The 113,020-nt window shown below is 61.3% G+C and carries 110 protein-coding genes (2 of these 110 only partly in view); 48 read left to right on the forward strand and 62 right to left on the reverse strand.

Going from position 1 to position 113,020, the window contains the following annotated elements; translation table 11 throughout:
* Positions 1-1,114, forward strand: partial view of an FAD-dependent monooxygenase gene (locus AC1Q5O_RS08310; protein WP_492562369.1) — the 3' portion only. It extends 419 nt beyond the left edge of the window; 1,114 of the gene's 1,533 nt are visible here — the last part of the coding sequence; its start codon lies off the left edge, out of view; its stop codon occupies positions 1,112-1,114.
* Positions 1,115-1,277: 163 nt separating this feature from the next.
* On the opposite strand, the gene ftrA is transcribed toward AC1Q5O_RS08310, so the two are convergent.
* Positions 1,278-2,279, reverse strand: a complete 1,002-nt coding sequence (gene ftrA / locus AC1Q5O_RS08315; protein ID WP_492562370.1) for a transcriptional regulator FtrA — start codon at positions 2,277-2,279, stop codon at positions 1,278-1,280.
* Between the two features lie 85 nt (positions 2,280-2,364).
* On the opposite strand from ftrA, the gene AC1Q5O_RS08320 reads away from it, so the two are divergent.
* Positions 2,365-2,790 (forward strand): rhodanese-like domain-containing protein, encoded by a 426-nt coding sequence (locus AC1Q5O_RS08320; protein ID WP_464661012.1) that lies wholly within the window; start codon positions 2,365-2,367, stop codon positions 2,788-2,790.
* 9 nt (positions 2,791-2,799) lie between these two features.
* Here AC1Q5O_RS08320 and AC1Q5O_RS08325 read toward each other — a convergent pair whose 3' ends face one another.
* From AC1Q5O_RS08325 to AC1Q5O_RS08335, 3 genes are all read right to left on the reverse strand, one after another.
* Positions 2,800-3,354 (reverse strand): ABC-type transport auxiliary lipoprotein family protein, encoded by a 555-nt coding sequence (locus tag AC1Q5O_RS08325; protein WP_374042692.1) that lies wholly within the window; start codon positions 3,352-3,354, stop codon positions 2,800-2,802.
* A gap of 103 nt (positions 3,355-3,457) precedes the next feature.
* Complete coding sequence (locus tag AC1Q5O_RS08330; RefSeq protein WP_105732406.1) at positions 3,458-4,450, reverse strand: MlaD family protein; 993 nt, start codon at positions 4,448-4,450, stop codon at positions 3,458-3,460.
* 12 nt (positions 4,451-4,462) lie between these two features.
* On the reverse strand, positions 4,463-5,335 hold the full coding sequence (locus tag AC1Q5O_RS08335) for an ABC transporter ATP-binding protein (RefSeq protein ID WP_288192495.1): 873 nt from the start codon (positions 5,333-5,335) through the stop codon (positions 4,463-4,465).
* A 190-nt stretch (positions 5,336-5,525) separates the two neighbouring features.
* Between AC1Q5O_RS08335 and dgcA the strand changes: the two genes are divergently transcribed.
* A complete protein-coding gene (dgcA, locus tag AC1Q5O_RS08340) occupies positions 5,526-6,509 on the forward strand; it encodes an N-acetyl-D-Glu racemase DgcA (protein WP_492562371.1) in 984 nt (327 codons plus the stop codon).
* Positions 6,510-6,526: 17 nt separating this feature from the next.
* On the opposite strand, the gene AC1Q5O_RS08345 is transcribed toward dgcA, so the two are convergent.
* The 3 genes from AC1Q5O_RS08345 to AC1Q5O_RS08355 all read right to left on the reverse strand — a co-directional run bounded on the left by AC1Q5O_RS08345 (position 6,527) and on the right by AC1Q5O_RS08355 (position 9,775).
* Positions 6,527-7,729 carry an MFS transporter gene (locus tag AC1Q5O_RS08345; RefSeq protein WP_492562372.1) on the reverse strand — a complete coding sequence of 401 codons (1,203 nt, stop codon included), beginning with the start codon at positions 7,727-7,729 and terminating at the stop codon, positions 6,527-6,529.
* A 138-nt stretch (positions 7,730-7,867) separates the two neighbouring features.
* Complete coding sequence (locus tag AC1Q5O_RS08350) at positions 7,868-8,953, reverse strand: glycosyltransferase family 4 protein (RefSeq protein ID WP_492562373.1); 1,086 nt, start codon at positions 8,951-8,953, stop codon at positions 7,868-7,870.
* A complete protein-coding gene (locus AC1Q5O_RS08355; RefSeq protein WP_223612928.1) occupies positions 8,954-9,775 on the reverse strand; it encodes a UDP-2,3-diacylglucosamine diphosphatase in 822 nt (273 codons plus the stop codon).
* A 227-nt stretch (positions 9,776-10,002) separates the two neighbouring features.
* On the opposite strand from AC1Q5O_RS08355, the gene AC1Q5O_RS08360 reads away from it, so the two are divergent.
* Both AC1Q5O_RS08360 and AC1Q5O_RS08365 read left to right on the forward strand, forming a co-directional pair.
* On the forward strand, positions 10,003-12,300 hold the full coding sequence (locus AC1Q5O_RS08360) for an NADP-dependent malic enzyme (protein ID WP_472460878.1): 2,298 nt from the start codon (positions 10,003-10,005) through the stop codon (positions 12,298-12,300).
* A 92-nt stretch (positions 12,301-12,392) separates the two neighbouring features.
* Complete coding sequence (locus tag AC1Q5O_RS08365; protein WP_492562374.1) at positions 12,393-13,433, forward strand: DUF2865 domain-containing protein; 1,041 nt, start codon at positions 12,393-12,395, stop codon at positions 13,431-13,433.
* Here the strand turns inward: AC1Q5O_RS08365 and gltX are convergent.
* From gltX to AC1Q5O_RS08400, 7 genes are all read right to left on the reverse strand, one after another.
* Positions 13,351-14,724, reverse strand: a complete 1,374-nt coding sequence (gltX, locus tag AC1Q5O_RS08370; RefSeq protein WP_492562375.1) for a glutamate--tRNA ligase — start codon at positions 14,722-14,724, stop codon at positions 13,351-13,353. The two genes, AC1Q5O_RS08365 and gltX, sit on opposite strands and share 83 nt — an antisense overlap.
* Before the next feature lie 216 nt (positions 14,725-14,940).
* Positions 14,941-16,755 carry an ABC transporter ATP-binding protein gene (locus AC1Q5O_RS08375; protein ID WP_492562376.1) on the reverse strand — a complete coding sequence of 605 codons (1,815 nt, stop codon included), beginning with the start codon at positions 16,753-16,755 and terminating at the stop codon, positions 14,941-14,943.
* Between the two features lie 549 nt (positions 16,756-17,304).
* The gene (locus AC1Q5O_RS08380) at positions 17,305-18,978 is read right to left on the reverse strand and encodes an NAD+ synthase (RefSeq protein ID WP_492562377.1); all 1,674 of its coding nucleotides are present in this window, start codon (positions 18,976-18,978) and stop codon (positions 17,305-17,307) included.
* A gap of 53 nt (positions 18,979-19,031) precedes the next feature.
* A complete protein-coding gene (locus AC1Q5O_RS08385; protein WP_223612923.1) occupies positions 19,032-19,382 on the reverse strand; it encodes a diacylglycerol kinase in 351 nt (116 codons plus the stop codon).
* Positions 19,383-19,460: 78 nt separating this feature from the next.
* Positions 19,461-19,841 carry a GFA family protein gene (locus tag AC1Q5O_RS08390; protein WP_492563117.1) on the reverse strand — a complete coding sequence of 127 codons (381 nt, stop codon included), beginning with the start codon at positions 19,839-19,841 and terminating at the stop codon, positions 19,461-19,463.
* A 116-nt stretch (positions 19,842-19,957) separates the two neighbouring features.
* Complete coding sequence (gene nhaA, locus AC1Q5O_RS08395) at positions 19,958-21,145, reverse strand: Na+/H+ antiporter NhaA (RefSeq protein WP_492562378.1); 1,188 nt, start codon at positions 21,143-21,145, stop codon at positions 19,958-19,960.
* 158 nt (positions 21,146-21,303) lie between these two features.
* Positions 21,304-22,683 (reverse strand): class II 3-deoxy-7-phosphoheptulonate synthase, encoded by a 1,380-nt coding sequence (locus tag AC1Q5O_RS08400; protein ID WP_403176267.1) that lies wholly within the window; start codon positions 22,681-22,683, stop codon positions 21,304-21,306.
* Positions 22,684-22,879: 196 nt separating this feature from the next.
* Here AC1Q5O_RS08400 and AC1Q5O_RS08405 point away from each other — a divergent pair, with 196 nt between their 5' ends.
* Entirely contained in the window at positions 22,880-23,764 is an 885-nt protein-coding gene (locus tag AC1Q5O_RS08405; RefSeq protein WP_492562379.1) for an alpha/beta hydrolase family protein, read from the forward strand.
* Positions 23,765-23,781: 17 nt separating this feature from the next.
* Here the strand turns inward: AC1Q5O_RS08405 and AC1Q5O_RS08410 are convergent, their stop codons facing one another.
* Positions 23,782-24,420 (reverse strand): TetR/AcrR family transcriptional regulator, encoded by a 639-nt coding sequence (locus AC1Q5O_RS08410; RefSeq protein WP_492562380.1) that lies wholly within the window; start codon positions 24,418-24,420, stop codon positions 23,782-23,784.
* Between the two features lie 105 nt (positions 24,421-24,525).
* On the opposite strand from AC1Q5O_RS08410, the gene AC1Q5O_RS08415 reads away from it, so the two are divergent.
* Positions 24,526-26,025, forward strand: coding sequence for an FAD-dependent oxidoreductase (locus AC1Q5O_RS08415; protein ID WP_492562381.1), 1,500 nt, complete (start codon positions 24,526-24,528; stop codon positions 26,023-26,025).
* Positions 26,026-26,066: 41 nt separating this feature from the next.
* Here AC1Q5O_RS08415 and gor read toward each other — a convergent pair whose 3' ends face one another.
* From gor to rpiA, 3 genes are all read right to left on the reverse strand, one after another.
* Positions 26,067-27,458, reverse strand: coding sequence for a glutathione-disulfide reductase (gene gor / locus AC1Q5O_RS08420; RefSeq protein ID WP_492562382.1), 1,392 nt, complete (start codon positions 27,456-27,458; stop codon positions 26,067-26,069).
* A 121-nt stretch (positions 27,459-27,579) separates the two neighbouring features.
* Positions 27,580-28,200: a DUF2059 domain-containing protein gene (locus AC1Q5O_RS08425; protein ID WP_223612915.1), complete on the reverse strand. Its 621-nt coding sequence runs from the start codon at positions 28,198-28,200 to the stop codon at positions 27,580-27,582.
* 36 nt (positions 28,201-28,236) lie between these two features.
* The gene (rpiA, locus tag AC1Q5O_RS08430) at positions 28,237-28,932 is read right to left on the reverse strand and encodes a ribose-5-phosphate isomerase RpiA (protein ID WP_492562383.1); all 696 of its coding nucleotides are present in this window, start codon (positions 28,930-28,932) and stop codon (positions 28,237-28,239) included.
* Positions 28,933-29,175: 243 nt separating this feature from the next.
* Between rpiA and AC1Q5O_RS08435 the strand changes: the two genes are divergently transcribed.
* The 7 genes from AC1Q5O_RS08435 (at position 29,176) to AC1Q5O_RS08465 (ending at position 35,550) form a co-directional block, all read left to right on the forward strand.
* Positions 29,176-29,859, forward strand: coding sequence for an HAD family hydrolase (locus AC1Q5O_RS08435; RefSeq protein WP_464661041.1), 684 nt, complete (start codon positions 29,176-29,178; stop codon positions 29,857-29,859).
* 185 nt (positions 29,860-30,044) lie between these two features.
* Positions 30,045-30,548 carry a BA14K family protein gene (locus AC1Q5O_RS08440; protein ID WP_492562384.1) on the forward strand — a complete coding sequence of 168 codons (504 nt, stop codon included), beginning with the start codon at positions 30,045-30,047 and terminating at the stop codon, positions 30,546-30,548.
* A 226-nt stretch (positions 30,549-30,774) separates the two neighbouring features.
* Positions 30,775-32,187, forward strand: coding sequence for a circularly permuted type 2 ATP-grasp protein (locus AC1Q5O_RS08445; protein ID WP_223612911.1), 1,413 nt, complete (start codon positions 30,775-30,777; stop codon positions 32,185-32,187).
* Positions 32,188-32,259: 72 nt separating this feature from the next.
* Positions 32,260-33,201, forward strand: coding sequence for an alpha-E domain-containing protein (locus AC1Q5O_RS08450; protein ID WP_346305865.1), 942 nt, complete (start codon positions 32,260-32,262; stop codon positions 33,199-33,201).
* Between the two features lie 5 nt (positions 33,202-33,206).
* The gene (locus tag AC1Q5O_RS08455) at positions 33,207-34,004 is read left to right on the forward strand and encodes a transglutaminase family protein (RefSeq protein ID WP_492562385.1); all 798 of its coding nucleotides are present in this window, start codon (positions 33,207-33,209) and stop codon (positions 34,002-34,004) included.
* A gap of 31 nt (positions 34,005-34,035) precedes the next feature.
* On the forward strand, positions 34,036-34,767 hold the full coding sequence (locus AC1Q5O_RS08460; RefSeq protein ID WP_492562386.1) for a proteasome-type protease: 732 nt from the start codon (positions 34,036-34,038) through the stop codon (positions 34,765-34,767).
* Between the two features lie 456 nt (positions 34,768-35,223).
* A complete protein-coding gene (locus AC1Q5O_RS08465) occupies positions 35,224-35,550 on the forward strand; it encodes a hypothetical protein (RefSeq protein ID WP_492562387.1) in 327 nt (108 codons plus the stop codon).
* A gap of 178 nt (positions 35,551-35,728) precedes the next feature.
* Here the strand turns inward: AC1Q5O_RS08465 and AC1Q5O_RS08470 are convergent, their stop codons facing one another.
* The gene (locus tag AC1Q5O_RS08470) at positions 35,729-37,603 is read right to left on the reverse strand and encodes a L,D-transpeptidase family protein (RefSeq protein WP_492562388.1); all 1,875 of its coding nucleotides are present in this window, start codon (positions 37,601-37,603) and stop codon (positions 35,729-35,731) included.
* Here AC1Q5O_RS08470 and AC1Q5O_RS08475 point away from each other — a divergent pair.
* Positions 37,584-37,817: a hypothetical protein gene (locus AC1Q5O_RS08475; RefSeq protein WP_492562389.1), complete on the forward strand. Its 234-nt coding sequence runs from the start codon at positions 37,584-37,586 to the stop codon at positions 37,815-37,817. The two genes, AC1Q5O_RS08470 and AC1Q5O_RS08475, sit on opposite strands and share 20 nt — an antisense overlap.
* Before the next feature lie 277 nt (positions 37,818-38,094).
* Here the strand turns inward: AC1Q5O_RS08475 and AC1Q5O_RS08480 are convergent, their stop codons facing one another.
* A complete protein-coding gene (locus AC1Q5O_RS08480) occupies positions 38,095-38,475 on the reverse strand; it encodes a gamma-butyrobetaine hydroxylase family protein (protein WP_492562390.1) in 381 nt (126 codons plus the stop codon).
* 182 nt (positions 38,476-38,657) lie between these two features.
* Here AC1Q5O_RS08480 and moaA point away from each other — a divergent pair, with 182 nt between their 5' ends.
* From moaA to AC1Q5O_RS08520, 8 genes are all read left to right on the forward strand, one after another.
* Positions 38,658-39,647: a GTP 3',8-cyclase MoaA gene (moaA, locus tag AC1Q5O_RS08485; protein ID WP_464663286.1), complete on the forward strand. Its 990-nt coding sequence runs from the start codon at positions 38,658-38,660 to the stop codon at positions 39,645-39,647.
* A 91-nt stretch (positions 39,648-39,738) separates the two neighbouring features.
* Positions 39,739-40,668 carry a DMT family transporter gene (locus AC1Q5O_RS08490; protein ID WP_492562391.1) on the forward strand — a complete coding sequence of 310 codons (930 nt, stop codon included), beginning with the start codon at positions 39,739-39,741 and terminating at the stop codon, positions 40,666-40,668.
* Between the two features lie 3 nt (positions 40,669-40,671).
* Positions 40,672-41,319, forward strand: coding sequence for a molybdenum cofactor guanylyltransferase MobA (gene mobA, locus AC1Q5O_RS08495; RefSeq protein ID WP_492562392.1), 648 nt, complete (start codon positions 40,672-40,674; stop codon positions 41,317-41,319).
* Positions 41,316-41,825: a molybdopterin-guanine dinucleotide biosynthesis protein B gene (mobB, locus tag AC1Q5O_RS08500; RefSeq protein ID WP_223612902.1), complete on the forward strand. Its 510-nt coding sequence runs from the start codon at positions 41,316-41,318 to the stop codon at positions 41,823-41,825. The genes mobA and mobB overlap by 4 nt, the downstream gene beginning before the upstream one ends.
* Before the next feature lie 233 nt (positions 41,826-42,058).
* Positions 42,059-42,850, forward strand: a complete 792-nt coding sequence (locus AC1Q5O_RS08505) for an ABC transporter substrate-binding protein (RefSeq protein ID WP_223612901.1) — start codon at positions 42,059-42,061, stop codon at positions 42,848-42,850.
* 156 nt (positions 42,851-43,006) lie between these two features.
* Positions 43,007-43,717, forward strand: coding sequence for an ABC transporter permease (locus AC1Q5O_RS08510; protein ID WP_346305436.1), 711 nt, complete (start codon positions 43,007-43,009; stop codon positions 43,715-43,717).
* Positions 43,714-44,550, forward strand: coding sequence for an ABC transporter permease (locus tag AC1Q5O_RS08515; RefSeq protein WP_346305437.1), 837 nt, complete (start codon positions 43,714-43,716; stop codon positions 44,548-44,550). Before AC1Q5O_RS08510 ends, AC1Q5O_RS08515 begins: the two co-directional genes overlap by 4 nt.
* A 26-nt stretch (positions 44,551-44,576) precedes the next feature.
* On the forward strand, positions 44,577-45,197 hold the full coding sequence (locus AC1Q5O_RS08520; protein ID WP_492562393.1) for a glutathione S-transferase family protein: 621 nt from the start codon (positions 44,577-44,579) through the stop codon (positions 45,195-45,197).
* A 5-nt stretch (positions 45,198-45,202) separates the two neighbouring features.
* On the opposite strand, the gene AC1Q5O_RS08525 is transcribed toward AC1Q5O_RS08520, so the two are convergent.
* Positions 45,203-47,659, reverse strand: coding sequence for a penicillin acylase family protein (locus AC1Q5O_RS08525; protein WP_492562394.1), 2,457 nt, complete (start codon positions 47,657-47,659; stop codon positions 45,203-45,205).
* Positions 47,660-47,720: 61 nt separating this feature from the next.
* On the opposite strand from AC1Q5O_RS08525, the gene AC1Q5O_RS08530 reads away from it, so the two are divergent.
* Complete coding sequence (locus AC1Q5O_RS08530) at positions 47,721-48,590, forward strand: NAD(P)-dependent oxidoreductase (RefSeq protein WP_472460856.1); 870 nt, start codon at positions 47,721-47,723, stop codon at positions 48,588-48,590.
* A 50-nt stretch (positions 48,591-48,640) separates the two neighbouring features.
* Here AC1Q5O_RS08530 and gap read toward each other — a convergent pair whose 3' ends face one another.
* Positions 48,641-49,648, reverse strand: coding sequence for a type I glyceraldehyde-3-phosphate dehydrogenase (gene gap / locus AC1Q5O_RS08535; RefSeq protein ID WP_492562395.1), 1,008 nt, complete (start codon positions 49,646-49,648; stop codon positions 48,641-48,643).
* Positions 49,649-49,780: 132 nt separating this feature from the next.
* Here gap and AC1Q5O_RS08540 point away from each other — a divergent pair, with 132 nt between their 5' ends.
* Positions 49,781-50,410, forward strand: coding sequence for a TetR/AcrR family transcriptional regulator (locus AC1Q5O_RS08540; RefSeq protein WP_492562396.1), 630 nt, complete (start codon positions 49,781-49,783; stop codon positions 50,408-50,410).
* Between the two features lie 31 nt (positions 50,411-50,441).
* Here the strand turns inward: AC1Q5O_RS08540 and AC1Q5O_RS08545 are convergent, their stop codons facing one another.
* The 4 genes from AC1Q5O_RS08545 to AC1Q5O_RS08560 form a co-directional block, all read right to left on the reverse strand.
* Positions 50,442-50,921, reverse strand: a complete 480-nt coding sequence (locus tag AC1Q5O_RS08545) for an Lrp/AsnC family transcriptional regulator (RefSeq protein WP_105732368.1) — start codon at positions 50,919-50,921, stop codon at positions 50,442-50,444.
* Positions 50,922-51,031: 110 nt separating this feature from the next.
* Positions 51,032-51,652: a uracil-DNA glycosylase family protein gene (locus AC1Q5O_RS08550; protein WP_472460852.1), complete on the reverse strand. Its 621-nt coding sequence runs from the start codon at positions 51,650-51,652 to the stop codon at positions 51,032-51,034.
* A 10-nt stretch (positions 51,653-51,662) separates the two neighbouring features.
* Positions 51,663-52,274, reverse strand: a complete 612-nt coding sequence (locus AC1Q5O_RS08555) for a glutathione S-transferase family protein (RefSeq protein WP_492562397.1) — start codon at positions 52,272-52,274, stop codon at positions 51,663-51,665.
* Complete coding sequence (locus AC1Q5O_RS08560; protein WP_492562398.1) at positions 52,271-52,921, reverse strand: thermonuclease family protein; 651 nt, start codon at positions 52,919-52,921, stop codon at positions 52,271-52,273. The genes AC1Q5O_RS08555 and AC1Q5O_RS08560 overlap by 4 nt, the downstream gene beginning before the upstream one ends.
* 134 nt (positions 52,922-53,055) lie before the next feature.
* On the opposite strand from AC1Q5O_RS08560, the gene AC1Q5O_RS08565 reads away from it, so the two are divergent.
* Positions 53,056-54,579 (forward strand): sensor histidine kinase, encoded by a 1,524-nt coding sequence (locus AC1Q5O_RS08565; RefSeq protein ID WP_492562399.1) that lies wholly within the window; start codon positions 53,056-53,058, stop codon positions 54,577-54,579.
* Between the two features lie 90 nt (positions 54,580-54,669).
* The gene (locus tag AC1Q5O_RS08570) at positions 54,670-55,116 is read left to right on the forward strand and encodes a DoxX family protein (protein WP_492562400.1); all 447 of its coding nucleotides are present in this window, start codon (positions 54,670-54,672) and stop codon (positions 55,114-55,116) included.
* Between the two features lie 55 nt (positions 55,117-55,171).
* On the opposite strand, the gene AC1Q5O_RS08575 is transcribed toward AC1Q5O_RS08570, so the two are convergent.
* Positions 55,172-55,525 (reverse strand): hypothetical protein, encoded by a 354-nt coding sequence (locus AC1Q5O_RS08575; RefSeq protein WP_463012194.1) that lies wholly within the window; start codon positions 55,523-55,525, stop codon positions 55,172-55,174.
* A gap of 99 nt (positions 55,526-55,624) precedes the next feature.
* Here AC1Q5O_RS08575 and AC1Q5O_RS08580 point away from each other — a divergent pair, with 99 nt between their 5' ends.
* Entirely contained in the window at positions 55,625-56,059 is a 435-nt protein-coding gene (locus AC1Q5O_RS08580; protein WP_492562401.1) for a MarR family winged helix-turn-helix transcriptional regulator, read from the forward strand.
* Between the two features lie 27 nt (positions 56,060-56,086).
* Here the strand turns inward: AC1Q5O_RS08580 and cobT are convergent, their stop codons facing one another.
* On the reverse strand, positions 56,087-57,106 hold the full coding sequence (gene cobT, locus AC1Q5O_RS08585; protein ID WP_492563119.1) for a nicotinate-nucleotide--dimethylbenzimidazole phosphoribosyltransferase: 1,020 nt from the start codon (positions 57,104-57,106) through the stop codon (positions 56,087-56,089).
* A gap of 134 nt (positions 57,107-57,240) precedes the next feature.
* Between cobT and AC1Q5O_RS08590 the strand changes: the two genes are divergently transcribed.
* Genes AC1Q5O_RS08590 through AC1Q5O_RS08600 form a run of 3 tightly spaced genes read left to right on the forward strand, consistent with a single transcriptional unit; the run spans position 57,241 to position 58,970 of the window.
* On the forward strand, positions 57,241-58,014 hold the full coding sequence (locus AC1Q5O_RS08590) for an adenosylcobinamide-GDP ribazoletransferase (RefSeq protein ID WP_464661079.1): 774 nt from the start codon (positions 57,241-57,243) through the stop codon (positions 58,012-58,014).
* A gap of 18 nt (positions 58,015-58,032) precedes the next feature.
* Positions 58,033-58,266 carry a DUF1289 domain-containing protein gene (locus tag AC1Q5O_RS08595; RefSeq protein ID WP_223612885.1) on the forward strand — a complete coding sequence of 78 codons (234 nt, stop codon included), beginning with the start codon at positions 58,033-58,035 and terminating at the stop codon, positions 58,264-58,266.
* Complete coding sequence (locus tag AC1Q5O_RS08600; RefSeq protein WP_223612884.1) at positions 58,266-58,970, forward strand: TIGR02281 family clan AA aspartic protease; 705 nt, start codon at positions 58,266-58,268, stop codon at positions 58,968-58,970. Before AC1Q5O_RS08595 ends, AC1Q5O_RS08600 begins: the two co-directional genes overlap by 1 nt.
* A gap of 5 nt (positions 58,971-58,975) precedes the next feature.
* Here the strand turns inward: AC1Q5O_RS08600 and dusA are convergent, their stop codons facing one another.
* Complete coding sequence (gene dusA / locus AC1Q5O_RS08605) at positions 58,976-59,986, reverse strand: tRNA dihydrouridine(20/20a) synthase DusA (RefSeq protein WP_492562403.1); 1,011 nt, start codon at positions 59,984-59,986, stop codon at positions 58,976-58,978.
* A 309-nt stretch (positions 59,987-60,295) separates the two neighbouring features.
* Between dusA and AC1Q5O_RS08610 the strand changes: the two genes are divergently transcribed.
* Positions 60,296-61,363, forward strand: coding sequence for a porin (locus AC1Q5O_RS08610; protein WP_492562405.1), 1,068 nt, complete (start codon positions 60,296-60,298; stop codon positions 61,361-61,363).
* 66 nt (positions 61,364-61,429) lie between these two features.
* Here AC1Q5O_RS08610 and phnN read toward each other — a convergent pair whose 3' ends face one another.
* The 14 genes from phnN to phnG all read right to left on the reverse strand — a co-directional run bounded on the left by phnN (position 61,430) and on the right by phnG (position 73,468).
* Positions 61,430-62,059: a phosphonate metabolism protein/1,5-bisphosphokinase (PRPP-forming) PhnN gene (phnN, locus tag AC1Q5O_RS08615; protein ID WP_426136935.1), complete on the reverse strand. Its 630-nt coding sequence runs from the start codon at positions 62,057-62,059 to the stop codon at positions 61,430-61,432.
* Positions 62,056-63,195, reverse strand: a complete 1,140-nt coding sequence (locus AC1Q5O_RS08620; RefSeq protein ID WP_492562407.1) for an alpha-D-ribose 1-methylphosphonate 5-triphosphate diphosphatase — start codon at positions 63,193-63,195, stop codon at positions 62,056-62,058. Before AC1Q5O_RS08620 ends, phnN begins: the two co-directional genes overlap by 4 nt.
* A gap of 2 nt (positions 63,196-63,197) precedes the next feature.
* Complete coding sequence (locus AC1Q5O_RS08625) at positions 63,198-63,905, reverse strand: DUF1045 domain-containing protein (protein WP_492562409.1); 708 nt, start codon at positions 63,903-63,905, stop codon at positions 63,198-63,200.
* Between the two features lie 65 nt (positions 63,906-63,970).
* Positions 63,971-65,305, reverse strand: a complete 1,335-nt coding sequence (phnE, locus tag AC1Q5O_RS08630; RefSeq protein ID WP_492562411.1) for a phosphonate ABC transporter, permease protein PhnE — start codon at positions 65,303-65,305, stop codon at positions 63,971-63,973.
* Positions 65,306-65,314: 9 nt separating this feature from the next.
* Positions 65,315-66,274: a phosphonate ABC transporter, permease protein PhnE gene (phnE, locus tag AC1Q5O_RS08635; RefSeq protein WP_223612878.1), complete on the reverse strand. Its 960-nt coding sequence runs from the start codon at positions 66,272-66,274 to the stop codon at positions 65,315-65,317.
* A gap of 77 nt (positions 66,275-66,351) precedes the next feature.
* Complete coding sequence (gene phnD / locus AC1Q5O_RS08640; protein WP_223613473.1) at positions 66,352-67,263, reverse strand: phosphonate ABC transporter substrate-binding protein; 912 nt, start codon at positions 67,261-67,263, stop codon at positions 66,352-66,354.
* A gap of 83 nt (positions 67,264-67,346) precedes the next feature.
* A complete protein-coding gene (gene phnC, locus AC1Q5O_RS08645; RefSeq protein ID WP_223612877.1) occupies positions 67,347-68,180 on the reverse strand; it encodes a phosphonate ABC transporter ATP-binding protein in 834 nt (277 codons plus the stop codon).
* Between the two features lie 98 nt (positions 68,181-68,278).
* Positions 68,279-68,893, reverse strand: a complete 615-nt coding sequence (locus AC1Q5O_RS08650) for a DapH/DapD/GlmU-related protein (protein ID WP_472460842.1) — start codon at positions 68,891-68,893, stop codon at positions 68,279-68,281.
* Positions 68,890-69,597, reverse strand: a complete 708-nt coding sequence (phnL, locus tag AC1Q5O_RS08655; RefSeq protein WP_464661095.1) for a phosphonate C-P lyase system protein PhnL — start codon at positions 69,595-69,597, stop codon at positions 68,890-68,892. Before phnL ends, AC1Q5O_RS08650 begins: the two co-directional genes overlap by 4 nt.
* Positions 69,598-69,601: 4 nt before the next feature.
* Positions 69,602-70,378, reverse strand: a complete 777-nt coding sequence (gene phnK, locus AC1Q5O_RS08660) for a phosphonate C-P lyase system protein PhnK (RefSeq protein ID WP_091877674.1) — start codon at positions 70,376-70,378, stop codon at positions 69,602-69,604.
* 2 nt (positions 70,379-70,380) lie between these two features.
* Entirely contained in the window at positions 70,381-71,262 is an 882-nt protein-coding gene (locus AC1Q5O_RS08665) for an alpha-D-ribose 1-methylphosphonate 5-phosphate C-P-lyase PhnJ (RefSeq protein WP_463012186.1), read from the reverse strand.
* On the reverse strand, positions 71,259-72,365 hold the full coding sequence (locus tag AC1Q5O_RS08670) for a carbon-phosphorus lyase complex subunit (protein ID WP_492562415.1): 1,107 nt from the start codon (positions 72,363-72,365) through the stop codon (positions 71,259-71,261). Before AC1Q5O_RS08670 ends, AC1Q5O_RS08665 begins: the two co-directional genes overlap by 4 nt.
* Before the next feature lie 3 nt (positions 72,366-72,368).
* Positions 72,369-72,980 (reverse strand): phosphonate C-P lyase system protein PhnH, encoded by a 612-nt coding sequence (phnH, locus tag AC1Q5O_RS08675; protein ID WP_492562417.1) that lies wholly within the window; start codon positions 72,978-72,980, stop codon positions 72,369-72,371.
* Positions 72,980-73,468 carry a phosphonate C-P lyase system protein PhnG gene (gene phnG, locus AC1Q5O_RS08680; RefSeq protein WP_492562418.1) on the reverse strand — a complete coding sequence of 163 codons (489 nt, stop codon included), beginning with the start codon at positions 73,466-73,468 and terminating at the stop codon, positions 72,980-72,982. Before phnG ends, phnH begins: the two co-directional genes overlap by 1 nt.
* A gap of 84 nt (positions 73,469-73,552) precedes the next feature.
* Between phnG and phnF the strand changes: the two genes are divergently transcribed.
* Entirely contained in the window at positions 73,553-74,299 is a 747-nt protein-coding gene (phnF, locus tag AC1Q5O_RS08685; RefSeq protein ID WP_464661103.1) for a phosphonate metabolism transcriptional regulator PhnF, read from the forward strand.
* Positions 74,300-74,479: 180 nt separating this feature from the next.
* Here phnF and AC1Q5O_RS08690 read toward each other — a convergent pair whose 3' ends face one another.
* From AC1Q5O_RS08690 to AC1Q5O_RS08700, 3 genes are read right to left on the reverse strand one after another with little or no spacing between them, the layout of a single operon-like run.
* Positions 74,480-75,100 carry a ParB-like protein gene (locus tag AC1Q5O_RS08690; RefSeq protein ID WP_492563123.1) on the reverse strand — a complete coding sequence of 207 codons (621 nt, stop codon included), beginning with the start codon at positions 75,098-75,100 and terminating at the stop codon, positions 74,480-74,482.
* An 8-nt stretch (positions 75,101-75,108) separates the two neighbouring features.
* On the reverse strand, positions 75,109-76,809 hold the full coding sequence (locus tag AC1Q5O_RS08695; protein ID WP_492563125.1) for a SulP family inorganic anion transporter: 1,701 nt from the start codon (positions 76,807-76,809) through the stop codon (positions 75,109-75,111).
* A gap of 36 nt (positions 76,810-76,845) precedes the next feature.
* Positions 76,846-77,463: a pyridoxamine 5'-phosphate oxidase family protein gene (locus tag AC1Q5O_RS08700; protein ID WP_492562419.1), complete on the reverse strand. Its 618-nt coding sequence runs from the start codon at positions 77,461-77,463 to the stop codon at positions 76,846-76,848.
* Positions 77,464-77,607: 144 nt separating this feature from the next.
* Here AC1Q5O_RS08700 and AC1Q5O_RS08705 point away from each other — a divergent pair, with 144 nt between their 5' ends.
* Positions 77,608-78,525 (forward strand): sugar kinase, encoded by a 918-nt coding sequence (locus AC1Q5O_RS08705; protein ID WP_492562421.1) that lies wholly within the window; start codon positions 77,608-77,610, stop codon positions 78,523-78,525.
* Between the two features lie 147 nt (positions 78,526-78,672).
* On the opposite strand, the gene AC1Q5O_RS08710 is transcribed toward AC1Q5O_RS08705, so the two are convergent.
* The 3 genes from AC1Q5O_RS08710 to AC1Q5O_RS08720 all read right to left on the reverse strand — a co-directional run bounded on the left by AC1Q5O_RS08710 (position 78,673) and on the right by AC1Q5O_RS08720 (position 82,249).
* Positions 78,673-79,698, reverse strand: a complete 1,026-nt coding sequence (locus AC1Q5O_RS08710) for an aldose epimerase family protein (RefSeq protein ID WP_472460835.1) — start codon at positions 79,696-79,698, stop codon at positions 78,673-78,675.
* A gap of 5 nt (positions 79,699-79,703) precedes the next feature.
* Positions 79,704-81,161, reverse strand: a complete 1,458-nt coding sequence (locus AC1Q5O_RS08715) for an NAD-dependent succinate-semialdehyde dehydrogenase (protein ID WP_464663295.1) — start codon at positions 81,159-81,161, stop codon at positions 79,704-79,706.
* 131 nt (positions 81,162-81,292) lie between these two features.
* The gene (locus AC1Q5O_RS08720; protein ID WP_472460833.1) at positions 81,293-82,249 is read right to left on the reverse strand and encodes an AEC family transporter; all 957 of its coding nucleotides are present in this window, start codon (positions 82,247-82,249) and stop codon (positions 81,293-81,295) included.
* Between the two features lie 102 nt (positions 82,250-82,351).
* Between AC1Q5O_RS08720 and AC1Q5O_RS08725 the strand changes: the two genes are divergently transcribed.
* From AC1Q5O_RS08725 to AC1Q5O_RS08750, 6 genes are all read left to right on the forward strand, one after another.
* Positions 82,352-82,939, forward strand: coding sequence for a histidine phosphatase family protein (locus tag AC1Q5O_RS08725; RefSeq protein WP_492562422.1), 588 nt, complete (start codon positions 82,352-82,354; stop codon positions 82,937-82,939).
* Between the two features lie 129 nt (positions 82,940-83,068).
* Positions 83,069-83,350 carry an acyl carrier protein gene (locus tag AC1Q5O_RS08730; RefSeq protein WP_105732333.1) on the forward strand — a complete coding sequence of 94 codons (282 nt, stop codon included), beginning with the start codon at positions 83,069-83,071 and terminating at the stop codon, positions 83,348-83,350.
* 70 nt (positions 83,351-83,420) lie between these two features.
* Positions 83,421-84,605 (forward strand): beta-ketoacyl-ACP synthase, encoded by a 1,185-nt coding sequence (locus AC1Q5O_RS08735; RefSeq protein WP_492562424.1) that lies wholly within the window; start codon positions 83,421-83,423, stop codon positions 84,603-84,605.
* Positions 84,606-84,616: 11 nt separating this feature from the next.
* Positions 84,617-85,894, forward strand: a complete 1,278-nt coding sequence (locus tag AC1Q5O_RS08740) for a beta-ketoacyl-ACP synthase (RefSeq protein ID WP_492562425.1) — start codon at positions 84,617-84,619, stop codon at positions 85,892-85,894.
* Between the two features lie 28 nt (positions 85,895-85,922).
* The gene (locus AC1Q5O_RS08745; RefSeq protein ID WP_105732330.1) at positions 85,923-86,951 is read left to right on the forward strand and encodes a zinc-binding dehydrogenase; all 1,029 of its coding nucleotides are present in this window, start codon (positions 85,923-85,925) and stop codon (positions 86,949-86,951) included.
* A gap of 7 nt (positions 86,952-86,958) precedes the next feature.
* Complete coding sequence (locus AC1Q5O_RS08750) at positions 86,959-87,891, forward strand: lipid A biosynthesis lauroyl acyltransferase (protein WP_288192545.1); 933 nt, start codon at positions 86,959-86,961, stop codon at positions 87,889-87,891.
* 27 nt (positions 87,892-87,918) lie between these two features.
* On the opposite strand, the gene AC1Q5O_RS08755 is transcribed toward AC1Q5O_RS08750, so the two are convergent.
* The 3 genes from AC1Q5O_RS08755 to AC1Q5O_RS08765 form a co-directional block, all read right to left on the reverse strand.
* Complete coding sequence (locus tag AC1Q5O_RS08755; RefSeq protein WP_492562426.1) at positions 87,919-88,821, reverse strand: dimethyl sulfoxide reductase anchor subunit family protein; 903 nt, start codon at positions 88,819-88,821, stop codon at positions 87,919-87,921.
* Positions 88,822-89,027: 206 nt separating this feature from the next.
* A complete protein-coding gene (locus AC1Q5O_RS08760) occupies positions 89,028-89,795 on the reverse strand; it encodes a 4Fe-4S dicluster domain-containing protein (RefSeq protein ID WP_464661121.1) in 768 nt (255 codons plus the stop codon).
* On the reverse strand, positions 89,792-92,644 hold the full coding sequence (locus tag AC1Q5O_RS08765) for a molybdopterin oxidoreductase family protein (protein ID WP_492562428.1): 2,853 nt from the start codon (positions 92,642-92,644) through the stop codon (positions 89,792-89,794). The genes AC1Q5O_RS08760 and AC1Q5O_RS08765 overlap by 4 nt, the downstream gene beginning before the upstream one ends.
* 154 nt (positions 92,645-92,798) lie before the next feature.
* On the opposite strand from AC1Q5O_RS08765, the gene AC1Q5O_RS08770 reads away from it, so the two are divergent.
* The 5 genes from AC1Q5O_RS08770 (at position 92,799) to AC1Q5O_RS08790 (ending at position 99,297) form a co-directional block, all read left to right on the forward strand.
* Entirely contained in the window at positions 92,799-94,070 is a 1,272-nt protein-coding gene (locus AC1Q5O_RS08770; RefSeq protein ID WP_464661124.1) for an acetylornithine deacetylase/succinyl-diaminopimelate desuccinylase family protein, read from the forward strand.
* Positions 94,071-94,139: 69 nt separating this feature from the next.
* On the forward strand, positions 94,140-95,624 hold the full coding sequence (locus tag AC1Q5O_RS08775) for an ABC transporter substrate-binding protein (RefSeq protein WP_492562430.1): 1,485 nt from the start codon (positions 94,140-94,142) through the stop codon (positions 95,622-95,624).
* Positions 95,625-95,870: 246 nt separating this feature from the next.
* Positions 95,871-96,818: an ABC transporter permease gene (locus AC1Q5O_RS08780; RefSeq protein WP_492562431.1), complete on the forward strand. Its 948-nt coding sequence runs from the start codon at positions 95,871-95,873 to the stop codon at positions 96,816-96,818.
* Entirely contained in the window at positions 96,815-97,672 is an 858-nt protein-coding gene (locus AC1Q5O_RS08785) for an ABC transporter permease (RefSeq protein ID WP_472460825.1), read from the forward strand. The genes AC1Q5O_RS08780 and AC1Q5O_RS08785 overlap by 4 nt, the downstream gene beginning before the upstream one ends.
* On the forward strand, positions 97,669-99,297 hold the full coding sequence (locus AC1Q5O_RS08790) for an ABC transporter ATP-binding protein (RefSeq protein ID WP_492562432.1): 1,629 nt from the start codon (positions 97,669-97,671) through the stop codon (positions 99,295-99,297). Before AC1Q5O_RS08785 ends, AC1Q5O_RS08790 begins: the two co-directional genes overlap by 4 nt.
* Here AC1Q5O_RS08790 and cbiB read toward each other — a convergent pair.
* The 4 genes from cbiB to cobA are packed head-to-tail and all read right to left on the reverse strand — an operon-like array spanning position 99,294 to position 103,445.
* The gene (gene cbiB, locus AC1Q5O_RS08795; protein WP_492562435.1) at positions 99,294-100,271 is read right to left on the reverse strand and encodes an adenosylcobinamide-phosphate synthase CbiB; all 978 of its coding nucleotides are present in this window, start codon (positions 100,269-100,271) and stop codon (positions 99,294-99,296) included. The two genes, AC1Q5O_RS08790 and cbiB, sit on opposite strands and share 4 nt — an antisense overlap.
* A 29-nt stretch (positions 100,272-100,300) precedes the next feature.
* Positions 100,301-101,311 (reverse strand): threonine-phosphate decarboxylase CobD, encoded by a 1,011-nt coding sequence (cobD, locus tag AC1Q5O_RS08800; protein ID WP_492563127.1) that lies wholly within the window; start codon positions 101,309-101,311, stop codon positions 100,301-100,303.
* Positions 101,311-102,609 carry a cobyrinic acid a,c-diamide synthase CobB gene (locus tag AC1Q5O_RS08805; RefSeq protein WP_492562437.1) on the reverse strand — a complete coding sequence of 433 codons (1,299 nt, stop codon included), beginning with the start codon at positions 102,607-102,609 and terminating at the stop codon, positions 101,311-101,313. Before AC1Q5O_RS08805 ends, cobD begins: the two co-directional genes overlap by 1 nt.
* Complete coding sequence (gene cobA, locus AC1Q5O_RS08810) at positions 102,606-103,445, reverse strand: uroporphyrinogen-III C-methyltransferase (RefSeq protein WP_288194817.1); 840 nt, start codon at positions 103,443-103,445, stop codon at positions 102,606-102,608. The genes AC1Q5O_RS08805 and cobA overlap by 4 nt, the downstream gene beginning before the upstream one ends.
* Positions 103,446-103,555: 110 nt before the next feature.
* Here cobA and AC1Q5O_RS08815 point away from each other — a divergent pair, with 110 nt between their 5' ends.
* The gene (locus AC1Q5O_RS08815; RefSeq protein WP_492563130.1) at positions 103,556-104,671 is read left to right on the forward strand and encodes a cobalt-precorrin-5B (C(1))-methyltransferase; all 1,116 of its coding nucleotides are present in this window, start codon (positions 103,556-103,558) and stop codon (positions 104,669-104,671) included.
* Positions 104,658-105,404, forward strand: a complete 747-nt coding sequence (locus AC1Q5O_RS08820) for a cobalt-precorrin-6A reductase (protein ID WP_492562439.1) — start codon at positions 104,658-104,660, stop codon at positions 105,402-105,404. Before AC1Q5O_RS08815 ends, AC1Q5O_RS08820 begins: the two co-directional genes overlap by 14 nt.
* Before the next feature lie 216 nt (positions 105,405-105,620).
* Here the strand turns inward: AC1Q5O_RS08820 and cobM are convergent, their stop codons facing one another.
* Genes cobM through AC1Q5O_RS08835 form a run of 3 tightly spaced genes read right to left on the reverse strand, consistent with a single transcriptional unit; the run spans position 105,621 to position 107,218 of the window.
* Entirely contained in the window at positions 105,621-106,382 is a 762-nt protein-coding gene (cobM, locus tag AC1Q5O_RS08825; RefSeq protein WP_492562440.1) for a precorrin-4 C(11)-methyltransferase, read from the reverse strand.
* Positions 106,383-106,385: 3 nt separating this feature from the next.
* Complete coding sequence (locus AC1Q5O_RS08830) at positions 106,386-106,790, reverse strand: cobalamin biosynthesis protein (protein WP_492562442.1); 405 nt, start codon at positions 106,788-106,790, stop codon at positions 106,386-106,388.
* Positions 106,790-107,218, reverse strand: coding sequence for a tellurite resistance TerB family protein (locus tag AC1Q5O_RS08835; protein ID WP_472460818.1), 429 nt, complete (start codon positions 107,216-107,218; stop codon positions 106,790-106,792). The genes AC1Q5O_RS08830 and AC1Q5O_RS08835 overlap by 1 nt, the downstream gene beginning before the upstream one ends.
* A 174-nt stretch (positions 107,219-107,392) precedes the next feature.
* Here AC1Q5O_RS08835 and AC1Q5O_RS08840 point away from each other — a divergent pair, with 174 nt between their 5' ends.
* Complete coding sequence (locus tag AC1Q5O_RS08840; protein WP_223612847.1) at positions 107,393-108,184, forward strand: TSUP family transporter; 792 nt, start codon at positions 107,393-107,395, stop codon at positions 108,182-108,184.
* Positions 108,185-108,206: 22 nt separating this feature from the next.
* Here AC1Q5O_RS08840 and cobO read toward each other — a convergent pair whose 3' ends face one another.
* The 3 genes in view from cobO to cobW are tightly spaced (at most 26 nt apart) and all read right to left on the reverse strand, a layout consistent with a single transcriptional unit that may run on beyond the window.
* Positions 108,207-108,845 carry a cob(I)yrinic acid a,c-diamide adenosyltransferase gene (gene cobO, locus AC1Q5O_RS08845; protein WP_223612846.1) on the reverse strand — a complete coding sequence of 213 codons (639 nt, stop codon included), beginning with the start codon at positions 108,843-108,845 and terminating at the stop codon, positions 108,207-108,209.
* A 26-nt stretch (positions 108,846-108,871) separates the two neighbouring features.
* Positions 108,872-112,603, reverse strand: a complete 3,732-nt coding sequence (gene cobN / locus AC1Q5O_RS08850; protein ID WP_492562446.1) for a cobaltochelatase subunit CobN — start codon at positions 112,601-112,603, stop codon at positions 108,872-108,874.
* 14 nt (positions 112,604-112,617) lie between these two features.
* Positions 112,618-113,020 carry the 3' portion of a cobalamin biosynthesis protein CobW gene (gene cobW, locus AC1Q5O_RS08855; RefSeq protein WP_472460816.1) on the reverse strand. It continues 653 nt past the right edge of the window, so the window shows 403 of its 1,056 coding nt (coding positions 654-1,056); the start codon falls outside the window, past its right edge; its stop codon occupies positions 112,618-112,620.

Raw genomic sequence — 113,020 nt, forward strand, 5'->3', positions numbered from 1 at the left:
CGCCCGGGCTGACGCGATGGGCGTCGAGATCAGGCGCGGCCTCGGCGTGGAAGGTTTCGAGCAGTCGGATGATGGCGTGACCGTTCATGCCGGCGGCACCGCCTTTCACGGACGCTGGCTCGTCGGCTGCGACGGCGGGCGCAGCACCGTGCGCAAGGCTGGCGGTTTTACATTCGCCGGCACCGATCCCGAATTCACCGGCTATTCCGTTGAGGTCGAGATGGCTGATCGGGACATGCTTGCCCCCGGCCGTCACTATACGCCGACGGGCATGTACACCTACCAGAAGCCCGGAACCATCGCGATGGTCGATTTCGACGGCGGCGCCTGCCACCGGACCCGGCCGATCACGCTCGACCACGTGCAGGCGGTGCTGCGCCGCGTCTCCGGCACCGGCATCACGGTGACGGCGCTTACGCTTGCCACCACGTGGACGGATCGCGCCTGTCAGGCCACCGCCTACCGCAACGGACGGATGCTGCTCGCCGGTGACGCCGCGCACATCCATTCCCCGCTCGGCGGACAGGGGCTGAATCTCGGGCTTGGCGACGCGATGAACCTGGGATGGAAGCTTGCATCAACAATCCGGGGCACCGCGCCGTCCGGCCTGCTCGACAGTTATGAGAGCGAACGGCATCCGGTCGGAGCGCAGGTGCTTGACTGGTCGCGCGCCCAGGTCACGCTCATGCGGCCGAGCCGCAGTTCCCGTGCGCTCGAAGCCATCATCCGTGATCTCATCGACACGCGCGATGGTGCAACCTACTTCGCCGAACGCGTCTGGGGCGTGTCTCTCCGCTACGATCTTGGTGGCAGCCACCCGCTGGTCGGCCGCAGTGCGCCCGACTTCGAGCTGGTCGACGGGACGTTTCTCGGCGGGCATCTTGGAAGCGGGAAAGGTCTCCTCCTGGACTTTGACGCCACGGCACCGCTTCAGGCATTGGCACGCCGCTGGGGCGGCCGGATCGGCTATCTCGCACGGGATGCCAGAAACCGGCTTGGCCTGCGCGCCGTGCTTGTACGCCCTGACGGCATCGTCGCCTGGGCCGGTGCAAACGCCTCTGACATGGAGGACCTTGCGCAGATCGCGGCGCAATGGTTCGGCGAGCCTGAATAGGTAGGTGAACGATACGTGGTGCGTGGTTCGACAAGCTCACCATGAGGAAAGTGGTTTGGTTGCAAAGCCAGTCACAGGCTTTGCAGAACATGACTCCCTGCAGCCCACGTCATACCTCATGGTGAGCTTGTCGAACCACGCACGATGTGCCCTGCCGTGGTCCTCACGCCGTCTGCAAGGCCTTCTCTCCACCGAACATCTCGCGGTAGGCGGTGGGCGTCGTTGCCAGCTGCTGGCGAAAATGATGCCGCAGGGTGGCAGCCGTGCCGAACCCGGTGGTCTCGGCGATGATCTCGACGGAAAGCGCGGACTGCTCGAGCAGTTCCCGTGCCTTGGCCAGCCGTTCCGACAGCAGCCATTTGGCCGGCGTCGTGCCGGTTGCGGCCTCGAAGCGGCGCAGGAAGGTGCGCGGGCTCATGCCCGCCGCCTTGGCCAGCGTTGCGATGGAAAAATCCTGCCTGAGCTCGGTGCGCATGCGCTCGAGCAGCGGTGACAGACGGACGCCTTCGTGCGGCGGCGGCACGGCCCGTTCGACGAACTGCGCCTGCCCGCCCTCGCGGTGCGGCGCCACCACAAGCCGGCGCGCCACCTTGTTGGCGGCCTCGGTGCCAAAATCCCGGCGGATCAGATGCAGGCAGAGGTCAATGCCCGCCGCGCTCCCGGCAGAGGTCAGTACACTGCCCTCATCCACGTAAAGCACGTTGGGCTCAACCGCGATATCCGGATAACGCTCCGCGAGAAGATCGGCATAGCGCCAATGCGTCGTCGCCCTGCGACCGGCCAGGAGACCGGCAGCGGCCAGGACGAACACACCGGAGCAGATGGAGAGAATCCGTGCGCCATTGGCATGTGCCCGCCGAAGGGCCTGTGCCAAAGCGTCCGGCACTGCATGCTCGACGCCGCGCCAGCCCGGCATGATGATGGTGCCCGCCTGTTCGAACAGGTCAAGCCCGCCATCGGCCAGAATGCGCACGCCGCACGTAGCGCGCAACTCGCCCACCTCGATACTGGCTACGGCAAATCTGTACCAGTCATCGCCCATTTCCGGGCGCGGCAGTCCGAACATTTCGACGACCAGGCCGAACTCGAACGTGCAGAGCCCGTCATAGGCAACGGCGACAACCAGCGGATTCTCAAGGCGGGGGGCAAGGGATGCGTTTGACATGATATCGACGATATATGGCAATCTTGCCAACTACCAGTGCCTTGTTTCTTGCCTTACCAATTGAGCAGCAACACAGGAGAACCCCATGAGCTACGTTACCGAAACCCCTGCCGCCGCACCACAGATTGTCATCGAGCATTTTTCCCGGCGTCTCGCGCTTGAGACCGATTGTGCCGACGTGGCTGCATCGCTGAAGGCGGGCGAACAGGATTTTGTCCTCCTGCACGTGGTGGGAACACCGGCCGCCTATGAACGCCGTCACGTGCCGGGAGCCATCCATCTCCCGCATCGCGAGATCACCGCCGAGCGGATGGCGGGCTGGCCGGACGATACGCTGTTCGTCGCCTATTGCGCCGGCCCCCACTGCAATGGCGCCGATCAGGCGGCACTGAAGCTCGCAAGACTGGGACGCCCGGTGAAAATCATGATCGGCGGCATCACCGGCTGGGCCGACGAGGAACTCCCCTTCGCCACCGGGCCGGCAGCGGGCGAACTGAAAAAGGTCGCCTGAGTTTCCGGTTTAGATAACCGACAGCGTCCAGGTGACGATATCGCCTGCGGCGCTGTCAAACGCATGGTTCAGCGCGGTGACATAGGCCGCATTGCCCTGGCCGCTGACCGGCGATGTCGAGCGGAACACGCGGGTGGCGCGCACGGTGCCGTTCTTGTCATTGAGGATCTTGATGGCGATCTCGACGACGGCCGTTTCCTTGCCCGAGGCATCGATATCGAACGTGCGGATATTGCTGATCACCTGATAATCGATGGCAAGGCCTTCGCCGGGACGGCCGACACCGCCGAAGCGGCCCGAGCTCTCGAAGGCCTGCACAAGTCGCGTCTGCACGATGTTCGGCAGGCGGTCGGACCACTGTGCGCCCTTCAGGAACGAAATGGCGTTCGGTCCGGAGCGGACAACGACATTCTCGCCGTCAAGCGCTTTGAGGGCCGATGGCGCAGCGATCAGGATCTGGCGGCTGCCATGTTTTCTGGATGAAGTGTCGGACAGCGACGGGCCGGACAGATCGAATGTATCAAGCTTCTTGGTTCCGGCGCAGGCGGAAACGGACAAAGCCATCAGCAGAGCGGCAATTGTCGTTCTTGAATTCACCAATGGTATCATCCCTGTCACGCAAAGCTTCACGATTCATTAACCTTCATGCGATGCAGCTTTGTCAAAGTCAACGGCGCGTGCGGCCGTCATACTCCGGCACATTGCCGCTGCCGCCGAAAATCACCCGCTGCGGATTCTTCTCAAGATCGCTGATCGCCCGCTCGATGCGCTGGACCGACTGGCGGCTCTCGGTAACGAGCGCCTGCACGTCGCGCAAGCCCTGTCCGGAGAAGCGGTTGAGGTTGTCCGTGATCGGGCCGAGCTTGGTGTTCAGGTTGTCGGCAACCGCACGATAGGATTTGAGCGTGTTCCGCGCTTCAGCCACAACACTGCCATCCCCGTCGGACACCAGATTGTCGACCTTGGCCAGGACGCCATCGACCCGGGCGGAAGCGGCATTCAGGCGCGTCATCATTTCGCGCGCCTCGCGCACCACCGACTGCACGTCTTCGGCGCTCTGGCTGAACTTGTCGATCACATCGGAGTTCTTGGCCAGCGCATCGGTGAACTTCTTCGTGTTGTTGACCGTATCGACCAGCGGCCCCTTCACTTCGGTGATGAAACTCTCGATCGAGCTCATCGCCGTGTTGACGCGTTCGAGAATGTCCTGCGCCTTCTGCAGAAGGTTGTTGACCACGGACGGGTCGGCATCGATACGCGCGACGGCGCCATCCTTGTCGGCTTCTTCAAGCAGATTGGGCTCATAGACCTTGCCGCCCTTGAGCTCCACGAAGGCCAGACCGGTCAGGCCGGTAAAGCCGAGGGTTGCCTGGGTCGAGCGGGTGATCGGTGTCGTGCTGTCAATTTCCGCGGTGGCGATCACCGCGTCAGGATTGGTCTTGTCGATATTCAGGCGCCGCACGGTGCCGACCTTGATGCCGTTGAACAGCACCTGGCTGCCCTCGGCCAGGCCGGTGACCGAACCGGCGATACGGATTTCCAGCGTCGTCATTTCCTGCCTGTCGCCATAGCGGGCGATCCAGTACACGAAGACGAACGCCGCGACGCAGACCGCAAGCGTGAAAATCCCGACCAGAACGTAGTTGGCTTTGGTCTCCATCGATTATTCCACCTAACCCTGTTCCTTCAGCAACGGCCCGGATTGCCGGGCGCTTTGCACACGATCAGACTTTCGCCTGCTGCTGCCGTTCGGCACGATCTGGCGCGCGCGCTTGCCATGAAAATATTCCTGAACCCACGGGTCATCAAACGTCAGCATGTCGTCGATGGTTCCTTCCACAAGAACCCTTTTCTTACCCAATACCGCGATTCGGTCGCAAACAGCGAACAGGCTGTCGAGATCGTGCGTGACCATATAGACCGTCAAACCCATGGTATCGCGCAGATTTGCGATCAGTTCATCGAAATCCGCAGCGCCGATGGGATCGAGCCCCGATGTCGGCTCATCGAGAAAGACGATGTCCGGGTCGAGTGACAAAGCGCGGGCGAGCGCCGCACGCTTGATCATGCCGCCGGACAGTTCCGACGGAAATTTCTCCGCCGTATCCGGTTTCAATCCAACCAGATCGATCTTGAGGCGCGCCAGTTCGTCCATCAGGCTGTGCGGAATGTCGAGATATTCGCGCATCGGCACCTGAATGTTCTCCAGAACCGTCAGCGACGAGAACAACGCACCGTGCTGGAACAGGACGCCCATGCGCATGTCGACGCTGAGTTTTTCCTGTTCCGTCGCATGATCGATGTCATGGCCGAAAATGCTGATATTGCCGTGCTGTTTCTGATTGAGACCGAGGATCGTCCGCATGAGGACGGACTTGCCCGTCCCCGATGCGCCGACAAATCCCAGTATCTCGCCGCGATAGACGTCGAGATTCAGGTGCTCCAGCACCGATGAACGGCCGAAGGACACGCTGACATCCTTGACCGAAAGGATGATATCGCTGGGCTCCTGCTCTCTGCTCTGGCCGTTGTCTGTCGAATTCATTCGCCTCGGGCGTCCCTGGATCTGAAAATCAATGGATAGAGAGCGTCGTCAGCACCGCAGCACACACGCCGGTATCGACGTGGAACCCTGCGGCGGCAGAAGCACTTGAATTGTTTGCTCTATCGGTCAACATCCCTCACACATATCGAGTCTCGGACTTGATGTCACTGTAGCAATTAAGGCGCACATAATGACTGTTAATATGGAGATTACCGTTGAACGCTGGCCCATTGCCGGAACGTTTACAATCTCGCGGGGTTCCAAGACGGAAGCAGCCGTGGTGGTTTGTACCCTGCGCGACGGACTGCACACGGGGCGGGGCGAATGCGTTCCCTATGCCCGCTATGGCGAAAGTCTCGATTCCGTCTGTGCCGAAATCGAAAAACTGCGCAGCGTGCTCGCCGCAGGGGCCAACCGGCAGGATTTGCCCGGTTTGATCGGCGCCGGCGCGGCCCGCAATGCCGTCGATTGCGCGCTCTGGGATCTCGAAGCCAAACGGGCCGGCCGGCGCGTTGCCGATATCATCGGCTTGCCGCCGCTCAAAGCCCTGACCACGGCCGTGACCGTTTCCTTCGGCGATGCGCAGACCATGGCTGCCTCGGCCCTTGCCCTGTCCGACCGTCCGGTCATCAAGGTCAAGGTGGGCGGCGAGGATGACGAAGATCGCATTCGGGCCGTAGCGGAAGCTGCACCCGACAGCCGCATCATTCTCGATGCCAATGAGGGCTGGACCGACCGGAATATCGTCCGGCACATGCTGGCCGCCGCAAAGGCCGGGGTCGTGCTCATCGAGCAGCCGCTCCCGGCTGGCAAGGACGGCATTCTCTCGACAATCCCCCACCCCGTCCCCCTGTGTGCCGACGAGAGCGCCCACGGTACGGACGATCTGCATACGCTCCTTGGCCGCTACGACAGCATCAACATCAAGCTCGACAAGACAGGCGGGCTGACCGAGGCCCTGCGCATGCAGAAACGGGCGCGCGAACTGGGGTTCGGCATCATGGTCGGCTGCATGGTGGGTACGTCCCTGGCCATGGCGCCTGCCATCCTCGTCGCGCAGGACGCCGACTTCGTCGATCTCGACGGTCCGCTGATCCTCAGGGACGACCGCCAGCCCGGCCTCGTCTTCGAAAGCAGCCGTGTCTCGCCGCCGCAATCGGAGCTTTGGGGTTAGGTGTAGAGCCTCAACAACTAGCGCTCGCGCTGCTCCAATCGAAGCGAAACATTGGCCAGGACAAGCCCGACTGCCGCCAGCGCCACCATGACATAGAAGCCATAGATGCCGGTGGCGCTATAGAGCGGTCCGGACACCATGGTGACGATGGCCAGCGACGTGCCGATGAAGAAGGTGGATATGCCCTGCGCCGTCCCACCCTTCTCCTCGGGAATGGTCATGGCGATCATTTTCTGCATGCCGAGGAAGGACAGGGCGAAGGAGAAGGCATGCAGGCTCTGCACGACGAAAAAGCCGGCCACGCCGAGACCTGCAGGCACGATCAGCGGGAAGACGGTCCAGCGGAATATGGCGACGGCTGAGCCGATCATCAGCACCCTGGCCGGATGCAGGCGTCCGAAAACCCGGCGAAAGCAGGTGAACATGATCACCTCGGCCACCACGGCGATGGACCACAGCGCCCCGATCACCGTCTCTTCAATGCCGATGGACTTCCAGTAGATGGCCGAAAAACTGTAGCCATAGGCGTGGCTTGCCTGCGTGATCCCCGTGGCGATCAGGAAGGTCACGAAGGCCGGGCGGCGCAGCGCCCTGCCCGCATCCGCCATGTCGATATCCGACAGCGGCGACAGGCGCCGCGGCTTGCCGATGCGCGGCACCACGAAGCTCATGCCGCATGCGGCCACCAGCGCACCCAGCAGCACCGTCGGGATGATCCACTCGCCCGTATGCTGGATCAGCACGCCGCCGGCAAAGGAGGCCAGCAGGAATGCGATGGACCCCCAGACGCGCATCCTGGCAAAATCCGCCCCGTAACGGCGCACGCCCGAAAGCGCAATCGTATCGGCCAGCGGAACCTGCGATGTCCACGGTGCGGCAAGCACCAGCGACACGACCAGAATGCCGAAGAAATTGAACGGCAGAAAGTAGAAGGCCGCGACGATCACCGCCAGAATGGTGGCAATGGTCAGGATATGCGCACGGTCGCTGGACTGGTCGGCCAGAATGGAAACCAGCGGCGCGGCGATGACGCGCACGAACAGCGGCATGGACAGGACGATGGATATTTCCGTCGGCGACAGCGACCGGAATTCCAGCCACAGGGGAAAATAGGGCAGATGCAGGCCGCTTGAGATGAAAATCGCGAAGTAAGCCAGAGCCAGCCGAAACTCGAACCGAGACGGCTTGTCGTGAAAAGTGTCCGCAGTGGCGGCTGTCATGGAAGGACTTTCGGAGGATCGAGGAACGGCGCACGAATATATGAATAGCCGTATTCCGAAATATCACGATTTGGCCCAACTGCCTAGAAACGCTGAAGGTTTTTCCAGCTCAATTATCATGAATGCAGAAAATATAGATTAGCCGGCGGACGCAATCCGCGCCGCGTTCGCTTCGTGGCCGAGCTGCGGCTTGGCACCGGCAATCGCCGTGAGAATATCCTCGAATATATCGGCGCAGGCTTCCCAGCTGAATCCCTGCAGGGTGGTATCGGGATCGACGCGCCCCATGGCAAGTGCGCCCAGCGCAGCCTCCTGCAGGTCGGTTGACAGAACGCCCGCGCCCGTCGCGCCGATGACGTCCTTGGGACCGGCCACCGGATAGGCCGCGACCGGAAGCCCGCAGGCAATCGCCTCCAGCAGCACCAGGCCGAACGTGTCGGTGCGGCTGGGAAAAACAAACACATCGGCACCCGCATAGTGGCGGGCGAGTTCCTCGCCCTCCTTCTTGCCGGCGAACACCGCGTCGGGAAACTTGCGCTTCAGCTCATCCATATCCGGCCCGTCGCCGACGACAAGTTTTGTTCCCGGCAGATCAAGCGCCAGAAAGGCTTCAAGATTCTTTTCCGGCGCAACGCGGCCGACGCAGAGAAAGACGGGATGCGCGAGGCCGAGATCGATATCCGCCTGCGGGCGGAACAGATCGCGGTCGACACCGCGCGTCCACACGCGCAACGTATCGAAGCCGCGCTCGGTCAATTCCTCGTAGATGGACTGTGTCGGGACAAGGCAGGTCTCGGCGGCATTGTGGAACCGGCGCAGAAAGCCGTAGGTCCAGGCCAGCGGAATGGGCAGACGCTCACGCAGATATTCGGGAAAGCGTGTATGAAAGCTGGTGGTGAAGCGCCACTTGTTTTTCAGGCAGGCGCGCCGCGCCATGATGCCAAGCGGGCCTTCCGTGGCGATATGCACGAAGGCGGGCTGCAACGCCTCGATCCGGGCTTTCACCGCCGCGGGATAGGTCAGTGCCAGCCGGATTTCCGGATAGGTGGGACATGGCGCCGAGGGATAGTCCGCGGGCGAGATGATCGTCACCTCGACGCCCCGCGCCTCCATCTGCTCGCGCAATTGAGTCAGGGTGCGCACCACGCCATTGACCTGCGGATGCCAAGCATCGGAGACGATGACCAGCCGCTTCATCGGATCGATCTCTGCAGGAGAAGCCATTCAGGCCGCATTCGCCGCCTTGGGACGCTTGTCCTCGAGTTTGACGACAGGCGCAAAGCCTGCCTTCTCCCCGATCAGATGCGTCCAGGAGATGAGTTCCATCTTGCCGTCGTGATGCTCGACGATGGCTGTGCAGCTTTCAACCCAGTCGCCGGTGTTGATGTATTCGATGCCGTCGATTTCTTCGATGGTGGCGTGGTGGATATGGCCGCAGATGACGCCGTCGGCGCCGATGCGCCGGGCCTCGTCGGAAACGACGGTCTGGAAGGAACCGATGAAGTTGACGGCCTTCTTCACCCGGAATTTCGCCCAGGCGGAGAATGACCAGTAGCGCAGCCCGAGCATGCGCCGCACCTTGTTCATGATGGTGTTGATGGCCAGCGCCGCATCATAGGCCCAGTCGCCGAGATAGGCGATGTGGCGGGCATTGCGCACGACAACATCGAACTGGTCGCCATGGATCACGAGGAATTTACGGCCGTCAGCGGTTTCGTGCATCGTGCGGTCCATGACCTCGATGCCGCCGAAATGCGTGCCCTGGAAATCGCGCAGGAATTCATCGTGGTTGCCGGCGATGTAGAGGATGCGCGCGCCCTTGCGGCTCTTGCGCAGGAGTTTCTGCACGATGTCGTTGTGCTCCTGCGGCCAGTGCCAGCTGCGGCGCAGACGCCATCCATCGACGATATCGCCGACCAGATAGATCGTATCCGCATCGTGATACTTCAGGAAGTCCAGGAGGAAGGTCGCCTTGGCGCCTTTGGAACCAAGATGCACATCGGACAAAAAGAGCGTGCGAAACTTACGTGTCTCTGGCTCAACCATGAGGCTGATCTCCGTTCAGCGCCGGTACGCATCGGTACCTCTGGTCTGACAGAAACCTGATTCATGTCACAGTCTTATGACGCCGCTAAAAAGTCTATGGTTTCCTGCGATAAACACTTGTAACAAAATGGACTTCATTTATGGCTCTTCGTGTCATTTATGCATGCTAAAAAGATTGAATCGCAAATCCCAAGTTGCGACCAGCCAATTTCCGGAGGATATTATCCATGGCCAAGGACAATTCGCCCAACCAGTCCGATCTCGAAGAAAGCGCCCTGTTTTACCACCGCTTTCCTCAGCCGGGTAAACTGGAAATCCAGGCGACGAAGCCGCTTGGAAATCAGCGCGACCTTGCCCTTGCCTATTCCCCCGGTGTCGCCGCGCCCTGCCTGGCCATTCATGAAAACCCCGCCACAGCCGCCGATTATACCAGCCGCGCCAATCTTGTGGCGGTCATCTCCAACGGCACTGCCGTGCTTGGCCTTGGCAATATCGGCCCCCTCGCCTCCAAGCCGGTGATGGAAGGCAAGGCGGTTCTCTTCAAGAAATTCGCCGACATCGACGTCTTCGACATCGAGATCGACGCGCAGGAGATCAACAAGATCGTCGATGTCGTTGCCGCGCTCGAACCCACTTTTGGCGGCATCAACCTTGAGGACATCAAGGCGCCGGAATGCTTTGACGTGGAGGAAATCCTCCGCGCCAGGATGAACATTCCGGTGTTCCATGACGACCAGCACGGCACGGCGATCATCGTCGCCGCTGCCATCCTCAACGGCATGGAGCTGGCCGGCAAGGATCTGTCCAAGGTCAAGATCGTCGCGTCCGGCGCCGGCGCCGCAGCGCTTGCCTGCCTCAACCTCCTGGTCAAGCTCGGCGCCAACCGCAAGAACATCTGGGTCTGCGATCTCGACGGCGTCGTCTATGACGGCCGCAACACGCTGATGGACCGCTGGAAGTCGGTTTACGCCCAAAAGACAGATGCGCGCGTGCTGGCCGATGTCATCGGCGGTGCCGACGTGTTCCTTGGCCTGTCCGCCGCAGGTGTCCTGAAGCCGGAACTTTTGAAGCAGATGGCGCCGAACCCGCTGATCATGGCGCTGGCCAATCCCAATCCGGAAATCATGCCGGAGGAAGCACGCGCCGCACGCCCCGACGCCATGATCTGCACCGGACGCTCCGATTTCCCCAACCAGGTCAACAACGTCCTCTGCTTCCCCTATATTTTCCGCGGCGCGCTGGATTGCGGCGCACGGGCGATCAATGAGGAAATGAAGATGGCGGCGGTCAAGGCCATCGCGGCGCTCGCCCGCGAAGAGCCATCGGATGTGGCGGCCCGCGCCTATTCCGGCGAAACGCCGACCTTCGGCCCCAATTATCTCATTCCTTCGCCGTTCGATCCGCGCCTGATCCTGCGCATCGCCCCAGCTGTGGCAAAAGCTGCCATGGAAACCGGCGTTGCCGACCGCCCCATCGAGGATTTCGAGGTCTATCTCGACAAGCTGAACCGCTTTGTCTTCCGCTCCGGCCTGATCATGAAGCCGATCTTCACCGCAGCGCGGACCGCCGAGAAGAAGCGGGTGATCTATTCCGACGGCGAAGACGAGCGCGTCCTGCGCGCGGCACAGGTGGTGCTCGAGGAAGGCACGGCGATCCCGACGCTGATCGGCCGCCCGCAGGTCATCGAGACGCGTCTCAAGCGCTACGGCCTGAAGATCAAGCTCGGCACTGATTTTGACATCATCAACCCGGAAGACGATCCGCGCTACCGCGACTATGTCGACCTTTTGGTGAACCTTACCGGCCGGCGCGGCACCACGCCGGAGGTGGCACGCACCATGGTCCGCGCCAGCGGCACGGTGATTGCAGCGCTGGCCATCATGCGCGGCGAAGCCGATGCCATGATCTGCGGCCTGGAAGGCCGGTTCGAGCGCCACCTGCGCAATGTCGACCAGATCATCGGCAAGCTCGAGGGCATCCGCAATTTCTCCGCACTCAGCCTGCTGATTTCACAGCGCGGCGTGCTGTTCCTGACCGATACCTATGTCAGCATCGATCCGACAGCCGAAGAGATTGCGGAAAAGACGGTTCTGGCCGCCAACGAAATCCGCCGCTTCGGCATCGAGCCCAAGGCCGCCCTGCTTTCGCACTCCAACTTCGGTTCGCGCGATTCCGAAAGTGCCGCCAAGATGCGCGCCGCTTCGGAAATCCTGCGCTCCAAGGCACCAGACCTGGAACAGGATGGCGAAATGCATGGCGATTCCGCCCTGTCGGAAATCCTGCGTGAGCGTGTGCTGCCGCATTCCCGCCTGAGCGGCGAAGCCAACCTTCTGGTCTTCCCCAATCTCGACGCGGCCAACATCACGCTCAACGTCGTCAAGACAGTCACCGATGCACTGCATGTCGGGCCCATTCTGCTCGGCGCCGCCAAGCCCGTGCATATTCTGACGCCGTCGGTGACATCGCGCGGTATCGTTAACATGACGGCTCTGGCAGTGGTTGAGGCGTCACAGCGCCTGGAATAGCGCGCTACCGTCTTATTGCTGCCGCACGTTCATGGATGGTTCAGGCGCAGTCAGCCAGGTAGGCTGCGCGTGATCTTGCAGGACTAGACCATATGAAACGGTTCATACACTTCGCGGCACTCGCCATGGGCACGCTGCTGTTGTCAACACAGCTGGCAGCGGCCCAGTCGGACGTTTGCAGCCGCATGGAACAGCGTCTGCGCGAACTCGACAATGATTTCGTCACGGATGAGTATGAGCTGAACCTGCGCCGCGACCGGGTGGAAGCTGCCATGGACGCCAACAATTGCTCGGCATCCTATGAGCCAGACCGCGAAGTCTTGCCGCGCGAAATCGAACCGCGAGACGGTGAGCCCCGGCGCCGCCCCTATGAAGTCCTCGGAGGCCAGCGGCCACTGGAAAACGAGCCGCTGGAAAGCACCGCGCCGGTCTACGGCGGACAATATCAGACGCTCTGCGTGCGCACCTGCGACGGTTATTATTTCCCCATTTCCTACGCGACCGGCGCGGAGAATTTCCACCGCGACGAAGCGCAGTGCCAGGCGCAATGCCCGGGCGCGAAACTGTTCTATCATTCGACCAACGGTGAAACCGTGGATCAGATGATTTCCCTGCGCGGCCAGGCCTATACGGATATGCCCAACGCGTTCAAATTCAGGAAAGTCGGCGCCAATGGCACGCCGCAATGCTCCTGCCAGCGCACGGCGGGCAATTACACCACGCTTGGAAACCCTAAGGAAATAGCCCGGCAACCCGCGACGAAACCGGCGCCAGCACAAACACAGCCAGCACTGAAACCGGCGGAGCCGATCAAACCGGTCGAGCCTGTCGAGGCTGAACCATTGCCATCGCCAGAGCCGGCGAAAAACCCCGAACCGGTCAAGCCGGCGGCACCGGCCGAGGCCAAGGCCGAACCGGCTGCGCCTGTGGTAGAGCCGGAGAAAAAACCTTCATCGATTATTCAGCTGGGAACACCCGCGGTGCCGAAAGTCGAAGCGGAACAGCCGAAACCATTATCACCGGACAAGCCGATCGATCCCAACCGCAAGGTCAGGGTCGTCGGGCCAACGTTCCTTCCCGACCAAGAAGGGGCAGTAAATCTGCGAGCTCCGGACCAGAAGCCAACCCGGTAAGGGCAATGCGCAGGGGCATGAACAACGGCTTGCCCTTGCGTCCGCTCTGAACCTTCACCGCTTCCGTCCACTGCTTCCAGGTCTCGCGGCTCCACGGCTCCTGCGGCAACACGTCAAAAGCCGCCGCAACGAAATCACGGTCCTCTTCGGCAAGGACTTCGTCACTGACGGGACCGTCCTGGACGATCTTCCACCACAGCGCCGCATCGGCGACGCGCGTGAGATTGCCGCGCACTGCAAGCCAGAAGGCTTCGGCCTTGTCGCCTGTGATCCCCATGTCCCGCAGACGCTCTTCAGCCACGTCGAACGGCATGGCGTGGATCAGCGTGCGGTTCAGCGTATCGAGTTCCGCCGGATCGAATTTCGAGGATGATTTCGATGTTGCCTTCGGATCGAAGATTGCGGCGAGCGATGCCATGTCAGGCATGGCGACCACATTCTCCGACGTTCCCGTCAGCACGGCGAGGCTGACCACGGCCATCGGCTCATAGCCGTCACGACGCAGGCTGCCGACGGACAGGGCGCCGGTGCGCTTGGACAAGCCCTCGCCCGAAACAGTCGTCAGCAGATTATGATGGCCAAGCGCCGGCGCCTTCGCACCGAGCGCTTCGAAAATGGAAATCTGCACGCCGCTGTTGGTGACGTGATCGTCGCCGCGGATGATGTGCGTGATGCCCATGTCGATATCGTCGACCACGGAGGTCAGCGTGTAGAGATAGGTGCCGTCTTCGCGCACCAGAACCGGATCGGAAAGCGAAGCGAGATCGACGGTCTCTTCGCCGCGCACGATATCATCCCAGTGGACAATCGTGCGCGCGGGCGCGAACGGATCGTCCTTGAAGTTCGGCAGCAGGAAACGCCAGTGCGGGCGATGACCCTCGGCTTCCAGCTTCGCGCGATCCTCCGCCGTCAGTTTCAGCGCATCGCGGCCATAGACCGGCGGCAGGCGGCGCGCGAGGCGCAGCTTGCGCTTGCGTTCGAGTTCTTCCGGGGTCTCGTAGCAGGGGTAAAGCACGCCGGCGGCTTTCAGCTTCTCAACGGCGGCATCGTAGAAGGCAAAGCGTTTCGACTGGTATTCGACCCGCACCGGCTTGATGCCAAGCCAATCAATATCAGCGGCGGTCGCTTCGGCATATTCGGTCTTCGAGCGCTCCACGTCGGTATCATCGAAGCGCAGGATCAGTTGGCCATTGTGTTTCAGCGCGAACAGCCAGTTGAACAGGGCTGTGCGCGTGTTGCCGATGTGGATATAGCCGGTCGGAGATGGTGCAAAACGGACGGTGATGGTCATGCGTCGGGCATATCGGAACGACGCGTGAAGATCAATATGCGGACCATGAGGAGGTACGTTGCAAGACCGTCATGCGTCCTTCGACAAGCTCAAGATGAGGGAGACGGAAGGGTTGCAAGGCAATTCACGAAAGTCACAAAACCTCCGCTCCCTGCAAATCTCCAGCCTCCCTCATGGTGAGCCTGTCGAACCACGCACAATGATCACGCCGGCATTCTAGCCGTCATTGAGAACAAGACCCTTGGTCAGTTCCAGCGCCTGCCGTTCGAACAGGCTGCGGTAGATGCCGCCGTTGAGGCGGATCAGGGCTTCGTGGTTGCCCTCTTCCGCGATCCGGCCATGGTCGAAGACCAGCAGCCGGTCGAGGGCCCGCACCGTCGACAGCCGATGCGCGATCACCAGGGTCGTCCGGCCCAGCATCAGCCGTTCCATGGCCTGCTGGATCAGCACTTCCGATTCCGAATCGAGGCTCGACGTTGCCTCGTCCAGGATCAGAACCGGCGCATCCGCGAGGAAAGCCCGGGCGATGGCCACGCGCTGGCGCTCGCCGCCGGACAGCTTCACACCGCGTTCACCCACCAGCGTGCCATAGCCCTTCGGCAGGGCCATGATGAAGTCATGCGCGCTGGCCTGCCGGGCCGCTTCCTCGACCTCGCTTTGCGTGGCTGTCGGCCGCGCATAGGCGATGTTCTCGGCCAGCGTCCGGTGGAACAGGATCGGCTCCTGCTGCACGATGGCAATCTGCTGGCGCAGCGATGCCTGGGTGACTGTGGAAATATCCTGACCGTCGATCAGGATGTGCCCCGCCTTCACGTCGTGCAGGCGCTGGATCAGCTTGACGAACGTCGTCTTGCCCGAACCGGAGTGGCCGACAAGGCCGACGCGCTCACCCGCCCGGATCGTCACCGAGAACCGGTCATAGAGCGGTGCCCGGTGCGCCCCGTAATGGAACGTCACATTGTCGAACACGATCTTGCCATTGGTGATCTGGATCGGCTTGGCGCCGGGCCGGTCATCAATGCCGAGCGGCTGACTCTGGATGTCAACAAGCTCTTCCATATCGTTGATCGAACGCTGCAAATTGCGGATGTGCATGCCGACTTCCCGCAGGTAGCCCTGCAGGATGAAGAACGACGTCAGCACGAAGGTGATGTCACCCGCACTCGCCTGCCCCTTGGACCACAGCCACAGGGCAAAGCCGATGACCGATGCCCGCAGGATGAGCAGCAGCGAGCCCTGGGTCGTGCCGTTGCGGGTACCGCGGATCCACGTGCGCCGCGTCCGGTCCTGCCACTTGGCAAGAACTTTCAGCAGCCGTGCGTCCTCGCGCTTTTCCGCGCCGAAACCCTTCACCACCATGTTGCAGCTGACCGCATCGGCCAGCGAACCGCCGAGCTTGGTATCCCAGCGATTGGCAAGGCTCGCCATCGGCGCGACATAGCCGAGCGACATCGCCACCGTCACGCAGACGAACACGAGGGATCCCAGGCCGATGATGACGCCCATCATGGGCCAGTACCAGGCCATCAGCACGGTCGAGCCGACAAGCATGACAATGGACGGAAACAAGGCCACCAGCAGCGTATCGTTCAGCAGGTCAAGCGCCCACATGCCGCGCGTGATCTTGCGCACCGTCGAGCCGGCAAAGCTGTTCGCATGCCAGTCCGTCGAGAAACGCTGGACACGGAAGAAGGCGCCGGAGGCAATCTCCGACATCATTTTCAGCGTCAGCTTGACGATCGTCATGAAGGTGACGTGCCGCAGGATGATGGCGCCCAGCGACAGGGCCATCAGGGTCCAGAACGCGGCCATCGCCGCATCCCAGGCAATGGCATCCGTTGCCGCGCCATTGACCACCGCGTCGACCAGCCGCCCCGAATAGAGCGGCGTCAGCACGTCGGCCAGTGTCGAGAGCAGCACTGCACCAAGAATGATAGCCAGACGCACCGGCTGCTTCTGCCAGTGAATCCAGGTGAATCCGAGAACGCTGCGGAAGGCTCCGCCGCGCAAGGCGTTACGTAAAAATGCCATGACGATCGTCCGGTGCCAAAACGCACCGGCCTCAAATATGAATTTCAGACGAGAATGCCGCGCAACAGAACGAGGGAATCAATGCGGCACAATTGGCTTGGCGACTTGCCTGAATACAGGAAAGGCCAATATCGGCGATGAGTGTTCTTGACCGGTGAAGTCAATTGAAAAGCCCTGGGGCTTTTCATCATCACATGTCAGGAACGGACGCCGCCCCGAGGGGACATTGAAACAGCTGCCATTCTAAACCTCCCGGGCTTGATTGCCGGAGAGATGGCTTATAGGTGAATCGCCATCACGCGCCAAGCGCCTATTTTTTGTGCAGCCGCTTTTCGAAATAAAGTGAGGCGCGATTGCAACACTAGACTTTAGTCGTAGTCAAAAACGACCGTTGCAGGACGACCCGTGCGTGGTTCGACAAGCTCACCATGAGGGATGCAGGGGATTGCAGCGTGTTATATTCTACAACCTTTGCGATTGGCATTGCAGCCAGATCACCTCCCTCATGGTGAGCTTGTCGAACCACGCACCCGGCACATGCAATCGGTCCTACCCCCGATCGCGGAACTTGTTGGTGATGGGATAACGCCGGTCGCGGCCGAAATTCTTCCGCGTCACCTTCACACCCGGCGCCGACTGCCGGCGCTTGTATTCGGCGAGATAGAGCAGGTGTTCGATCCGCTCGACCGTCTTGCGCTCATGGCCGCGTTCGACGATCTCGTCCACGCCCATCTCGTTCTCGACGAGGCATTCGAGAATGTCATCGAGCACGGGATAGGGCGGCAGCGAATCCTGATCCGTCTGGTTCTCCCGCAATTCGGCGGAAGGCGCCTTGCTGATGATGTTTTCCGGGATGACGATACCCGATGGACCGAGGCCGCCGGCGGGCACATTCCTGTTGCGCCATTCGGACATGGCGTAGACCTGCATCTTGTAGATATCCTTGATCGGATTGTAGCCGCCGTTCATGTCGCCATAGAGCGTGGCATAGCCCACCGACATTTCCGACTTGTTGCCCGTCGTGACCACCATCGAGCCGAACTTGTTGGAGATTGCCATCAGGATCGTGCCACGGGCCCGGCTTTGCAGGTTTTCTTCGGTGATGCCCTCTTTCGTACCTTCGAATGTCGGCCCGAGCGCTTTCAGAAAGCCTTCCACCGGCTCGAAGATCGGCACGATGTCGTAGCGGCACCCCAGCGCCTTGGCGCAGTCTTCCGCATCCTTCAGCGAGTCCTTCGATGTATAGGTATACGGCATCATCACGGCGCGCAGCCGTTCCTCGCCCAGCGCGTCGACAGCCAGCGCCGCACAGATCGCCGAGTCAATGCCGCCGGAAAGGCCGAGCACCACATCCTTGAAGCCGTTCTTGTTGACGTAATCGCGCAGGCCCAGCATGCAGGCGCGATACTGCGCCTCCTCGCCTTCGGGGATTTTCGACATGGGGCCTTCCGAGCAGGACCACCCGCCCTCGCCGCGCCGCCACGTGGTGACAACAAGCTGTTCCTCGAACTGCGACATCTGGAACGCGATGTTCTTGTCCGGATTGAACGCAAACGAGGCGCCGTCAAAAATCAGATCGTCCTGACCACCGAGCTGGTTGGCGAAAATCAGCGGCAAACCGGTCTCGATCACTTGGCGCAGCACCACCTGATGGCGCACATCCACCTTGCCGTTGTAATAGGGCGAGCCATTGGGCACGCAGAGTATCTCCGCGCCGCTCTCGGCCAGCGTTTCACACACGCCGAGGTCGCCCCAGATATCCTCGCAGATCGGAATGCCGATACGGATGCCACGGAAATTCACCGGTCCGGGCATCGGCCCCTGCTGGAACACCCGCTTCTCGTCAAACTCGCCATAGTTGGGCAGATCGACCTTGAAGCGTTCCGCAATCACCTTGCCGCCGTCCAGCACCATGACCGAATTGTGCAGGCCGCTGTCGCGCCGCAGCGGCGTGCCGATAATCACCCCCGGCCCGCCGTCCGATGTATCGGCCGCAAATTCTATTGCCGCCTTTTCGCAGGCTTCGATGAAGGCTGTCTTCAGCACCAGATCTTCCGGCGGATAGCCTGAGATAAACAGCTCCGTGAACAGGATGAGGTCGGCGCCCTGCCGCGCGGCGTCGGCCCGTGCGTCACGCGCTTTTGCCAGATTACCCTTGATGTCACCCAGGACAGGATTGAGCTGGGCGATGGCGATACGGAGGATGTCGGGATTTTTGCTCATATTGAACATATATCATTTCGCTGGAGATTAAACAATGCGACTCACACGCGGTTTCAGGAAAAAAATACGTGCCAGAGCGTATAGAACCAGACGATGGCGACGAGAACAACCGAGATCAGCACGGCCAGAGATCCGCAATCCTTGGCGATCTGGATGTCGCGCTGGAAATCCCGCGACACGGCGTTGCACGCCGCTTCAATGCCGGTGTTCAGCACCTCGATCATGATCAGGATAAGCACCGAGCCGGTCAGAACCAGGAAAACCAGCACAGATGGCGCGATCGCCGCCGCGACGGGAATCGACAGGATGAAAAGGATGAGTTCCTGCTGAACCGCCTTTTCATGCACCGCCAGGTGCCTGAGCGCGCGCATGGAATTGACGAATGCCAGTATTAGCCGCTGCATGGTTTGCTCCCGTCCGTCCGTAACGGCAGCTATAAAGCCAGATCGGGCGGCGTCAATCCTTCACGCGTTCCCGGCCCCTCAGTCGCCTGCCACGACGATACCGCCGCCGCTCGCCACATATTTCGGCAGATCGTCGCCGATTTCGTAATAGTCGCCCTTGTCGCCGACAAAAATATGCACTTCGCCCTTGAGACTGGTCGGCTTGTCGAACGATCCGGCCATCACCGAGATGTAGTCGAGATCATGGTGTTTCCAGAACATCACCGATCCGCAATTGCGGCAGAAACCGCGCGCCGCATATTCGCTGGCGGCATACCATTTGATGTTTTCCTCACCGGTGATGGTGATGGCATCCTTCTGGACATTCGTTGCCGCATAGAAATGGCCGGACTGCTTGCGGCACTGCGAGCAATGGCAATAAACGATCCCGCGCAGCTTGCCATGCGCCTTGAAGCGGATGCCTCAGCACAGACACGATCCACTATGCAATTCCGACATCAGGACAGCCTCCGCTCAACACAGAAAAAGATCAGGGTCCGGACCCTAGGCCCGGCGCCGGGCGGTGCCTTGCGCAATCACGCCTTCGGCGCCCGCACCAGCGACACGCGCAGAAGCGCGGCGCCAATCACCGCCGACAGGAGCGATCCAAGCAGCACGCCCAGCTTTGTTTCATCCTGCAGCAGGGGCGAATTCGCGTAGGCGAGAAGGCCAATGAACAGGCTCATGGTGAAGCCGATGCCGCACAGCATCGAAACCCCATACATCTGGAACCAGCTTGCTCCCGCCGGGCGTTCCGCCAGCCGCAACTTTATCGCCAGCAGCGCAAAGGCAAACACGCCAATCTGCTTGCCGACGAACAGGCCGGCCGCCACGCCAAGGGGGACGGGGTCGGCAAGGTTGGACAGCGAGACGCCGCTGAAGGACACACCCGCATTGGCAAAACCGAAGATCGGCACGATGGCAAAGCCGACCCAGGGCTGGATGGCGTGCTCCAGCTTGAGCAGCGGCGATTCGGTTGCCCCCTGCCCGTCCTTGGCCCCGCGCATCGGAATGGTCAGCGCCAAAAGGACACCGGCCACCGTCGCATGCACGCCCGATTTGAGCACAAGAATCCACAGAATGACGCCGAGGACGAGGTAGGCCCAGAGCCGCACCATGCCGAGACGGTTCATGGCCATCAGGATGACGAAAACACCGGCTGCACCGGCAACGGCGGGAATATTCAGCCCGTCCGAATAGAACAGCGCGATGATGAGGACCGCGCCCAGATCGTCGATAATGGCAAGCGCCGTCAGGAAAACCTTCAGGGACAAAGGCACGCGCGAACCAAGCAGGGACAAAACACCGAGCGAGAAGGCGATATCCGTTGCCGATGGGATGGCCCAGCCCCGCGCCGTTTCGGTGCCGGCATTGAAGGCAAGGAAGATGGCCGCCGGAACGACCATGCCGCCGACGGCGGCGAAGCCCGGCAATGCGCGCCGCGACCAGCTGGACAACTGGCCGCTGATCATTTCACGTTTGATTTCCAGCCCGACCAGCAGGAAGAAGATCGCCATCAGCGCATCATTCACCCAGTGAAGAATACTCAGGCCGCCGACATAGGTCTTCAGAAGGCCGAAATAACCGTCACTGAGCGGTGAATTGGCAATGATCAGCGCCAGCGCGGCCACCACCATCAGGATGATGCCACCGGAGGCTTCGCTCTCGATGAAGGAACGGAAAGACGCTGTCAGGCGGATTCGGCGCGAAGGTTTTATTGTCATGGAACCTTGATAGAATCCAAAGACATAAATTTCCAGCCAAAACGGCCCGGCGTTCTGACAGATGCGTGATCAGGTCAGGGCTGTTACCCTGATCGACCAAAACAAAGGGCGGCCTCGAAAGGGCCGCCCTTGCCGTTCATGCCTGTTGTTCAGACGGATCAGCCGTTGACGGCGATCTTCTGCGGATGCGCGTTGCGCTCCTTCTTGAGAAGTTCTGCAACGAGGAACGCCAGCTCCAGCGCCTGGTCGGCATTGAGGCGCGGATCGCAATGGGTGTGGTAGCGGTCCGACAGATCTTCCGCCGAAATCGCCCGTGCACCGCCCGTGCATTCCGTCACGTTCTTGCCGGTCATTTCGATGTGGATGCCACCGGGATAGGTGCCTTCCGCATGATGAACGGCAAAGAAGCCTTCGACTTCCTTCAGGATACGGTCGAAGGGCCGTGTCTTGTAGCCATTGGCCGTGATCGTGTTGCCATGCATCGGGTCACAGGACCAGACCACATCGCGGCCTTCCTTCTGCACGGCGCGGATCAGCTTGGGCAGATGGTCGCCCACCTTGTCATGGCCGAAACGGGCAATAAGGGTCAGGCGGCCGGGTTCGTTTTCCGGGTTGAGCAGGTCGATCAGCCTGATCAGACCATCGGGCTCCAGCGAAGGACCGCACTTGAGGCCAAGCGGGTTCTTGATGCCGCGGCAGTATTCCACATGGGCATGGTCCGGCTGGCGGGTACGGTCGCCGATCCAGATCATGTGGCCTGACGTGCCATACCAGTCGCCGGAGGTGGAATCCACGCGGGTCAATGCCTCTTCGTAGCCAAGCAGCAAGGCCTCGTGGCTGGTGTAGAAATCCGTCTCGCGCAGCGTGTGGTTGGTTTCCGACGTGATGCCGACGGCACGCATGAAGTCCATCGTATCGGAAATCGTACGGGCGAGTGACTCATAGCGCTCGCCCTGCGGGCTGTCCGACACGAAACCGAGCATCCACTGGTGCACGTTCTCGAGGTTGGCATAGCCGCCCTGGGCGAAAGCGCGCAGAAGGTTCAGCGTTGCAGCGGACTGGCGATAGACCATTTCCTGGCGGTTCGGATCGGGGATGCGGGCAGCCTCGGTGAACTCCATGCCATTGATGATGTCACCGCGGTAAACCGGCAGCTCGATACCATCCTTGATTTCCGTATCGGCAGAGCGCGGCTTGGCGAACTGACCGGCAATGCGGCCGATTTTCACGACCGGCTGCGATGCGCCGAACGTCAGGACAACCGCCATCTGCAGGAACACGCGGAAAAAGTCGCGGATGTTGTCCGCGCCATGCTCGGCAAAGCTCTCGGCACAGTCGCCGCCCTGCAACAGAAAACCCTGCCCTTTGGACACGGCCGCGAGCTGGCGCTTCAGCTTTCGCGCCTCACCTGCAAAAACCAGCGGCGGATAGGTACGAAGACGGCCCTCGACATCGCTCACAGCCTGAGCGTCCGGATAAAAAGGCGCCTGCTTGATTGGCTTGCCTCTCCAGGAAGTCGGTGTCCAGTTCTTCGTCATTATTGCACCTGTTTTCTATTGTCCGCACTGGGTAGCGGTGGTTTGCGTTTTCCGGTTGCTCCGGAAGGCGCTCATATAGTGGAAATATCCCTATTATACCAGTCCCGTTAAGGTTTGTGGCGGAAACACGAAATCGAGATTGTCGCAGACGGCATTTTGATTTACGTTAACGTTAAAGTCAAAGCTGGAGCGACCGATGCGCGACATTGCTTTTCAAGCCTCCGATGGCTTTCCCCTGCATGGCACCATGTTTGACGGAAAAGGCACCGGGCCGGCGGTCCTGATCTCCTCCGCGGCCGCCGTTCCCAACACATTCTACCGGCATTTTGCCCGTCAGCTGCTCGATTGCGGCGCCTCCACGGTGCTCACCTACGATTATCGCGGCGTCGCGAAATCCGGAACGCCGAAGGGATGGACCACGCGCCTCGGCATGAAAGACTGGGGCGTGCTTGATTTTCCCGCGGCAGTCGATGTTCTCAAGCGCGCGACCGGTGACAGGCCACTGGTGGGCATCGGCCATTCCTATGGCGGCCTGGCGCTTGGCCTCAGCAACCGCTCTTCCGATTTTGCCCGCTATGCATCGCTTGCCTCGCTCTCCGGCTATTACCGCTATACGGCCGAACCGTTTTCCGTCTTTGCCAAGATGAACTTCCTCGCCCTGCCCCTGGCGCTCTCGCTCGGACGCGTGCCCAAATGGAGCGGTATCGGCGAGGAATTGCCCGGCAGCATCTTCCAGGACTGGGCACGCTGGTGCCGCAATCCCAATTTCCTTTTCGGGGACGCCAAAACACCGGAGTCGAAGCATTTTCAGTCGGTGCGCACGCCCCTCCTCGCCGTCGGATTGACCGACGATCCCTGGGGAACGCCGAAGGCAGTCGATCACCTTTTGACCCATTACGGCAATGCGCCGACAAACCAGCTATGGCTATCTCCGCAGCAATCGACCGGCGGCGCAATCGGCCACCTCGGCTTCTTCCGCAAACACCATACGGCCACGCTGTGGCCGCCTGTCATCGACTGGCTGCTGCACGGGAAAGTGCCGCTGGGAGCAACGCACCGCGCCGAACAACGCGTTGCCTGAAGGAATCAGTTGATATCTCAGGCGTAGGGTGTGCCCGCCATCGCGGCTTTCAGGCCGAGGGTTCCCTGGTCGACAAGCCCGAGGAAGACAGCTGTCGCTTCCCGCGCATCCTGTTTCAGCCGAAAGGAGCGGTGCGCCTGGACGAAAGCCGTGGTCCATGTCGCCAGAAGCTGCCCGGCGGCCAGATCGGCATCGGGATCGTCTGGTTCCCGCCCCGCACTCTCGGACAGGGCCAGACTGATGGTCTGCGCAAGCTCGTCACGGATCGCCCTCGCCCGGGCCTTCAGGGTTTCGCTGCCCTCGATCGTCGCCATGAAGGCCTGGCTCCTGACCGAAAACCTGAGATAAGGAACGTCCTCCGCAGCCAGCCGATGGGCCAGCAGGCGCAATGTCTCGACCGGGGTGACGCCGGGCTCGCGCCGCTGCAACGCGTCGCGCAGCATCTGGCGCCCCTCTTCCTCGCGATCGAAGAACATGTCCTCCTTGCGGGGAAAATGATTGAACACGGTCATCCGCCCGACGTCGGCGGCAGACGCAATCTCGTCCACCGTCACATGATCGAAGCCACGCTGCATGAAAAGCCGGGTGGCAGCGATGGAGATGCTTTGCCGGGTGGCGAGGCGCTTACGGGATCGGCGGTCGGATGGCACTGTCATGTCTCCGCTGATAGCACGATTTATATACTGAGTACAATTTTGTATTGACACGCGGCGCCGGATAATCCCATATAAGTGTACTGAGTATATATTAGGATCAAGTATATGAGCAATGACATTGATATCGTGGTCGTGGGGGCCGGCCCCGTCGGGCTCCTCACCGCCATTGAACTGACTTTAGGCGGTGCGCGCGTTCTCGTGCTGGAGCGCCTCGCCACGCCGAGCCTGGAAATGAAGGCCGGTGGGCTCGGACCGTTGGGGCTTGAGACGTTACAGCGGCGCGGCATGACGGCCGCCATCGCCGCCGCTGAGGCGAGCAGTTTCGCGGCGATGGCGCAGTTCGGTCAGGACCCCCGGGCCAAAGGATCGAAATACAGCGGCCATTTCGCCGGCCTCTCCCTGATCCGGAAGGATGCGCAGAAAGAGCCGGAACGGCGCGCCCGCCCCGTGGACCAGCAGGCCCTCGAAGCCATGCTGGCCGACCGCGCACGCGCGCTTGGAATCGATATCCGCCGCGGCTGCGATGTCACCCGCTTCACCTCGCAGACGCATGGCATTGACGTGGAATGGACATCTCCGGCAGGCACGGATCGTGTTCGCTGCGCCTATCTCGTCGGTTGCGACGGGGGACGCAGTGCGATCCGCAAGATGGCCGGTTTCGATTTCCCCGGCACGCCACCCTCATCAACCTTCTACCAGGCCGTTGCCGAAATCGATCATCCCGACCGCCTCGCACCGATGGGTTGGCGGCGCACATCGGGCGGCATCTTCTCCTACGGGCCGTTCCCCGGCCGGCTTGTGATGATCGAATTCACCGGCACGCCGCAGGACCGGCAGGCGCCGGTCACACAGGAGGAGATCGAAGCGGTTCTGCGCCGTGTCAGCGGCGCCGATGTCCGCGTCAAGGCGCTCGAAAGCGGCAGCCGGTGGACTGACAACACGCGGCTTGTCGACACCTACCGCCAAGGCCGGGTGCTGCTGGCCGGCGATGCGGCGCATATCCATACGCCGTTCGGCGGTCAGGGCCTCAGTCTCGGGCTCGTGGATGCCGCAAATCTCGGCTGGAAGCTCGCCGCCGTCATTCGCGGCGAGATGCCCGAAAGCCTGCTCGACACCTATACGGACGAGCGGCGACCCGTTGCCGAAGCCGTCCTGGCCAACACGCTTGCCCAGATGGCCATCATGCGGCCCGATCCGCAGGCGGGCGCGATGCGCGATATCATCGTCAACCTCATGCAGTTCGATGACGTCAACCGGTTCATCGGCGAGATGATGAGCGGCCTCTCCATCCGCTACGATCTCGGTTCGGAACGGGACGAGGTTGGCCGTCTGACGGGTGACCGGCCGGTCAGCCCCGGCGATGCCGGGACCTCGCTCTACGATCTGATGCAGGATGGCATGGGTGTTCTTCTCGATGCCTCCGCCGGAGGGAAGGCGTCCAGCTTCGTTGCCGCCCGCACAGGAAGGGTGCGGTGCATCGCCATCGATGCAGGACCTTCCCTGCTGATCCGCCCGGATGCCTGCGTTGCCTGGGCGGGTAACGACGACAGCACGGACGGTTTGGAGCAGGCACTCCGGCGCTGGTTCGCGCCATCGCTACCGTGATCCCGCCCGGTTCGAGCCTTTACAGTAGCAAAGGCTCGATATCAGTCGACGCGCGCGCCGTCGACGATCCGGTATGTCGGCTTGTACATCGTCACCAGTTCCTCGGCGGCAGTCGGATGCACAGCCATCGTCCTGTCGAAATCTTCCTTGGTGCATCCGGCCTTCATGGGAATGGCCAGGAGCTGTGCCATTTCGCCCGCATCGGGCCCAAGAATGTGCGCGCCGACAACTTTCCGGCTGTCTGCATCGACAATCAGCTTCATCAGCATCTTTTCCGTGCTGCCGGACAGCGTATTGCGCATCGGGCGGAACACCGCCCGGTACACCTCGACCGCTTTGAATGCGCGCGCCGCGTCCTGCTCGGTCAGGCCGACAGTACCGATCTCCGGCTGCGAAAACACCGCCGTCGCGATCAGCGCGTGGTCCGGCTTCGTCGGATTGTTCTTGAAGGCGGTCTCAAGGAAGCACATGGCTTCGTGAATGGCGACAGGCGTCAATTGCACCCGGTTGGTGACATCGCCGACCGCCCAGATGTTTTCCCTGCTCGTGCGGGAATAGCCATCCACCTTGATCGCACCCGTCTCATCCACGGCAACAGCGGCCGCTTCGAGACCGAGCGATGTCGTGTTCGGCACGCGGCCGATGGCCAGCATCACCTGATCGGCAACAATCGCATCACCGCCGGACAGGTGCACCCGTTTGCGTCCATCATCCTGGCGTTCGACCCTGGTGATGATTTCCGTGCAACGGATATGAATGCCCTTTTCCGCCATGGCCGCGTGCAGCATGTGGCGCAAATCCTGATCGAAGCGCGACAATATCTCCTTGCCGCGATAGACAAGCGTGGTGTCGACGCCAAGGCCATGGAAAATATTGGCGAATTCCACCGCGATATAGCCGCCGCCTTCGATGACAATGGCCTTCGGCAGCGTATCCAGATGAAACGCTTCATTCGAGCTGATGCAGAATTCATTGCCCGGCAGCGAGGGGTGCGGGCTTGGATGGCCGCCGACGGCGATCAGGATCTGGTCAGCGGTCACCCGCCTGCCGGTCTTGAGGATTTCAATCGTGTGATCGTCGATCAGCAGGGCGCGGCTCTCGAAAATCTCCACGTCGGAGTTTTCCAGCCCCTTGCGATAAAGCCCTTCCAGACGGGCGATTTCGCGGTCCTTGTTGGCGATCAGCGTCGGCCAGTCAAAGGTGCTCTTGCCAACGGTCCAGCCATAGCCTGCCGCTGCATCGAAATGTTCCTGGAATTGCGAGGCATAGACGAAGAGCTTTTTGGGCACGCAGCCGCGAATGACGCATGTGCCGCCCATGCGGTATTCCTCCGCCAGCCCGACCCGCTTGCCCATGGCACCCGCCAGGCGTCCCGCGCGCACGCCGCCGGACCCGCCGCCGATGACAAAGAGGTCATAGTCATAGGTCGCCATTTGCACTCACTCCGAATCTGTTCCGCTGCTGATCACTTTATATGGGTTTATAGCGCCGCTTTAAAAGAACAAAGCCCGGCTTGGACACCAGGCTTTGCAAACAGTCAGGAAGCGGAAAGGATCAGGGCTTCGGCTTGGCAGGCGCTGCCGGCTTGGCCGGGGCCTTTGCCGGGGCTTTGGCAGGCGCTTCCGGCGCAGCCGGTGTTTCAGGCGCGGGTGCCGGCGTTACCGGTGCTGTCGCCGCGGCGGCCGCAACGACCTTTTCGGCCACAGCCTGCGCAAGATCGCGGGCAATACCGGCGCGCCAGATGCTGGCGGCCTTCAACACTTCGCGCATTGCGATTGGATCTTCCGACAGGAATTTCTTGCCGGCAGGAGAATTATAAAAGCCGGTAATGGCGTTCAGCTCTTCTTCCGAAAACGACACGGCATAAGCACGGGCAGCTTCGTTTTCGAGATCAGCGCGACGCGCCGCCAGGGCCAATGCCTGCTCGTCCACGGTGGAGCTGATGATGGACTCAAGATTGGGATCCTTATCGATCAGCTGAACTTTCAAGTTCTGTGCCGCATCTGGCAAAATCCCGTCAAACATATCCGTCTTCTTCATCGCTGCAATTGCAGCGCGAGCGGCAGCAAGATGTGATGCGGTGATTTCCTGCGCCTGCGCGGTACAAAGACTGCCCAGCATGATCGCGATAGACAGAGGTGCAATCAAACGGCGAAAGCCAGTTGCTCGGTTCATGGATTTATTGCTCCGTTTTTCTCAAGACTTTGCCTGTCAAGGCTGTGTTCGTGTTCGTATGCCGTCAGCACCGGCCAGAATAGCCACGCGCGCCAGCCCTAGAAATAGTCCATGCTCCACAACGCCCGGTATGGCGTGCAGAGCGTTTGATAACGCTCTTGTATCCGGAATGCGGCCAAAAGATGCATCCAGGATCAAATGCCCGCCGTCTGTAACAAATGCTTCGCCTCCCGTCATCCTCAATGTAACGGAACCGGACAGATCAAGCGCTGCAGCAGCTTTTTCGATGGCGATCTGCGTTGCCGCAAGGCCAAAACGGTTCACTTCAATCGGCAACGGGAACCTGCCGAGCACCTCGACATTCTTCGACTCATCCGCAATCACCAGCATTTGCGCCGACGCGGCAGCCACGATCTTTTCACGCAGCAGTGCGCCGCCGCCGCCCTTGATCAAGGCGAGTTCCGGGCCGATCTCGTCGGCGCCGTCAATGGTCAGGTCCAGCTCCGGCGTTTCTTCCAGCGTGGTCAGCCTGACGCCGAGCTCCCGGCACAACGCCGCCGTGCGTTCCGACGTCGGCACACCGATGACATCAAGGCCCGCGGCGACTTTTTCCGCCAGAAGGCGCACAAATTCTTCGGCCGTGGAGCCGGTGCCGATACCCAGGCGCATGCCATCTTTGACATAGGTCAGCGCTTCGGCAGCCGCCCTGATCTTCAGTGTCCTGGCATCCATCCTTGGCGCCCTCTCCCTGCTTTGACTTGACACTAGTGGTCCTATTCTGACATTCGCATATGGCGCGTGATGTCAAATGGGATGCGAATGTCACATTCGTTCCACTTGGCTCCCTAACACGTCAGACAGACGGGTCAAGGCTCGATACATGATTTCGCCCTATACATAAGCGGATCGTACCACGCCTGAAATGCATAAATCGCGGAACTCCTCATCCGAACCTTAAAATCGCAGGTGCACAGAATGTCCAAACCTATTGTTGTTTTCGATCTCGATGGCACCCTGGTCGATACCGCCCCGGACTTGCTCGACAGTCTCAACCACTGCCTTGAAGCGGCCGGCATGCAGAAAGTAGACCCGGTTGCGCTGCGCCGTTATGTCGGGCAAGGCGGCCGCGTGATGATCGAACGGGCGTTCGAGGCACAGCAGAAAATTCTCAGCCCCGAACAGCTCGACTGGCTGGTCGGTCTTTTCCTCGAGCACTACGGCAAGAACATGCCCGGCCATTCCGCGCTCTACGAGGGCGTGGAAGATGTGATGAACAATCTTGCCAAGGCCGGGTACCTCCTTGCCGTGTGCACGAACAAGTTCGAGGGCCTGTCCGTCAGCCTGCTGACGGCGCTCGGCCAGCAGCAGCGCTTTGCCGCCATATGCGGATCCGATACGTTCGCGTTCCGCAAACCCGATCCCCGCCATCTCTTCGAGACCATCGCCAAGGCGGGCGGCGACCGCGACCGCGCTCTGATGATCGGCGACAGCCGGACGGACATCGACACGGCCAAAGCCGCGGGCATTCCCGTGATTGCGGTGGATTTCGGCTATTCCGACCTGCACGTGTCGAGCTACGAACCAAGCAAGGTCATTTCACACTATCGTGAATTGAACCTCGACCTCGCCGAACGTCTGATCAACGCGGTCAATGCCTGATTTGGCTTGAATCGGAAAGGCTTAGCTTTCCCGACGGCAAGCGCCTGAAGATCCGGGATGGAACAAAGTCTGCAATCATGCGTTGCATATTTTGATCGATACCACGCCCATGGGTGTAGTATCCGCAGCGTATTCGCGCATTCATGACAACGAAGATGTGCATCTTCGGGATTTCAGGAGGAAATATGAGAAAGCTTGTTTCGTTGTTCACTGCGGCCGTCATGTCGATCGGCATGGTTTCCGCAAGCTCCGTGGCCAGTTATTCCGCCCCGATGGTGCCCTTGTCCATCGAAGGCTCGAATCCCGTCAAGGAAGTACGGGATCGCGGCAACTGGCATAAGCGCCATGGCTGGCGCGGCGGCGGTCATTGGCGCGGCAATCGCGGCTGGCACGGTAATCGCGGCTGGCACGGCAACCGGGGATATCGCGGCGACCGCTACTGGTACAGAGGCCATCGCGGATATCGCGACTACCGTCCCGGCTATCGGTACTATAACGGCGCATGGTTCCCGCTGGCTGCCTTTGCGGGCGGTGTGATCATCGGCAACGCCGTCAACAATGATCGCGTTGTCAGACGCGGCTCAAGCTATCACACACGCTGGTGCTACAATCGCTACCGGTCCTACCGGGCGTATGACAATACATACCAGCCCAACAATGGCCCGCGCCGCCAGTGCGTTTCGCCATAAGGCGGAACAGAACGCGCTTGATTCACGACCCCGGTCACCGCTGTGACCGGGGTCGTACTGATGCATTGCCGCCTATGCTTTAGACGGAAGTAGCAGCCAATTTGCCTCAAATTCGCAACCATTGCCCATTTTTTGGGCGATTATCCGCGTTGCAGCGTAAATAGCGGAATGTGCTTGCATTTTTTTCCCAACGCGCTTGAATGATCGTGTGTGAAGGGGATTATGAGTGAAGCCATTTGATGAGATGATCAAAACCGGCGGTCAGGTACGCCCGCCATATGAACAACTGCAATGCTGGCTTAATACCCAGAACCCGGAAAGGTTTGCGCAGAAGGCGCGCGATGCAGAAAATGTCTTCCGCAAAACCGGGATCACCTTCGCCGTCTACGGCGATGAGGAAGCGGCAGAACGCCTGATCCCCTTCGATATCATCCCGCGCATCATCACCGGCAATGAATGGCGCCGCCTGTCGCAGGGCATCGAACAGCGCGTGATGGCCCTCAACGCCTTTCTCGACGACATCTACCACCGCCAGGAAATCATCCGCGCGGGCCGCATCCCGCGGGAATTGTTCACCCACAACGATGCCTTCCTGCCGGAGATGGTCGGCTTCCGCCCGCCCGGCAATGTCTATACCCACATTATCGGCGTCGACATCGTCCGGACCGAAGAAAACCAGTTCTACGTTCTCGAAGACAATGCCCGCACGCCATCAGGCGTTTCCTATATGCTGGAAAACCGCGAAACGATGATGCAGCTGTTTCCGGAGCTGTTCCAGCAGATCAAGGTACGGCCCGTCGAAACCTATCCCAAGCAGTTGCGCCAGTCCCTGGCGGCCGTCGCGCCGCCCGGCTGCAACGGCACGCCGACCATCGCCGTCCTGACCCCCGGCATCTACAACTCCGCCTATTTCGAACACGCCTTCCTGGCCGACCAGATGGGGGTCGAGCTCGTCGAGGGCAGCGATCTCAAGATCGAGAATGGCAAGGTGGTGATGCGGACCACGGAAGGCAACCGCGCCATCGACGTGCTGTACCGGCGTGTCGACGACTCCTTCCTCGATCCCCTCACCTTCCGCCGCGATTCAGCGCTCGGCGTTGCCGGCATCATGGATGTCTACCGCTCCGGCAACATCACCATCGCCAATGCCCCCGGCACAGGCATCGCCGACGACAAGGCGCTCTATTCCTATATGCCGGAGATCGTCGAGTTCTATACCGGACGCAAGGCAATCCTCGAAAATGTGCCGACGCACCGCTGTTCGGAACCGGATACGCTGAAATATGTCCTGGAAAACCTTGCCGATCTTGTCGTCAAGGAGGTTCATGGTTCCGGCGGCTACGGCATGCTGGTCGGGCCGGCGGCCACCAAGCAGGAACGCGAGGATTTCGCGCTGAAACTCAAGGCCAATCCGAAGAACTACATCGCCCAGCCGACGCTTGCCCTGTCGACGACGCCGATCATGACGGAAAAGGGCCTGGCGCCGCGCCACGTCGATCTGCGTCCCTTCGTTCTCGTGTCCGACCGCATCCGCATCACGCCGGGCGGCCTGACCCGCGTGGCGCTGAAGGAAGGCTCGCTCGTTGTCAATTCCAGCCAGGGAGGCGGGACAAAGGACACCTGGGTTCTCGACGACTGACCACTCTTAATGGGGAATGAGGGCTGCCACAGACGGCCCCATCAAGAAATAAAAGAGGGATACAACCAAAACATGCTTCTTGGTCGCACCGCGAATGGTCTCTACTGGATGTTCCGCTATATCGAGCGGGCAGAGAATATGGCACGCCTGATCGATGCCGGTTTGCGGATGGCTTTGACAAAAACCTCCGATGCGCCGGAGGAATGGTCCTCTGTGCTGATGAGCGCCGGGGTGAAAATCGGCTACGATGCAAAATACGGCGAATACAACGCCAGCCTGGTCTCGGATTTTCTGCTGCGCGACCTCGGTAATCCGTCCAGCGTGATGTCCTGCATCGAAACGGCCCGCTCCAATGCCCGCATGGTGCGCACCGCCCTCACCCGCGAAGCCTGGGAAAGCGTCAATGAAACCTGGATGATCCTCAAATCGACGCTCGCCGAGGCGGTTCCCGAAACGGATCTTCCGCGCGTCCTCGACCAGATCAAGCGTGAAACCGCCATCATCCGCGGTGCCTTCCACGGCACGATGCTGCGCAACGAGATTTTCAATTTCGCCCGCATCGGCACGTTCATCGAACGGGCCGACAACACGGCGCGCATTCTCGACGTGAAATATTACGTGCTGCTGCCGTCGATTTCCTATGTCGGCACGACGCTCGACAATTTTCAGTGGGAGTCGATCCTGCGCTCGGTCTCGGCCCACCGCTCCTATCGCTGGGTCTACGATGTCGAATACAATCCGGTGAACATCGCCGATTACCTGATCCTCAATTCGCGCATGCCGCGCTCGCTGAATTTCTGTTACTCGAATATCGTCGACAATCTCACGTTTCTCGCCAATGATTACGGCAAGCGGCACGAGTGCCACGACATGGCGGAAAGCATCATGACACGGCTCGAAAACAACGACATCCGCACCATCTTCGACAACGGCCTGCATGAGTTTCTCAGTGACCTGATCTATCAGACATACGGCCTGGGCAGCAAAATTGCCGAAGCCTACAATTTCGATTGAACGCCATGCTCCTGACCATCAGACACACCTCGCGCTACCAGTATGATTTCCCGGTGCAGTATGCTGTCCAGCGTTTGCGCCTGCACCCCTCAAGCTCGCCCGGCCAGAAGGTCATCGACTGGACCGTGACTGTTCACGGCGCCGAGCAGGAAGCGAATTACCGCGACGGTTACGGCAACCGGACGCAGCTCGTGCGGCTTGACCGCGATGCGAGGGAACTGGTCATCGAGGCTGCGGGCCAGGTGGAGACGGAAGACCGCTCCGGCGTGCTCGGCAAGGTCTATAATTTCATGCCGATCTGGCTCTATGAGCGCGAAACCGCATTGACGAAGCCGGGGGATGCCGTCCGCCAGCTTGCAGCCAGCCTGAACGTCAAGGACGACAAGCTGGCGCTCATGCATGAGCTGATGGACACGCTGCACAGTGCCGTGGCCTATACGCCGGGCACCACCGACATCGCCACGACGGCCGAAGAGGCGCTGACACTGGGAACGGGTGTCTGCCAGGACCACACCCATGTTTTCCTCGCCGTCGCCCGTGTCCTGAAAATTCCTGCCCGCTATGTCTCGGGCTATCTCATGATGCTCGACAGCATCGAACAGACCGCCACCCATGCCTGGGCGGAAGCCCATATTGACGGGCTCGGCTGGGTTGGTTTCGATGCCGCCAACAACATCTGCCCGAACGAGCATTATGTGCGCATCGCCTGCGGCCTCGACTACAATGAAGCGTCGCCCATTTCCGGCATGCGCTTCGGCCCGGGCATGGAATCGCTTGCCGTGGACCTCAATGTAGAGCAGTAATCGCCGGGATTTTTTAAATTCGGGATTCGCTATGACCTATTGCGTCGGGCTTAAATTGGATCGTGGTCTTGTGTTCATGTCGGACACCAGAACAAATGCCGGCGTCGACAACATCTCCACGTTCAAGAAGATGTACACATGGGCGAAGCCCGGTGACCGTGTCATCACGCTTCTGTCCGCAGGCAATCTTGCCACGACGCAGACCGTCATCAGCATTCTCAACGAACGCACCAAGATTCCGTCCGAGCGGGCACCGTCGATCTTCGACATGCCCTCGATGTTCCAGACGGCGAAGCTGGTGGGCGATACGATCAAGAATGTGATCCACGACGTGGATTCCGATGGCCAGCGCGCCGATTCCTTCGGCGCCTCGATCATTCTGGGCGGGCAGATCAAGGGCGGCGAGCCGCGCCTGTTCCTGATCTATCCCGAAGGCAACTTCATTGAATCCTCACCCGACACGCCGTTCTTCCAGATCGGCGAGCACAAATACGGCAAGCCGATCATCGTGCGTTCCTACGATCCGGCCATGACATTCGAGGAAGCAACCAAACTGCTGCTGGTGTCCTTCGATTCCACCCTGAAATCCAACCTGTCGGTCGGCCTGCCCCTGGACATGCAGTTTTACGCGGCGGACAGTCTCAAACTGGGCTTTGAAAAGCGCATCGAGCGCAACGACCCCTATTACGAGGCCATCTCCGACGGCTGGTCGCAGGCTCTCAAACTGGCGTTCCAGAGCCTGCCTTCCTTCGAGATCGATTAGGGTGCGTGGTTCGTGGTTCGACAAGCTCACCATGAGGGACGTGGTTTGGTTTCAATGCCAATCGCAATGGTTGCAGAAATAGCTCCCTGCAACCCGCCACCTCCCTCATGGTGAGCTTGTCGAACCACGCACCGGATCTTTTGCGGGGCACCGGATCTTTTGCGGGCTTCATTGTACAAACCCGCGCCCTAACCCCTTCCGCCCGCTTCACTTTCCCACTATGGTCCGCGATGAGACCGGTCGAAACGGATCGGTCTTGGGGCTTGATAACCCCTCGAGGGCGGCGTTGTGCTGCCGTAAAATGCACTTCCCGGTCTTATGGTCGGGGAGGCCTTCGCGTATGTTCAGGGGGCAACCCTAAAGGCGAAGGCGCTCTCCCTCGAGAGTTATCAGCTCCCCGGTCACCAGAGGCCAAACCTCGGGTGACCACTTTCCTCGCGAGACAAGGGAGTGAACATGGGCAATTACAATTTCTGGCAGGATTTGTTCGATACGTACCAGTCGCTATCCGACTGGCTCAAAATTCTGTGGCTGATCGTCCCGCCCGCCTTCGTGCTGGCGCTCGTCGCCTTAACGCTGCGCTTCCGGATTGAGAGCAGGAAGGTGGAAAGAAGTTTTGACGGTGAACTGGTCTATTCCATCCACCGCGATGCACAAAGCCGGTTGCATGTTGTCAGCTACCTCAAGCCAGCGGGAGATAACCCGTCGCTGCTTTTTCTCGATCAGGGCGACCGCGATGCTTTTGAACACCCGCAGGTCGAACCGCCATCCGCAAACCGATAATTTTGGAGCGCTTCATCAGCTGCTTGGTGCGTGGTTCGACAAGCTCACCATGAGGGAGGTGGCGGGTTGCAGGGAGCTATTTCTGCAACCATTGCGATTGGCATTGAAACCAAACCACGTCCCTCATGGTGAGCTTGTCGAACCACGAACCACGCACCACCACCCGCAAACCGGTAGCCTACAGCTTTGCCGTCGTCTGCGGAACGTCCGCCTGGCGCACCGCCGTCGTCTTGACGATGGCCTTTTCCATGTAGAGATCGCGCTGATAGACGTCGTCGAAATACTGGATGGCGCCCGTCCTGGCATCCGGCCACGCGGTGAAATACGAGACGTAAACCGGCAACGGGTCCTTGACCCGGACGCTGCGCTCGTTCTTGCCGAAATACTGGTTCAGCTCCTCGACCGGCACACCGAGCACGGCCGCAGCCATGTCGCGCGGACGTTCCAGACGGATGCAGCCGTGGCTGAGCGCCCGCATATCCCGCTTGAAGTAGGACTTTGCCGGCGTGTCGTGCATGTAGATGTCATGGCTGTTGGGGAACAGGATCTTCAGCTCGCCCAGCGCATTGTCGAGGCTTGGCTTCTGACGGATGCCGACACCGCCGCCGCTGGATGCGACCTGCGCCCAGTCCACCGCACTTGATGGAATCACACGGCCGGACTTGTCGTAGACCTCGTAACCGCTGTTCTCGAGATAAGAGGGGTTATTGAGAATTTTCGGCATCATCTCATTGAGAATGATCGACCGCGGCACGCCCCACGACGGGTTGAACACCACGGTCTGAATCGTGTTGTCGAAAAAGTAGGTCTGGTTGGTCGGCGAGCCGACCACGATGTTCATCGCCAGCTTTTCCGCGTTGTCGTCAAAATACTGCGCGCGATAGGCAGGCTGGTTGATGAAGACGTAGCGCTTGCCGAAATCATGCGGCAGCCAGCGCAGGCGCTCCATGGAATAGAGAATGCGGTCGCGCTTGGAACTGTTGGTCTCGCCCTGCAGCGAACTGATGGTGCCGCGCCCGATCACGCCGTCGGGCTTCTTGCCCTGGCTGGTCTGGAAATCCTTGATCGCCTCGACCAGGCTCGGGTCGTAAACCGTCGCATTCTCATGTTCCTGCAGCACGGCTTCATGCTTGGCGAGAAAATCCTTCGGCGCCTTCGCCTTGATCAAGGCGACCACGTTGCGGATTTCCGGGTTTTCCTCGCCGGGACGGATCATGGTGCCGGGCGCAACGCGCACCGTCGGCTCGGCGCTGGTCCCGCCAAGCTGATGCAGATTCTGCTTCAGTTCGGCGTACCATTTGTTCTGCGGCTCAAAACTCTTGAGCAGCGCAGCGGCATCGTTGGTCGACGCAAGCTGCTCGATCACCGCACGCGGCTTGACACGGTCAACGGCGAAATCGTGGAACCCGCTCAGCCGGTTCGGATTGATCCGCCCGTCACCCTGGTCCATCGCATAGCGCAGCGCCCGCGCCGACATGGTCAGTTCGAAATCCGCCAGTTCCTTCAGCCGCGCCGGAATGTTGGCCCGGTCATAATCATCGCTCGGCAGCTTGACCGCATAATCCTTTGGATCAAGCCCGTCGACACCCGCCGCGTTGAACACCGCCGCAACCGCCTTGGCCTTGGCCGAAACATCATAGGAGGACGTCCAGATGGGCTGCTGCTTCAGCGCATAATAGGCAACGATAGCGTCTGCTATGTCCTTTTCCGCCAGAATATGGGCTTCCCTGATCTGCTCGAACTTCAGGCCGAACTGTTCCAGCGGAACCGGCGGTGCGGCATCCCGGTTCTGATTGGCCGATGCCGTCAGTTGCAGGTCGATCTTGGAAAAATCCACCCGCACCAGCCCGTCGGGTTTGTAATCGTAGTTCTTCGGCGCGGTCACCGTCACGCGCTTGACCGGCGCTGCCCGGGCAACGGGCTGCTGCCGCGGCAGTTCAGGCTTCGGCGCATAGACCGGCTGTGCCTGGACGCGGCGGCTGCCAAACAGGAAATCCATCAAATTGTCGGCGGCCAGTGCCGGAGACATGGAAATGGCTGTTGCTGACAACATGGCAGCTACAAAAATCGCATGCTTTTTCGAATTGGAATTCATAATGCTCGCCCAGATGGTACAGTCACGCCCGCAACGGATGCAGGCCACGAAAGGTGATTCACAGCCAGTTTCGCCGCATCCTATTTACAATCTTTTAACAATAACCCGCCCCTTCGATTTAAATTCGCGCGCGCCGCTCGAGCACCGTGATGATGGCTATCGGCTCATTTAACGCAATTCACCGCAGCTTTCACAACGATTCGCGCATCACGCCCCTGACCCAATCAATTCTTTTGCAGAACATGCAATAATGTCACAGCTCAAGTGACGCGAAACTTGAATTGCGCTCTTCGGCGCACAAATATTTCCAAGTAACCTTACTGTTGTTCATTATAGCATTGATAAGTACTTTGAGCACGCCCGCCAAAGCAGGTTATAGTCTTCTGAAGAAAATATTTCTCAGGGGAAAGCCCGCGCGGATAGCGGTACTATTGCTCCGCAGCAGGGGATCAGTGGCGGTGACGGGTCACGACGGGCTCGCGGCTCAAACCTTTCGCCGCCAGTTCATCGAGATAGGCCTGCCAGCGCTCGTCGCGGTTGCGGCCGAGGTCGATCAGGTAATCCCAGCTGAAAAGGCCGGTATCGTGCATGTCATCGAAGGTGATGCGCACCGCATAATTGCCGATGGGGTCCATCTTGGCAATTTCCACATTCATCTTGCCCGGAACCGTCACGCGCTGTTCAGGCGAATGCCCCTGCACTTCCGCCGATGGCGAAGCCACGCGCAGCAGTTCCGCGCTCAACATGTAGGTTTCGCCGGTATCGAATGCGATCGTCAGGGAACGGCGATCCTTGCTTACCCGCAGTTCCTTGGGCCAGGCAGTGGTCATGGCAGGTGCTCCTTTATGCGCACTCTTCTCTATGCGCCCCGACATTTGGTCGCAAGTGAACAATCGTCCGCATGCGGAATCCTATAGAGACTGGACAAGCCGGGGCCGCCACCCTATCTCTTCTCAAGGAGGTTTGCTTGGACCACGTCGCATTGCTCGAGAAAACGGCTGTACAAACACCGATGGTTGATCCTTTCGGCAGGACGATCAGCTATTTGCGTGTGTCCGTCACCGACCGCTGCGACTTCCGTTGCACCTACTGCATGTCCGAGCACATGACCTTCCTGCCCAAGAAAGACCTTCTGACGCTGGAAGAACTGGACCGCCTGTGCACCGCCTTCATCGGAAAAGGCGTCAAAAAACTGCGGCTGACCGGCGGCGAACCGCTGGTGCGCAAGAACATCATGCATCTGATCGGCGAGCTGTCGCGCCATTTGCGCAGCGGTGCTCTCGAAGAATTGACCTTGACCACGAATGGCTCGCAGCTCGCCCGCCATGCGGCGGAACTGGCCGACCACGGCGTCAAACGCATCAATGTATCGCTCGATACGCTCGATCCGGAAAAATTCCACGCGATCACCCGCTGGGGTGATCTGGCGCGGGTGATGGAAGGCATCGATGCCGCGCAGGCTGCCGGTATCCGGGTCAAGCTGAATGCCGTTGCCCTCAAGGGGTTCAACGACCTGGAAATCCCGGAGATGATCCGCTGGGCGCATGGCCGCGACATGGACCTGACGCTGATCGAAACCATGCCGATGGGCGAAATCGATCTGGACCGGACCGATCAGTACCTGCCGCTGTCCATGGTCAGGGCCGACCTTGCCCGGCAATTCACGCTGGATGACATTCCCTACAAGACCGGCGGCCCCGCACGTTACGCGCATATTCGCGAAACGGGCGGGCGCATCGGCTTCATCACGCCGATGACGCACAATTTCTGCGAAAGCTGCAATCGCGTTCGCCTGACCTGCACCGGCACACTCTATATGTGCCTTGGACAGGAGGACGCCGCCGACCTGCGCGCGCCGCTGCGCGCCTCGGAAGGCAATGACCTCTTGAACGAGGCCATCGACGAAGCCATCGGCCGCAAGCCGAAGGGGCATGATTTCATCATCGATCGCCGCCACAACCGCCCTGCGGTCTCGCGCCATATGAGCGTGACCGGCGGCTAGAGCATTTTCCAACATTCCGGATGCACGAAGCCTCGCCGCTTGATATATCAAACGGAGCGATTCCGGGGGAGAATCGCCTGCTCTCATTCGGATGAACGCCTTGGCGCTTACGCCCAATCTTCGCGGCAGCCTGTACATGGCCATCGGCATGGCCAGTTTCACCTTCAATGACGCGACGGTCAAACTGGTTGGCGCGCATATGAACATGGGGCAGGTGATGCTGGTGCGCGGCGTGATGGCGACCACGCTCATCCTGCTGCTCGCCTGGCGGCAGGGCATGCTCATACCGCTGCGCCATGCCCTGCACCGCATGACGATCCTGCGCGCCGTCGGCGAAGTCGTGGGAACCGTAAGTTTTCTCATCGCGCTTGTTCATGTTCCCCTCGCCCTCACCTCGGCCATTCTCCAGGCCCTGCCGCTGGCCGTCACGCTGGGTGCGGCGATGTTCCTCGGCGAACCCGTGGGATGGCGGCGCTGGATCGCCATCGCCGTCGGCTTCTGCGGTGTCCTCATCATTGTTCGCCCGGGTTACGAGGGCGTCAGTCCCTACGTCCTGCTGATCGCCGTAACCGTGATCTTCGCCGCGATGCGCGATCTCGCCACGCGGCGCGTGCCCAAAACCATCCCGGTGCTGATGATATCCGCCCTGACATCGGCGGGCGTATCGCTGGCCGGCATCGGCCTGATCGGCCCGCTGGGTGGCTGGACGCCGATGACCTGGCTGAACACCGGCCTCCTGTTCTTCGCCTCCTGCTGCGTGATCGTCGCCTACCATTTCATCATTCTCGCCATGCGCGAGGGCGAGATTTCCTTTGTCGCACCGTTCCGCTACACAAGCCTCGTCTGGGCCATTCTCCTGGGTTTCCTGTTCTTCGGCGACCTGCCCGATCTTCCCATGATCATCGGCGCGATGATCGTTATTGGCAGCGGCCTCTATACGCTTTACCGTGAGCGGATTGTGGGACGGAGGCTGCCCGCCGCAACGGCTGTGGCGGCCAGTTCTTCGCCCGATGGAGTGTAAGCGGTGCGCATTGCAGGGATCATTCTGGCCGGCGGCCGGTCGAGCCGCATGGACGGGCATGACAAGGCGCTGTTGCCGTTCGGCACAGCGCGGCTGATCGATTTCATCGTCGCGCGCCTGTCGCTTCAGCTGGAAACCCTGGCCATCAACAGCAATGGCGATCCTGCGCCCCTTGCCGATCTGCACCTGCCCGTTGTCGCCGACAGCATCTCGGGATTCGCGGGCCCTCTCGCCGGTATCGTTGCCGGCATGGAATGGGCGGCAGGCAGCGCGCTTCCCTTCACCCATATCCTGACTGTCGCCACGGACACGCCGTTCTTTCCCCATGATCTCGCCTCCAGACTTGGCGGGGCCATCGCCGATGCTCCGGATCACATCGCCGTCGCTGTCTCCGACGGGACATGGCACCCGGTGTTCGGGCTCTGGCCGGTTGCGATGAAAGACGCCCTGAAGCAATGGCTGCGCGATCCGCATAACCGCCGGGTCCGCACCTGGATCGAAGACCACGCGCACCGCACGGTGGATTTTCCGCTGATGACGGCGCAATCAGGCGATTCATTCGATCCGTTCTTCAATATCAATCGCCCGGACGATCTCGGCCGGGCCCGGTCGATGATTGCAGAATCACGCGATTGGAAGACATGGTCATGACCCACCGCATCTTTGGTATCACCGGCTGGAAGAACTCGGGCAAAACAACGCTGACGGTCAAGCTCGTAACGGAACTGACGCGGCGCGGCTGGAAGATTTCAACCGTCAAACACGCCCATCATGATTTCGACATCGACAAGGAAGGCACGGATTCCTTCCGCCACCGCAAAGCGGGCGCCGGAGAAGTGGCCATTGTTTCCGACCGCCGCTGGGCGCTCATGCATGAACTGGCGGATGAGGCGGAACCTTCCCTCGAAGAGATTGTCGCGCGGCTCGCCCCATGCGATCTCGTTCTGGTCGAGGGCTACAAGCGCGAAGGCCACAAGAAGATCGAGACGCGGCGGCTGGAGGGACGGCCCGGCGGGAGCCTGGCGCAAAATGATCCCGGCATCGTCGCCATCGCCAGCGATTTTCCAGTGACGGACGAGCAGATTCCCGTCTTCGACCTGGATAACACGACAGGATTGGCCGACTTTATCGAGCATGAGATGGGGCTTGCCCGCTAGTCGGGTCAGGAAATGACGTTTCGCGCGGTCGCTGCGCAAGAAAAATATAATCCTCAAACAATTATGTGGTTTTGCCGTCCTGAATCGCCGCCCGGTAAAAGATTCCCGGTTGCTTTTATCAGAAAACTAGTGGGAATATCGCCGGTCAGGAGCAGCGAAAAAACTGCGACCTTGCCCGGAAGGCTGTCCAAAAGAACAGGGGAACAGCCGGGCCACAAAAGAGAGGTTGAATAATGCGTATCACCAAGCGTCTCGCACTCGGCGTTGCTGCCGTTGCCTTTGCATTGTCCATGGGAGCGGCCCATGCAGAGGACGCCCTGAAGCTGACCATCGCTTCAGAGGGAGCCTACCCGCCCTTCAACAACCTGACGCCGGACGGCAAGCTGGAAGGCTTTGACATCGATATCGGCAAGGCGCTTTGCGAAGAGATGAAGGCGCAGTGCACCTTCGTCACCCAGGATTGGGATGGCATGATTCCCGCCCTGCAGGCCGGCAAGTTCGATGCCATCATCGCATCCATGTCCATCACGGATGAGCGCCTGAAGAAGGTCGATTTCTCCAAGAAGTACTACAACACGCCTCCGGGCATTGCCGTACCGAAGGATTCCAAGCTGAAGGACGTCACGCCGGAATCCCTGAAGGGCAAGACACTGGGCGTGCAGGCATCGACCAGCCACTCCAACTTTGCCGAAGCCAAATACAGCGGCGCCGACATCAAGATGTATCCGACCGCCGACGAATATAAGCTCGATCTGGCCAATGGCCGCATCGACGCTGCCATGGACGACTCCGTCGTTTTGGGCCAGTGGCTCGACAGCGATGCCGGCAAGTGCTGCAAGCTCCTCGGTACGATCACGCCGGATCCGGTCATCCACGGTCCGGGCGCTGGCGTCACTGTCAAGAAGGGCAACACGGCCCTTGCTGACAAATTCTCCGCTGCCATCGCTGCGATCCGCAAGAACGGCAAATACAAGCAGATCAATGACAAGTACTTCAAGCTTGACGTTTATGGCGCCGAAAATTGATTCTAGCCTTGTGAATTGACCAAGGGGGATGGCGGATCTGTTCCGCCATCCCTTCCTGAACTCCAAATTCGAACCTGAACTTTAAATTCAAAAATGACGGGCCGGCCCGAAAAATCGGGCACTGGGGAATGGCCTGCAAAAGAATGAAAGAAGCCTATGGGCTCAATTGCGTTATTGGGATTTGGTGAAGGCGGCTGGGGCCTGAGCATAGCAAGCGGCATTCTTGTGACTGTCACTCTTGCACTTGCGACATTGCCTGTCGGACTGCTCATCGGATTTTTCGTCGCTCTCGGCAAACAGGCCGAAGAACCGTCCATCCGGCTTGCTGCCAATATGTACACCACGATCTTTCGTGGCTTGCCCGAGCTGCTCACCCTGTTTCTCGTCTATTTCGGCGCACAGATCGGCATCCAGAAGCTCGGCGTCCTGCTGGGTTTTTCCGGAACCATCGAGATCAACTCGTTTCTGGCCGGCATGTTCGCCATGGGTGCCGTGTTTTCGTCCTACGCCAGCGAAGTCTTTCTCTCCGCATTCCGCGCCATCCCGCGCGGCCAGTATGAGGGCGGCTATGCCATCGGCCTCTCCTACGGCCAGACAATGTGGAAAGTGGTCCTGCCGCAACTGATCCGCGTCGCCCTGCCCGGCCTTTCCAATCTGTGGATGATCCTGCTCAAGGATACGGCGCTGGTGTCCGCGATCGGACTGGCGGATATCCTGCGCCAGACCGGCGTTGCGGCGCGCGTCACCAAACATGCCTTCCTGTTCTACGGTACGGCCTGCCTGATCTATCTGGTGCTCGCCATTCTCTCGTCCTTCGTGATCCATGCCATCGAACGGCGCACGACAGCCAGCGGAGTGCGGCGATGACCGAAAGCTTCCTCAATGCCCGCACAGCCGCGATAAGCCGTCCGCCCGCACCGGCGAAACGCTGGACCAGGACGCGGATTATCGGCCATGTGCTCGTCGCGTTCTGGGCCGCCCTGATCATAGGGCTCCTGCTCGATCTCTATGCCGCCTGGGATATCGTTCTCATCCAGACCTATGGCCCGAAATACTGGCAGGGCCTGGTCACCACCCTGACGCTGGTATTCAGCTCCATTATTTTCGGGGCCATCCTGTCGGTCCCCGTGGCCTATGGCCGAATGACCAAGAACAAGATCGGCGCGGCGATCGCCTACGGCTACGTCTATTTCTTCCGCGGCACGCCGCTGATCGCCCAGGTCTTCCTGATGTATTACGGCGTCAGCGAGTTTCGCGGCTTCCTCGAAACAATCGGGCTGTGGTGGTTCTTCCGTGAAGCCTGGTATTGCGGCTTCCTGGCCTTTGCGCTCAATACGGCGGCCTATCAGGCGGAAATATTGCGGGGTGCCATCCAGAGCGTGTCGCTCGGGCAATGGGAAGGCGCAGCCTCCCTCGGCATCTCCAAGTTCGTCACATTCCGCAAGGTCATCCTGCCGCAGGCGCTGATCGTTGCCCTGCGCCCCTACGGCAACGAGGTCATCCTGATGATCAAGGGATCGGCCATCGTCGCCCTGATCACCGTCTACGATCTCATGGGCTACACCAAACTCGCCTATTCACGGACTTTCGATTTCCAGGCCTATCTCTGGGCCGCTATCATCTATCTGCTGCTGGTGGAAATACTGCGTCACATCTGGGACTGGATGGAACGCCGCATCACCCGGCATCTGATACGCTGATTCAACTGACCGAAAAGAAACAAACGATGCTGAAAATCTGGGGCCGCGGCAACTCGACCAATGTCAAGAAGGCACTTTGGGCGGCCGAAGAACTGTCCATTCCCTATGAAAATATTCCCGCTGGCGGTGCCTATGGCATCGTTGCCAGCCCGGAATATCGCGCCATCAACCCCAACAGCCGCGTGCCCGCCATTGAAGACGACGGCTTCGCCCTCTGGGAGAGCAACACGATCGTGCGCTATCTCGCGGCGAAATACGGCAAGTCGACCTTGCATATCGAAGATGCCGCGGCGCGTGCCAGCGCGGAAAAATGGATGGATTGGGCAACGTCAAGCATCGCCATCCCCTTCCGCGACGTGTTCTGGAACACCGTGCGCCTCGCACCGGACCAGCAGGATCACGCCGCCAGGGACAAGGGTCTGGCGGAATGTGGCGCGATGTTTGCCATTGCCGATGCGGCGCTGGCCTCCCAGCCCTATCTCTCCGGTGCAGACTTCGGTGTCGGCGACATCCCGCTTGGCTGCTTTGCCTATGCGTGGTTCGAGATGCCGATCAAGCGCCCCGATCACCCGCATCTGCTCGCATGGTATGACCGCCTCAAGAGCCGCCCGGCCTACCGGAAGGCCGTGATGACGCCGCTCACCTGACAGACTTACTGCGGCTTCAACCGCCAGACCCCCAGCAAGCCGTCCTGATAGGCCTTTTCGTCCGTCGGGATGGTAATTCCCTGCGTATCGGCCCATTTCTGCGCAAAATCGCGATAATTGGCTGAAAACACATTGCCGGACTGGCCGGTCGTCTGGATATAGATCGACCGGTTGAGATCGGCCAGATCGAACAACCCGCGATAACTGCTGCCATGCGTGGCACGGTACGGATTGCTTTCATCCGTGAGCTGCGATTTGGCCCGGTCGAGCGTGAAAGCCCCGCCGGAGGCCGGTACATCCACATTGAAGATGCGGTCGAGCGGGCTGACCTGCGCGAACGGCCGGTGCGCCCCATAGGCATAATGCAGCGCGCCCCAGTTCCATTTCGAGCGGTCCGCCCCGAGGCGGCCATCGAGATCCTTCAGGGCATCGGCCAGCGCCAGGGCAAGCACGTCGCCGCAGGTTTCCTTCTCCGGTGTCCGTCGGTCATCACACCAGTCGCGCGCCGGATTGGGTCCAAGCCAGCGCAGCATCGCCGATACCCGCACCTGCCAGTAGGTTGGGAACGCCTCGCCGAGATCATCCTCGACAATGCGTTTGGTGGCCGCGCGCAGCCAGGCATTGAACAGCAAGGGCTCGATGCGGTTGCGGTCCTCCACATAATCCCATTGGGTCAATTGCTTGAACGCGGCCTGATCGATGTCCTTTCGTCCTTCGATCAGCTTGAGCATCACCGGCCCCAGCACCGCATAGGCGTTGGAATAGGCATCGCCCTGCGCCTTGCGGTTGCTCTCCATCGATTGCCGGTCCGCGCCATAGATCAGTGCCTTGATCCGGTCGAACCGCCATGTCTCGTCCCAGTCGAATGTCAGGAAATGCGGATAGGCTGCATCCACCATCTTGGTATTGGCCGTGCCGATGACATTTTCCGGAGGGTTATAGCTGCGGGGCAGCTCCTCATAGGGAATGGTGCCTTTCCAGTCATAGGTTGCATCCCAGCCCGGCGACGGCGCACGCCCCATGATCCGGTTGGCCGGATCGCGGACCGGCACCCTGCCCGGTGCGATCAGCCCGATATTGCCGTCGACATCGGCAATCACAATCGATTGCATGGGCGTGACGAAATCGCGCATCCCGTTCTGGAAATCGGCCACACTGGCAAAATCCCAGAGTTTCAGGCCAGCCGATATGGTTCTGTCGTCATCGGCAAGTGCGGTCCATGCCAGCGCTGCAACCGTGTTGTCAGGCAGATAATGATCAAGACCACGATAGTCCGCAGGCAGCACCGGCCCATGCCGCGTGACCAGCCGGTCGAAGGTCACGTCACTGCCGCCCTTGACCTTGATGGTGACAGGCTGCTTGCGGAACGGCGCAAAGCCCTCTGGCGTCTGATATTCATTCCGATTGGCCGGATTGATCCGTTCGACAAAAATATCCTGAACGTCGGAGCCGGTATTGGTGAAACCCCAGGCAATGCGATCATTGCGCCCGAGCAGCACCAAAGGCACGCCCGGAAGCGTCACGCCGACGAGATTCTTGCTGCTGCCATCGGCGTTCTTCACTTCCAGATGCGCCAGATACCAGACGGCAGGCGCCGTCAGCCCGAGATGCGGATCGTTCTCCAGGATGGGCTTGCCCGTTTCGGTTTTCGCCCCGCCCACCACCCAGTTGTTCGATGCGCCGGTCGACATGACGGCATTGAGCGCGGCAAACCGCTGTTCGGCTTGCAACGCGCCGGTCCTGATCGGTCCGCTTGGCAAGCCCAGAAGCTGCTTCAGGTCCGGCAGCGGCGGCGGTGCGTCATCGGCCACAGGCGGCAGGAGATCGGTGATTTCCGCATCCGTCATTCCCAGCCGGGCAAATTTGAGACGCAACACTTCCTGATCGATATTGGCGGCCAAAGTCACGGACATCATCTTCAGCGTCACGATCACATCGGCAGCCGTCCATTCATCCGGCTTGTGGCCGAGGACGACAAATTCAGGCGAATATTTCGATGCGAAGGAGCGCCCCTTGCTGTTGATGAAGGCGTTGATGCCGCGCACATAGGCATCGATGCGCTTGCGGTCCGCCGGATCGAGCGAAGCGGCCGACGCGACGGCGGATTCGTAAACACCGAGCGAGCGCAGAAACCGGTCCGTGGAAACGGTCTTGTCGCCGAACATTTCTGACAGGCGCCCCTGCCCGGCCATGCGGGTGACCTCCATCTGCCACAGGCGTTCCTGCGCGTGGACAAAGCCGAGGGCGGTCAGGACATCCTCGACATTGCTGCCGACGATATGCGGCACCGCGTTCTTGTCCCGCGTCACCGTGACGGGCGCCGCAAGGTCCGTCAGCACCATCTCGCCGGTGGCCGGGGGCACCGAGCGGGCCAGCCAGACGTAACCGGCGCCTCCTGCGATCAGAGCGAGCGGAATGAGGGAAAAAACAATCCACAATAGGCCTTTGATGATCCGCCGCATTGTCCTAACCTCTCCCGCAATCCTTCGAACACATAGCCTATCTGACAGAGGAAATTACGGAATGGCAACAGTCACATTTATCGGTCTTGGTGTAATGGGTTACCCGATGGCGGGTCACCTGAAGACTCGTGGGGGCCATGACGTCACCGTCTTCAACCGCAATGGCGAAAAGGCGAAAAAGTGGGCTGATGCGTTTCATGGCAAGCATGCACCGACCCCCGGAGAAGCCGCTGCGGATAAGGATTTTGTCTTCTGCTGCGTCGGAAATGATGACGATCTGCGGGCTGTCACCATCGGCGAAAACGGTGCTTTTCATACGATGAAGAAGGGCGCGATTTTCGTCGATCACACCACCGCGTCGGCGGAAGTGGCGCGTGAACTCGATGCGGAGGCGCGCAAGCGCGGCTTCCATTTTCTCGACGCGCCGGTCTCGGGCGGCCAGGCCGGTGCCGAAAACGGCGTGCTGACCGTCATGGTCGGCGGCGAATCGGAAGCCTTCGACCGGGCAAAGCCGGTCATCGAATCCTTTGCCAAAATGGTCGGCCTCATGGGCCCCGCCGGTGCGGGCCAACTCACCAAGATGATCAACCAGATCTGCATTGCCGGTCTGGTGCAGGGGCTGGCCGAAGGCATTCACTTCGGCAAGAAGGCTGGCCTTGATATCGAGAAGGTCATCGAGGTCATTTCCAAGGGCGCCGCAGGCTCGTGGCAGATGGAAAACCGCCACAAGACCATGAACGCCGGAAAATACGATTTCGGCTTTGCCGTCGACTGGATGCGCAAGGACCTGGGCATCTGCCTCGACGAGGCCGACCGCAACGGCGCACAACTGCCCGTCACGGCATTGGTCGACCAGTTCTACAAGCAGGTGCAGACCATGGGCGGGAACCGCTGGGATACGTCATCCCTGCTGGCACGGCTGGAGAAATAGCCCGGCCGGGACATCGGCCTGAGACGATCGGGCCGGTTCCCCAGCAGCGCCTACCGGGCGCGCGAAATATGCGCCGCCAGGTCAAGGCAACGGCAGGCATAGCCCCATTCGTTGTCGTACCAGGCAACGAGCTTGGTCAACCCGCCTTCAATCTGCATGCCGGCGAGCGCGTCGAAGATCGACGAATGCGGATTGCCGCGCATGTCGGTTGAGACGACGGGTTCGTCGCAATAGGCGAGAATTCCGGCCATCGCGTTGGCCGCCTGCGTGCGGATCATCGCGCAGATGTCCTTGTAGGACACGTTTTCCCTGAGACGGCATGTGAGATCGATCATCGATACGTCAGACACCGGCACGCGCACCGCCATGCCGTTGATCCGTCCATTCAATTCAGGCACCACCTTGCCGACCATGCGCGCCGCGCCGGTTGTCGCCGGGATGATGTTCTCGAGGATACCGCGCCCGAAACGCCAGTCCTTGCGTGCCACGCCGTCGACCGTGTTCTGGCTCGACGTTGTGGCGTGAACCGTCAGCATCAGTGCTTCTTCGAGGCCGAAAGCGTCATTCACCGCCTTGGCGAGCGGCGCGACACAATTGGTCGTGCACGAGGCGTTCGAGACAATGCTCTGACCGGCATAGCCGTCTGCGTTGACGCCCATGACGAAGACCGGCGTGTCGTCCTCCGGCGGCGCCGAGAGCAGGACCTTGCCGGCGCCGGCGGAAAGGTGCCCTTCCGCTGCCGCCTGCGTCAGGAAGCGGCCGGTCGCCTCGATGACCACATCGACACCCGCCTCGCCCCAACCGATTGCGCCCGGCTCCCGTTCGCTGAAGGCCCTGACCCTGCGGCCATTGATATCGAGCGCGCCGTCTGCCGCACTTATGCTGCCCCGGAAACCGCCATGCACGCTGTCATATTTGAGGAGATAAGCGAGATGATCGGTTGGCAGCAGGTCGTTGATCGCCACGATCTCGACGTCGTTGCGCGCCATCGCGGCCCGCAGAACCGTCCGGCCAATGCGGCCGAACCCGTTGATGCCGATACGGATTTTGTCAGTCATCGATTGTCCTTTTTGTCCAGGCGGAGAAATGGCGCGCCTCATCTTCGAGAGGGATTGCTTTCCGTGCCGCTGAATTTTAGACTACTTCGCATAAAAATTTTTGCAACGAATTTATTGCGATACGGTACAAAAATGAAAGAACAACCCACCCGCGGCCGTCCGCGCCAATACGATGCCAAGGCTGCGCTCGGTGCCGCACTCCTCGAATTCCGGCGTCGCGGCTACACCGCCACATCGCTCGACCACCTGTCGGAGGCGACGAAAATGGCACGGCCGAGCCTTTATGCCGCCTTCGGCAACAAGCGCGCGATCTACCTGCAGGCCGTCGCCCATTACGCCGAGGACAGTGCCGAGCGCTGGAACCGCGCCCTCTTCGGCGAACCCTCGCTGGCAAAGGCGCTCAATGACTATTTTTTGATGATTGTTGCCATCTATTCGGAAGGGGACGACCGCCCGCTCGGTTGCCCCGTGCTCAGCGTCATCACCGGCGAGGCGACAGCCGACCCATTGATCGGCGCCGAACTGTTTGCCGCGCTCGGACGCACGGACGCGCGCTTCCGCGAGCGGATCGCGGCGGCGCGCGATGACGCCCAACTGCCGCCCGCAACCGACATCGATGCCGTCGCCGACATGCTTGCCGCCCTGCAGCACAGCCTTGCGCAGCGCGCCCGTGCCGGTACGGCCCGGGCCGACCTTGAGCGCATCGCGCGCAATAGTATTGCACTGATCCTCAAGGCCGCAGGCGCGACCACGGCGCCGTAGGCGCCATGGCGGGTCTGAACGCCCGCAGCGATCAGGCCGATTCCTTTTCGATGCTCATGTAATCAAGCGGCAGTTCCGTCGTGTACTTGATCTGCTCCATGGCGAAGGCCGAGGACACGTCGCGAATGTCGATCTTGGCGATCAGGCGCTTGTACACGGCATCATAGGCGGCAATATCAGGCACGACGACCCGCAGGAGATAATCGACATCGCCGCTCATGCGGTAGAACTCGACCACTTCGGGAAATTCCTGCACCACTTCGGAAAAACGCTTCAGCCATTCATTGTTGTGCGCCCCGGTGCGGATCGACACGAACACCGTGACACGCGTATTGACGCGGACAGGATCAAGGATGGCAACACGGCGCTGGATCACGCCATCCTCTTCCAGTTTCTGGATACGGCGCCAGCACGGCGTCGTCGACAACCCTACCTTCTTGGCGACATCAGCCACCGCAAGCGTTGCATCCTCCTGCAGGAGGCGAAGAATTTTTCGGTCGAGTCTGTCCATGATCTCTTGTCCCTTTGGAATGGGATACTTTATGGTCCGTAATTCCCCCACCGTACAAGAAAAATATTCTAAACTTTATAAATCTGAAAAAAATTTCATCCGTAAACCAGTCAAATTAGAATCCTGACCTTCTGCCGGAGCACAGGGAGAACGTTCTGCTCGAACCATGGATTCCGGCGCAGCCAGCCGCTGTTGCGCCAGGACGGGTGCGGCAGAGGCAGAATCGAGGGTCCGGACGCCGCATCGAAATAATCCTGCCAGTGAAAGACCGTATCGGTCATGCTCGCACGGCGGCGCTTTCCCAGATGGTAGGCCTGCGCATACTGGCCGATTGTCAGGATAAGCTCGACTTGGCGCATGGCGGCGAAAACCTGGTCGTGCCAGATGTGACGGCACTCCCTGCGCGGCGGCAGGTCGCCGCCATGCGCATCATAGCCGGGGAAACAGAATCCCATCGGCACGATGGCAAATTTGTCCGGATCGTAAAATGCAGTGCGATCAACCCCGAGCCAGTCGCGCAGCCGGTCGCCAGACGGGTCGTTGAACGGCAGGCCGCTGTTGTGAACGCGGATGCCGGGCGCCTGCCCGCAGATGACGATGCGCGCGGTCTGCGACAGCACGCAGACCGGATTGGGCTCATGCGGCAAAGGCGGCAGATAATGTGGCGCATCCCGGCACAGGCGGCATGCCTTGATCTGCGCGGCCAGGACGTCAAGCGCCGGGGCTGGCATGGTCAGCGCCTCATGCCTTGGCACTCGGCCGGCTTGCAACCGCGTCGTACCAGCGCTTCACATGCGTGACATGGCCGGGCATCTCGATCCGGGCAGGCTTGAAGAAGTCGATGGCCACGAGCCCGGTAATATCGGCGATGGAATAGTCGTCGCCCGCGATGAAGGCGTTGGTTGCAAGCTGCGTGTCGAGAATATCCAGGAATGCCACGGCCTTTGGCTTGTTTGCCTCGCCCCATGCGGGAATTTGCGGCACCTCCCATTCAACCATCGCCGGGTGGATATGGCGGAAGGCAGCAGCCACACATGCAAACAGGTGCAGTTCGACCCGCCGCTGCCACATTTCCACCAGCGCCTTGCCAACCGCACCCCGGCCGAACAGGGCGGGTTCGGGGTAGATTTCCTCGAAATAGCGGAAGATCGCCACGGACTCGGTGATAACAGTTCCGTCATTGAGTTCAAGCACGGGCAGGCGCTGCATGGGATTGAGCGCGGTCACTTCGGCCGAGCGATGCCCCATTGCCCCCATGTCGACAGGCACGAGCGGCACCTCGACACCCTTCTCCGCCAAAAATATGCGCACGCGCCGCGGGTTTGGCGCCCGTCCTCCATCATATAGTTTCACCAGATCTCTCCCAGTTTCTGACGCACCCAGTCATAGACGCCATTGACGATATCGGCCAGCCGGTTCCGCGCCTCCGGTGCTGTTTCAGCGTCCTGCTGGCGCAGCTTCCGCCAATCCTGCGGCCTGTCGAAAGAACTTTTCCACAGCCCCTTTCGTTCCGTCCGCGCCTGCATTTCCGCGTCGCGGTAGTCGCCATAGGCGACGGCCTGCCCGGTCTCGACCATGGCGCGGTTGAGATCGGCATCGCCTGCAAAACAGGTACCGAGATCGCGCTTGTACTTGTCCCGCCCGCTCGTTTCACAGCGGACCGGCCGGCCATCGATTAGCCGGACCAGCGCCTGCCGCGCCTCCTGCCCGCAGGCATAGTCGCCCTGCCCTCCGCCGCAATGCTGGGCGAGTTCCGGCGCATCGATCCCCTTGAGGCGGACATGCTGCCCCGTCACGACCACCGTATCGCCATCGATGACATAGGCCTTGCCCGTTATCTCCCGCACCTCGCGCGGCACCGACAACCGTGCCGCCAGCAGCGCAACCAGAGCGAAGAACACCAGCATGAGCAGATAGTCGGCCAGTTTCCTGGCGAGCGAACGCGGCGCCGCCGCAGGACGCTGCCACCGCCGGCGATAACGGCCAAACCGCCCGTTCATTGCGACGTACCATCCATGCCGGTTGATTCTCCTCGCCGATTGGGCAGATTTGAAAGTCTTTTAATCATTTATGAATAGGCTTGCGATGCAATGCTGCCGGAGTGCAGACAAAACGGCGATCTGGAACGGGGCGCATGGCATTACTCGACGCAATCAGTGCAGACAAAAACATTGTTGACCGGCGAAAACTGCCGCGCAACAAGGATTTGTCCGTTGTGGTTCGCCGCGCCCGCGACCGTCTGATGGAACATGCCGGCATCAGGCACTTCGAACGTGAACTGCTGTTCATGCACACCCGCGCGCTGATCGTCAACGCGGCAATGCTGCCGCTGTTCATCGCCCTGATCGCCGTGGCCGGCGTCCTCGCCGGATTTGGCCGGGACATGGTCGTCTGGGCCGGCATCACGATCGGCCTCTATATGGTGCTCGGCCTTCTCGCCCGCCGCCTGGAAAAAATCGGCATCACCAACGAACAGGTCAAGAACTGGCAGATCATCTATCTCGGCGGCCATTTTCTCACCAGCATGGGATGGGCGTATTTTTCCTTTCTGAGCTGCGCCACCTGCGGCATCAGCCTGTTCCCGGTCATTCAGGCGGTTGTCCTGATCCTGGCCATGGCGATTACCGCCATCATCTGTTCGGCCCTGCGCGCGGCCATCCTCGCGGCATTCACCGTGCCGGTCATCACCTACACGATCCTCGCCACCAGCCATCTGCAGAGCCCGATACAGGCGACGATGGTCATCATGCTGTTTGCCGGGCTGGCCTTCTTCTACCTCGTGGCGACGCGGCTTAACCGCTCGGTATCCGTCTCCCTTGCCCTGCAGGCGGAGAAGGATGCCCTGATCGCCGAGCTGGAAACGGCCAACGCCATGTCCGACGAAGGCCGCCGCCGCGCCGAGGAAGCCAATCTGGCCAAATCCCGTTTTCTCGCCTCCATGAGCCACGAGCTGCGCACGCCGCTCAACGCCATCCTCGGCTTTTCCGAAGTCATGGCCAAGGAAGTGCTCGGGCCGATACAGAACAGCACCTATCGCGAATATGCCGGGGATATCCATGCCTCCGGCGTCCATCTGCTCAACCTCATCAACGAGATCCTCGATCTGAGCCGGATCGAAGCCGGGCGCTACTCCATCAACGAAGAGCCGCTGCTGCTGACCGATATCGCCGAAGAATGCATCCACATGATGGATCTGAAGGCCCGCAACAAGGGGATACGGCTGCTGCCCCAGTTCGAAACCGGCATGTGGCCGATGCAGGCCGACGAGCGCTCCATACGGCAGATCGTCCTCAACCTTTTGGCCAATGCGGTAAAGTTCACTCCGCAGAACGGCCGCATCGACATCAAGGTCGGCTGGACGGCGGGCGGCGGGCAGTATGTCTCGGTGCGCGACAATGGCCCGGGCATCCCGCCGGAGGAAATCCCGGTGGTCCTGTCCGCCTTCGGCCAGGGCTCCATCGCCATCAAGAACGCCGAACAGGGCACGGGCCTTGGCCTGCCCATCGTGCAGGCCCTCGTGCACATGCATGACGGCGAGTTCCACCTCTTCTCCAAATTGCGCGAAGGCACGGAAGCGCTTGCGGTTTTCCCGCGTGCGCGGGTCCTGCAAAATATGGATTCCGCCACGAAATCCGCCGCCGCCAAAAAAGTTGCCTAGAACACTCAGGTTCAATTTATTGTCATTTGCGCGTTATGCGGCACCCCGCCATTGCTGGCCCATTGCAACAGGTTCATATGGGGAAGCTTCATGAACGCAAATGGAAACAACCGTCCTCTGATCATTCCGGCCCTTGGCGGCATCTACACCGGCCTCGCACAATTTTCGGAAACGCTTCTGCGCGTCATTGCCGGCGGTGCACTTGTCGTGCATGGCGCGGGCAAGATCGCCAACCCGTTCGGCGCCATCGAAATGGTCGAGGGCCTGGGCTTTTATCCCGGCGTGTTCTGGTCGCCGCTGTTGGCGGCAACGGAGTTTTTCGGCGGCATCCTGCTGGCGCTCGGCTTCCTGACGCGCCCGGCAGCCTTTGCCACCACCATCGTGCTGGCCGTGACGATCTATTTCCACTGGATCGCGCAGGGTCAGGGCTGGGCAGGTTCGGAAAAATCCATCCTGTGGGCGGCGATCCTGTTCTTCTTTGTCATCCGCGGCGCCAGCAATCATTCGGTCGACGCAAAAATCGGCAAGGAATTCTAGCAAGCATTGCACCGCCGGCACGCGCCCCGCGTGCAGGCGGTATCACTTTGCCCGCTCAGGCAGCAAATCGGGCGATCACCATGCAGACGGCGGTGACCGCCAGCAGACCCGCTGCGATGCGGTGGGATATCTCCGGTTTTTTCCGCAACGCACCCTGCACCCCCGCTGCGGCGATGGCGGTGACTATGCCGATCCCGAGAACCGTCTCGGAGCCCGACAGCCAGCTGCCGTGGTAAAGCCCCATCAGCGTGGCACCGCTCAGAAAGGCCACGGTCGCCGCCCCCATTTGCGGCCGAAAGAACTGCTGGCTTCCCGCACCGCCCGTCCGGGCAAGCGTAAACGTCGATCCCGCCCAGAATATTGATGACAAGACGTGAATGGCGAGCAAAATCATCAGAAAGACTGGCATGATGAACCTCCCTGTTGGCGTATTGACGCGAATTGGTATCTTGATCGATACGATCGGATAATACATAGATATCTAACTGTTCGATGTCAAAGGAATATGATGGAACCCGTACACCCACCCATCGGATTGCTGCTCGCGCGCACGGCCAAAGCTGTCAGCCGTGCCTTCGATGATGCTCTGGCCGTCGAGGGCGGCTCCGTATCGGTCTGGCTTATCCTGCTGGCGCTGATGCGCGGCGGCCACCGGATGCAAGCGGAACTGGCCGATGAGGTCGGCATCCAGGGCCCGACCCTGACGCATCACTTGAATGGCATGGAGGATGCAGGTCTTTTGCTGCGCAAAAGGGAACCGGACAACCGGCGTATCCACCGGATCGAGCTAACCGATGGCGGGCGCGCAATGTTTCATCGCCTGCGGCGTGTCGCCATGGCCTACGACGCGCGGCTGCGCTCCGGCTTTACGGAAGCGGAGCTGGACATGGTGCGGGATTTGCTGGAGCGGCTGGCCGGCAACGCCAATCCAGCCCCCGGATGATTGGCCGGGGGCTGCTGCGCAAAAATCTCAGTCCCGGTTGCTGACGCCTGCCTGGTCGAATGTCGCCATACCGCTGTGGCAGAGCGCCGCCGCCTTGACGATACCGGCGGCGAGCGCCGCACCGGTGCCCTCGCCCAGCCGCATGCCAAGGTCGAGCAATGGCTTCTTGCCCAGCTTTTCCAGAACCTTGCGGTGGCCGGGTTCCGCCGAGACATGGCCGAACAGGCAATGATCGATGGCTTCCGGGTTGGCCGCATGCAGGATCGCGGCGGCCGAGGTCGCGACATAGCCGTCGATGATGACGGGAATTCGTTCAACGCGCGTCGCCAGGATGGCGCCCGCCATCGCCGCGATCTCGCGCCCGCCCAGACGGCGCAGCACCTCCAGCGGATCCTTCAGGTGTGAGCCATGCAGCGCCACCGCCGTGCGCACCGCATCGGCCTTGCGCTTCATGCCGTCACTGGTCGCACCCGTACCGGGTCCGACCCATTCCTCCGCCGTTCCGCCATAGAGGGCGTGGAAAATCGCCGCCGCAATGGTGGTGTTGCCGATACCCATCTCGCCGATACACAGAAGATCCGTGCCACCCGCGATGGATTCCATGCCGAAAGCCATGGTGGCGGCACAGGTCTTTTCGTCCATGGCCGCTTCTTCGGTGATGTCGGCGGTGGGATATTCCAGCGCCAGATCGAAGATTTTCAGGCCGAGATCATTGGCGATGCAGATCTGGTTGATCGCGGCGCCGCCCGCCGCGAAATTTTCCACCATCTGCGCCGTCACCGATGACGGATAGGGCGAAACACCCTTGGCGGTGACGCCGTGATTGCCGGCGAAAACCGCGACCAGCGGCCGCGTCACCTGCGGACGCGAACGGCCTGTCCAGGCGGCCAGCCACTCGACGATCTCTTCCATGCGGCCGAGCGCGCCCGGCGGCTTGGTCAGCGTCGAATCGCGCTTGCGCACGGCGGCGACAGCGGTCTCGTCCGGTCCGGGCAGGGTTTCGATGAGAGTGCGGAAATCGTCAAATGGCAGGCCAGTGGTCATGATGTTCCTTGAACCAAGTCTTCATGGCAAATTATCGATGCACGTCCTATAAGCTTTGGCAGACAAAACGCAAAGGCCATCGGGCGGCATTGAATGTCGCGCCCCGGGCCGCCGGCTTTGCTGAACGGGAACAGGTCATGGAACTGCTGAAGGAAACGATGCGCGCGCTGGCCTTTCTGTCGCGCTGGCCGGTATCGCCGCAATGGTTCGAGGATTATCAGGGCTCGCTGCACGACACGGTGCGCGGCTTTCCGCTCGCGGGCATCTTGATCGCCGTGCCCGCCGCGGTGGTCATCCTTGTCGGACACACCCTCGACCTGCCGGAATTCGTGACCGCGCTGCTGCTGGTCACCACCTCGATCATTGTCACCGGCGCCCTGCACGAGGACGGCCTTGCCGACGCTGCCGACGGCTTCTACGGCGGGAAAACCAGCGCGCGGCGGCTTGAGATCATGAAGGATTCGGCCATCGGCTCCTACGGAACGCTGGCGCTGATCCTCTCCGTACTGCTGCGCATTGCCTTCTACATGGACATTCTCAGCGATCTCAGCCCCATTGCCTCCATCGCCGTTCTCGTGGCGACAGAGGCGGCAAGCCGGGCCGTCCTGGTCAAATTCTGGCAGATGCTTCCTTCCGCCCGCTCCGGTGGCGTTGCCGACAGCGCGGGCACGCCGACGGAAGACGCCGCCAATTTCAGCCTGATCATCGGCGCGGTCATCCTCGTGATCGGCTATGGCGCAGCCGGGGGACCTTTTGCCGTGATCGTACCCGCCTGTCTGGCGGGATTGGTGTTTTATGGCTTTGCAGCCCTCTGCCGCGACAAAATCGGCGGGCAGACCGGCGATACATTGGGCGCCATGCAGCAACTGGCAACGATTTCGCTTTTGCTCGGGCTTGTGATTGCGGTCTAACTGTACCAAATCTGGGATATGAGCACCATCGAGTCACCCTGCATCCTCGTCTGCGCCATCGATATGAAGACCGGCTATTGTTTCGGCTGCGGGCGCACGCGCGAGGAAATCGGGGCGTGGCTGACGATGACGCCGGACAATCGCCGGACGATCATGGCCGGCCTTGCCGCCCGTCTCGACAGCATCGAACGCCGCCCGCGCCGCGAAACCCGGCGCACCCGCATGGCCCGCGAAAAGGAACAGGAGATCTGATGCCCCGCCTGTTCTGGATCATCGTCGCCCTCATCGCCGGAACAACCCTCCTCCTCATCGCCAACAATGGCAGCGGCACGACGCTGGGTCTGGCCAATGACCAGTTCGCGCGCCTTGCCTATATGAGCATCTGGGGCATCGTGATTGCGGCAGGCCTGCTCGGTTCCGGCATCCCGCTCAGCCACTTCCTGCGCAACATGGCGATGTGGCTGGTTATTCTGATGGCTCTGGTTGCCGGTTACCAGTATCGCTATGAACTGCAGGACATCGGTCACCGCGTCACGGCGGGGCTCGTTCCCGGCAGCCCGATTTCCGCAAGGGATGGCGATGGCGGCGTGACAGTAACGCTGGCCAAGGCGGAAAACGGTCACTTCGAGGTCAAGGGCTCGGTCAACAATGCCTCGATCGGCTTCATGGTCGATACCGGCGCATCGTCCATCGTGCTCTCCTATGACGATGCGCGGCGGGCGGGCCTCAATCCGGACAAGCTGGCCTACAGGACGCCGATCATGACGGCGAACGGCGCAGCCACTGCCGCGATCGTGATGCTGGATGAAATCAGGATCGGCGCCATCCTCCGGCGCAACATCCGTGCCATGGTCGCGCAGGAGGGCCGCATGGACGGCAGCCTGCTCGGCATGAATTTCCTCAACACCCTCAGCGGTTTTTCCGTGCGCGGCGATCGCCTGATCCTGTCGGATTAGACGGTTCAGGCGGCCTGGTCGGCCGATCCGGCCTGCACGGCTTCATAGGCACGGCGGATAACACTGCTGTCCGCATCCGGCCTGTTGGCTTCCGTGGACAGAATCTGGCGCCAGCGCCGCGCACCGGCTGCGCCGTGGAACATGCCGACCATGTGGCGGGCTATGTGCGAGACGCGCCCGCCCTGCCGCACATGCTCATCCGCATAGGCGCACATATGGTCGATGATCGCATCGACCGATGCGGCCGGACGGGCATCGCCATAGATCGCCCTGTCCACATCGGCGAGCAACATGGGATTGTTGTAGGCGGCGCGGCCGAGCATGACACCATCCACATGATTCAAATGCTGAAGCGCTTCATCGAGCGTCTGAATACCGCCATTGATCCCGATGAATTGACTCGGGTTTTGCCGCTTGAGCCGGTAGACGCGGTCATAATCCAGCGGCGGAATATCCCGGTTCTCCTTCGGTGAAAGCCCCTTGAGCCAGGCTTTGCGCGCATGCACCCACAGGGCATCGGCCCCGGCCGCGAACACGCCGCCAGCGAGATCGTCGAGCGCCGGTTCAATATCCTGATCATCGACGCCGATCCGGCATTTGACCGTGACCGGGATCGACACCGACCGCTTCATCGCCGCGACGCAATCGGCCACCAGACCGGGCGTTTTCATCAGGCAGGCACCGAACGTGCCGGACTGCACGCGGTCCGACGGGCAGCCGACATTCAGGTTGATCTCGCGGTAACCGAAGGCTTCCCCTACCCGCGCCGCTTCGGCGAGCTTGGCCGGATCGGAGCCGCCGAGCTGCAAGGCAACGGGGTGCTCGGCGCTGGAAAAACCCAGGAGCCGTTCGCGATTGCCGTGGATGGCCGCATCCGCCACGATCATTTCCGTGTAGAGCAAGGCATGGCGCGTGAACTGGCGGTGCAGCGTCCGGCAATGGCGATCGGTCCAATCGATCATCGGCGCAACCGCAAAGCGGTTGTGCGTGTAGCCATTGTTCTGTTCAGCCGTCATTGCCACGTCCGGATGCTTTCGATTGGTGTTGGCGCGTTTGCACAATTCGTGATCGGCAACGTGACGGTCAAACGGCCGAATTTGCCCGGCCATCGCCACAGATTGCGCCGCTCCTCATAATGCGCGGCGGTCGTTTTGTCCACCGGAGCATGGCTTTCGCGCCACAATGCCCCGGCCTGATAGGATACATTCAGTAGCGTGATAAAACCGCAACAAAGTCTATCGAACCGCCGGTTCGGCATTTTTCAGTTTTACACCGTCATAAAAACCGGCCTAAAACAGATTCATCGATTTGCATGGAGGTTCCCGATGAACATCAAAGCTATTCTTCTTGGCTCGGCGGCGGCGTTGGTTGCCGTTACTGGCGCCCGCGCAGCGGATGCTATCGTGGTGGCGCAGCCGGAACCGGTTGAGTATGTTCGCGTCTGCGATGCTTATGGCAAGGGCTTCTTCTATATCCCCGGTACTGAAACCTGCCTGAAGATCGGCGGCTATGTGCGCTACGATGTCGGCGCGGGTGACAATGTCTACCGCGGCGGCGAGTTCGGCACCTGGAACAAGCATCTGCGCACGGAAATCCGCTTCGATGCCCGCTCGGAAACCGAACTCGGCACGTTGCGTTCCTACATCCAGACCCGTTTCGAATACACCAATGGCGTGAACAGCGGCGGCACCATTCCGCAGGCCTTCATTGAGCTTGGCGGCTTCCGCATCGGTGTTGCCGACGAAATCTTCGGCTCATGGACCAACTACGCCGGCAACATCATCAATGACGATGTGATCAACTACAACAGCTGGGCGAGCAACCAGGTCAGCTATACCTATGCCGCGGGCAATGGCTTCTCGGTCATCGTCGCCGCCGAACAGGGTTCGACCAATGACGGCTATTCCGGCTATGTCATCGACAGCTACCTGCCGCACCTGATGGGTGGCGTGAAGTTCGAGCAGGGTTGGGGCGGTGTCAGTGCGATCGGCGGTTATGACTCCAACGTCGAAGAATTCGCCGGCAAGTTGCGCTTCGACCTGAAGTTCACCGATACGTTCTCGGCCTTCGTCATGGGCGGCTATCAGTCCGGCTACGACACCACCCGCGTCAACCGCAACTTCCTCGCGCCATGGCATGGCGACTGGGCGGCCTGGGGCGGACTGGCCGCCAAGGTTTCCGACAAGGCAACTATCAACGGTCTCGTCGGCTATGAATCGGAAGGCACCGTTGCTGCGGCATTGAACGTTGCTTACGAGCTCGTCCCCGGCTTCACCATCACACCGGAAGTGAACTACACCAAGTTTGACGGCGACCGGAAGGACACCTCGCTTGCCAATGGCGGCAACGACGATGCTTTCGGCGGTACGATCCGCTTCCAGCGCAATTTCTAGGAAGACCGAAGAGTAAACAAAACCGGGGGCTTGCCCCCGGTTTTTGCATGTCCGGATAAGTCTGGTTCATATCTGCTCGGAAACGGCGGCAAAGGCCGATGATTTCCTCAGCACAGCGACGAAGGCGCTGCCCGCAACGGCAACCTCGCCGGAATTGTCGATCATGACGGCATCGGAGGGATCGCACGGGTTTGGCGCAGCCCGCATCAGGCGGCGCTTGATTTCCTCGGCGTCCTCGCGGCCGCGCGCGGCCAGACGCTGCGCCAGAACCTCGGGCGACGCGGTAATGTGCACGACGATGAAATTGGCATAGGACTGGCGCAACGCCGGCAGGACACCGCGCGACACATTGGCAATGGCCACCGCGCCCTGTTCCACCTGCTGGTCCACCGAGACGGGCAAGCCGTAGCGCAAACCGTGGGCCTCCCAGCAATGGCAGAACGCCCCTGCCCGCTGCGCGGCCAGAAACTCTTCCTCACCCAGGCTGTCATGGTCTTCCGCATCGACCGTCGATGGCCGTGTCACCACCCGGCGCACGAAATGGAAATCCGGCTGGCCGCGCAATGCGTCGCGGGCAAAATCCATGATCGTGTCCTTGCCCGCCCCGCTCGGGCCGACAACGGCGACAAACACGCCGTTGCGCAACGGCGCCGAAGCCGGATTGAGTGCGCGTTCGATCGTTGCCGCTGCCATCAGACCACCCGGCGGCCTTCGCGCCACACCGTGCGGACGACCGGAATGTGCTCGTCAACCCGGACCCGCACCAGATCGGCGCGCTTGCCGACTTCAATGACACCGCGGTCGTCGAAACCGACCGCCTCGGCCGGGTTCTTGGTCACCAGCCGCACCGCATCCGGCAGGGTAATCCCCTCAACCACGTCGCTCAGGAAGAAGGTCGACTGGATCAGGCTGAACGGAATATAGTCGGAGGACAGGATGTCGAGGTGGCCATGTTCGACCAGCTCACGCGCCGAAACATTGCCGGAATGCGAACCGCCGCGAACGACGTTCGGCGCGCCCATCAGCACGGCAAGGCCCGCCTGCTTCGAGGCAGCCGCCGCTTCCAGCGTCGTCGGGAATTCCGCAACGTGGATGCCCTGCTCAACCGCTTCATCCACATGGGCTGTCGTCGCGTCGTCATGGCTGGCCAGCACGATGCCGCGCTCGCGGCACAGATCGGAAATGGCTTTCCGGTGCGGTGCGGAATGGCGGGCCGATTCCTCCATGCGCTGTTCGCAGAACACGTTGAACTCAAGGTCGGACAGCTTCAGCTTGCGCTGGTAGTAATAGGCATAGGTTTCCAGGTCGACGAACTGACGCTGGCCCGGCGCATGATCCATCAGCGAGGCCAGGCGCACGCGGCTGTCATTGTCGAAATAATGGAACCCGTCGAGGCAGTCGGCGACCGACACTTCGCAGCGCAGATGGAAATAGTGATCCGCTCGCAGGCGATCCTGCTGCACGCTGTCTTCGATGGCGTCGGCCAGCTTGCGGATTTCCTGGGCGGACATGTCCGCATCGCGGTCAAGGCCGATGCGCAGCGCATCGAGAACCGTGGTGATACCGGATGAGGCAATCTGCGCATCATGCGCAAGCACAGCTGCAATCGGATTCCAGCGCACGCGCGGACGCGGCGCGTAGTGGCCTTCCAGATGGTCCGTGTGCAGTTCGACAAGCCCCGGAATGAGATAGTCGCCGTCAAAATCCTCGCCGCCCGCTGCCGTCCCGGTTGAAATATCGGCAATCTTGCCGTCACGGATCAGGACAGATCCCTTGATGACGTCATCTTCGAGAACGATTTGCGCGTTGTTCAGGATCAATTCGGCGGACATGATCAGGCAGTCTTTCTACGGTTGGTTCCGGCCAGCGGATGCAGCGAGTGAATTTCAAAGGGGAAGCCCGGCTCGGCTTCCGTAAACAAAGCGAGATTGTTGATTTCGACTGGCTCTTCGAGGACTGGCTCCAAGAATTCACTCAGAATACGTTCGATTTTGGGCCGGTCACGCTCGGGAACCGGACCTGTCAGGGTCATATGGAAGCGGAAATCCTCAAAAACATAGGGATAGCCCCATTGTTCCAGATTGCGGCGCTGGGCCGGCGACAGGTTTTCCGGGTTGCGCCGCTTGATCTCCGCATCGCTCGGCGGCGCGCGGAAACGGTCGAAGGCCACCGTCACGTCATTGGCCAGCTGGTTCAGCCTGTCCACCGGTTCCTCCGGCACGAGGGCGAAAAACCCGTCAAGATTGGCGATCGTCAGCTTGGGAATTTCGACGGGTTCGATGGAGGAGGCAAAATGCATGAGGGCCGAGAGAAGCTCGCGCTCTTCGATCCCGTCAGCCAGATGGAACGGCGCCTTCAGCGTTGCATGGAAACCGTAGCGGCGCGCCGACTCGGTCAGCTGGGCAAAATCCTCATGCGCCAGATCGCGGATCTGCGGCGGCCGCACCGGCTGGCCGGTGAAGGCGTTGCGGCCAAGCCAGTTCGCCGCCACTTTCAATAGCGGGTCGGCCGATGGCGGCGTGAAATAGATTGCATAGCGCATGGATGATTCCTCTGGAACAGTCTCGCGTTACGCTTCAAATATGACAAGCCTTTGAACGTCGAGATTTAATGTTGTGTCTTCCCGCTTAAACGGGAGCGCAGGGCGTTGGATATGCCGTCAAAAATGAATATCACAACGAGGATGAGGACGACCATATAGGCGACATTGTGCCAGTTGGTGTTGGTGCGCATCGCTTCCCACAATTTCAGGCCGATGCCGCCCGCCCCCATGGCACCGATGATGGTGGCCGAGCGGGTGTTGGATTCCCAGAAATACAGCGCCTGGCTGGCGAAAACCGGCAGAACCTGCGGCAGGACACCGTAGCGCTGCACATTGGCCGGCGACGCGCCGACGGACTTGACGCCCTCGCGCTGCTTGTCGTCGATGTTTTCAAGCGTTTCCGAATAGACCTTGCCCAGCGTGCCGGTGTCGGTGAAGAAGATCGCCGAAATACCCGCCAGCGGTCCCGGGCCGAAGGCGCGGGTGAAGAACAGCGCCCAGATCAGCATATCAACCGAGCGCAGGAAGTCGAAGAAGCGCTTGGTGATCTGGTTGGCAAAGACATTCGGCGTGATGTTGCGCGCGGCAATGAAGGCCAGCGGAAACGACAGCAGCGACGCCATCAGCGTGCCCATGAAGGCCATGACGATGGTCTGCAGCAGTTTTGTCCAGACATCGCCGTGCTGCCATGAGGAGTTGAACCAGATATTGTCGAAGGCAAGCGATGCATTCGACATCTCAGGCTTGATGCGCTCGCCGCTGACGATCAGCGAGGCCACCTCGCCAAAGGACTTGCCCCAGAACGGCGAACTCGTATCGAAGACGAAATTCGCCCAGCCGAGGAACCGGCGGCTCACCACGACCCGCTGCGGAATGATGTCGGCCTGCCCGGCAAAGCCGAAACTCACCGTCACCTGGTCTTCCTTCAGGGTTGCCCAGCCCGGCAGCGGCCCTTGCGGCTTGGCGCCGTCTGCCGCCAGCAGCACCGTCAGGGTCTCGCCGCCCCGCGTGACGATCACGCGCTGATCGTTGATGTCGAGCTTCTTGTCCGAACCGAAGAGGACGGCGACATTGTTGCCGTCCTTCACCACCCAGCTCGGGTTCGGATTGTCGCCCAGCTCGGAAAACCGGGGATAGCTGACGGTCGCGCCAGTCGGCCCCGGCCGAACCGTAGTCTTGATGGCATAGGACACCCAATCGCGGGCGTAGAGTTCGGCACGCTGCCACTGGCCGCCGGCAAGCACGGTGCCGATGGAAAAGAACCACCAGCAATAGAACACATAGGCCACGATGCCCGCTGCAATCAGCACAGGCATGAAACGGCGCCAGAACGGCGGATTGAAAACGGCGGGATACCGCGTCTCGAAATCGGCAATGGTGTCGGCTGTGATAGCGCTCATGATAGTATCCTAACCACCGACAGTGAAGGCCTGCTCGCCCACGAGGCGGCGGCGCAGCCATGCGGAAAACTGATCCACGGCAATGATCGTCACGAACAGGAGCAGGATGATCGCCAGCGTCTTGGCCTGATGCCCGCGTCCGATGGACAGACGCAGCTCCTCGCCGATACCGCCGCCGCCAACGGCGCCGATGATGGTCGAGGCGCGCACGTTGATCTCAAGCCGCAGCAGCGCATAGGACATGAAATTCGGCATGACCTGCGGCACGATGCCAAAGCCCACCCGCTCGAACCAGTTGGCACCGACGGCGCGCAGCCCCTCATCCGCCTTCATGTCGGCATTCTCGACGACTTCGAAGAACAGTTTGCCGAGAGCGCCGATCGTGTGGATGCCGACGGCGAACATCGCAGGGATCGGCCCAAGAGACAGGATGGCCGCAAAGAAACCGGCAATGACGATTTCCGGAAAGGCGCGCAGGATTTCCATGTAACGGCGTGCGGCAAACCGGATGAACCGGTTCTTCACGAGATTCTTGGCCGCGAGAAAGCAGATCATGAAACCGAAAATGAAACCGGCGAGTGTCGCCAGAATCGCGATATTGAGCGTTTCCAGCATCTTGTAGAAATATTCGGGCATGTAGAACCCGCCGAAGAGATAGACCCGCCCTTCGGGATAGTCATATTTCAGGCTTCCGTCGAAATAGGGCGACGGCAGATCGAACATGGCGCGCCAGACTTCCCATCCGTCGCGCGGAACCAGATCACCGGCAAAATCGAAGAGATGCGGCAAACGGTCGAAGAACTTGCCCGCATTGGATTCATTGGCAAACCACAGGGACCCGGCAATGGTGACCAGCAGTCCTATGGCGATGATCCAGCTATAGGCACGGCGGCGTCCGGCAAGCTCCTGCCAGTGCCGTTCGATCTGGATGCCGTCGGACGACAACTCAGGGGAAGCGGTTCTGCTCATTGCAAACATCCTTCAAGGTGCCGCAAACAAAATCACGGCCAGATCCGCAGAACTGGCCGTGATGATGTGTGTCTGGCTTATCCGCCGATCTGCGCTTTGCGGGCGTCGATGATGGGCTGATAGAACTGGGTGTTGACCTCAGTATAGCTCTTGAAATCGCCGCCCATGGTGGCTGCGAAGCAGGCAGGATCGCTCTTCGGCAGATCGAGCATGAAGGCCTTGAACTTGTTCTTCAGGTCGGCATCCAGCGAGGTGCGGATAACGATCGGGCCGTTCGGGATCAGCGGCGACTTCCAGAGTTCGACGAAATCCTTCATGTCGATCAGGCCCTTGTCGACCATCTTGCGCAGATTGCCTGACGTGTAGCCTTCGTCGAACTTGCCGACGCCGGAGCCGAATGTCGTGCCGGCATCGAACTTGCCATCCTTGACGGCGAGAACGAGGTTTTCATGACCGCCGCCGAAACCGGTTTCGGAGAAGTATTCCTTGACCGAGGTCTTGATGTCCTTCGGCAGCGAGGTAACGGGGATCAGGTAACCGGATGTGGAGTCAGGATCGGCAAAGCCGAGCTTCTTGCCCTTCATGTCGGCCAGCGTCTTGATGCCGCTGTCCTTGCGGGCAACCATGATCGAGTAGTAACCGGTCGCGCCGTCGGTCTGGACGGTGGTCAGGATCGGTTCGACAGCCTTCGGATTGGTCAGATAGATCTTGGCAAAGCCAGAAGCGCCCAGTTCCGCATAGTCGAGGGTGCCGCCGAGCAGGCCCTGGATGACGCCATCATAATCCGTCGCCGGGAACAGCTTGACGTCCTTGACGCCGAGAACCTTTGGCAGCTTGTCGACGATGCACTGGTAGTTGCGCAGGCGGTCTGCTTCGTTTTCGCCGCCGATGATACCGACGCGAAAGGTCTCAAGGTTTTCGGCACGAGCCATCGAGCCTGCAAACACGGCGCTGATTGCAATCGCACCCATAAGGGCTTTCTTAAGCAACATGACTATCTCTCCTGTCAAAGCTTCCAGAGTTTTTTATGTGGACTTGAGCCCGTTACGTGGGCAAGCCGATCCGTTTGCGCTCAACGCGCGGCCAATATGGCCTCTAATTCGGGGATTGGTGTCGGCGCATGACGCGCAATGCTTGTAGATGTGATGGCTTCCGAGAAAGCATCCTTCAGGCCATCAGCACCATAGATGCGGCGCGCTGCAGCCTCGGTCAGATCGTCCGGCGTTCCGTCGAAAACCACCTTGCCGCCCTGCATGCCGATGATGCGCTCGCAGAAATGCCGCGCCGTATCGAGCGTATGCAGGTTGGTGATGACGGTGAGACCCTCTTTTTCATTGATGTCACGCAAGGATTCCATCACCACCTGCGCATTGCGCGGATCGAGGGAGGCGATGGGTTCGTCGGCGAGAATGACTTTGGGGTTCTGCATCAGCGCCCGGGCGATGGCGACCCGCTGCTGCTGTCCGCCGGAGAGTGTTCCGGCCCGCTGCAGGGCGGTTTTGGCAATATCGAGCCGCTCGAGGGCGGCGATTGCCATGGCACGTTCTTCGCGTGAGAATATGCCGAGAAGGCTTTTGATGGTGGATCGGTGGTTCAGGCGCCCAAGGAGGACATTGGTCAGGACATCGAGGCGGGGAACAAGGTTGAACTGCTGAAAGATCATCGCGCAATCGCGTTGCCAGGTTCGCAGCGCCGAGCCGTTGAGCTTGGCCACATCCTTGCCGTCGAAGATGATCGACCCTTCGGACGGGTCGATCAGGCGGTTGATCATGCGCAGCAGCGTCGACTTGCCTGCACCCGAGCGACCGATGACTCCGACCATCTGCCCCTGCGGGATTTCAACATTGACATTGTCGATGGCAATATTGCTGCCAAAACGACGCGTCACGTTTTCAATCTTCAGCATAGGCCAATCCTTGTTGGTATTGCCCTGTCCTAAAGCCCTAGTGTGAAGGTGCGATGGCACTTTTATTGCACTTACGTGACAACTGGGGATGGCAGAAGTCAGCCTGAATGTTTTTCGAGAAATGCCTCGATATCGAGGGCGCGAAAATCATCCAGAGCACCACGCAGACGGGCATGATCCCAGTCCCACCACGCCAGTGTTTGCAGGCGTTCCGCCGTCTTTTTGTCGAAACGGTCGCGGATTTTGCGGGCGGGGACACCGCCGACAATCGTATAGGGATCAACATCGCGTGAGACCACCGCCCCTGCCCCGATCACGGCGCCATCGCCAACGGTAACGCCCGGCAGAACCGTCGCGCCATGGCCGATCCAGACATCGTGGCCGATACGCACCTGATTGGTCCGGCGCCATTCGAAAAACGACTCTTCCGGACCCGCATCGTCCCAGTAATCGCCGGCACGATAGGTGAAGTGATGCAGCGTTGGCCGCCACGTCGGATGATTGGTCGCGTTGATGCGCACGCTCGCCGCGATGTTGGCGAACTTGCCGATCGTGGCGCACCAGACCGCACCGTCCTGCATGATGTAGGAATAATCGTCGAGTTTGGTTTCACTGATGCGGCAGCGCTCGGAAATCTCCGTGTAGCGGCCGAGTTCGCTGTCCTCGACGTGCGCGGTCGCGTGAATAAGCGGTGTTGGGGAAAGCCGGGTCATGCTGCCTCGCTCTGCACGGCAAATGCGGTCACGTCGATGATGCGGTCGGCCACGGCCTCGCGCACATCCTCGTCGTGGAAAATACCGAGCATGGCGATACCCGCTTCTTTTTTGCTGCGGATCATCGAAACGACCACTTCGCGGTTTTTGGCATCGAGCGAAGCCGTGGGCTCATCCAGAAGCAGGATCGGGTGATCGGTGATGAAACCGCGCGCAATATTGACGCGCTGCTGTTCACCGCCGGAGAAGGTGGCAGGCGGCAGTGACCAGAGCCGTTCGGGCAGATTGAGCCCGGCAAGCAGGGCAGCAGCCTTGTCGCGCGCTTCGGTGCGGTCGATGCCGCGCGCCACCAGCGGTTCGGCAACGACATCGAGCGCCGACACACGCGGCACGGTGCGCAGGAACTGACTGACATAGCCGATCATGTCGCGGCGCACGCCCAGAACCGTGCGCGGGTCGGCACTGGCAAGATCCACGAGCCGGTCGCCATAGGGCACGATGATCTGGCCGCGGTCGACGGCATAATTGCCGTAGACCATTTTCAGGATCGAGCTTTTGCCCGCCCCGGACGGACCGCCGAGCACGGCGCATTCACCCGCCTTGATGGAAAACGAGACATTCGCCACCACGGGCAGACGAATGCCGTCGCGCAGATGCATGGTGAAGCTTTTGGCGACATCGGAAACAACGAGAGGTGTTGGCATGATGCTAGACCTGCAGGATGGAGGAAACGAGAAGCTGGGTGTAAGGCGCCTGCGGATCGTCAAGCACCCGGTCGGTCAGACCGGTTTCAACGATGTGGCCGTCCTTCATCACCATCATCCGGTGCGACAGCAGCCGGGCGACGGCGAGATCGTGGGTGACGACGATGGCCGCAAGCCCGAGATCGCTCACCAGCCCGCGCAACAGATCAAGCAGACGCGCCTGCACCGACACGTCGAGACCGCCTGTCGGCTCATCCATGAAGACAAGCCGGGGATTGGTGACGAGATTGCGGGCAATCTGCAGACGCTGACGCATACCGCCCGAGAAGGCGCGCGGCTGGTCATCGATACGGTCGGAAGCGATTTCCACCCGGCCCAGCCAGTCGGTGGCCGTCGCGCGGATATTGCCATAATGCCGGTCGCCGATGGCCATCAGCCTCTCGCCGACATTGGCACCGGCGGAAACGGTCATCCGCAGCCCATCGGCCGGATTCTGATGCACGAACCCCCAGTCGGTGCGCATGAGGAAACGGCGTTCCGCCTCGCTCAACCGGTAGAGATCGCGGAACTGGCCGTCGCGCATGCGGTATTCCACCGAGCCCGCCGACGGGGCAAGACGCGTTGCCAGGCAGTTGAGCAATGTCGTCTTGCCGGAGCCGGATTCACCGACAATCGCCAGCACTTCACCCGGCCACAGCTCGAACGAGACATTCTGGCAGCCGATGCGGCTGCCGTAGAATTTGGAGAGGTCCTTGACCTTCAAGAGAGGTGTATCGCTCATGATTATTCCGCTGCCTCTGCCGTATCTGCCGCCAGCGCACCGCGGTGCCCCTTGGCCTGCCGGTCTTCACAAAAATCCGTATCCGAACAGACGAACATACTGCCGCCCTTGTCATCGAGAATGACTTCGTCCAGATAGCTGCCCTTCGCCCCGCACAGGGCGCAAGGCTGGGAAAATGTCTGGATTTCAAAGGGATGATCCTCGAAATCGAGACTGACGACTTCCGTATGGGGCGGAACCGCATAGATGCGCTTTTCGCGCCCTGCCCCGAAAAGCTGCAATGCCGGGGACATATGCATCTTCGGATTGTCGAACTTCGGCGTCGGCGACGGGTCCATCACATAACGCCCCTCGACCTTCACCGGATAGGCATAGGTGGTGGCGATATGGCCGTGGCGGGCAATGTCCTCATAGAGCTTGACGTGCATCAGTCCGTATTCTTCGAGCGCATGCATCTTGCGGGTTTCGGTCTCGCGCGGCTCCAGGAACCGCAACGGCTCGGGGATCGGCACCTGATAGACGAGAATTTGCCCGGCCTGCAGCTGTGCTTCGGGAATGCGGTGGCGCGTCTGGATGATCGTCGCATCCGCTGTTTTCGTGGTCACGCGGACATTGGCGACTTTCTGGAAGAAAGCCCGGATCGACACGGCGTTGGTCGTGTCATCGGCACCCTGATCGATCACCTTCAAGGTATCGTCCGGTCCGAGAACGGCGGCGGTCACCTGCACGCCGCCGGTGCCCCAGCCATAGGGCATCGGCATTTCGCGCGAGGCGAACGGCACCTGATACCCCGGAATGGCAATGGCTTTCAGGATGGCGCGGCGGATCATCCGCTTGGTCTGTTCATCCAGATAGGCGAAATTATAGGTCGCTAGATCGGTCATTCTGCTGCCTCTTTGGTTTCGACGCCGTCCAGCCGATTGCGCTCATGCTCGGCGCGCATGCGCCGGATCAGATCGAGTTCGGCCTGGAAATCCACGTAATGCGGCAATTTCAGGTGCTCGACGAAGCCCGTCGACTGCACGTTGTCACTGTGGGAAATGACGAATTCCTCGTCCTGCGCCGTGGCGGTGATATCTTCGCCCAGCTCCCTTGCCCGCAGGGCACGGTCGCACAGCGACATCGACATGGCCTTGCGCTCGCTCTGGCCGAACACCAGGCCATAGCCGCGCGTGAACTGCGGCGGCTGCTTTGCCGACCCCTTGAACTGGTTGACCATCTGGCATTCGGTGACGCGGATGGTGCCGAGCGTCAGCGGGAAATCCAGCTCTGCCGCCTCAAGTTCAACCTCGACCTCGCCGATGCGGATTTCACCGACAAAGGGATGGCTGCGGGCATAACCGCGCTGCGTCGAATAGGCGAGCCCGAGCAGAAAACCTTCATCGCCGCGTGCCAGCGCCTGCAGGCGCAGATCGCGTTCCAGCGGAAAGGTCAGCGGTTCGCGGGTCAAATCCCCCGCAACTGCGCCTTCCGGCAGGTCGCCATCTTCCTCGATCATGCCGTCATGGCCGAGGATGTCGGTGACCCGGGGTGTGAAAACCTCCGGCTCGTCGCGCTGGTCCGGCGCTTCAATCGGTGCATCCACGGCAAGCTCAGGATCGAGCAGACGGTGGGTGTAATCGAATGTCGGGCCCAAAAGCTGCCCGCCGGGAAGATCCTTGAACGTGGCGGAAATGCGCCGTTCGATCTGCATCTGCGCCGTTTCCAGCGCCTTGGTATAGCCGAAACGGGGCAATGTGGTCCGGTAGGCACGCACGAGAAAAATCGCCTCGATCAGATCGCCGCGCGCCTGCTTGATGGCGAGCGCCGCAAGTTCGGGATCGTAGAGCGAGCCCTCGGCCATGACCCGGTCGACGGCCAGCGACATCTGCTCGACGATCTGATCGAGCTGGATGGGCGCCACATCCCGGTCGCCGCGGCGCCGGTCAGCCAGAAGCTTGTGCGCATTGCGGATGGCGGCTTCACCGCCCTTGACTGCAACATACATGGTTCAGGCCTCCGTCTTCTTGATGCGCGTGGTGCGGGGCAGCGCGGCAAGCGCACCCTTGCCGGCGAAGATCAGGTCGACACCGCGCGGGAAAGCCGCGCGGTTGGCGATCCATTGATCGATGAACATTTTCGGCAGCTGGCTGGGTGAGAACGCCATGGAATCCTTGATCCCCGGCCCTTCGAGAACGAGCGTGTCCGCGCCGTCGAAACCGTCGATCTGCAGGATCAGCGTCGTCGAACGATCAGGATATTCCGACGTGCCGCGGCAGAAGGATTCAAGCGAGGGCATCGTTGCCACATCGCTGATCAGGGCAAAATCGGCTTCCGCCGTTTCATCCGTCAATTCGAGGCCGGTATGGAATTTCAGCCATCCCGCGCACGCCGTTGAACCGGAGATCGCCCGGTCGCACCACACGGTTGCGTCGTGATCGAACAGGGTTGCGGCAATCGACGCGGCCAGAGACGTCAGCGGTGCAGGCGGCACGGCGAGATCGCTCACGTCCACGATCCTGCCGGGATTGGCCATCGCATCCATCAGCGCGCGGAAAACGGTTTGTGCGTTCAGCACGCTGTCGCTGAAACCGCCCTCGAAGATTTGTGTGTCCGAATGCATCAGTCGTCACCCCGTACCATTGTGAAAAAATCGACCTTGGTCGCAGCGGTCTCGGCGCGCTTCGACGTGCGGTCGCGTTCGAGACGATCGGCAATCGGCGCAAGCACCGCGCGCTCCACCGCATCGCGGCATTCCGGCTGCTGCCACAGCGCATCGAAGACGGCGGCAAGCCGCACCTTCTCGCGGTGACGGCCGAGCGCATAGGCATGGCCGACGGCACCATTGCCGAGCCGCACCGTTGCGCGCGTCACTGTCGCCTCGCCGAGGTTGAACGGCGCGCCGCCGCCGCCGATACGGCCGCGCAGCATGACGAGGCCGGTTTCCGGGCCGCGCAGGGTCTCTATCTCGGGCTTGTCGCCCCATCCGGCCCACAGGGCCGCCATTTCAGGCGCGGTCGCCTGCGCCAGCAGGGCCATGGCGGCCTTGCGCTGCAGATCCGGCGCGCCGCCGGTTTCCGTGGACTGTATATTTTCTTTGATCATTGACATCTCGCTCAGATTTGTCTATTTATCTATACAATTAGACAATAAACACACCTATAAATCCCGTCAATGACAGGAGCATGACAAAACGTGAAATCCGCGCGATTCATCACCCGCAACAGCGGCGTTGCCATCTGGCGGCAGATTGCCGACCAGATCCGCGGCGACATCACGGCGGGGAAAATGCCGAGCGGCGCCAGGCTGCCGCCGGAGGTAACCCTGGCCGAACGCTTCGCGGTCAACCGCCACACCATCCGCAGCGCCATTGCCGCCCTGACCAAGGAAGGCGTGCTGCGCGCCGAACAGGGCCGCGGCACCTTCGTGGCCAACAGCAAGAAACTGACCTACCGCATCGGCGAGCGGACGCGGTTTTCCGAAATCCTGGCGACGCAGGTGCGCGAGACCAGAGGCATATTGCTGGGTCACCGCATCGAGGACGCGGCGGGAGAAGTCGCCGCAGCCCTCGGCATGACGGGCGGCCAGGTGATCAGGATCGATTCCATGCACACGGCGGACGGCAATCCCGTTTCCTGCGCCACCGCATGGTTCGATGCGGCGCGGGTACCCAACGTGGTCGAGGATTACCGGGTATCAGGTTCCATCACCGCCGCCCTGAAGGCGGCCGGCATTGACGATTATCTGCGCAAATCGACCATCATCGCCGCGCGCCATGCGGATGCGGAGGATTTGCGGCACCTGCGCCTGTCGCCGGGCGCCATCGTTCTCGTCTCCACGGCGATCAATGTCGATATGGACGGCCATCCCATTGAATATGCCAGAAGCCGCTTTGCCGCCGACCGCATGGAGATCGCAATCGACGGCAAGTCGATGGTCTAGTTATCGGCAGTCGATTGCATCGCGCGTGGTGCGTGGTTCGACAAGCTCACCATGAGGGAGGCCGAGAGTTGCAGCGAGCCTTATTCTGCGACGTTCGCGATTGGCATGCAGCCAAACCACCTCCCTTATGGTGAGCTTGTCGAACCACGCACGATGGGAATGCCAAGCGTCAATTCATTCCTAATCCGTCACCGACCCGCACCAGCCCGGCAGATAACCGGCGGCATCGCCCTTGGCTTCCTTGAGGGCACGGTTGAGAGCGGCGTCAAAATCGGCTTCCACCGCCTTGCGGCCTATCCGGCGCCGCAGAAAATCCGCCCAGAGGAACTCGCTGAACGGCGTGGTGTCCTTGGCATAGCCGCCGGCACGGCGCAGTTCACCGGCAAGGCTGCGGAACGGATCGTCGTCGAGATCCTTGATCGCCTTGGGAATGGCCGCATAGTCACGGCGTTTGCCCTCGGCATCAAAGGGATGCATCCAGCCGCGATTGTCGAGAACCACCATGAACGCATCCTTCTCCAGCGATGACAGGTCGCTGACGACGGTGACAAGAATGTGTTTTACCCCCTCCTCGTGCAGTGCGCGCGCAAGATGGTGATGGTCGATGACGTAATTGCGCCTGTTCGGTCCAAGCACCACGGGGATCATGTGTTCGCCGAGAAACTTGCCGCCCTTCGCGCCCTTCTGCTGGCGCCATTTCTTGCGCTTTTCGTCCACTTCGCGCATGCCGACGGTGATCTGGGTCGGCCGCAGATCCTTGATCGCAACCGGCGTTACAATGGGTTCTCTTGTTCCGGATATCTGCATGATCATTCCCCTCGGTTTGGTGCCAGTTTTCGGATGGCATCATCGACACTGTGAAAGATGTTGTCCGGCCCGAGCGAGGCGATAAGCCCGAACCGGGACAGGGCATTCTGCGCCCGGACCGATTCCAGCCGGGCTATGGCGAATTTTACATCGGCGTTCCGGCAGTAGTTTATCACGTCCGTCAATGCCTGCGATGCCGTGTAATCGATCTCGATAATGCTGCTGGCTTCGAGGACAACGAGGTTGAGCGCTGGCCCGCTCGCATCGATGGTGCTGCACAGACCGCGCTTGAAATCATCGGCGTTGACAAAGGAAAGCGGCGCCTGGAACGCCACGACCAGGACACCGGGTATCTTCTCGCCGTCCTTGGCGGCGCTCGGCGGCCACCAGATCGAACTGCCCGGCACTTTTTCGAACTCGATGGGGCGGGCGCGCATCACGGCCCACAGGCCATGCAGCAGCGACAGCCCAATGCCGATGGTCACCCCCGATTCGATGGGCAGGGCGACGATGGCCGCCATGGTGATGAGGATCAGGCCGAATTCGCCCCGCGCCTCGCGGTACACGGCAATGATCGTCGGCCAGCGGATGATCCTCTGGGCGACAAAGAGCAGGATGCCCGCCAGGGCAGCGTGCGGCACGCTCGCCAGCAGCTGGCCGCCGAACGCCACCAGCGCCAGGACAATCGCCGCTGCGATCAGGCCGCTGATCTGCGACGTCCCGCCGGTCTCCGTGACAATCGCCGTGCGCGGCGGGCTGGCATTGACCGGAAAGGCGCCAAACAGCCCCGACAGGATGCTGCCTGCCCCCACGCCGACAAAATCGCGGTTGACGTCGGGCGCGGCGCCATTCTTGGACACGAAAGACCGTGTCGTGGCCGCCGTTTGCACCATCACCACCACGGCGACCAGCAATGCGAGGGGCAGCAGGCTGCGCAATTGCTCAAAACCGATCTGCGGCAGGGCAGCATGCGGCAGGCTGTTGGGAAGCGGGCCGAGAACCGTCACGCCGCGGCTTTGCAGGCCGAGCAGCACCACCGCAAGGGTGGAGACGACAAGCCCCAGCAGGGCGCCGGGTATCCGCGCGTTGATCCGCTCGGACAGGAACACGATCAGGAACACACCCGCCCCGATGGCAACGCTGTACGGATTGATCTGTCCGGCGCTGGCAATGGTTGCCGAGACACGCTGAAACACATCGCCCGACTGCGCGGCGATGCCCAGAAGGCCGGGCAATTGCGAGATGATGATGTGGATGGAAATACCGGCGAGAAAGCCCGTCGTGACCGGCACCGACAGGAGATCGGCAATCCAGCCGAGCCGGAAGATGCCGCTTGCGACAACGATCAGTCCGACAATCAGGCCGAGCGCCGCCGCCAGCAGACCGAATTCGGGCGAGCCGCTGGTGGCCAGCAATGCAAGACTGCCGGCAAAGATCGGCGTGATGGTTGAATCGGCCCCGGCGGAGAGATGGCGGCTGGCGCCGAAGATGGCAAAGGCCAGCGAACCCGCAATGAAGGCAAAGAAACCGATCTCGGGGGCAAAACCGCCGAGGCGTGCCGTCGCCATCTGTTCGGGGATGGCGATGGCCGCCAGTGTCAGGCCGGCAATGACATCGCCGTTGAGATCGGACAGCCTCCATCCCGCCAGCGATCGGAACGGCAGCCAGTTCCTACCTCCGGTTACCGGATTGGAAGCACTCACCTGTTTCACCGAACGCCTCCGTTGGATTGATTCAATCTACCACATGGTTTTGGCCGCGCGTGCGGCCCATTCATTGTCATAGGTTTCACCGCCCACGCGGTTTTCGCTCAGCGCCGCCAGCATCTGGCCCGGCGTCGGGAATTCCTTCGGCGAGCGGAATTTCTCCGGGTTCCACAATTCCGAGCGGATGAGCGCCCGCGCGCACTGGAAATAGGCTTCCTCGACTTCCATGACGAGAACGGAGCGCGGCGCCTTGCCATCCATGACGAAGCTGTCCAGCAGCGCCTGATCCGTATCGATGAACGCACGGCCGTTCACACGGAAGGTCGTGTTGAGACCGGGGATGAGGAACAGCAGGGCCACGCGCGGATCACGCACGATATTGCGCAGCGAATCGATGCGGTTGTTGCCACGCCGGTCGGGCATCATCAGCGTCCGCTCGTCATGGATGCGGATGAACCCGGCCAGATCGCCCCGCGGCGAGCAATCGAGCCCCTCCGGCCCGCTCGTTGCCAGCGCCACAAAGGGCGAACCTTCGATCAGTTGCCGGTATTCCGGAATGATGCGGTCCGCCACCTTGGCGGTCGATGCTTCCGCTATCGCGCCATTGCCGTAAATGACCTCAAGTTCATCAATTGTCGTAACGCGGGACAACGCAACCTCCTTCTGTGTCGTGCAAATGCGTTTGCCGTCTAACATCGCATGTTTAAGTCTTGATGACAGCCGGTATTTTTAACAAATGACAGCGGCATCGCACTCGTATATCAGTCGCACCGGATGCATGTTGAGGAGGTTTTCATGGGCGGGTTTGCAGCTATCGGCGAGTGTATGATTGAGCTGTCGGGAGCCAATGGCGACCAGTGGCGCATGGGATTTGCCGGCGATACGCTCAACACCAGCTGGTATGTGCGCGCCCTCACCGACGCCGATTTTGCCGTCGATTACGTCACGGCCTTCGGCGACGATCCGTTCTCGCTCAAGCAGCGGGCCTTCCTTGCGGACAACGGCATCAACACCGCCCATAGCCCGGTTATAACAGGTGCACGCCCCGGCCTTTACGCCATCACGCTGACGGGTGTCGAACGCTCCTTCACCTATTGGCGCAACGATTCCGCCGCCCGCCATCTCGGCGACGATCCGCAGGCCCTGGCGCTCAGCCTCGATGGGCGCAAGATCATCTATTTCTCCGGCATCACCATGGGCATCTTGAGCCCGAAGAGCCGCCAGAACGTGCTGAACTCCGTCAGCAATGCGCGCCGTCAGGGCACGCTCGTCGCCTTCGACGCCAATTACCGGCCGCGCCTGTGGGAAAACGCCGAGACGGCCAGACAGGCGCTGATCGATGCCTACCACGTCGCCGACATCGCCCTGCCGACCTTCCCCGATGAAAATGCCCTGTTCGGCGATGCCACGCCGGAAGAAACCGCCGCGCGCATCGCCAGCTATGGCGTGCGGGAAATCGTGGTGAAGGACGGCACCGACCCGGCGCTCGTGGTTGTGGACGACCGGCAAAGCCGCGTCCCCGCCGTCCGCGCCAACGCCGTGGACACGACGGGGGCCGGCGACAGTTTCAACGGCGGTTACATCGCTTCGCGCCTGGCCGGTCTTGAGCCTGTTGACGCCGCAGCCCGCGCCCACCGGGTCGCGGCGCGGGTCGTTGAGTTCCATGGCGCACTGGCGCCGATGGGGGAAGCGCGCAAGGCCTTCAGCCGCTAGAAGCGGCAGCACTGTCACGCGTGGTTCGACAAGCTCACCATGAGGGGACTGGACGGGCTGCAAAGCTAATCTTAGACGCTGCAGAATATAGCTCCCTGCAATCCTCACCCTCCCTCATGGTGAGCTTGTCGAACCACGCGCCACGATCTAAACCTTGTGCTTCTTGAAGGTGTAGCGGGTCATCTGGCTGTATGTCTCGTCCGGACGCAGGATCGACTGCGGAAAATACGGGAAATGCGTCGAATCCGGCCAGTTCTGCGCTTCAAAGCAGAACCCGGCATAATCGGCATAGGTCTGCCCCGTCAAGCCGAGCGGCGGTCGCCCGCCCAGCGTATTGGCCGCGTAGAACTGCACACCTGGCTCCGTGGTCAGCACCTGCATCTCGATGTTGCTGCGCGCACCCTTGGCGGATGCCACCCATTGCAAGGGGCGGCGCTGGCTGGAAACGCAGAAATTGTTGTCATAGACAACCTGCTTGCCGTCCTCTTCCCGCCGGATCGTCCGGTATTCGCGGAAATCATGCGCCGTTCCCGCAACAGGCAGGACGCGCCCGTCGGGAAGCAGATCGCCATTGACGGCAAGGTAAGCCTCGGCGCCGATCTTGACCTGATGATCCAGCACGTCGGTCAGGCCGCCATCGTCGAGATTGAAATAGCTGTGATGCGCCAGATTGCAGATCGTCGGCTTGTCGGTCACCGCATCGAGGCGGATGGCCAGCGTCCCCTTTGATTCCAGCATATAGGTGCAGGTGATCGTGAGATTGCCGGGAAAGCCCATCTCGCCGTCGCCAAGCATGATCGTCAGCGTGACATAATCGGGGCCGACGGCCACGACGTTCCAGGTGCGCCGTCCCGCCCCGGCATCGCCGCCATGGATGTTGTGGATGCCATGGAAATTGCGCTGCAGGGCAAAGGTCTGGCCGTCAATGACGAGTTCGCCATCGCGAATGCGGTTGACCGTCCGCCCGATGGTCGCCCCGAGATAGGGCGAATGCGCGGGATAGTCGGCAAAGTCCTGATAGCCGAGAACCAGTGGGTGATCGTGATCCTTGAGGCGCAAATCCTGGATGACTGCGCCCCAAGTCAGGATTTTGGCGGTCAGCCCGCCGCCCGAGATGGTGATGCGGTGAACTGCCTCGCCATCGGGCGTATGGCCGAAAATTTCCGTATGCATCAGACTTACAGCCCCAGACCGCCAACGCAGATATATTTGGTGTCGAGATAGTCTTCGATGCCCTGATGTCCGCCCTCCTTGCCGAGACCGGATTCCTTCAGGCCGCCAAACGGTGCTTCCACCGTGGTGATCATGCCCTCATTGACGCCGACCATGCCGTATTTCAGGCCTTCCGAAACCCGGAACACCCGTCCAAGGTCCTGTGTGTAGAAGTAGGAGGCAAGGCCGAACTGGGTGTTGTTGGCCAGATCGATCGCTTCCTGTTCCGTCTCGAATTTGTAGATGGGTGCAACAGGGCCGAAAATCTCTTCCGTTGTGAAGAGCATGTCCGGCGTGGCATCGCCGATCACCGTCGGTTCGAAGAAGCTGCCGCCGAGCGCATGGCGCTTGCCGCCGGTGACAATCCTGCCACCCTTCTGTTTGGCGTCGGCAATGAATTCCTCGACCTTGGCAACGGCCTTGTCATCGATCAGCGGACCCTGCTGCGTCCCCGCATCGAGACCGTTGCCGACCTTCAGCTTGTCCGTGGCCGCCGCGAATTTCTCGACGAAGGCATCGTAGATGCCGGACTGCACGAGGAAACGGTTGGTGCACACACAGGTCTGGCCGGAATTGCGGAATTTGGCCGCGATGGCACCGTCCACGGCGCGGTTCAGATCCGCATCGTTGAACACGATGAACGGCGCATTGCCGCCCAGTTCCATCGACACCTTCTTCACGGTGTCGGCCGCCTGCTTGATCAGGATCTTGCCGATTTCCGTCGATCCCGTGAAGGTGATCTTGCGCACCAGCGGATTGCTGGTGATCTCGCCGCCGATTTCCGAGGCCGAACCGGTGAGAATGTTCACGACACCCTTGGGAATGCCGACTTCTTCGCACAGCGCGCCCCAGACCAGGCCGGAATAGGGTGTCTGCGTTGCCGGCTTGACCACGGCAGTGCAGCCGGACGCCAGCGCCGGACCGATCTTGCGGGCAAGCATCGAGGACGGGAAATTCCACGGCGTGATCGCGCCGATGACGCCGAGCGGTTCTTTCGTCACGAGAATGCGCCGGTCGGCCCAAGGGGATGGCACCACGTCGCCATAGGTGCGCCGTGCCTCTTCCGCATACCAGAGGATATAGGCGGCCGACATGCCGATCTCGCCCTTGGCTTCGGTCAGCGACTTGCCCTGCTCCAGCGTCAGAAGCTCGGCCAGCGCATCCTGATTGTCGAGAATGGCATCGTGCAGCTTGCGCATCAGCTTGGAGCGTTCGAGCACGGATGTCTTGCGCCATGTCTTGAAGGCTTCGGCGGCGGCGTCGATGGCGCGCCGCGTTTCCGCCTTGCCGGAATTGGGGACGGTGCCGATCTTCAGGCCGGTTGCAGGGTTGATGACGTCAATCGTCTTGCCGGAATCTGCGGCCACCCATTCGCCATTGATCAGATTGGCCTGTTTCATGAACTGGCTGGATTTCTGCAACATCATGTTTCTCCCTGAAATGTAAGGCGGAGCGTTTGGTCCACTGATTTTGTGAGTTCCGTGAGAGGCAGCCCGGAGTGGCGCCCGTGGCCGTCACCCTGCTCCTTTTTCGTCAAAGCTGCAACAACCTTCCCCTATCCGAAAAAGTGCGTCGCTATCGTGACCCAGAACACCATCGTCACTGCCGACAGCGCCGTCGCGATGACCATCGAGTTGGAAGCCAGGGCCTCGGCGGTCCGGAATTTTGTTGCTATGAGGTACGAATTCACGCCTGCCGGCAGTGCTGCCGACACCACGGCGATCTTGGCGGTGAACGGCGGCAGGCCGATGGCCAGCGCGACCCCCAGCACAACCGCAGGCATGACGAAGAGTTTGATCGTCGCGATGACCAGCGACGCGGCGAGATGCCCGGATATGCCGAACTTCTTCAAGCCCATGCCCATGGCGAACAGCGCGACCGGTCCGGCGACGCTCCCCAGGAGCTGCACCAGGGAATCGACGACGGATGGCAGATGCAGGCCCGTCGAGCGCCACAGCCACCCCGCCAGAATGCCGAGAACGAAGGGATTGCGCAGGAGGCTGCGGAAAAACGACACGATGACCGTGCGCAGGCTCCCCTCTCCCTGGAACACGCCGTCCCGCCGCAGCGCGATCTCGTGCAGGGTGATCGAGGCGGCCATGACGCTCGGCATGTGAACGGCAACGATCAGCGACAGGATGGCAAACCCGTCCTGACCATAGACCCCGAGCATGAGCGGCATGCCGAGGAATACGAGATTGGAAAAGGCGCCGGAAACCCCGGCAACGACACCGGCGCGATTATCCCTGCCAAAGATCACCTTGATCGCCAGATCGGACAGCGCCCAGGCGACGGCAAGCCCGATGAAATAGGCGGCCCACAGGCCCCACGGGGCCGAACCGTGAAAATCCGCCGTCACCATGGTGCGGAACAGCAGCAAGGGAGCGGCGATCATGAAAACAAATTCGGAAAGCCCGTCGCCCACCCGTTCATCGAGCAGCTTGAAGTGCGCCGCGGCATAAGCCACGGCAATCACTCCAAAAACCACGATGATTGTTTGAACGAGACCCATTGTCTCCGCAATAGGCCCGCGGCAGTGCCTGCGCAAGGCAATCGAAGTTCTTCACTTTATTTTTTTTGGCCAAAACCCCATCTGCGCTGCTAAGGAGATTGAATGTTGAAGCATTCGCGATTTTACGTCCTTCCGGCACTCTCGCTCGTTCTGGGCGTATTCCTATCCATTCCAACGGCATTGGCGACCGATGCGGCCTGGGCCAGGCTGACACGCGGCGGCTATACCGTCCTGCTGCAGGGTGCCGATGCGTCGGGCAGTTTGAGCCCCTCCACCGACACTTCCACCGACTGCACGCAGGTCCGCACGCTGTCCGACCGCGGTCATCAGCTGGCGCAGAAGCTCGGCGCCCGCTTTGCCGCAAAGTCGGTGCGAATCGACAAGGTTCTGAGCAGCCCCGTCTGCAATGCGCAGGAAACCGCCCGGCTGGCCTTCGGCGCAGCACCCATGGAAATTGTCAGCGCGCTTGGACCTTTGGCGGATGACGACGCGGGGAAACAATCGCAGATTGACCAGATTCGCGTCATGATTGCGGAATTCAAAAGTTCCGGCAATCTGGTAATGATGACCGACCGTGCCAATATAACCGCACTGACCGGCATTGTTCCGCGCCCGACGGAAGCGGTGGTGGTCTCGCCTCCCGAAGCGGGTGAAACGGTTCATATTGCGGGCAGGATCATTTTCGACTGACGGCGGAATATGCTGGAGTAACAAGGGATAGGGCAATTCGGTCTTTCCCTTGGCCGTGAAAAACGCTAGATACCGCGTCATCAGACATCAGTGCCTTTACGAGGGCACCGGAAGCAAAAGGAAACTGAATTGACCTCAACATTCGACAAGGTCGCCGATATCATCGCTGAAACCAGTGAAATCGACCGCGATTCCATCACGCCGGAAAGCCACACGATTGATGATCTCGGCATCGATAGCCTTGACTTCCTCGACATCGTTTTTGCCATCGACAAGGCCTTCGGTATCAAGATCCCGCTTGAGCAGTGGACGCAGGAAGTCAATGACGGCAAGGTTCCGACCGAGGAATATTTCGTGTTGAAGAACCTGTGCGCCAAGATCGACGAACTCGTCGCCGCCAAGAAGGCCTGATTTCTGGAAATCCATTCTAGTGGTACCATCCACCTAACCGGGTGCACCGTATAAGCGGTGTTGCGAGACAATGCAGAACAACACCGTCGTTATCACTGGCATCGGACTGATTTCATCCCTGGGTGAAGGCGCCGATGCCCATTGGCAGGCACTGAACGGTTCCGCCGGTCCGCGCGTCGATAGCGAGACGTTCAAGCCCTATACGGTTCACCCGCTCGGTGAGGTCGACTGGAACAACCAGATCCCGAAGCGCGGCGATCAGCGGCAGATGGAGACCTGGCAGCGCCTGGGAACCTATGCCGCCGGCCTCGCCCTGCAGGATGCCGGGATCAAGGACAACGAAGCGCTCTGCTCGACCATGGACATGGTCGTTGCCGCCGGTGGCGGCGAGCGCGATGTCACCGTCGACACCCAGATTCTGGCCGAAGCGCGCGTGCGCAACGATCTCGGCACCATGCTTAATGAAAAGCTGACGACGGAACTGCGTCCAACGCTGTTCCTGGCGCAGTTGTCCAATCTGCTCGCCGGCAATATTTCAATCGTTCATAAAGTGACCGGCTCGTCGCGCACATTCATGGGCGAAGAAGGCGCCGGCATTTCCGCTCTCGATACGGCTGCGGCGCGCATCCGCTCCGGCCAGAGCACGCATGCGCTCGTCGGCGGCTCCTACAATTCCGAACACCCCGACATGCTGCTCGGCTACGAGCTCAACGGCATGCTGAAGACCGATGGCTGGGCACCGCTCTGGCAGCGCGAAGGCACGCCTGGCGGCGGCGTTGTCACCGGTTCCGGCGGCGCATTCCTTGTTCTCGAAAGCGCCGACCATGCGGCCAAGCGCGGCGCCCGCGTCTATGCCGCCATCGACGGCATCTACAGCGCGCAAATCCGCCGCAAGCGCGAAGACCTGAAGGAAACCATTGCCAAGCTGGTCGGTGCTGCCAGCGCCGACAAGCCCGCCGGGCTGATTGTATCCGGCGCAACCGGTGCGCACGGCATCACCGCAACGGAAAAGGCCGCGCTCGATGTGTTCGCCTCCGCCGCTGTGCGCGGCGTTGCCGGCAGGATCGGGCATCTGCGCGAAGCACAGTTCCCGCTCGCCGTCGGCCTCGCAGCCCTCAGCCTGTTTCATGGCGCGGCGTTCCCGCCCATCGATGCAAAGCATGAAAAGGCCGCTTCCGGCGGTCTCGATACGGCACTGGCGACTTCGATCGGCGCAACCCGGGGCGAAGGCGTCGCTCGCCTCGTCAAAGTTTAAAGGACTGGCACATGTCCAAATACACTGACCATCTTGGCCGCCCCCTCGTTGCCGTCACCGGTCTTGGCGTTGTCTCCTCGCTCGGACAGGGCAAGCAGGATAACTGGGCCGCACTGACTTCGGGCACATCGGGCATTCACACCATCACCCGCTTTGCCCTCGACAATCTGCGCACGCAGATCGCCGGTACCGTGGATTTCCTCAAGGAGAGCGACGAAGGCGCGTCGGCGCTGTCGGAGAAACTGGCCTCGCTTGCCGCCGAGGAAGCCATCGCGCAGGCCGGTTTCGACACGGAGAATTTCGGCGGACCGCTTTTCCTCGCCGCGCCGCCGGTGGAACTCGAATGGCGCAACCGCTTCGCGCTCGACGCACTGGTAAAGAGCGAGGGCGAGCCGGGCTATGACCTGCTTCTCGCCGCCTGCCGCCGCGGAACGCAGGAAGCCATGTTCCATACAACCGAATTCGGCTACATTGCCGAGCGCCTTGCCGACACGTTCGGCACGCGCGGCCTGCCGATCACCCTGTCGACCGCCTGTGCATCGGGCGCCACCGCCATTCAGCTCGGCGTCGAGGCCATCCGGCGCGGTGAGAGCGACCAGGTTCTGTCCATCGGCACGGACGGTTCGGTTTCCGCCGAAGCGCTGGTCCGCTTCTCCCTGCTGTCGGCGCTGTCCACCCAGAACAATCCGGCCCACAAGGCGGCAAAGCCCTTCTCGAAGGATCGTGACGGTTTTGTCATGGCCGAAGGTTCCGGCGCTCTTGTCATGGAATCGCTGGAATCCGCCGTTGCACGCGGCGCCAAGATTCTCGGCATCATGCGCGGCTGCGGCGAAAAGGCCGATGATTTCCACCGCACCCGGTCGAAGCCCGACGGCTCGCCGGCCATCGGCGCGGTGCGTGCCGCGCTTGACGATGCGGGTATCAAGGAAGACGCGATCAACTACATCAACGCGCATGGCACCTCGACGCCCGAGAACGACAAGATGGAATATCTCGCGCTCTCGACCGTCTTCGGCGAGCGCATTTCCACGCTGCCGCTCTCGTCCAACAAGTCGATGATCGGCCATACGCTGACGGCGGCCGGTGCGATTGAAGCCGTGTTCTCCATGCTGACCATCGGGACGGGAACCATCCCGCCGACAATCAACTATGACAATCCCGATCCGGCCATCGTGCTCGATGTGGTGCCCAATGTGAAGCGTGAAGCCAGCGTCTCCGCCGTGCTTTCCAGCTCTTTTGGCTTCGGCGGGCAAAATACGTGTCTTGTCATGACGGCAGAACCGCACTAATCCCTCTCCGAAAAGGAAAACGGATAATATGCGCGCATTACAGCTGATCGAAGACCGCAAGCTCGAGATTGTCGACATTGCACCCCCGCCCCCGCCCGGTCCCGGTGAAGTAACGGTCAATATCAGGGCTGTCGCTCTCAACCACATCGATGTCTGGGGCTGGCGGGGCATGGCATTTGCCAAGCGCAAGATGCCGCTGACCATCGGTGCCGAAGCATCCGGCGTGGTCGATGCCATCGGTCCCGGCGTTGCCAACCTCCTGCCCGGTCAGCTCGTGTCGATCTATGGCGCGCAGACCTGCGGACTGTGCCGCCCCTGCCGCGAAGGCCGCGACAATCTCTGCGAGCATGTCTCCGGCGTACACGGCTTCCATCTCGATGGTTTTGCCCAGGAAAAGGTGAACCTCAAGGCCCGCCTGCTGGTTCCCGCGCCTCCCGGTGTCGACGAGATCGGTGCGGCCGTTGCCCCCGTCACGTTCGGCACGGTCGAGCACATGCTCTTTGACAACGCCAAGCTCGAACCCGGCGAGACCATTCTCGTGCATGCGGGCGGTTCCGGCATCGGTTCGGCGGCGATCCAGCTGGCAAAAAAAATCGGCTGCACGGTCATCACCACCGTCGGTTCCGACGAAAAGATCGAAAGGGCCAAGGCGCTCGGCGCCGACCACGTCATCAACTACCGCGAAGACCGCTTTGAAGGTGTCGTGCGCAAGCTGACCAAGAAGAAGGGCGTTGACGTCGTCTTCGAGCATGTCGGTGCCGATACCTGGGCCGGGTCCATGCTGTCGCTGCGGCGCGGCGGAAGGCTCGTCACCTGCGGCTCCACTTCGGGCGTTTCCACCAGCATGAACCTGATGATGCTGTTCCAGCAGCAGCTGAAGCTGCTCGGCTCCTTCGGCTGCCGCATGGAAAACATGGCCGATGCCATGCAGAAGATGGCGCGCGGTCTGGTCCATCCGGTCATCGACACGGAAGTCGGTTTCGACGACATCGATACGGCATTGAAGCGGATGGAAGGCCGGGACGTCTTCGGCAAGATCATCCTGCGCGTCAACTGAGCCGCGCATGAATCTGAAATTCAAACTTGCCCTGTTCCGCTGGGGCCAGAAGTTGAAGACATTCAACTACTGGCTGTCGGCGCATGCGATTTTCGGCGTGCTGTTTCTCCTGCGGCTGCTGCCGGCAAAGGCGGCAACGAATTTCATCGATGCTTCGGCACGCCGCATAGGCCCGCTGATGGGGCGTCATCGCGTCGCCATGACCAATCTGCGCATGGCCTATCCGGAAAAATCCGAAGAAGAACTGCAGCTGATCGCCCGCGACATGTGGAGCAGCATGGCCCGCCTCACCGCGGAATATGTCTTTCTCGATGCAATCTTCGATTATGATCCGCACAGCGACACGCCGGGCCTGATCGAAGTGCAGGGCCGCGAAATCTTTGAACGCATCCGCGACGAGAGCGACCGTCCGCATATCTTCTTCACGGCCCATTCCGGCAATTTCGAACTCCTGCCGATCTGCGCCGCGACGTTCGATCTCAACGTCACCGCGCTGTTCCGCCCGCCGAACAATCCCTATGTCGCGAAGAAAATCCTCAGCGCGCGCCGCACCAATATGGGCCACCTCGTGCCGTCCAAGGCGGGTGCTGCCTGGTCGCTGGCCAGCGTTCTCAACACCAATGGCAATGTCGGCATGCTGGTCGACCAGAAATTCCACCGCGGTGTTGCCTCGACCTTCTTCAACCGCCCCTGCAAGACCAATCCGCTTCTGGCCAAGCTGGCACGGCAGTATGACTGCGATGTCTATCCCGCGCGCTGCGTCCGCCTGCCCGGCGGCCGTTTCCGGCTGGAACTGGAAGAGAAGATGGAACTGCCGCGCGACGAAACCGGCGCGGTCGATATCGCCCGCACGGTTCAGCTGGTCAATGACAAAGTCGAGACCTGGGTGCGGGAATATCCCGGCCAATGGATGTGGTTCCACAAGCGCTGGAACGCCTAAGCGGACGGCCCCCGCCGCTCGCACCCATCAGTAATAATTCATCACCGCGTGTTTCGCCTCGGCGAAGAACAGCCAGCGCTCGACGAACAGGCCGACGAGGTGCGTGAGAACAGCAATGACCATCAGGCAGAGGCCAAGCACACCGCCGGCAGCCATCGCCGTCAGCAGCGCCAGAACCGGCAGCAGAATGCCGCTGACAAAGGCGATGATCCAGAGTTTTTCAGCGTGTTTGCGCGCAACGCGAAATCCCATTTCCCGGGTGAGATAATTGTCCAGCGCATGCGGGCGTTCGAGCAGCCGCACTTTGCCGATACCGCCCAACCCGGTGGCGCTTTCCGGCGTCGACAGCGGAACCAGCGTCCTTGCCCGCGTGCGCCAGACCATTTTCGCAACAAGCGCCAGCAGCAGAAGCAGCAATGCCAGGAGTTGCAGTGGCAATCCGCGCGGTCCAGCGAAAAAAGCCGCCAGCAGCGCCCCGCCCGCAAGGGAAAACAGGATGAAGCAGAGCGGTGTCAGCCGGGTGTGCCAGGATTCCACGGTTTTCAGCGATGCATAGATCATCGAGGTGCAATAGACCGTGATCAGCGCACCGAGCACCGTGATCAGGCCGAGAATGCCATCCTGCCGGTTCATGAACAGACACAGAGCGGCGTTCGACGTCAGCGGAACGAAGGTGGCAATCGCCATCACGCCTTCGCGCGACAGCCAGCTTGACCGCCATTGGCTCAGCGCCCGCCATGCCCGCTGCGGGTTGCCGAGATGCTGGAGCGATGACAGCAGCCCGATGCTGATCAGCGCGAGGGCTGCCAGATAGGCGATCTTGGTCGGCACTGCCGACGGGTCAAGAAATCCGAGCCCCAGCATGACGGCGAGGCCATAGCCAAGACCCGACAGCGTGGTGAAGATGATGATCGAATAGGCTGGATGCATTCAGTGCAGCCTCGGGGATGAATATTCACCCCCCTCTGTCCTGCCGGACATCTCCCCCACAAGGGGGGAGATCAGCCTGCATTGCCGCTCCCGCGAAATTTGAAATCTTGCGTGTTGACTGAATACATTGATGCCGATGTGATCTCCCCCCTTGTGGGGGAGATGGGCGGCAGCCCAGAGGGGTGTGTCAAAAAACAAACTCATGTTCAAATCCGGTCCAGCGTTTTGTCGAGCCAGGCAAAGAAGCCGCGTGCGCCTTCGGTGTTTTCAGCCAAAGGAATCATCGGCGCAGCGCTGGCCAAGGATGTGCGGGCGCGCGGCGGCAGATATTTGTTGGTCGGCCGCGTCTCCTGCTCCGGCATCAGGTCAAAACCGCCCCGTTCCGCCACCATCACCGACACCTCGGATGTAGGATCACCGAGATCGCCGTAATGGCGGGCATTGGCCGGGCATGTGCGCACGCACGACGGCACCCGGTCCTCCTGCTGCAGCGTCTCATTGTAGATCCGGTCGACGCACAGCGTGCATTTCTTCATCACCCCGGCAGCCAGGTCCATTTCGCGTGCCCCATAGGCGCAGGACCAGGCACACAGACCGCAGCCGATGCACTTGTCCTCGTCGACAAGCACGATGCCATCCTCGGCGCGTTTGTAGGACGCACCGGTCGGACAGACGGTCACACAGGGCGCATCCTCGCAGTGCAGGCAGGATTTCGGAAAATGCACCACCCGCGCATCGCCCGCTTCGCCGATCACCTGTCCGCCGTCCGGCACCACCTCAAAGCTGTGAATGCGGTTGAGGAAGGTACCGGAAACATCGTCGCCATAGGGATGCTGGTCCGACAGCGCATTGCCATAGGCGCCGGTGTTCCACTCCTTGCAGCTGATGACGCAGGCATGGCAGCCGACACAGACATCGAGATCAATGACAAGGCCAAGCTTCTTGGCACTGCGGGTTTGCGGCAGACTGGTCATGTCGTCCACTCCTGTCCGTAGCGTAATTGATCCACCGGTTCCGGCTGGCTGCCGGGCCGCAACAAGGTGCTGAAATGCGGCTCGCTCACCGCCTCACCCGCCTGCACCTTCTCGATGCGCACGCGCAAATCGTACCAGGCCGCCTGCCCGGTGATCGGATCGGAATTCGACCAGCGCATGCCATCGGCTTTCGGCGGCAGCAGTTCATGGATGAGATGGTTGAGCAGAAAGCCCTTGGTCGCCTCCGGCGCATTCTTGTCGAGCGCCCAGGCGCCGCTGCGCTTGCCGATGGCATTCCAGGTCCACATGGTCCTGTCGTTCACCGCCTCGGTGCGCGCGATCTCACACTTGATGCGGCCATGATGTGACGTCACCCACACCCAGTCACCATCCTTCAGCCCCAGCTCATCGCAAATGCTGCCGGGCACATAGAGCGGGTTCTTGGTGTGGATCTGCCGCAGCCAGGCATTCTGCGATCCCCAGGAATGATACATCGCCATGGGGCGCTGCGTGATCGCATGGTACGGGAAAGCCTCGGTATCGACACCCTGTTCCTCGAACGGCCGGTACCACAGCGGCAGCGGATCGAAGCATTCGAGCAGCCGTTGCCGGTATTGTTCCGGCGCAACCGGCTTGCGGGTGCCCAGCGCCGACAGGCGGAATTTTTGCAGCGTCTCCACATAGAGCTGGATCGTCACCGGCTGCGGCGTATCGAAAAAACCGGTATCGATGGCGAACTGCTGGTAGGCGGCATTGTGGTGCTTGAAATACAGCGCCTCCTCCGGGATGTGCTTCATCCAGAAAGCGCCATTACCGATATAGTTCTTCAGCTGGTCCGGGTTCGGCGTTCCGCGCCCCTCGCCGGTTCCATCCGCATCGCGCCAGCCCGACAGCGGGCCGATGCCCGGCTTGCGCTGGTGATTGACGATGTAGTCGGCGTAATCCTTGTAGAGCGCCCCGCCCTGTTCATTGACGAAACCCGGCAATTTCAGCCGCGCACCGAGATCGATCAGCACCGACTGAAAACCGCGCACATCGCGGTCCGGTTCCAGCACCGGCCAGCGGATGGCATCGCAGGCGGCTTCCGGTTCGGAAATCGGCCGGTCGAGCAGCGAGATGCAGTCGTGCCGCTCAAGATAGGTCGTATCCGGCAGCACCAGATCGGCATAGGCGACCATTTCCGAGGAATAGGCATCGGAATAGATGATCTTCGGAATCTTGTATTCGCCGGTCGCTTCGTCGCGTGCTTCCAGCATTTTGATGGTGCCACGCGTGTTCATCGACGAATTCCACGCCATGTTCGCCATGTAGAGGAACAGCACGTCCACCGGATAGGGATCGCCCGCATGGGCATTGGCGATCACCATATGCATCATGCCATGGGCGGAAAGCGGCGCTTCCCACGAAAAGGCCTTGTCGATGCGCTGCGGCTTGCCATCCGCATCGACCAGCAGGTCTTCCGGACCAAGCGGATAGCCGAGATGCGGTCCGGCCAGCGGCTTGCCCGGCGTGACATGTTCCGCCCGGCCGTGCGGGCGCGGATGCGCCGTGGCCGGTTTCGGATAGGGCGGCTTGTAGCGATAGCCGCCGGGGCAATCGATGGAGCCGATGATCGTCTGCAGCACATGCAGCGCCCGCGCCGACTGAAAGCCGTTGGAATGGGCCGAAATGCCGCGCATGGCATGGAAGGTGACGGGGCGACCGATCATCACGTCGTGCTGTTCGCCCTTCATGTCGGTCCATGGCTGGTTGAGGATGATCTCCTCTTCGAATGCCACCCGCGCGATTTCCGCAGCCAGTCCTTTGATGGTGGCTGCGGATACGCCGGTTTCAGCAGCGACGGCATCGGGCGCGTATTGCGGATCAAGGTACTTTTCCGCCATCAGCCGCAGGACGCTGCGCACCTTGCGGCCGTCATCCGTGGTGAAATCGGCGTTGAGATCGGCAACATGTCCCGGCTCGTCAAAACGCACCAGCGCACCCGTCTTGCGGTCACGCACCAGCGCCTTGCCAAGATCGTCACGCAGGAACAGGCCGTGATCCTCCTTGCCCTCGTCGTCAATCACCAGCCACGGCGCATTGGTGTAGCGTTGGAGATAATCGAGATCGATCTGGCCGTTGCGGAACAGTTCATGGATGATCGCCAGGATCAGCAGCCCGTCCGTACCGGGCCTGATCCCGATCCAGTTGTCGGCCACCGCGGAATAGCCCGTGCGCACCGGATTGACCGAAACGAACCGCGCGCCGTTCTGTTTCAGCTTGGAAATACCCATCTTGATCGGGTTGGAATCATGATCCTCGGCCACGCCGAACAGCACGAACAGTTTCGTCTTGTCCCAGTCTGGCGCCCCGAATTCCCAGAATGCGCCGCCGATCGTGTAGATGCCCGCCGCCGCCATATTGACCGAACAGAAACCGCCATGGGCGGCGTAGTTGGGCGTGCCGAAATTCTGCGCCCAGAAGCTGGTCAGGGCCTGCGACTGGTCGCGGCCGGTGAAGAAGGCCAGCTTCTGCGGCGCGGTCTCACGCACCGGCTGCAGCCAGTCGACGGCGAGCGACAGCGCCTCTTCCCAGCTGATTTCCTTGAATTCGCCCGAGCCGCGCGGGCCGGTCCGCAACAGCGGCGCCCGCAGCCGCGCCGGCGAATAATGCTGCATGATTCCGGCCGAACCCTTGGCGCACAGCACACCCTTGTTGATCGGGTGATCGCGGTTGCCTTCGATATAGCGGACCTTGCCGTCCTTCAGATGCACATTGATGCCGCAGCGGCAGGCGCACATGTAGCAGGTTGTCTTGGCGATTGTGTCACCCACCGGCGCCGACAGGGCAATGTACGGTTCGGTTTGCATGGGGTGATTGCCTCGCTTGTCACAGAATCCCTGTTTTATAAGAACAATTCCAATCCACCAAACACACAAGCGACATTGCACAAGGAAAACGGCATTTGTGATTGCAACAAGTTGCTACTTGCCAAATCAGGACATGGCCTGATTTGATATACCAATGGATGAAAAACTCTCCCGTGCCATTGAAAAGCGCCGTGACGATCTTGTCGCGCTGACCCGTGATCTCATACGCTTTCCCACGGTCAATCCGCCGGGTGAAGCCTACACGCCCTGCGCCGAATTTATCGCGCAACGGTTGAAGAAGAGCGGTTTCGAGACCCAGCTGATTCGCGGCGAAGGCACACCCGGCGATACGGACCGCTATCCGCGCACCAATATCGTCGCGCGCTTTGACGGCCGGACACATGGCCAGACCGTGCATTTCAATTCGCATATCGACGTGGTCGACGCGGGCGAAGGCTGGACAGTCGATCCGTTCGAGGGCGTGGTAAAAGACGGGAAAGTCTACGGGCGCGGTGCCTGCGACATGAAGGGCGGCCTTGCCGCTTCGATCATCGCCGCCGAGGCCTTTCTTGAAGTCTATCCCGACTTTGCCGGTTCCATCGAGATTTCAGGCACGGTGGACGAGGAATCCGGCGGTTTCGGCGGCGTCGCCTATCTCGCCAGCAAGGGCTTTTTCTCAAAACCGCGCGTCGACCACGTCATCATTCCCGAACCGCTGAACAAGGACCGCATCTGCCTCGGCCATCGCGGCGTCTGGTGGGCCGAGATCGAGACCAAGGGCGAGATTGCCCATGGCTCCATGCCGTTTCTCGGCGATTGCGCCGTGCGCCACATGGGTGCGGTGCTCGACGCCTTCGAAAAGGAGCTGTTTCCGGCGCTCGACAAGAAGCAGACCCGCATGCCCGTGGTGCCGGAGGGCGCCAAGCGCTCCACCATGAACATCAATTCCATCCATGGCGGCCAGACCGATGATTATTCCGGCCTGCCCTCGCCTAATGTGCCGGATTCCTGCCGCCTGACCATCGACCGGCGTTTCCTGCTCGAGGAAGACCTTGCCGAGGTCAAGCGCGAGGTGACATCGATCCTCGACCGGCTGCAATGGGAGCGGCCGAAATTCCACTACAACATCCGCGACATCATGGAGGTACAGCCATTGATGACCGAGCGCGATGCGCCTGTTGTCACCGCCGTGGCGCAGGGCATCCGCGACGTCTTCGGCAAGGAGCCGGAATATGTCATTTCGCCCGGCACCTATGACCAGAAGCACATCGCCCGCATCGGCCTGCTGCATGACTGCATCGCCTACGGGCCGGGTATTCTCGACCTCGCCCACCGGCCCGACGAATATGTGGGCATCGAGGACATGGTCGAGTCGGCAAAGGTCATGGCGCTCGGCCTGAAAGTTCTGCTGTCCGGCTCAATCTAGGCATGGTTCTCAAAACAAAAATGTGCTGATCTGCACGGGGTTTACGGCAAAGTCCTTGGGAGACGTTGAATGAACAAATTCTGGAAGTCGGCCCTTGCGGCCAGCGCGCTTGTCCTGCTTTCCACCACCGCATCCCTTGCCGCCAAAACCGACCTCGTGCTGGGCGTCGTCCTGGAACCGCCGCACCTCGATCCGACCGCCGGTGCAGCCACGGCGATTGGTGAAGTGGTCTACGCCAATGTGTTCGAGGGGCTGACACGCATCAATGCCAAGGGCGAGGTTCTGCCCGCCCTCGCCGAGAGCTGGACCGTGTCGGACGACGGCAAGATCTATACTTTCAAGCTGCACAAGGACGTGAAATTCCACGATGGCACGGCCTTTGACGCGCAGGATGTCAAATTCTCGCTCGACCGGGCGCGCGACGAAAAATCCGTCAACCCGCAAAAGCCGCTGTTCGCCGCCATCGACACGGTGGAGATCGTCGATCCGCTGACCGTCAAGGTCACGCTCAAACAGCCCAATGGCGATTTCCTCTACAATATGGGTTGGGCCGCCGCAGTCATCGTCGCGCCGGAAAGCGCCGATACCAACAAGGAAAAGCCCGTCGGCACCGGGCCTTTCAAGTTCGATACCTGGGCGAAGGGCTCGCAGATCGTCATTTCGAAAAACCCCGCCTACTGGGGCGCACCCGTTGCCCTTGATAAGGCGACGTTCCGCATCATCCCCGATCCGGCCGCCGCGACGGCAGCGCTGCTTGCCGGCGACGTGCAGGCGTTCCCTGTGTTCCCAAGTTATGAGGCCGTGCCGCAATTCCAGGCCGATCCGCGCTTCAAGGTGGTCATCGGCACCACGGAGGGCGAGACCGTCCTTGGCATGAACAACCAGAAGCCGCCCTTCGACAATCTCAAGGTCAGGCAGGCGATCGGCCACGCCATCGACCGCAAGACCCTGATCGACGGCGCCATGTTCGGTCTGGGAACGCCCATCGGCTCGTTTTTCCCGCCGCACCATCCCGCCTATATCGACCTGACGGCCGAGTCGGCCTACGATCCGGCACTGTCGAAGAAACTGCTGGCGGAGGCCGGTCATCCCGACGGCTTCAAGACCACGCTGAAACTGCCGCCTCCCGTCTATGCCCGCCGTGGCGGCGAGATCATTGCCGCGGAATTGCGTGAAATCGGCATCGAAGCCGAGATCATTCCGGTGGAATGGGCGCAGTGGCTGGAGCAGGTGTTCAAAGGCAGGGATTACGACATGACCATCGTGTCGCACACCGAGCCGAACGACCTCAACATCTTCGCCCGCGACAATTACTATTTCAACTACACCAGCCCGGCCTTCCGCGAAGTGATCAAGCAGATCGAGGCGACATCCGATACGGCCAGGCGCACCGAACTCTACCAGCAGGCGCAAAAAATTCTGGCTGCCGACGCCCCGGTCGCCTTTCTCTTCCAGCTGCCGAAAACCGGCATCTGGGACGCCAAGGTCGAGGGACTGTGGGAAAACGGCCCCATACCGGCCAATGACCTGACGGCAGTGAAATGGGCGGAATGACAGGCTGATGTATTTGGGTTGTTTCACCCCCCTCTGGGCTGCCGGCCTCCGGGGCGAGCCACGGGTCTCGCCCGTCCTTCGGACCCCCCACAAGGGGGGAGATCAGCTTTCACAGCTGTTTCGATTGGTTCTGAAACATCGGAAAATAAGCCGATATGTCGATGTCGATGTGATCTCCCCCCTTGTGGGGGAGATGTCCGGCAGGACAGAGGGGGGTAAGCACCTCTACCCAGGGTCAAAGAGCCCATGCTGAACTACGTGTCGAAGCGGATTCTGATCGGCATCCTGACGCTTTTGGCCGCTTCCGTCGTCGTGTTCATCGTGCTGGACGTCGTGCCGGGCGATCCGGCGCGGCTGATGCTCGGCATGAACGCCACCGAGGAAGCCGTGCGGGCCCTGCAGCAGCAGATGGGGCTCGACCAGCCCATGCTCGTCCGCTATGCCAGCTGGATCGGCGGGCTCCTCGTCGGCGATTTCGGCAAATCCTATACCTATTCGGTTCCCGTCCTGAACCTCATCACCGAACGCATCGCCGTTTCCCTGCCGCTGGCGCTCATCTCGCTCTTTCTGTCGACAATCATTGCCATTCCCGTCGGCCTGTTTTCCGCGTCGCGGCGCGGCACGATGGCTGACAGCGGCACGATGGCGATTGCGCAGGTCGGCGTTGCCATTCCCAATTTCTGGTTCGCGCTGCTGCTGGTCTATGTCTTCGCCGTCAGCCTGCGCCTCGTTCCCGCCGGTGGCTTTCCCGGCTGGAATGCCGGTGTCTGGGCCGGGTTCAAATCGCTGATCCTGCCCTCCATCGCGCTTGGCCTGCCGCAGGCCGCCATCCTTGCCCGCGTCACCCGTTCCGCGCTGCTCGACGTGCTTGGCGAAGATTATATCCGCACGGCGCGCGCCAAGGGCCTGACCCGCCGCAAGGTGCTGTACCGGCACGCCCTGCGCAACGCCCTGATCCCGGTCCTGACCATTCTCGGCCTGCAGTTCGCCTTTCTGCTGGCCGGTACGATCATCATCGAGAATGTCTTCTACCTGCCTGGCCTCGGCCGCCTGGTGTTCCAGGCGATCACCCAGCGCGATCTCATCGTGGTCCAGGGCGTCGTCATGCTGCTGGTCGCCACGGTCATCGTCGTCAATCTTCTGGTCGATCTCTCCTATGCGCTGGTCGATCCACGCCTGCGGGGCCGCTCATGAGCGCGCCCACGGAATGGCAGGCCAACATCTCCAAAGCCTTTTCCAACCGGTCCTTCGTCATCGGCCTGACGATCACGGTCCTGCTGGCTTTGATGGCGGCACTGTCCTTCGTCTGGACACCCTACGCCGTCGGCTCCTTCGACATTCTCGGCAAGCTGAAACCGTCATCCTCTGCCCATTGGCTCGGCACCGACCATTTCGGCCGCGATATCCTGTCGATGATCATGGTCGGCAGCCGCAATTCCATTGCCGTGGCCTTTGTCTCCGTCGTCATCGGCGCCGGCATCGGCGTGCCGCTCGGCCTGTGGGCAGCGGCCCGCGGCGGCATGATCGATGAAGCCCTGATGCGCTTCAACGATCTCGTCTTCGCCTTTCCGGCCCTCCTCTCTGCCGTCATGATCACGGCCGTGTTCGGCCCCGGCGCGATCAACGCCATCATCGCCATCGGCATCTTCAACATTCCGGTCTTCGCCCGCGTCGCCCGCGGCGCGGCGCTGTCGCTGTGGCCGCGCGAATATATTCTGGCCGCCAGGGCAGCGGGCAAGAGCAGCCTGCTCATCACGGTCGAACACATCCTGCCCAACATGATGAACATTCTTGTGGTGCAGGGCACCATCCAGTTCTCCCTCGGCATCCTGGCGGAAGCGGGCCTGTCCTATGTCGGCCTCGGCTCGCAGCCGCCCATGCCGAGCTGGGGGCGGATGCTGTTCGAGGCGCAGACCATGATCGGCCTGGCGCCGCACATGGCGCTCTATCCCGGCCTCGCCATCGTCATCACCGTGCTCGGACTCAATCTTCTCGGCGATGGCCTGCGCGATGTTCTCGACCCGAAAATGCGGCGGGAGCGGTCATGAACCTGCTTGAAATCAGCAAGCTGACCCTGCGCATCGGCGCGTTCGAAGCCCTGAAAGGCATCGACCTTTCGGTGAGGACAGGCGAAATCCGCGCGCTTGTCGGCGAATCCGGTTCGGGCAAATCCATGACGGCGCTGAGCATCATGAAGCTGCTGCCGGGCGGCGCACGGACCGGCGGGCAAATCAACTTCGGCGGCAAGAATCTGCTCACAGCCAGCGAAGCGGAGATGTGCCGCCTGCGCGGCAACGAGATCGGCATGGTGTTTCAGGAGCCGATGACCGCCCTCAACCCGGTCAAGACAATCGGCGAACAGGTGGCCGAAGGCATCAGGCTGCATACCGGCGCAACCCGCGCCATCGCCGAGGAACAGACGCGCGCCATACTCGACCGGGTCGGCCTGCCCGAGGCGAAATTTCCCCTCAGCCGCTATCCGCATGAATTGTCCGGCGGCCAGCGCCAGCGCGTGGTGATCGCCATTGCCTGCGCACTCAAACCGCGCCTGCTGATTGCCGACGAACCCACCACCGCGCTCGACGTCGTCCTGCAGGCGCAGATTCTCGACCTCCTGCAGAGCCTCGTCGACGAGGAACGGATGGGTCTGCTGCTGATCAGCCACGACCTCGCCGTGGTCGCGGGCATGGCCCATTCGATCACCGTGCTGCGGCATGGCGAGGTCATGGACACCGGCGAAACCACGCAGATCCTGAGCGAGCAGACGCATCCCTATACGCGCCAGCTGGCACAGGCTTCCATGCATGTACCGGAGCGCACGGCGCATCACCTGACCCTGGCAACCCCGGATGGCCCGTTGCTGGCGATCCGCAACCTCACGCGCACCTATCCGGGCCGCCGCAAGGGACTGTTCGGCCGCGATCCGGATTTCCGGGCGGTGGACGACGTCACCTTCGATATCAAGCCGGGGCAGTCCACGGCCCTTGTCGGGCGGTCCGGCTGCGGCAAGTCCACCCTCGCCCGCATGGTTCTGGCGCTTGACCGGCCGACCGACGGCCAGATTCATTTCGCCGGGCGGCGCATCGACAAGCTGACGCCGGATGATCTGCGCCCGGTGCGGCGCAACATGCAGGTGGTGTTTCAGGATCCCTACGGTTCCTTCAATCCGCGCCACAAGGCCGAGCGTCTGATCGCGGAGCCGCTCTATCTGCTCGACCGCGAATTGTCCGACGGCGAGCGGCGCGACCGGGTGCACCGCGCGCTGGAGCGGGTCGGCATCCCGCGCGCCGACAAGGACAAATATCCGCACGAATTTTCCGGCGGCCAGCGCCAGCGGCTCGCCATTGCCCGCGCCATCATCACCGAGCCGAAACTCATCGTCGCCGACGAGCCGGTATCCGCTCTCGACGTGTCGATCCGTGCGCAGATTCTCGATCTCTTCGCCGACCTCAACGACCGGCTGGGCATCGCCTATCTGTTCATCACCCACGATCTTGCCGTGGCACGTGCCATCACGGATACGGTCATGGTGATGTCCGAGGGCAAGATCGTCGAGCGCGGCAAGACCGAGGAAATTTTGCGCCAGCCGCTGTCGGAAGCCGGCCGAGCACTGGTCCGGGCCTCACCCGACCTGCACAAGGCCCTCGCCCGCCGGATCACCGAACAGGGCTAAAACAGTCCAAGAAAAAACAGGATCAGCAGCACGCCCATGAAAAGCGCTGTCGCGACGCTGTAGACGCGCAGCGCCGCGTCGATGTGCGCCGCACCGGCATCGCGGTGGCCGGATCCGTTGAGCATCGGCTCGTTGGCAACCACGCCGCCATAAATGCGCGGTCCGGCAAGCGCGACATCGATGGCCCCGGCCATGGCCGCCTCGGGCCAACCGGCATTGGGCGAGCGATGCAGCCGCGCATCGCGCATCATCACGTCGAACGAACGGGCCGCGGCTTTTCCGCCATGCACGATCCACGCGGCCGCGGCGATCAGCAATCCGGTTAGGCGTGCCGGAATCCAGTTGGCGACATCATCCAGCTTGGCGGCGAACCGGCCAAAGTCGCGATGCCGGTCATTGAGATGGCCGATCATCGAATCCGCCGTGTTCAGCATCTTGTAGGCGAGAAGCCCCGGCAGGCCGAGCAGCGCAAACCAGAAGGCCGGGGCAATGATCCCGTCTGACGTGTTTTCGGCAAGGCTTTCAATCGCAGCGCGCGTGATGGCCGCCTCGTCGAGCACCTGCGGATCGCGCCCGACAATCATCGACACGGCACGGCGCGCACCCACCAGCCCGTCATTGCGCAGTGCATCGGCAACCCGTGCGACGTGCTCGCCCAGGCTCTTCTGTGCCAGGAATACCGCGACGATCAGGGCTTCGATCAGCCCGCCGAACGGCGGAATCATCGTCAGCGCCCAATGGATCAGCACGCCGATACCGGCGGCGGCAAGCAGGAGGACGAGCATGGAAAGAAAACCGTTGCGGCGCTTTTCCTGCTCGGTATGCCCAGCCCTGTTGAAACGCTTGTCGATGAAGGCGATGGCCTTGCCGAACAGCACGACGGGATGCGGCACCCGCTGCCAGAGCCAGTCGGGATCGCCGACATAACGGTCCGCCAGGAGGGCAAGAAACAGAATCAAAAGGTTGATTTCCATGGATGATTCGATCCCGTTGATTCAAAATCTCAGCTTCGCACAGCGTCCATTGCTATAACGGCCCGCTGCCGGAATGTCTCTGCGTCATTCTCATCCAATGGCAGGCCAAAGCGCAACCACTGCGGCGCATGGGCGAATTTGCGCACCAGCACGTGCTGCGCGCACAAAGCCTCGAACAGGGCATGGGCGCGCCCGTGCTCGACCAGCGCAAACAGATCGGTCCCGGCGATTTCCTTCAGGCCGACCCCGGAAAAAACCGCGGAAAGCAATGTGCGCCGATGGGTCAGCCGATCCTTGAAGGCAGCAAGTGCTGACGTGTCGGTAAAGGCGTGCCGGGCAATCGCCAGCGCCGGACCGGACACAGCCCACAGCCCCATGCGCTCCGTCAGCTTCGCCGCAAGCGGCGGGCTGGTCAGGGCAAAACCGAGCCGCAGGCCGGCAAGGCCAAAGAACTTGCCAAAGGATTTGAGCACGATCAGGTCATCGCGCCCGCACTGCGCGGCAATGCTTGTTTCGGGATGCGGGTCGGCAAAGGCTTCATCGACGATCAGGAAACCGCCCCGCGCCCGCAATGTTCCGGCAAGCGCAATCAGCGTGTCCTTTGCGACAATGCGGCCATCCGGATTGTTGGGATTGACGATGACGGCGACCTTGGCGGAATGCGGAATGCCGGAGACATCGGCGCACGATGTCACCGTCCAGCCTGCGCGCTCGAACGAGGATTGGTGTTCCTGATAGGTCGGACCGACGATCGCCACCTCGCCGCGATCCGTCAGATCCGGCATGATCTGGATCAGCGCCTGCGTGCCCGGCGCCGCAGCAATGCCTGCGCCCGCCGAGGCGCCGTAGTAAACACGGGCGGCATCGAGCGCGGCTGCCAGCAGGTTTTCGTCGGGCAAACGGTTCCACACGTCCGGATGAATGGATGGCAGCGGAAAGACCTCCGGATTGATGCCGGTGGACAGGTCGATCCAGTCTTCGCGCCGCCCGCCAAACCGGCTTATGGCACGATCAAGCGCGCCGCCATGCTCAATCTGCATCATCCGGCCATATCGATCATGTGCATGTAGGAACCCGATACCGAGCCGACCCGCAGGCCCGCCTCGCCGAGATCTTCGCCCAGCGCATCGCGGACGCGAAACAGCCGCGCGGCGTCCCCTTCGCGCACAATGCTGGCATAGTGGAATTCATGCGCGGTGAAGGGAAATGGAAACGGCGAAGCCGCCAGCGGCTCGATCCGCCGGTAGCCCAGATGCATCCGGCGCTCGGCAAAACTGGTCTGCAGCGGCAGCAGGCCGAGCATGCCATGGGCTTTCCCCGCGGCATCCTCGATGCTTTCGCCCAGCACCATGTAGCCGCCGCACTCCCCGTAGACCGGGATGCCGCGCTGCGCCGCCTGGCGGATACCGGCGGTAAAATTGGCAGCCGCAGCCAGCTGTTCCGCATAAAGTTCCGGATAGCCGCCGGGCAGATAGACCGCATCGCTGTCCGCTGCCGGAGCTTCGTCGTTCAGCGGCGAAAAGAAGCTGATCTGCGCACCGCGGCGCCGCCAGCCATCGAGCAGATGCAGGTAGGAAAAGGCAAAGGCATTGTCGCGCGCCACTGCAATGTGCTGGCCGAGCGGCGGCACGCGCGCAATATTGGCCATGGAGGCGACGGGACCCAGACGCCCGGCGATCTGCTGCAGCGCGGCAAGGTCGATCTGCCTCCCCATGACCTCGCCCGCATGGGCCATGAACGCATCGAGCGCGCAATGTTCCCCCGCCTGCACCAGCCCGAGGTGACGCTCCGGCAGATGCAGCCTCGGGTCGCGCGCAATGGCGCCGAGAACCGGAATGCCGACCGGCTGCAGCGCGGCGCGCAGCATGGCCTCGTGCCGGGCACTGCCGACGCGGTTGAGCACCAGCCCGGCGATCATCAGCGTGCGGCGGAAATCCCGGAAGCCGCTGACCACGGCGGCAATCGAATGCGACTGCTTTGCGCAGTCGAGCACCAGAATGACCGGCAGCGACAGACGCACGGCGAGATCGGCGGCCGATCCCTTGCCGTCCAGCGCACCGTCGAAAAGCCCCATCATGCCCTCGACCACCAGCGTCTTGCCGCCTTCCGCATGACGCGATGCCAGGGCGCTGATCAGGTGGGGCCGCATCGCCCAGGGATCGAGATTGATGCAGGGCACACTGCTGGCAACGCTGTGATAGGCCGGATCGATATAGTCGGGGCCCGCCTTGGCCGGCGCGATTTTCACGCCGCCATCGCGCAGCGCGCGCAGCAAACCCAGCGTTACCGTGGTCTTGCCGCTTCCCGATGCCGGGGCGGCGATGACAAAGCCCTTCATCCCGCATCCTTTTCGCGGCGTGTTCCCAGCGGATCGACCTGCAGCACACGCCCGTCAAGTGCCCCCAGCCAGTCGAGCGCATTGCGCAGGCGCACCACCTCGCCGATGACAACGATGGCGGGCGGGCGCAGCCCCGCCTGTTCCACGGCGTTCTCGGCCTGCGCAAGGGTTGTTTCCAGCACTGTCTGCGCGCCTGTCGTGGCGTTGCAGACAAAGGCCATGGGTTCGTCCTTCGCGCGGCCCGCCGCCATCAGCTTGGCGGCGATGACGCCGATATGCTTCATCGCCATGTACATGACGATGACGGACGAACCCTTGGCGATGCTCGCCCAGTCCATCGTATCGGGAATGAGGCCCGTCGCGTCGTGGCCGGTCAGGAAGGTCACGCTCTGGTTGGTCTCGCGGTGGGTCACCGGAATGCCCGCATAGGCGAGCCCGCCGATACCGGCGGTGATTCCCGGCACGATGCGGAAGGGAATGCCGTGTTCGACCAGCGTCAGCGCTTCCTCGCCGCCCCGGCCGAAGACGAAGGGATCACCGCCCTTCAGGCGCAGCACCCGCTTGCCGGCCTTGGCCAGTTCCACCAGACGCAATGAGATATCGCGCTGCTGCGGCGAAGGCTTGCCGCCGCGCTTTCCGGCATATTCGAGTTCCGCGTCCGCACGGGCAAAGGAGAGGCATTCCTCGTTGACCAGCGCGTCATAGACAATGGCATCGGCCTGTTCGAGCGCATTGACCGCATGCAGCGTCAAGAGCCCGGGATCACCCGGCCCGGCCCCGACAAGCCAGACATGACCCGTTTCGAACTTCGGCAATTTTGACGTCACTGCGCTCATCGCGCTCCCCGTATCTGTTGCATCGCGCATAGCATAATTTTCCGCATCGCAAGCATGAACTTATCGGAAAAATCATGCAACTCTATCCCAAGCTGGTCTATAAGACGCGCATGAGCGACGAACCCGATGCCGGATTGCGAAAACCAGACGATGCCAACCCTGCTCCCCTGCGCCGGGGCTGGACCACGGGCGCCTGCGCGACCGCCGCAACCAAGGCCGCGCTGATTGCCCTGATAACGGGTGAATTTCCCGATCCGGTCGCCATCATCCTGCCGAAGGGCGAGGTCCCGCATTTTCCGCTGGCGCTCGAATCAATCGGCGACGGCTATGCCATCGCCGGGATCGTCAAGGATGCCGGCGATGACCCCGATGTCACCCACGGCGCCACCATCATCTCCACGGTTCATCCCGCCGCTCCCGGCAGCGGTATCCAGTTTGTCGCAGGCGAAGGCGTTGGCACCGTCACCCTGCCGGGCCTGCCGATCCAGCCCGGTGAAGCGGCCATCAACCCCGTCCCGCGCGCCATGATGACTGCCATCTGCGAGGAAATCTGCGCCCAATACGACCTGCCCGCCGATCTTGTCGTGACCATCTCCGTGCCGGAAGGCGAGGAACTGGCCAAGAAAACCTGGAACCCGCGTCTCGGCATTGTCGGCGGCATCTCCATTCTCGGCACGACGGGCATCGTCCACCCGTTTTCCTGTGCGGCATGGATACACTCGATCCATCGCGGCATCGACGTATCCCGCGCGGCCGGGCTCACCCACGTGCTGGCGGCAACCGGTTCGACCTCGGAAGATGCGGCGCAGGCGCTCTACAATCTGCCTGATATCGCGCTGCTCGACATGGGCGATTTCGCCGGGGGGCTCCTCAAATATCTGCGGGTTCACCCCATCGACCGGCTGACCATCGCGGGCGGCTTCGCCAAGCTGACCAAGCTGGCACAGGGCGCACTCGACCTGCACTCCGCCCGCAGCCAGGTCAGCATGGCATTTCTGGCCGATGAAGTGGAAAAGCTTGGTTTCGACAAGGATATGAGGGAGCGGATTCTGAATGCCAACACCGCGCAGGAAGTGCTTGAAATGACTCAAGGGCTTGGCATCGACCTGCCGAAATCCATCGCCGAAAAAGCCAAGGCCGTGGCGCTTGCCACCCTCAGGGGTGCGCCTGTCGAGGTGGAAATAATCGTGACCGACCGCAAGGGGACAATCCTTGCCCGCCTCTGATCGTCCTGTGCTCATCCTTGGCGGCACGGCGGAAGCGGTCAAGCTTGCCGCCGCGCTTATCGCCCTTGGCTATCGGACAATCTCATCGCTCGCCGGGCGCACCAGCAATCCCGGCAGGATCGAAGGCGACGTGCGCACCGGCGGCTTTGGCGGCGCGGACGGCCTTGCCGCCTATATCCGCAGGGAAAACATAGCCCTGCTCGTCGATGCGACCCACCCCTTCGCCACGCAGATATCGGACAATGCGCGCGCGGCGGCGGATGCCACGGGCGTTCCCTTCGTCCGGCTGGAGCGGCCGGACTGGCAGCGCAAGCCCGGCGATGCCTGGACCAGCGTCACAAGCCTTGAAGAAGCGGTTTCCGCCATTCCCGCCAAGGCCCGGATATTGCTGGCGCTCGGCCGCCAGCATATCGCACCCTTCTCCAGACGAAGCGACGTGTACTTCGTCGTGCGCATGATCGATCCGCCGGAAACGCCGCTCGACCTGCATGATTTCGAGCTGGAACTGTCCAAGCCGGGCAAGAAGGATGAGGAAGCCGCGTTTCTCACCCGCAAGCGCCTCACCCATATCGTCTGCCGCAACTCCGGCGGCGCGGCATCCTATGCCAAGATCGCCGCGGCGCGCGAACTTGGCTTGCCGGTCATCATGATCGAGCGGCCGCACCGCCCCGCCGGTCACACCCTGCCCGACACATCAGGCGTTCTGCGGTTTATTGAGGAAACGCTGGGCTAGCGGCAGAGGTGTTGTTTGTGGGATTTAACACCCCCCTCTGGGCTGCCGCCCTTCTCCCCCACAAGGGGGGAGATCACATCGGCATCAACGCTTTTACCCATTTTGCAATGTCCTGAAACTATTCGAAACGGTAATGACAGCCGATCTCCCCCCTTGTGGGGGAGATGTCCGGCAGGACAGAGGGGGGGGTGAAACTTTATCTCCCCTCAATGCCTGTCACTCCGAGCGTGACCGCAAGGTGTGGTTGTGATCCTTGTGGTAAAGCGCGGAATCGCGGAACGCATCCGCCGACAGGCCCTTGCCGACAAAGATCATGGCCGAGCGCGTCAGGCCCGATTCCCGCACTTTCCCGGCGATATCCGCCAGCGTGCCGTGAATGAACTGCTCGTCCGGCCAGCCGACGCGGTAGGCCACGATGACGGGACAATCGGCGCCGTAGAGCGGCACAAGATCGGTCTCGATCCGCTGGAGGTTGCGGATGGAGAGGTGAATGACAAGCGTCGCGCCGGATTTGCCCAATGTCACGAGATCCTCGCCTTCCGGCATGGCCGAGGACTTCATCGAGGTGCGCGTGAGAATGATGGTCTGGCACACTTCGGGAACCGTCAGTTCCTTTTTCAGCGCAGCGGCGGCGGCAGCAAAGGCCGGAACCCCCGGCGTCACGTCATAGTCGATGCCGAGCGCATCGAGGCGGCGCATCTGCTCGGCCACAGCGCCATAGATGGAGGGATCGCCGGAATGCACCCGCGCCACATCCTTGCCTTCCGCATGCGCCCGCTCGAATTCGGCGATGATCTCGTCCAGCGTCAGCGACGAGGTATCGACAACGCGCGCGCCCTCCGGCACTTCGGCCACCATTTCCGGCGGCACCAGCGACCCCGCATAGAGGCAGACCAGGCAGGACTGGATCAGTTTCAGGCCGCGCACGGTGATGAGATCGGGGGCGCCGGGTCCGGCACCAATAAAATGAACCGTCATTGTCTATCTCTTTCTTGCCAATGCAGCCGTTGCATGGGCGGATTTTGTCTTACCGATCACCAGCGCGCCGTCCGGTCCCGCAGCGGCAAGCGCTGCCGCTTCCGCGACGCCGTGACTGCCTGTCAGTTCGAAGACACGCCGGGAGGGGTTGGCAAGGCGGGGCGTTTCCCGTTCCAGGGTTGCCGCATCGAAGCACAGGAAAGGCAATTGCCAAAGCGCGGCAAGCGCAACCATCGCCGGTTCACCCGCGCGCACATCGAGGGAATGGATGCCGGCGAGATCGCCGGGCTTTACCGCAGCAGCATGCAGGACCGACTCGGCAAGGCCGCGCAGTTCCGCCGGATCGCATCCCCGCTCGCATCCAAGGCCCAGCGTGTAACGGGCTGCGCTCTCCGGCCTATCAACCATCAATGGTGCTTGTGAAGCTCTTCCGGCGTCACGCCCAACAGATCGGCCGTGCGGCGGATGAGGTTGGCTTCCTTCGGATCGAGATCGTCATCGGCATTGGCGATCGTCAGCAGGTGCCGCAGCAGCATGACCTTGCGCTCGAACGGCACATCGGCAAAAGCCAGCGCCGCCTGCTCGCTGGAGGTCTCGTAGCCGAAGTCCTTCAAATAGTCGGCCACTTCGCCGAATTCTTCGGGAGCAATGCCAAAATCATTGGAGGCAATGCGCAGGATCGCCGCATATTCCGACTTTTCGGTCTTGCCGTCAGCCAGCGCCACATGCATCAGAAGCAGCAGCTCCGCCGTCAGGACCGGGTCATCGGCAACCTTCTGCACGGCACTCTTTGCACCAAGAAATGCGGTGATGCGATCAAAGATGCTCTCGCTCATTGTACCCCCAAACTGTCTTCACGCGATAGATCGCAGCCCCGGCGGCTGAATTCAAGTGCGCAAACAACACACTACGGCGCGATTCGCACACATTGATTGACTGCGCGCACAAATGCTCTCGCCAAAGCCGAAATTCCCTCTATGGTCCGGCGCATTCTCAAAGAGTCTCCCGCCATGCCCGCCTTCTTCGACAATGTTCCCGTACTTCTGATCCTTGCCGGCTTTGCCGCCGGTTTCATCGATTCCATTGCCGGAGGCGGCGGCCTGATCACCGTTCCGGCCCTGCTTCTGGCCGGCCTCTCGCCGGTGGAATCGCTGGGGACCAACAAGCTGCAATCGCTGTTCGGTTCCACCTCGGCAACCATAGCCTATGCCCAAAAGGGCCATGTGAACCTGAAGAAGCAGCTTCCATCGGCGTTCATGTCATTCCTCGGTGCGGTGGCGGGTGCCCTCCTCGCCGGCTTTCTGCCCGGCGATCTCCTGCGCGCCTTCCTGCCGGTCCTATTGATCACCATCGCGCTGTATTTTGCCCTGAAGCCCAACATGGGCGATATCGACCGCGCCCACCGGATGACGCCATTCCTGTTCGGTCTCGCCATCGTTCCGCTGATCGGATTTTACGACGGCGTGTTCGGACCGGGCGCCGGTTCGTTCTTCATGCTCAGTTTTGTCTCGCTGGCCGGTTACGGCCTGCTGAAGGCAACGGCCCACACGAAACTGCTCAACCTTGCCTCCAATCTCGGCGGCTTCACCACCTTCGCCTTTCTCGGCGTCATCAACTGGAAGGTCGGCCTGTGCATGGGTGTCGCCCAGTTCATCGGCGCGCGGGTCGGCGCGGGGCTGGCGATGAAGAACGGCGCAAAAATCATCAAGCCGCTGCTGGTGATCGTCTGCCTGGCGCTGGCGACAAAGCTGCTTCTGGACCCGAGCAATCCGATCCGCCTGTGGCTGGCCACGCTGTTTTAGCAGCGTGGCATGAACATCGCCTCTAAAACTCGATGCCCTTCTGCGCCTTGATGCCGGAACGGAACGGGTGCTTGATCATTTCCATCTCGGTGACGAGATCGGCAAACTCGATCAGTTCGTCCTTGGCATTGCGCCCGGTGATGATCACATGCTTCATATGCGGCTTCTGCTTGAGCACATCGATGATTTCCTCCACCGGCAGATAGTCGTAGCGCAGCGCGATGTTCAGCTCATCGCACAGGACAAGATCGGTTTCGTCGTCGAGGATCATTGTCTTCGCCTGTTCCCAGGCATCCCTTGCCATGGCGATATCGCGGGCACGGTCCTGGGTTTCCCAGGTGAACCCCTCGCCCATGGCCGAGATGGTCACCTGTTCGGGGAATTTCTCCAGAACCCAGCGCTCGCCGGTATCCCACGATCCCTTGACGAACTGGATCACGCCGATCTTCATGCCGTGGCCGAGTGCGCGGAAGACAACGCCGAAACCGGCGGTCGACTTGCCTTTGCCCTTGCCGGTATTGACGATGACCAGGCCCTTTTCATCGGTCTTGGTGGCAAGGATCTTGTCGCGCACGGCCTTCTTCTTGCGCATCTTGTCGGCATGGCGCGCGTTGACTTCCTCTTCGGTCAGGTTCAACAGTTTCTGTGATTTTTCAGCCATTTGGCGTCTCCTTCCGAATCATTGTCTCAGGCGGCAAGCATGCCGAGTTCATAGCGCGCCGAATTCGACCGCGGGGTCCAGAAGCCGCGCTGCACGGCCTCCTCCAGCTTTTCGGCGATATCCCGCAGCGCATGCGGGTTCTTGTCTTTCAGGAATGCCCGCACATCCTCGTCCATCAGGAACGCCTGATAAACCGCCTCGAAATGGTGCGTGCGCACGGCACCCGTCGTGGCGGCGAAGGCGAAGAGATAGTCGACCGTTGCCGCCATCTCAAAGGCGCCCTTATAGCCATGGCGCATCACCCCGGCGATCCATTTCGGGTTGGTCACGCGGCCGCGCACGGTTCGCCCGATCTCTTCCTCGAGCGTGCGGATCACAGGCTTTTCAGGCCGCGAATGATCATTGTGGTAGATGGCCGGACGCTCGCCCGACAATTGCTCGACCGCCGCCGACATCCCGCCCTCGAACTGATAGTAATCGTCGGAGTCGAGCAGGTCGTGCTCGCGGTTGTCCTGATTCTGCACCACGGCCTCGACAGTGCGCAGGCGCTCTTCGAGCAGACCGCGCTCGGCCTTGCCCTCTTCACCCGCGCCATAGGCATAGCCGCCCCAGACAAGCCACGCCTCGGCAAGGTCGTCGCGCTTGTCCCAGGCCTTTTCGTCGATCAGCGTCTGCAGGCCGGCACCATAGGCACCTGGCTTCGACCCGAACACGCGAAAGCCCGCCCGCTGCTTTGCCGTTTTCTCGTCGGCACCCTCCGCCACAAGCCGCGCCTGCTCGCTGCGCATGCGCAGGGCAATGGGATTGTCTTCCGCGTCTTCGGGCAACGCGCCGACCGCCCGCACCGCCGTGTCGAACAGTGCAATCTGGTCGGGGAAGGCATCGCGGAAAAAGCCGGAGATGCGCAGGGTCACGTCGACGCGCGGACGGCCAAGCACGGCAGGCGGGATGATCTCGTATCCGGTGACGCGCCGCGAAGCCATGTCCCAGACCGGCTTGACGCCGATCAGGGCCAGCGCCTGTGCAATGTCATCGCCGCCGGTGCGCATGTTCGATGTGCCCCACGCGGTCAGCCCCAGCGAGGTCGGCCATTCGCCATGATCCTGCGTGTAGCGGCGAATCAGCAGTTCGGCCGATTTCTGCCCGAGCTCCCATGCGGCGGGTGTCGGTACGGCACGGCTGTCGACGGAAAAGAAATTGCGTCCGGTCGGCAGAACGTCGGGACGTCCGCGTGTCGGCGCCCCTGACGGTCCCGGCGCCACAAAGCGTCCGTTCAACGCCGTCATGAGCCCCGCCATTTCGGCTGCGCCGCAGGCCATCACAGCCGGATGCAGGGTCGTGCGGATACCGTCCAGAACCGTTTGCGTTGCCTGCCATTTAGCCGGACAGGCGATGTCACCGGCCACAAGCCGGGCTGCCAGCAATTCGATACGCTCCACCGTATCGCCGGCAATGCGCCATGGCTCGCTGGTGACGGCGTTCAGAATTTCGGGCCGTTCCGCATTCCAGGGCGCGGCCATGTCGCAATCCAGCGGATCGAAACCGGCAAAGCCGAGATCAGCGGCGATGGCGCGCTGCAGGCTCTGGTCGGCGCCAACGCCCGAACCGCGCGGCACGCGCGCCAGCGCGACCACCAGATCGGTGAGCAGGCGCCCTTCCGGCGACAGGCCGAAAATATGCAGGCCATCGCGGATCTGCATTTCCTTGAGGTCGCAGAGATAGGCGTCGAGTTTCTGCAGGGCGAGATCGTCGGGATCGTGATCGTGAATGCCCGCATCGCTGTCGAGACCGATATCGCGGACGAGATCAAGAATCTGCACCTTGAGGCGCACGAGCCGGCGCGGATCGACGCCGGAGGCTTCGTAATATTCGTCGACCAGCGCTTCGAGGTCCTTCAGCGGCCCGTAGCTTTCGGCCCGGGTCAGCGGCGGTGTCAGGTGATCGATAATGACGGCGGCGGAGCGGCGCTTCGCCTGTGTGCCTTCGCCCGGATCATTGACGATGAACGGATAGATATGCGGCACCGGCCCCAGTACCGCCTCGGGGAAACAGCTTTCCGACAGCGCCAGCGCCTTGCCCGGCAGCCATTCGAGATTGCCGTGCTTGCCCACATGCACGATGGCATGCGCATCGTAGACACTGCGCAGATAGGCATAGAAGGCGAGATAGCCGTGCGGCGGCACCAGATCGGGCGAATGATAGGTGTCCTTCGGATCGATATTGTAGCCGCGTGCCGGCTGGATGCCGACCAGCACCGCGCCGAACCGGCTGAGCGGCAGCGCAAAGCCGTGCGCCGCATCGAGGAAAAACGGATCAGCATCCGGCGCACCCCAGCGCGCCGTCACCTTCTCCTGAATCACTTGGGGAAGCGATTGAAAGAAGCTGTTGTATTGATTGAGCGAAATCGTTTCGCGGATGGCACGCCCGTCGCTGGCCGCATTGGTCGGGCCCGCCATCAGATGGTTGATCAGCGCTTCGCCATCGGCGGGCATATCGGCGATATCGTATCCGGCATCGCGCATGGATTTCAGCACCTGCCATGTACCCGCAGGGGTGTCGAGCCCGACGCCATTGCCAAGCCGTCCGTCCCGGTTGGGATAGTTGGCCATGACGAGCGCAACGCGGCGCTCATCCGGTTTGCCCGTGCGCAGGCGTGCCCAGTTCGCCGCGAGATCAGCAACGAAGGCGACACGGTCGGCCTGCGGTTCATGCATGACGATATTGGCCTGCACCGCCTCGTCGAAATGCTGCGCCGACTTGAATGAGACCGCACGCGACAGCACCCGGCCATCCACCTCAGGCAGGGCAACATTCATCGCCAGGTCGCGGGCGGAAAGCCCCTGATCCGACTGGCGCCACTGCTCGGCGCTGGAGCCGGAGAAGATGACCTGCAGCACCATCGCGCCATCATGTTCAAGCACGGTCGGCTTGCGCGCGGAACCGGGTGCAGACACGGCAAACCCCGTGGCATTCAACACCACGGCGGGCGGCGCTTCGGCAAAGATGCTCTCCAGCGTGGCGATGGAAACCGGGTCCTTCAGGCTGGAGACGAACACCGGCAGCGGATTGAGCCCCTTGGCGCGCAACGCATCAAGCAAAGCCGCAACAGGCTGGGTCTGGCCGCTCTGCACCAGCGCCCGGTAGAAGCAGATGGCAACGACAGGCGCGCCATCCGTCCAGTCGCGGCGCATCGCGTCCAGCGACGGCGCTGAATTGCCGGGCCACCACAACCCTGCTTTTAGCAGGGGCGCAGCCTCCTGCGGCTTCTCGCCTGATGAGATCAGCGCCGCGCAATAATCGAGGAAACGCTGGGCATTCTGCGCCCCGCCTTCCAGCAGATAATGCCAGAGCGCATCGCGGTCAGGCCGGGCGACCGTCGAAAACCGGTCGAGCCCCGGATCGGGCTTGTCGTCCCCCGGCAGCACCGCAAGCTGCACCTTGTGATTGACGGCGCAGGCATGCAGCGCTTCGAGGCCATAGGGCCAGTAGCTCTCGCCGCCGATCACCCGGACGACGATCAGCCTGGCATGGCGCGCTGTCCGCTCGACATAGGCATCGACGGACATCGGGTGCGACAGGCTCATCATATTGGCAAGGCGCAGCGAAACTGCACCGTCGCCCTGCCGCCGTGCGGCGGCAAGGCTCGCCAGTTCCGTATCGGCGGCGGACAGGAACAGCACATCTCCCGGCGTCTGGCCGAGGTCGATGGCCTCGGTGCCTTCAGCGATGGTGCCTTTCTGGGCAAGCAGGAGATGCATTCAATATCCTATCGTCAGGCAGCGGCAGCGGCGGTGACCGCCGATGTGATGGCGTCATTGTCGATATCGTGCAGTCCGATGACGACGAGACGGGTCTGCCGTTCCTCGCCCGGGTTCCACGCGCGGTCGAAGTAATGCTCGATGCGCGTGCCGACGGCCTGCACCACCAGCCGCATCGGCTTGCCGGGAACATCGGCAAAGCCTTTCAGGCGCAGGATGTCATGATCGGCAATGACGGCCTTCAGCTTCTCGACAAAGTTTTTGGGTTCGGCCACCGGACCAAGCCCGACAACAAAGCTCTCGAACTCGTCATGGTCGTGTTCTTCGCCCGCTTCATGGTCCATTTCATGGTGCGACTTGCGGTTGGCAATGTCCTCTTCGGTGCCGACGCCGAGACCGAGCAGCAGTTCATTGCTG

The organism is Phyllobacterium sp. MT110 (assembly GCF_058792715.1).

Excerpts from the sequence above, each read along its gene's own strand:
- ftrA (WP_492562370.1), bottom strand. The coding sequence starts at position 2,279 with ATGTCAAACGCATCCCTTGCCCCCCGCCTTGAGAATCCGCTGGTTGTC.
- AC1Q5O_RS08320 (WP_464661012.1), top strand. The coding sequence starts at position 2,365 with ATGAGCTACGTTACCGAAACCCCTGCCGCCGCACCACAGATTGTCATC.
- AC1Q5O_RS08325 (WP_374042692.1), bottom strand. The coding sequence starts at position 3,354 with ATGGCTTTGTCCGTTTCCGCCTGCGCCGGAACCAAGAAGCTTGATACA.
- AC1Q5O_RS08330 (WP_105732406.1), bottom strand. The coding sequence starts at position 4,450 with ATGGAGACCAAAGCCAACTACGTTCTGGTCGGGATTTTCACGCTTGCG.
- AC1Q5O_RS08335 (WP_288192495.1), bottom strand. The coding sequence starts at position 5,335 with ATGAATTCGACAGACAACGGCCAGAGCAGAGAGCAGGAGCCCAGCGAT.
- dgcA (WP_492562371.1), top strand. The coding sequence starts at position 5,526 with ATGACTGTTAATATGGAGATTACCGTTGAACGCTGGCCCATTGCCGGA.
- AC1Q5O_RS08345 (WP_492562372.1), bottom strand. The coding sequence starts at position 7,729 with ATGACAGCCGCCACTGCGGACACTTTTCACGACAAGCCGTCTCGGTTC.
- AC1Q5O_RS08350 (WP_492562373.1), bottom strand. The coding sequence starts at position 8,953 with ATGGCTTCTCCTGCAGAGATCGATCCGATGAAGCGGCTGGTCATCGTC.
- AC1Q5O_RS08355 (WP_223612928.1), bottom strand. The coding sequence starts at position 9,775 with ATGGTTGAGCCAGAGACACGTAAGTTTCGCACGCTCTTTTTGTCCGAT.
- AC1Q5O_RS08360 (WP_472460878.1), top strand. The coding sequence starts at position 10,003 with ATGGCCAAGGACAATTCGCCCAACCAGTCCGATCTCGAAGAAAGCGCC.
- AC1Q5O_RS08365 (WP_492562374.1), top strand. The coding sequence starts at position 12,393 with ATGAAACGGTTCATACACTTCGCGGCACTCGCCATGGGCACGCTGCTG.
- gltX (WP_492562375.1), bottom strand. The coding sequence starts at position 14,724 with ATGACCATCACCGTCCGTTTTGCACCATCTCCGACCGGCTATATCCAC.
- AC1Q5O_RS08375 (WP_492562376.1), bottom strand. The coding sequence starts at position 16,755 with ATGGCATTTTTACGTAACGCCTTGCGCGGCGGAGCCTTCCGCAGCGTT.
- AC1Q5O_RS08380 (WP_492562377.1), bottom strand. The coding sequence starts at position 18,978 with ATGAGCAAAAATCCCGACATCCTCCGTATCGCCATCGCCCAGCTCAAT.
- AC1Q5O_RS08385 (WP_223612923.1), bottom strand. The coding sequence starts at position 19,382 with ATGCAGCGGCTAATACTGGCATTCGTCAATTCCATGCGCGCGCTCAGG.
- nhaA (WP_492562378.1), bottom strand. The coding sequence starts at position 21,145 with ATGACAATAAAACCTTCGCGCCGAATCCGCCTGACAGCGTCTTTCCGT.
- AC1Q5O_RS08400 (WP_403176267.1), bottom strand. The coding sequence starts at position 22,683 with ATGACGAAGAACTGGACACCGACTTCCTGGAGAGGCAAGCCAATCAAG.
- AC1Q5O_RS08405 (WP_492562379.1), top strand. The coding sequence starts at position 22,880 with ATGCGCGACATTGCTTTTCAAGCCTCCGATGGCTTTCCCCTGCATGGC.
- AC1Q5O_RS08410 (WP_492562380.1), bottom strand. The coding sequence starts at position 24,420 with ATGACAGTGCCATCCGACCGCCGATCCCGTAAGCGCCTCGCCACCCGG.
- AC1Q5O_RS08415 (WP_492562381.1), top strand. The coding sequence starts at position 24,526 with ATGAGCAATGACATTGATATCGTGGTCGTGGGGGCCGGCCCCGTCGGG.
- gor (WP_492562382.1), bottom strand. The coding sequence starts at position 27,458 with ATGGCGACCTATGACTATGACCTCTTTGTCATCGGCGGCGGGTCCGGC.
- AC1Q5O_RS08425 (WP_223612915.1), bottom strand. The coding sequence starts at position 28,200 with ATGAACCGAGCAACTGGCTTTCGCCGTTTGATTGCACCTCTGTCTATC.
- rpiA (WP_492562383.1), bottom strand. The coding sequence starts at position 28,932 with ATGGATGCCAGGACACTGAAGATCAGGGCGGCTGCCGAAGCGCTGACC.
- AC1Q5O_RS08435 (WP_464661041.1), top strand. The coding sequence starts at position 29,176 with ATGTCCAAACCTATTGTTGTTTTCGATCTCGATGGCACCCTGGTCGAT.
- AC1Q5O_RS08440 (WP_492562384.1), top strand. The coding sequence starts at position 30,045 with ATGAGAAAGCTTGTTTCGTTGTTCACTGCGGCCGTCATGTCGATCGGC.
- AC1Q5O_RS08450 (WP_346305865.1), top strand. The coding sequence starts at position 32,260 with ATGCTTCTTGGTCGCACCGCGAATGGTCTCTACTGGATGTTCCGCTAT.
- AC1Q5O_RS08455 (WP_492562385.1), top strand. The coding sequence starts at position 33,207 with ATGCTCCTGACCATCAGACACACCTCGCGCTACCAGTATGATTTCCCG.
- AC1Q5O_RS08460 (WP_492562386.1), top strand. The coding sequence starts at position 34,036 with ATGACCTATTGCGTCGGGCTTAAATTGGATCGTGGTCTTGTGTTCATG.
- AC1Q5O_RS08465 (WP_492562387.1), top strand. The coding sequence starts at position 35,224 with ATGGGCAATTACAATTTCTGGCAGGATTTGTTCGATACGTACCAGTCG.
- AC1Q5O_RS08475 (WP_492562389.1), top strand. The coding sequence starts at position 37,584 with ATGGCTGTTGCTGACAACATGGCAGCTACAAAAATCGCATGCTTTTTC.
- AC1Q5O_RS08470 (WP_492562388.1), bottom strand. The coding sequence starts at position 37,603 with ATGTTGTCAGCAACAGCCATTTCCATGTCTCCGGCACTGGCCGCCGAC.
- AC1Q5O_RS08480 (WP_492562390.1), bottom strand. The coding sequence starts at position 38,475 with ATGACCACTGCCTGGCCCAAGGAACTGCGGGTAAGCAAGGATCGCCGT.
- moaA (WP_464663286.1), top strand. The coding sequence starts at position 38,658 with ATGGTTGATCCTTTCGGCAGGACGATCAGCTATTTGCGTGTGTCCGTC.
- AC1Q5O_RS08490 (WP_492562391.1), top strand. The coding sequence starts at position 39,739 with ATGAACGCCTTGGCGCTTACGCCCAATCTTCGCGGCAGCCTGTACATG.
- mobB (WP_223612902.1), top strand. The coding sequence starts at position 41,316 with ATGACCCACCGCATCTTTGGTATCACCGGCTGGAAGAACTCGGGCAAA.
- AC1Q5O_RS08505 (WP_223612901.1), top strand. The coding sequence starts at position 42,059 with ATGCGTATCACCAAGCGTCTCGCACTCGGCGTTGCTGCCGTTGCCTTT.
- AC1Q5O_RS08510 (WP_346305436.1), top strand. The coding sequence starts at position 43,007 with ATGGGCTCAATTGCGTTATTGGGATTTGGTGAAGGCGGCTGGGGCCTG.
- AC1Q5O_RS08515 (WP_346305437.1), top strand. The coding sequence starts at position 43,714 with ATGACCGAAAGCTTCCTCAATGCCCGCACAGCCGCGATAAGCCGTCCG.
- AC1Q5O_RS08520 (WP_492562393.1), top strand. The coding sequence starts at position 44,577 with ATGCTGAAAATCTGGGGCCGCGGCAACTCGACCAATGTCAAGAAGGCA.
- AC1Q5O_RS08525 (WP_492562394.1), bottom strand. The coding sequence starts at position 47,659 with ATGCGGCGGATCATCAAAGGCCTATTGTGGATTGTTTTTTCCCTCATT.
- AC1Q5O_RS08530 (WP_472460856.1), top strand. The coding sequence starts at position 47,721 with ATGGCAACAGTCACATTTATCGGTCTTGGTGTAATGGGTTACCCGATG.
- gap (WP_492562395.1), bottom strand. The coding sequence starts at position 49,648 with ATGACTGACAAAATCCGTATCGGCATCAACGGGTTCGGCCGCATTGGC.
- AC1Q5O_RS08540 (WP_492562396.1), top strand. The coding sequence starts at position 49,781 with ATGAAAGAACAACCCACCCGCGGCCGTCCGCGCCAATACGATGCCAAG.
- AC1Q5O_RS08545 (WP_105732368.1), bottom strand. The coding sequence starts at position 50,921 with ATGGACAGACTCGACCGAAAAATTCTTCGCCTCCTGCAGGAGGATGCA.
- AC1Q5O_RS08550 (WP_472460852.1), bottom strand. The coding sequence starts at position 51,652 with ATGCCAGCCCCGGCGCTTGACGTCCTGGCCGCGCAGATCAAGGCATGC.
- AC1Q5O_RS08560 (WP_492562398.1), bottom strand. The coding sequence starts at position 52,921 with ATGAACGGGCGGTTTGGCCGTTATCGCCGGCGGTGGCAGCGTCCTGCG.
- AC1Q5O_RS08565 (WP_492562399.1), top strand. The coding sequence starts at position 53,056 with ATGGCATTACTCGACGCAATCAGTGCAGACAAAAACATTGTTGACCGG.
- AC1Q5O_RS08570 (WP_492562400.1), top strand. The coding sequence starts at position 54,670 with ATGAACGCAAATGGAAACAACCGTCCTCTGATCATTCCGGCCCTTGGC.
- AC1Q5O_RS08575 (WP_463012194.1), bottom strand. The coding sequence starts at position 55,525 with ATGCCAGTCTTTCTGATGATTTTGCTCGCCATTCACGTCTTGTCATCA.
- AC1Q5O_RS08580 (WP_492562401.1), top strand. The coding sequence starts at position 55,625 with ATGGAACCCGTACACCCACCCATCGGATTGCTGCTCGCGCGCACGGCC.
- AC1Q5O_RS08590 (WP_464661079.1), top strand. The coding sequence starts at position 57,241 with ATGGAACTGCTGAAGGAAACGATGCGCGCGCTGGCCTTTCTGTCGCGC.
- AC1Q5O_RS08595 (WP_223612885.1), top strand. The coding sequence starts at position 58,033 with ATGAGCACCATCGAGTCACCCTGCATCCTCGTCTGCGCCATCGATATG.
- AC1Q5O_RS08600 (WP_223612884.1), top strand. The coding sequence starts at position 58,266 with ATGCCCCGCCTGTTCTGGATCATCGTCGCCCTCATCGCCGGAACAACC.
- dusA (WP_492562403.1), bottom strand. The coding sequence starts at position 59,986 with ATGACGGCTGAACAGAACAATGGCTACACGCACAACCGCTTTGCGGTT.
- AC1Q5O_RS08610 (WP_492562405.1), top strand. The coding sequence starts at position 60,296 with ATGAACATCAAAGCTATTCTTCTTGGCTCGGCGGCGGCGTTGGTTGCC.
- AC1Q5O_RS08620 (WP_492562407.1), bottom strand. The coding sequence starts at position 63,195 with ATGTCCGCCGAATTGATCCTGAACAACGCGCAAATCGTTCTCGAAGAT.
- AC1Q5O_RS08625 (WP_492562409.1), bottom strand. The coding sequence starts at position 63,905 with ATGCGCTATGCAATCTATTTCACGCCGCCATCGGCCGACCCGCTATTG.
- phnE (WP_492562411.1), bottom strand. The coding sequence starts at position 65,305 with ATGAGCGCTATCACAGCCGACACCATTGCCGATTTCGAGACGCGGTAT.
- phnE (WP_223612878.1), bottom strand. The coding sequence starts at position 66,274 with ATGAGCAGAACCGCTTCCCCTGAGTTGTCGTCCGACGGCATCCAGATC.
- phnC (WP_223612877.1), bottom strand. The coding sequence starts at position 68,180 with ATGCTGAAGATTGAAAACGTGACGCGTCGTTTTGGCAGCAATATTGCC.
- AC1Q5O_RS08650 (WP_472460842.1), bottom strand. The coding sequence starts at position 68,893 with ATGACCCGGCTTTCCCCAACACCGCTTATTCACGCGACCGCGCACGTC.
- phnL (WP_464661095.1), bottom strand. The coding sequence starts at position 69,597 with ATGCCAACACCTCTCGTTGTTTCCGATGTCGCCAAAAGCTTCACCATG.
- phnK (WP_091877674.1), bottom strand. The coding sequence starts at position 70,378 with ATGAGCGATACACCTCTCTTGAAGGTCAAGGACCTCTCCAAATTCTAC.
- AC1Q5O_RS08665 (WP_463012186.1), bottom strand. The coding sequence starts at position 71,262 with ATGACCGATCTAGCGACCTATAATTTCGCCTATCTGGATGAACAGACC.
- AC1Q5O_RS08670 (WP_492562415.1), bottom strand. The coding sequence starts at position 72,365 with ATGTATGTTGCAGTCAAGGGCGGTGAAGCCGCCATCCGCAATGCGCAC.
- phnH (WP_492562417.1), bottom strand. The coding sequence starts at position 72,980 with ATGCATTCGGACACACAAATCTTCGAGGGCGGTTTCAGCGACAGCGTG.
- phnG (WP_492562418.1), bottom strand. The coding sequence starts at position 73,468 with ATGTCAATGATCAAAGAAAATATACAGTCCACGGAAACCGGCGGCGCG.
- AC1Q5O_RS08705 (WP_492562421.1), top strand. The coding sequence starts at position 77,608 with ATGGGCGGGTTTGCAGCTATCGGCGAGTGTATGATTGAGCTGTCGGGA.
- AC1Q5O_RS08710 (WP_472460835.1), bottom strand. The coding sequence starts at position 79,698 with ATGCATACGGAAATTTTCGGCCATACGCCCGATGGCGAGGCAGTTCAC.
- AC1Q5O_RS08715 (WP_464663295.1), bottom strand. The coding sequence starts at position 81,161 with ATGTTGCAGAAATCCAGCCAGTTCATGAAACAGGCCAATCTGATCAAT.
- AC1Q5O_RS08720 (WP_472460833.1), bottom strand. The coding sequence starts at position 82,249 with ATGGGTCTCGTTCAAACAATCATCGTGGTTTTTGGAGTGATTGCCGTG.
- AC1Q5O_RS08725 (WP_492562422.1), top strand. The coding sequence starts at position 82,352 with ATGTTGAAGCATTCGCGATTTTACGTCCTTCCGGCACTCTCGCTCGTT.
- AC1Q5O_RS08735 (WP_492562424.1), top strand. The coding sequence starts at position 83,421 with ATGCAGAACAACACCGTCGTTATCACTGGCATCGGACTGATTTCATCC.
- AC1Q5O_RS08740 (WP_492562425.1), top strand. The coding sequence starts at position 84,617 with ATGTCCAAATACACTGACCATCTTGGCCGCCCCCTCGTTGCCGTCACC.
- AC1Q5O_RS08745 (WP_105732330.1), top strand. The coding sequence starts at position 85,923 with ATGCGCGCATTACAGCTGATCGAAGACCGCAAGCTCGAGATTGTCGAC.
- AC1Q5O_RS08750 (WP_288192545.1), top strand. The coding sequence starts at position 86,959 with ATGAATCTGAAATTCAAACTTGCCCTGTTCCGCTGGGGCCAGAAGTTG.
- AC1Q5O_RS08755 (WP_492562426.1), bottom strand. The coding sequence starts at position 88,821 with ATGCATCCAGCCTATTCGATCATCATCTTCACCACGCTGTCGGGTCTT.
- AC1Q5O_RS08760 (WP_464661121.1), bottom strand. The coding sequence starts at position 89,795 with ATGACCAGTCTGCCGCAAACCCGCAGTGCCAAGAAGCTTGGCCTTGTC.
- AC1Q5O_RS08765 (WP_492562428.1), bottom strand. The coding sequence starts at position 92,644 with ATGCAAACCGAACCGTACATTGCCCTGTCGGCGCCGGTGGGTGACACA.
- AC1Q5O_RS08770 (WP_464661124.1), top strand. The coding sequence starts at position 92,799 with ATGGATGAAAAACTCTCCCGTGCCATTGAAAAGCGCCGTGACGATCTT.
- AC1Q5O_RS08775 (WP_492562430.1), top strand. The coding sequence starts at position 94,140 with ATGAACAAATTCTGGAAGTCGGCCCTTGCGGCCAGCGCGCTTGTCCTG.
- AC1Q5O_RS08780 (WP_492562431.1), top strand. The coding sequence starts at position 95,871 with ATGCTGAACTACGTGTCGAAGCGGATTCTGATCGGCATCCTGACGCTT.
- AC1Q5O_RS08785 (WP_472460825.1), top strand. The coding sequence starts at position 96,815 with ATGAGCGCGCCCACGGAATGGCAGGCCAACATCTCCAAAGCCTTTTCC.
- AC1Q5O_RS08790 (WP_492562432.1), top strand. The coding sequence starts at position 97,669 with ATGAACCTGCTTGAAATCAGCAAGCTGACCCTGCGCATCGGCGCGTTC.
- cbiB (WP_492562435.1), bottom strand. The coding sequence starts at position 100,271 with ATGGAAATCAACCTTTTGATTCTGTTTCTTGCCCTCCTGGCGGACCGT.
- cobD (WP_492563127.1), bottom strand. The coding sequence starts at position 101,311 with ATGCAGATTGAGCATGGCGGCGCGCTTGATCGTGCCATAAGCCGGTTT.
- AC1Q5O_RS08805 (WP_492562437.1), bottom strand. The coding sequence starts at position 102,609 with ATGAAGGGCTTTGTCATCGCCGCCCCGGCATCGGGAAGCGGCAAGACC.
- cobA (WP_288194817.1), bottom strand. The coding sequence starts at position 103,445 with ATGAGCGCAGTGACGTCAAAATTGCCGAAGTTCGAAACGGGTCATGTC.
- AC1Q5O_RS08815 (WP_492563130.1), top strand. The coding sequence starts at position 103,556 with ATGAGCGACGAACCCGATGCCGGATTGCGAAAACCAGACGATGCCAAC.
- cobM (WP_492562440.1), bottom strand. The coding sequence starts at position 106,382 with ATGACGGTTCATTTTATTGGTGCCGGACCCGGCGCCCCCGATCTCATC.
- AC1Q5O_RS08830 (WP_492562442.1), bottom strand. The coding sequence starts at position 106,790 with ATGGTTGATAGGCCGGAGAGCGCAGCCCGTTACACGCTGGGCCTTGGA.
- AC1Q5O_RS08835 (WP_472460818.1), bottom strand. The coding sequence starts at position 107,218 with ATGAGCGAGAGCATCTTTGATCGCATCACCGCATTTCTTGGTGCAAAG.
- AC1Q5O_RS08840 (WP_223612847.1), top strand. The coding sequence starts at position 107,393 with ATGCCCGCCTTCTTCGACAATGTTCCCGTACTTCTGATCCTTGCCGGC.
- cobO (WP_223612846.1), bottom strand. The coding sequence starts at position 108,845 with ATGGCTGAAAAATCACAGAAACTGTTGAACCTGACCGAAGAGGAAGTC.
- cobN (WP_492562446.1), bottom strand. The coding sequence starts at position 112,603 with ATGCATCTCCTGCTTGCCCAGAAAGGCACCATCGCTGAAGGCACCGAG.